Below are 115,343 nucleotides of genomic sequence, written 5' to 3' on the forward strand. Positions count from 1 at the left end.
TCACAATACACCGTACTTTATACTCACTCTTTATTTCTTACTATTTTTAGCTGCCGCATATACATTTTTGCGCTGGATTTTTGTTATGCATTATATTTTTATCGAGGGAAAATCGATCTTTGCAGCCACTAAAAGCAGTATGGCCTTAACGAGAGGTCGGCCTGTTTCACTTTTTATTTATTTATTTCTGCTGAATGGAGTCGTCTTAATAGTCGGGTTTATTATTTTATCTTTGATTGCTTATTTTCCATCTTGGATGAATATCAATGTGCTAAAGGCTTTCACTGATCATTACTCATTAACAATCTCTACTGTATTAACATATATGCTGACCTTGCTTCTTGTACCGGTAAATATTATTTTTTTGACCCGTTTATTTTATAACTTCAACCGCAGCCGGGGAATTATGCCTCGAGATGAGCTGAGAATTTATCGAAGCCGCTGGATTGGTCATCTCGAGAGCATGTTGTATTCCTTTCTAAAGCGCAAGACCAAGAAACGCGTGCTGTATTCATCAATTGTGATCATTTATTTGAGTTTGATGCTGCTTGTAAGTCAATTAGCTAATGATAATCTAGTCTACATGAAATGGAATGTGTTACTGTCGGCTCATCGCGGGATTACGGACGATGCTCCCGAAAACTCACTCCGTGCTGTACAGGCGGCCATTAGTGAAGGTGTCGATGCAGTAGAGATTGATGTGCAGCTGACCAAGGATGGAATGGTTGTCCTGCATCATGATATGAGTCTTGAGCGCATGGCGGGCTTATCGAAGCGAGTAAGTGATTTGACCTATGATGAGCTTTTGCAGTTTGACCTTGGCAAGCGAACAGATGAGTCTCATGAAGCTGATCATATTCCATTGCTGTCTGAGGTGCTCGCGGAAGCGCAAGGGAAGACGAAGCTTATTGTGGATCTAAAGCCGTATGGTCCTGGCGAAGTGCTTGCAAATAAAGTAGTAGAGCTTATTGAGCAGTTTGAAATGATTGAGGATTGCTACATCCAATCCTTTGACAGGCAGACACTGCAGCAAATAAGACAACGAAATCCGGATATCAAAATCGGCCAAATATTATATTTTGCGATAGGTGATTTATCGCTCTTGGATGTTGACTTCTATACGATAGAGAAAGCGATGCTAACTGATCAACTGGTTGAACGCGCGCATCGAAATGGCCGTGAAGTTTGGGTTTGGACCGTTAATAGTGAATGGAATTTAAAAGAGGTATTGAAGTTTGAAGTTGATGGGATCATAACCGATTATCCCGCGCGTGCTCAAAATATGGTTGAGCTTAATCTTTAATAAACAAGGCAAGGAGCCTGGTAGAGCTGACTCAGATTCTGAGATACAAAGATGTACTGTTGTCATTACCTTCTGGAAGCTTGTCTAAAGACGATTTATTTATAAACGAGCTGCTTTTGAAGAAGGAAGGCAGCCTTTCGATCTATTATGTTCCCTATGAGTACGTTAATGAACATGCGAAAGTGATGATTATCGGCATCACCCCTGGATTTACACAAATGCGGCTGGCGCTTCAAAGCGCCAGAGCCGATCTATTGAAGGGCACTCCGATCGAGCAAATCGATCAAAAGGCGAAAAAACTAGCGAGCTTTGCGGGATCGATGAGAAATAATCTAATTGAAATGTTGAATGATATTGGGTTGCCGAAGGCGATTGGAATAACGGAAAGCGGATCCTTATTTGAAGAACATCGTGATATGCTCCATACCACATCGGTAATTCGTTACCCTGTTTTTATCGATGGCAAAAACTATACCGGTCATAATCCAGCGATACTGAGGACGGAGATGCTTTATTATTATGCGGAAACGATTCTGCTTAAGGAGCTGCTGGCCGTGCAAAGGGCGCTTATTATTCCGCTCGGAAAATCAGTTTCGGAAGTTATACAGTTTTTTGTTGAACAAGGATGGATTGATTCGGAGCGATGTTTATTCGATATGCCTCATCCCTCTGGAGCGAATGGACATCGGAGAAAGCAGTTCGAGCAAAATAAAGATAAAATGATGAAGCAGGTCAGCGAGTGGTTTGCTGGCTAAAATGAAGTGCTGGTTACTCCGAATTATCCGGAACAGATCATCATCGAAATCGAAAGCCGTGCATGCTACATGCACGGTTTTTTGTCATAAGCTGCGCTAAAAACAATAAATGATTTCTATGGATTTGACGCACGCGGACAACGCCCAGGACTATCGAAATATGTATGCATAGGCAGTATAATGGAATATATGACATGATACTGTCGAATAAACCAATGAGGTATTGAGGAGATGATCATATTCAGCTTCTAAAAGGACAAAAGGTGGATATTACAAAAGGACGAGGCATAAAAAATATATCTTTGAGTTTCGGGTGGTCAACTACTAATTCGTCTATGAGTATAGATACGGCTTGCTTCCTGCTGTCAGAGCGCAGCCGCTGTGAGCAGGATGAGGATTTTATTTTTTATGGCAATCCTAATTCTAGGAATGGTGCTGTAGCTCATACTCAATCTGAAAAGCTGGATAAAGAGAGTATTAAAATTTCTCTATCAAGAGTAGCGGAAAGCACAGCGAAAATCGCTTTTTCCGCTACGATTCATGAGGGAGAGAAGCTAGGCCATTTTATGAAAGATGTTACGGGGCTGTATGTACGACTTTTGAATGCCGATACTGGCGAGGAGCTATTCCGGTTTGATTATGGTTCAGAATTTTCAAAAGAGACAGCAATCGTAGTTGGCGATCTTTATCGACATCAGGGCGAATGGAAGTTCAATGCGATAGGCAGTGGATTTTATGGAGGGCTGGCAGCCTTATGTACAAACTTTGGTCTTGAGATTGATGAGGATACATCAGAGGCAGCGGCAGCCACCGAAGAACTGGTTTTATCGACTATTGATTTGCGCAAGAAGCTTGTGCAGATCACCTTGGAAAAGAAAAAAATGGTCGATGTAGTAGCTAGAGTAGGCATCGTGCTAGACATTACAGGATCCATGCTTAATTTATATAAGAATGGAACTGTGCAGGAGGTAGTCGAACGTATACTGGCAGTCGCTTGTAAATTTGACGATAACGCGACGTTGGATGTGTGGGTATATGACACCCATTTTAGCCGGTTGCCTTCCGTTACAGAGAAAGATTTTAGCGGCTATGTGCAAAATCGCATATTGAATAATAAAGACATCCATAAGTTCGGACGCAACAATGAGCCTCCAGTCATGCTGGATGTAATTAAGAAGTATACGGAAGAAGATGATTCCGGCGAGCCTGTCTTTATTATTTTCATAAATGATGGCGGGGTAGTGAAGCCAATTAAGAAGGTCATTATTGAATCCGCTGTACAGCCCATCTTCTGGCAGTTTGTAGGCATCGGCCATTCTGATTTTGAAGTGCTAAAGCAGCTGGACACGATGGAAGGACGGATCGTAGACAACGCTAATTTCATCCATATAGATGATATTAACGCCATATCGGATGAGTTGCTGTATGATCAGCTTTTGAATGAATTTCCAATGTGGATTAAAGAGGCGAAGCAAAAGCGGATTATACGATAGTAATTGCATATGATTGAGTGAATAGGGCTTTTTGAATTGGGGCTATGTATTCACAATGCTCACTCATGGCACTCAGGTTTACCGGAAGCATTTTTCTGCAGGATACTCTGAAGGTACATGCACTTCTAGGCTGATACCCACATACACTTTAGAACAGACTTCAGTGTTCATCTGTAATACAGCGTGGGGGTGTTTGTGCATGCCAGGATTGTTTTCAGCAATAGCGCTATTTATTAAACAATTGTCTCTGCTTGTATCATATGTCAAAAACAATGCTTTTCCGCAACCGCTTCAAGAAGAGGAGGAAACCAAACATCTTCAATTGATGGCAGAAGGTAATCAACGTTCACGCAATCTACTGATCGAACATAACCTACGACTTGTCGCGCATATAGTGAAAAAATTCGACAATACAGGTGAAGATTTAGAGGATTTGATCTCCATCGGTACGATTGGATTAATCAAGGCGATCGAGAGCTTCCAAACAGGGAAAGGCACGAAGCTCGCTACATTTGCGGCACGTTGTATTGAGAATGAAATACTTATGCACCTCAGATCTTTAAAGAAAACCCGTAAAGACGTTTCGCTGCATGATCCTATTGGCACGGATAAGGAAGGCAACGAAATTACGTTGATTGATATTCTCGGCACCGAGGCCGATGATATTGTGGATAAGGTGCAGCTTAAAATTGAGAAGAGTAAGATTTATAAGAATCTCGACATATTGGATGACCGTGAGAAGGAAGTCGTAATAGGACGTTTTGGGTTGGAGCATGGCGGGGATGAGCGGACGCAGCGGGAGATTGCGAAGGAGCTTGGGATTAGTCGGAGCTATGTGTCGAGAATAGAGAAGCGGGCGTTGATGAAGTTGTATCATGAGTTTTATAAGGTGAAGCGGTAATGTCGAAGTGTTCTTTCATCGCAGACTTCATTCATTTGGCATCAAATAATGGAGGCGAAGATAATGACAGCCTTAATTCAGATTGAGCATGTTAGTAAATTTTACTATATGGGTGGAGAAACCATTCGAGCGTTGGATGACATCTCGCTGGACATCGCACAAGGCGAGTTTGTCGCTATTATGGGGCCATCGGGGTCTGGAAAGTCCACATTGATGAACATCATAGGTTGCTTGGACGTTTCGGACGAAGGCCTGTATATGCTCGACGTGAAACAGATTCATTCGCTGAAGATTCACAATTGGCCGAGATTCGGAATCGGAAGATCGGATTCGTTTTTCAGAGCTTTAACCTGCTGCCGAGATTAAGCGCTTATGAGAATGTGGAGCTTCCGCTGATTTATCGCGGATTGTCGAGAAAGCAGCGAGAGCCGCTGGTGTTGCAAGCTTTGGAAGCCGTAGATTTGCTGGATCGCAGGAAACATTTTCCCTCGGAGCTGTCTGGCGGACAGCAACAGCGCGTTGCGATTGCACGTACTTTGGCAGGAGATCCACCGATCATTTTGGCGGATGAACCGACAGGTGCGCTGGACTCGAAGACAGGTGTGGAGATCATGGATATTTTCAGGCGATTGAACGAGCAGGGACGGACGATTATTGTAATTACGCATGATCGGCAGGTTGCGGAGCAGGCAAAGCGGATTGTTCGGTTTCGGGATGGGCGGTTGGTTCATTAGCTCGGTTTAAAGATACATTATTTGATACTGGCCTTACGAGAACTCGTAGGGCTATTTGTGTTCTCAAGGTAATAGAGTAGTTAAAGCTTATAGTTGAGGAGCTGCCGTGGTAGAGCTCTTTTCTAATTTAGTTGAAGTAACGAGCAGAAATGTAGAGTCAGTAGTTTTTACAATAAAAAATAATAGTCTGTTTGGCTTATTAATTCACGAGGCAAGTCTTACGAATTGTGCAAGATAACAACATTACAGAGCAATCTTACTAAACTTTTGTGGGTGAGATGTGATATAAAATATTAGGAGGGTACACCTTTGGAATAAATACTTATGTATCGCATATAAAAATTCTCACTATGATGTTGATCACTTTGGAACTTCTAACACATGCAGGATTAGTGAAAAGTTTGTTGAAATATAAACTACAGATCAACAAACCTCGAGGTGGAATAATGTTTTCTAAAACCAAAAATAATCGAAGATATCTACGAAAAATTTATCAGTGGATTACGTTAGCTATGCTCTTACCGCTTATTTCATTTGCAGTCATCGCATTTGTTAATGTAGAGAAAGCCGTATTTGACAATGAATATCAAGCGAACAAAAAAATATTGTACCAGGTAAAATATAATATTAACTTCATGGACGACATGATTGTTAATTCTGTTTTATCTATGTATTATAACCCTGAAATTAGTCCACTGATTTTTAATAAAGATGTCGATTTTACAGAGTTACTTAATGAAATGATCAAAATTAAATCTTCAATATTAAGCGTCAACCCTTTTATACATTCCATCTATTTGTATAACAGCCATACCAAAACTTACTTCACAACGCGGGAAGATTTGTTATTCAAAGATGTTAATTTTGAAGATTTGCTTCACTCCAAACAGGAATTGCCAAAATTGAAGCCTATACCGAGAAAAATTGAATACAACATAGAAAAAGATAAGAAAAGGTACGAGAATGTAGTCACTTATTTAATGTATGATTTCAAGGGTGAGTTCAATCAACCTGAAGGCGCACTAATCGTTAACGCTAGTACCGAATGGCTGCTCAACAGTATTAAACAGATCAACATGGTCGACGAGAAGCGGGATGATCAAATCATGATCCTTGACGATAGCGGTGGAATTGTCGGTCAGGATAGTGAAGAAAAAGGCACTTTGCAAGATTCTTTGAAAGCGATTTATCAACAGCACCATAGCGAACAAGCCGCTACCGATAACACGGGTTATTTTACAGAGGACATAAATGGAAAGAAGTATCTGATTACTTACACGTTTGTAGATAAAATGAATTGGACATTAGTGAAAGCACAGCTATACGATGAAGTGTTTCAAAAAATCAATGCATTGAAATTGACATTACTTGTGATTATCGTTGCGTTTATGATTCTGGCCTTTATAGCTTCCATTTTTATTTCTCGAAAAATTTACAAACCTATTGATAATTTGGTCAAGCATGTCGTATCCAATGTGAGTGAAATGGATCAATCCCATGCGAAAGACGAGATATCTTATTTGAACAAAGCGTATCAGCTCTCATTCGATCAACTAAACCAATACAAGCTTAATAAACAATCGGATCGTGAAATTATGAAAACATACTTCTTAAGGAAATTGCTTGTAGATAGTCAATCGGTTACGAAAGATGAGTTTATCAAAGCTGCATCCGAGTCAGGAATAGGCTTAAAACAAGATGAACCTGGACTCGTTTGCATTGTAAAAATTGATAATCGCACTCAATTTGAGGGGATGTTCAATCCGTTTGATCGTGACCTATGTACATTCGGCATTATGAACATCTCGCAGGAGCTATTTTCTCAATTTTATCGGATAGAAGTCGTTGAAATGAAAAATGATCATATGGCCTTTATTTTAAATATAGATGGTTCTGACAAAGAAAAGATGGTTTCGGAAATAACTGCAATTTGGAATAAGGCACAATCCTATATCAATCAATACTTTAAAGTAACAATTTCAATTATTATTAGTGACCATTGCGAAAATCTCCAAGTCTTGACCGGCAAGTATGACGTGGCATTGAACAATTCGGTATACCGTTTAATATTCGGCAAGTCCTGTATTTTGACGAACAGGATCATACAAGCCAATACGGACAATTCACAGGTTGGTTATTCAGCCATCATGGAAAAGAAACTGGTCGATTCGCTAAAAAGCGGTAACGTCCCTTCTACTGAAGAAACGTTGAAGAAACTATTTGATGAAATTGCCCAGCTGAGCTACAATAACGTTTTGTTATCTATCATGAATTTAATCAATACGTTGAAACAAGTAACTGAGGAAATCAACAGAAGCAGATTAGAACCTTTGTTGATTAATTTTAACTTGCTGTCCAACCAGCTTTTCAGTATGGAAACATTGGATGAGCAATACGGCAACATTTTGCAAATTTGCAGTAGTATCGTATCCAAAGCGGATCGGACTGAATCTGATAAACATTCCATCATCAATAACACGGTTATCGAGTTAATTCAAGCCGATTATGCGAACCCAGCATTGTGCCTACAGTATATCTCAGAAAAATTGAATGTATCTGCTAAGCAAATTAGTAAGATTTTCAATCAACAGTACGCTAGATCGGTTTCAGATTATATTAATGATGTAAGATTGGAAAAAGCAGCGGAATGGTTTGGAAATTCCAATCGCAGTATTAAGGAAGTTCTCCAAAAAATCGGTGTGGAAAATGAGAGCTACTTTTATAAACTGTTTAAAAAGAAATATGGCGTTACGCCGAAAGAATATATTATAACTAAACATGTGCAGGGAACACGTGAAATGAACTGAAAAATGAGATCTTACATAGGCACTTTATTGTACTTGAACGATAAGTACAATAAAGTGCCGTTTTTACAATGAAAAATGCAATGAAATGCTCTTTTTACACTACGATTTGTGAGCTGGTTAAAGTAAAATGTGGTCAAGAGAGAGGAGGTATGTAGAACTGCTGCTTTTCTCTCCTCGAGAAAGGCATTGTGATTATGTTTAAAAAAGTGGAATATTAGAACAGAAGGAGATGATCAAGCTGTCCAGCAGTTATAACTTATAAGCTATCCACAACAATTTCACTTTTCTCGTTTTTTTCAAAAAAATAAGAGGGATGACACCCTCGCAGGAGGAAAGTCTATGTTAAAGTTCATGGTCAGAAAGACTATCTGCACTTTTGTATCCGCTTCCATGATTTTGTCGGTATTCGCTGCAATAACAAATAGTGCATATGCAGACACAACAGGCGCATCCAACATTCAAGCAGAACTTTTTGTTTCGTCCACTGGTAGCGACGCTAACCCTGGTACATACGAAAAGCCATTTGCCACGCTGGATGGCGCACGCAAAGCTGTTGAAACAATTAACGGAGATATGACCGGTGACGTCTATGTTTTCTTTGAACCGGGTACATATTACACACCGAATACCGTCAACTTTACTACGGCAGATTCCGGTACAAATGGACACCATGTCATCTATAAAACATTGGGCGCGCCAGGCAGTGCCAAATTTGTTGGAGGCATGAAAGCATCCTCCGTTTGGACACAAGTACAGGCATCAGCCAGCCCGAATAATCCTGATTCGGATATGCAGCAAAGTTTGGTAGGCCAAATTTACAAGACCAACCTGAATGCACAACTGGGCGCCTTGTTCCCAGGTGGATTGCCTGCAACGTCAGGTCCCTTGCCAAACAATCCAAACGGCAAGTTTGACGTTAACACGCTTTATGTCAACGACACAAGAGCGACTCAAGCGCGAACTCTTAATTCAAATAAATACCCTGGTTATCCCTCGACATTGTTGGAGAATCCTCTCTTTTCGGCGGGCGGTTCATACTCCGCGATGCAATACAAAGCATCCGATGCCAACACTATTAACACGCAAGCATTGATCAATGCGCAGACGCGCGGAGATTTGAGTGTGCAGTATGTTGGTAACGACATTGGCAATGGACGCTCATGGGAGACTAATACGTTGCCGGTGCAAAGTATCAACACAACGACTCGCACATTAACCTATAACCCTAATGATACTGGCACATTTAGTGCGGCCGATGGAGCCTTCGCATCGTATTATTACATTGGTTCAAACTCCCGTTATTTCCTGCAAGGTAACCTTGCTTACCTGGACACCCCGGGCGAATTTTATTACAATGCAAAGTCCGGCGATTTGTACTATTATCCAACATCCGCACAAACCGATTTAAGTGCACAAGATATTGTCGTACCCACGACAGAAAGTATTGTAAATATTAAAGGCAACCGTACCGGCATATGGGACAGCACAGTAATTACTCCGGTAAAAAACATTACATTCGATGGACTGGGGTTTGAAGACACCAGTTTCCCAGATTATTACAGTCCGAGTTGGGGATGGTTGCAATATGGAGTTAGTACACGCGGATTTGCGTTCCCTAGCTATGCAGTTAATTCATCCAACCCGATTTACAGCGGTCAAAGCGATCGCCCACAGTACCAAGTCGGCAATATTACTGTTGAGAACGCCGATTCTATTACGATTACAAATGCTCATATTAAAAACGCAGGTATGTATGGTGTAATACTAAAAACAGGTGTTACAAACAGCGTGGTGAAAAATAGCCTTATTGAATATTGCGGTTATGGCGGCGTGCAAATTGAAGGTGGTTTCCCGGGTGTGGACGGCAATTCCGATGCTGTCAGTTTCACGAACCATAATTTAATTGAAAACGATGTTATACGTGACGTGGGTCAATTGGTCTTACAATCATCTAGCGTTACAATAAGTAACGCAACCTATAATACCGTTAGATATATCGAGGCGTATAACTCTCCGCGCAGAGCATTTATGCTGATTGGCGGCAACGTTCAAGGATGGAATAATACGGGCCCAAGCGGTGGACGCAACTATTCACCGAATGCATATGTACTCTCTCGCGATCAATATACTCACCACAACACATTTTCCAATCTTTACGCTCACAATATTCAGCAGGACGGCACTGACGATGGCGCATTAATGACAGCGTTCTTGTATTATCCGGCCGATAATTATTCCCAACCCAACTATTACAATCAAATAGTGATTGATAATGTCGCCTATAATCCGCAAATGGCAAACCAGGGTATGACCAATATCTCTCCAAATAACATTAATTTTGATATGGGTTGGGTCAATTTGAATGTGTCCAACGTCAAGTCAGTCAATCCGCAGCATTACAATATCGAAAATGACCATTTACAAGACGGACAGGTGAAAGTCACAAATAGTAACTTTTACTTTAAGAATGCAAATGACGGATTGTCAAATTTTGATGATTCGAAAATGGATTATGCCAATATCGGTGTTCTTCCAAGCAGCTTCCCGTCTGCATACTCGTCGGCTATTACGAAAACCAAAGTAGACACACCGTCAAACCTTTATTTTGGTGACAACTTTGAAAACGGAATTGATTTAAGCAAATGGAGTTACAGCGGCGTTTTGCCGACAATCAATCGTTTGTATATGTCGGAAGGCGGTTTTGGCGGCAAATCATCTCTAGAAATTAACGATTCCGGCGCCAGCAAACCTGTGTTGTATCGCAACTTCGCAAACAATCTTAACAAAAAGGTAAGCGTTAAAATATTCGATAATTTTTCAACCGACCACACCACCTATGGTGCAGGCTATGCGATCACCTATGCAGGCAAAACCTTCGCCCGTGCAGACGATGGCACAAATGTTGTCGGGCTGGGTATCGACCCTGGCGCCACAAACGGCGCTCAGAAATACGTGATGAATATTGGCGGCGTCGGAACACCAACTAACGTATTGCGTACCACTGGCTGGCATACCCTTTCTTTTGATTATTCTACCCCAGGGTCCATCGTGCTTTCCGTGGATGGAACCATTGTTAATACACTGAACAGCGCTACATGGGCCAATACACCAAACTCCTTTAACTATGTTTCACTCGGCTCTCCGGATGGTACTGGCGACAATTTTTATGATGAGTTTTATATTTACGGAGGTCAAGATGCCCCCATTGTACAGCCAAATGTGGCGTCAGGCGGTACGATTCCGGCATATACACCGCCATCATCGAATCCACTAATAAATTGGAATTTCGAAAGCGGTACAATGCCGGTAACACAAAGTCTGACTACGGGTACAGGTCCAATAACGCTTAATGCAAACGGATTTACAGATTTCTTTGCAGTCAACGCTTCTACACCTAGTCTTAGTGTTGTGGCAAATCCGCAAAAAGCGGACACCGGCAATTCCTATACCACGGATACCAGTAATTATGCCATGTATTTCAATCAAGGTATCGTTCATTATTCACCGCAACCGCTGCCCACATGGAGCAACTATACTTTAAACGTTAATTACATTCTTAATAGCTGGGCTGGAACAAATAACAACGACACTTTGGGGTTTAATATTTATATGCAACAGCCGCCAAACACTAATCTACAGTATATCCCGCAGACATACCAGGTAGCGATTATAAGGAATACATCTGGGACTGGAAACAATTACAGCCTTCCGAATGATGGCAGCCCTTATTTGCTATTACGACAAACGGGTAGCGGCATATCAAATGTAAATTTATCCTATTTGAAGCTTCCGGCGTCCTATGTTGATACCACTACAAAAGTTTGGCACACCTTGAGCATTGCACTCGACAATGGAAATATAACTGCAACGCTTGACGGACAATATTCAGTTACGGGTCAGTCCAGTACCCTTAATAGCGGTACCTTTGGATTTTACTCCTTTAATAGCAGTGCATACTTTGACAATGTTAATATTGTACCGACCCCACCTACTATCGTCTATGATGCCAATCTCAAAATTGGCAATGCAACCTTGAACGGCGCGTTCAATCCTGGCTACAAAACTTACTCAGCCACGATTACCGATATGGCGCAGCCGGTAACGCTGGTATTGCCCACTGCCGCGACAACGGGAACAACCTACAGCATTTCACTCAACGGCACAGACATTACAAGTCGTTTTCCGGACACAACGACTCCTGTAGCCCTATCTCTGGTTCACGGTACGAATATATTGACAATTACACAGAAAACACAGTCAGGCGCAACAACGAATTACAAGGTAAGTATCTTGAAGCCGTATACATCTGCAACAGCAGATCCAATCGCTCCTATATCTACTACGGTTGGAGTAACACCAACTCTTCCTGCCACCACAACCGTGCATTTTGATGACGGTGGCACCGATCAGATTACAATCAACTGGCATATGGTGGACAGAAGCATTATCAACAATCCAGGAACAAATACCGTGTTTGGAGAGCTGTCGGGTATTGGATTGCAGATCAGTGCAACAGTTACGGTTGAGGGTGTGACATCAGTTAGCGCTTTGCCGGATGTATCCACTTCGGTAGGAAATGCGCCAATTCTCGCACAAAATGTAACGCTCAACTACGAGTTTGCCGGTGCAACACCCACTGCTGTAACCTTTGATACGTTAGACCCTTCCCTGTATGCGCAGGCAGGAACCATATTTGCGGTTGGTCATGTGAATCAATATGCGGGCGATGTGTTGCAAAAAGTAACGGTATTACCAGTGCAAGTATCACCGCAGGCTACCCTTACCAATCAACAACAGGTAATATCTGGAAATTCATTAGATCTGACGATGGGACTGAGCAACGTTACACAAAGTGAATTCCAGCTCATAAATGCGCAAGATCTAACGCTTACCTATGATGCGGCGAAGATGCAGCTGGGTACGGTGACCTCACTTGTTTATGGCTTGCAAGTCATCGACCAACAAGAGACAATACCGGGACATGTTCAAATTATTCTTGCAAGCACAAATCCGGATGGATTTGTTGCCCAAGGAGATGTACTGAAATTCAGATTTACCGCCAAAGCTGTAACCCAAGTTACGACGACATCCTTTGGTGTAAGCAATATTACAATTGCCAACGGTCTAGGTAACGAATTGCAAATTAACGGAGCCTCTTCCAGCACACAAATTGTTTTACCTGCCGTACAGGTGGATAAGACAGCACTGAATGCTTTAATGACAAGTGCTCAGGCGAAGTATGATGCTGCAGTAGAAGGAAATAAGGACGGTCAGTATGTAACAGGTTCGAAGGAAACCCTTCATTCGGCTATCCTTGCAGCGAGTGTGGCAGCGAATGACCCGAATGCTACGCAGGTTCAGGTGGATAATGCCAAAGATGCGCTTGCAGCGGCAGTTCAGGCATTTGAAGACAGCAAAATAATAGCAGATGTTAATGAAAATGGCACAGTTTCCATTGGGGACTTGGCTATTGTTTCGGCGAGTTATAGCAAACAACCAGGTCAGATCGGCTGGAATGCTAAAGCGGATGTCAATAAAGACGGTAAGGTAGATGTTCTAGACTTGGCAATCGTAGCCAACGCTATATTGCATTAAACAGGTCATTGAAATGGGGGGAGATCTAATTCTTTCCCCTTTTCGATGAAATTTAAGAATTTATATGGTTTACACAGGTTCTAATGTGAATTGGAACGACAAATGCAATAAACAACCTTTTTTACACCCAAAAGTGCAATAAAACGCCCTTTTTACAATAGAATTTCTGGATTGATTACAGTACGATATGTTCAACAGAGAGGAGGTGAACATAATGGCTAATTCCAAAGTGATGGTGAATCCAACGATAACCTATAAAAAACGATTTGCTTTTTGGCGAGCGATTAGACGCAATTGGGGTTTAATTAGTATAGCACTTCCAGGTTTATTATTCGTTATCATATTTCAATATTTGCCAATGTTTGGCTTAGTAATTGCTTTTAAAGATTACAATTTTAGCAAAGGGATTTGGGGCAGCGATTGGGTAGGATTGAACAATTTCAAATTCTTTTTCACCTCGGATGCTGCTTTACAAGTAACACGAAACACCCTGGCATTGAACTTAAGTTTTATTATCTTAACCAATTTGTTTTCCATTGCTTTTGCGCTTATGCTTTTCGAATTGAGCCGCAAGGCGGTCAAATTGTATCAAACGGCGTTGTTTTTCCCTTACTTTCTGTCCTGGGTAGTAGTCAGTTATGTAACGTATGCCTTGCTTAATCCTCAATTGGGTGTAATCAATCACCTGTTTAAACAGTTTGGATTTGCTGAAATCAATTGGTATATGGAATCTAAATATTGGCCCTTTATATTAAGTCTTGCATTTCTATGGAAAAACATCGGCTATTCAACGCTTATCATTTACACAGGACTTATGGGCATCGACAAAAGTTACTATGAGGCTGCGGCCATCGATGGCGCTTCCAAGTGGCAGCAAGTTCGTCATATTTCCATACCTTTGTTAACTCCGTTAATTACGCTGATTTCCGTGTTGCAAATAGGAAAAATCTTTTACTCTGATTTCGGAATGTTCTATTTTCTGACTGCAGATTCTGGGGCGTTATACGCCACAACGGATGTTATTGACACTTATGTATATCGTGCCTTACGGGTGTCAGGCGATATCGGGATGTCAACTGCGATCGGGCTGTATCAATCGTTAGTTGGTTTTGTGCTCGTACTGACGGTGAACTTCATTGTTCGAAAGATCAACAAAGAAAATGCGATTTTTTAGAAAAAAAGGGAAGTGGAGTGTATGGGTTTACGGAGAAATATTAGCTTAGCAAGAGGAATTATTCATGGATGGTTTATCATATTTTCTATCTTCTGCATAATTCCACTGCTGTATGTCATTTCCATTTCATTCTCATCAGAATCAGACATTGCTAAAGAAGGATATAGTCTTATTCCGAAAACTTTTACAACCTTTGCATATGACTACTTGTTACATAGTCCCAAGCCGCTGATTACTGGCTATTCGGTATCCATCGCGGTGACTGTGCTCGGAACAGTGCTCAGTTTGCTGATTACTGCCATGTTAGCTTATGTTTTGTCACGCAAAGATTTCTCGTGGTCAAATGCATTATCTTTCATCATATTTTTTACGCTCTTATTTAACGGTGGGCTCGTCCCTTGGTATATTTTGATTAAAAAGTATCTGCACATTGATGATTCTTTACTTGCGTTGATATTACCTTATGTCATTATGCCGTGGCATGTGCTGTTGATGAGAGGCTTTTTATCGGAAATTCCGTTGGCACTTATAGAGTCTGCCAAAATTGATGGGGCGAAAGAGTGGAGAATCTTTTTCCAAATTATTCTGCCCTTAGCCAAGCCTGCTATGGCCACAGTAGGATTATTCATCGCTTTTATTTATTGGAATGACTGGTGGCTGGCATTGCTTTTTATCGATAACGAGAAGCTTGTCCCATTACAGTTTATGCTCTATAGAATTATGAACAATATTCAGTATTTATCGAACAATATGAAAATGGGTAACATCAACATCGATATTACTCGATTTCCAAATGAAACGGCTCGGATGGCAATTGCGATCTTGGCAGCAGGTCCAATTCTAATCGTGTTCCCGTTTCTTCAGAAATATTTCGTAAAAGGTTTAACAGTTGGCGCAGTGAAAGGCTAGGAAAAATCTTACTGCAGGTTGTAATCGGCAATGCTGTTACAAGAGATAAATACAAACTCAGGGAGGTTCTTTTAATTATGCAGAAACAAGCAATTAAAGTAATGAGCGTAAGTCTTGCAGTCGGTATCGCAATGACTAGTATGTTGGCAGGATGCGGCTCAAAAAATGAAACGTCGAGCAGCCCATCGGTAGCTCCAGCCACGACTGTTGCAGCATCTCCAACTGCCTCAACTGCACCTAAACTTGATCCTGTTGAATTAACGTGGTATTTGGACGGCACGCCGCAGACTGATATAGCTACGGTGGAAGCGGAAATGAACAAAGTTTTGAAAGACAAATTAAATGTAACATTACACCTGAAGATAACAGATTGGGGAGCTTTCGATCAAAAAATGTCAATGGTCAACGCAGCCCAAGAAAACTACGATCTTGCTTTTACGGCTAACTGGGCAAACAATTACTATCAGAATGTGAATAAAGGCGTATTTATTCCGCTTGATGACCTGATTGCTAAATATGCCCCGACGATCCTGCAAACGATTCCTAAACTAGGATGGGATGCTACGAAAGTTAACGGTAAAATCTATGCAATTCCGAATTACCAAGCTTGGACTATGACAAACGGTATATTTCTTCAAAAGGATGTAGCTGATACATACGGCATTAAACCAGGCGGCATAAAAAAATTAGATGATCTTGCTCCTTTCTTGGCTCAAGTGAAACAAAATAACCCTGATATGGTTCCATACGAGAATTCGAATGGCGGTACTTTTGGTACGAATCTCGTTTATTATGGATTCGATGAGATTGCAGGACGCAACGTGCCTGGCGTTATCAAGCTGACGGATACTTCATTGAAAGTGGTCAACCAATTTGAATCGGATGAATATAAGTCTTACGTTAAATTAATGAGAGACTGGTATCAAAAAGGCTTTATACGTAAAGATGCTGCAACGTTGAAAGACACCCTAGCGGATCGTAAAGCTGGTAAAACAGCGAGTATGAATGCAGGAAATATTGGACCTGGTGGAGATACAGACTTTAATCCAGGATTGAACGAAGATGTATATATCGCTAGACTTACACAGCCTACGCTGTTGACAAGTTCGATTATCGCGACAATGACTGGTATTAGTAAAACCTCCAAAAATCCAGAACGTGCTGTCATGCTGCTGGACTTGTTATTTAAAGATAAACAGTTGTACAACTTGTTAGCACACGGAATTGAAGGCAAGCACTACAATAAATTGGATAGTAATACTGTAGAAGTAATTAAAGACAGCGGTTACGACCCACAATTTGACTGGGAAATTGGCAACCAATTCAACGGTTATTATACCAAAGGTCAGAAGCCTGGACTTTGGGAAGATACGATTAAGATGAACCAGAGTTCGGTGGGTTCCCCATTATTAGGTTTCAGCTTTGATCCAACTCCAGTGAAAAGCGAGATCGCTCAAGTGGGAACTGTGACAACACAATATGTGGCAATGCTTGAAACTGGTTCTGCAGATCCTGATACTGTATTACCAGAGTTCATCGATAAGCTAAAAAAGGCCGGCAGTGACAAAATTGTTGCCGAAGAGCAGAAGCAAATCGAAGCATGGAAGCTTACTAAAGGAAAATAAGCAGTACTAATCTTCAGCAATAGGGAGCTTTCATACAGTGACATTTCAATATGTTAGTGTGTGGAGGCTCCCTTTATTCAAATTATCACTAGAAGGAGAAAATCACAAATGACTAAAATAACAGCAGCATTAATCGGAGCCTGACAACGAGGTGCGGATGCTTATGCATCCTATGCGCTGGACTATCCAGATGAAGTAAATTTTGTAGCCGTTGCCGATACGGATCCTGTGAGGAGAGAACGTTTTAAACAAGCTCACGCAGTAAAGGAAGAGCTTGTATTCGAGAGCTGGGAGCAGCTGCTTGCAGGACCGAAGTTAGCGGATGCAATCCTTATTTGCACACAGGACCAAATGCATTACAAGCCTGCTATTCAAGCTTTGGAGAAAGGTTATCATGTTTTGCTTGAAAAGCCGATGTCGCCTAACCCGACCGAGTGCGTTGTGATGGGTGAATACGCCGAAAAATATAACCGGGTATTTTCGATTTGCCATGTGCTTCGTTATACCGATTTTTTTGCAAGGATTAAACGGCTGTTAGTAGATGGAGCGATCGGACGACTTATTTCCATTCAGCATACCGAAAATGTGGAGCACAGGCATCAAGCTCATAGCTTTGTTAGAGGAAACTGGCGTGATTCTGAAACTTCCAGCCCAATGATTTTGGCAAAGAGCTGTCATGACATGGATATTTTGTCCTGGCTGGTGGATGCCGACTGCACGAAAGTTTCCTCATTTGGATCACTAACGCATTTTCGCTCCGGAAGTGCGCCGGAAGGGGCGCCGTTGCGCTGTCTGGACGGATGCCCGGTACAGGATGAGTGCCCTTACTATGCGCCTAAAATATATTTGGAGAGAGACGACTGGGTCGGTATCGTGCTACGCAACGTCGTAAGCAATGATCCAAGCGATGAAGGTGTTATGCAAGCTTTGAAGGAAGGACCCTATGGCAGATGCGTCTATCATTGTGACAACAATGTCGTGGATCATCAAGTCGTTAATCTTGAATTTGCAAATGAGGTCACAGTCGCCTTTACGATGTGCGCTTTCACTTATGAAGGAGGGCGCTCGCTTAAGCTTATGGGCTCTCGTGGTCAGATCAGAGCAGATATGGATAGGAATGAAATCGAGGTCACCAGCTTCATAACCGGGGAAAAAGAAAAAATTTCTCTGGATTCGCCCTTGGAAGGCCGCGGCGGGGGCGATCACGGCATTATGCGGGACTTCATCCGCTTAGTGAGCAGCGGAGGAGAAGAGGCAGGATTAACTGGTGCAAGGACTTCCGTGCAAAGCCATCTGATGGCGTTTGCAGCTGAAAAATCGCGTTTGGAGAGCAAAGAAATCCACATGGCTGAGTATAAGCAGGAATTGATTTCTAACCATCCCGGCGGAATGGCTTCTTGGTAGTGTCATATTGAAGATAATGGGGGTGGGTGAATTAGCATGTTGAATTCAGCAGTAATTGTATACCCGATACATGCGACGTTGCATGAAAAGCTAGCCGCCAAAGGAATTCGGCGGTACTTGTATTTACGGACTTCTGTACTTCTTCCTCTACTTTCGGATGATCAGCTTCCGGCTAAGTCATGCGGCTTTGTTATCGGGCATTACGGTCGCCCGTTCATAACCGATTTGATCGGTGAGCAGGAAGAGAGTCAGTCAACGGTTTCAGGACAGAGCTATCACTTGCAAACGCTTGTTGCAAATGGTGGAAGGTGGATCGTCGTGGCGGGCGGCCAACAAGGTGGAATGCTCTATGCCGCTTATCGTTTGGCAGAACACTATGGAATTCGGTTTTCGCTTCATGGCGACATTGTTCCGGATCGCCTGATTTCGTTGGAATTGATGGACATTGCTGAAAATGGCTCTCCATTGTTTCAGCAGCGAGGCATTTTGCCGTTTCACGATTTTCCAGAAGGACCCGACTGGTGGAACGAAAACGAATATAAAAGCGTACTTGCTCAGCTTCCGAAGCTGCGAATGAACTTTATCGGTTTGCACACGTATCCCGAGCGGCCTCGCACAAACTTGTACGCCAGCGCTGAACCAGCAACCTGGATCGGGTTGGCAGAAGATGTGAAAGAAAACGGCGAAGTGAAAAGCAGCTACCAGTCCCGGCATTTTACATCGATCAATGGGGCGTGGGGCTATGTCTCGCAAGAGACGGGCACCTATACCGATGGCGGCGACCAACTATTCGAACGCGATGACTACGGAGCAGACTACATAAAGGACATGGTGCCATGGCCGCAAACAATGGAACATAGTAACGAGTTGTTTAATCGGTTCGGTAAGTTACTAAGTTCGGTTTTTACATATGCCAACAAACTCGGAATATCGACTTGCCTCGGAACGGAAGCGCCTCTGACGATTCCTCAAGAGGTTAAGGATCGCTTGATTGATAAAGGAATAGAACCCGATGCTGCGGAAACGAAGAGGCTGTTGTATGAGGGCATCTTTACGAGGATCAAATACATGCATCCGCTGGACTACTTCTGGTTATGGACGCCGGAAACATGGACCTGGGGAGGCAACAGCGAGGACCAGACGCAGGCTACATTACGCGACTTTCAGACCGCGATTGATGCGGCGGAGTATGTCAATCCTTCCATACAAGTCGCAACTAGCGGGTGGGTGCTCGGTCCGCAAGCCGATAGGACGCTGTTTGATCGTCATTTGCCGAAGTCGTTGCCTTTTAGCTGTATTAACCGAAATCTGGGCTTCGATTTTGTGGAACCTGGATTCCATACGATCCAAAACCGCCCGAAATGCTCCATCCCATGGGTGGAGGACGATCCGGCGATGAATTTACCGCAGCTGTGGGCAGGACGGATGCGTCAAGATGCCGCCGATGCTCACGCTTAAGGATGCAATGTTTTAATGGGCATTCATTGGCGGACGAAGGTCATCGATCCAACGCTTGCGGGACTTGCTGCTGCGGGATGGGAGCAAAGCGAATGGAATGACAAATTTGGCAATCCAGAGGAAATGGAGCCCTACTCGGCAGAAGGATCCGCAGGAGGCCGGGTTGTAACACTTCATCGATTGGAAGCGGCGTGTGAGTCCATATATGATACGGCGCGTGTTGGTGCGAAAAGCTACAGCCTGCAAATCCCTAACGGTATGTATAAAGTAACGTTGAAATTCCGTGAGTGGGAAGTCGCCGGGACAGGAAAACGAGTTTTCGATGTTTTCACGAACAGCGGGATTGACAAACGGTTATACCAGGTTGATATTCTCGCAGGTGCTGGTCTGAATAAACCGTGGGAGCGATCCATCCAAGAAGTGAAAGTGTCGGATGGCGTACTGAAGCTCACCTTTAAAACACAAAGTGGGGAAACGGCTTTATGTGCCATTGTAGTTGAGGGAATGACCGATGGCATCAACCAATTCGAAGGATTCGTTTTCTCGCGTCAAATCAATTGCGGGGGGCTGGCGGTCGATAAATACGAGGCGGATTTGCCAGAATTGAAAGACCGAGATCGAGATTTACCAATTAGCGACTTCTATGTCGATTGGGCTGCTTCTCAGTTTGGATGTGAAGCGGCAGATGAGATTGCTGTTATCTTCACCGAAATTGATGGAAAGCTTCCACGGCCAATCACTTGGGTATCAGGTCCGGGCAGCACGATCGTAGTCAACCGTACCTTATGGAGAGATGTCGCAGAGCAGTATGCATTTGTGGATAGGCTGGAGGCATTGAGAAGCCGGGTTTACGGAGCAGGACAATTGGATCGGTTCGATTATTGGTCGGAGCAGTTTCGGTATTTGCGTTGCGCGGCCCAAATCGGCTGCACGCTCGGAATGTACGAAGTGGCGATGGAGTCTGTGAGAGAAGAAGATTCAGACGATCGGCAACGGGAGATGGCAAAAGCTAATCTGCTTCCCATCCGGAAGGAGCTTGTACATCAATACGCGGAAATGAATGTACATCTGCTGGCTACCGTTTCTTCGCCGGGTGAGCTCGGAACATTCGCCAACGTGCAGCAGCAGACGATGCATACCCAATTGCACCAGCCAAGCAAAGAACTGGAAGAGCTGCTCGGGGAATCGTTGCCGCCGGACGCTATGCCGATTTCCAAATACACGGGCAAGTCTCGCCTAATCGTTCCGACGGTTCGCACCAGTTTAACAAAAGGGGAGCCGCTTCAATTAAAAGCAATTCTCATCGGCGCTGTTCCTAGAGCATTGGTTTTATACTGGAGGTTTCTAGGAGAATACGAAACTCAGAATGCAAACTTCACGCATGTGAATCGCGGTGTTTATCAAATTTCGCTTGATTTGGAGACAAATGACGATTTTGAGTATTACATCGAAGCGACGATGGCTGAAGGTGAACCGCTTCGTTTCCCAGCATCAGCGCCGAATCTAAACCAGACAGTTGTCATAACTGAAGAAGGAGAATAAATGGCTGCCCATCCAAAACAATCAGAGGGCGGTCTCGTAGGCTGTTAATCCGGCTTTGAAAAAGAGGAGCGATAAAAGTGGAGTATACGATTTTCGGTAATACAGGATTGAGGGTATCCAAGCTTGGCCTTGGCGGTGCTCCGCTTGCCGGTGATTTTGGCAGGACGGATGAAGGCGAAGTACAGCGATTGATTCATGAGGCGATTGATTCGGGTATCAATTTCATTGATACCGCTCCCTTATATGGACGTGGGGAATCGGAGCGCCGTATTGGTAAGGCGCTGCTCGGTCGCAGAGAGGGCATAGTACTGGCTTCCAAAGCAGTCAGGTCGGACATGACCTACGATTATAACAGCACGATCCAATCGGTGGAAGATAGCCTGCAGCGGCTGCAGACCGATTGGATTGATCTTTTGCAACTTCATGATGTAGAGAGTCATCCTTATGAGCTTATCGTGAACGAAACGGTTCCTGCGCTGCAAAAACTCAGACAAGAAGGGGAAATCCGTTATATTGGCATAACCACACGAGATTTACCGTTGCTTATGAGATATATGGATACGGGAATCTTCGATACTATCCAATTTTATGCTCGCTATATGTTACTGGATCATACGGCCAAGGACGAAGTGCTGCCGCTTGCCAAGGAATTGGGCGTCGGAGTGATCAACGGCAGTGTGCTCGGTATGGGGATTTTAGCTGATTCACCGGCTCACTTTTTGGACGATGAAACGTTAGCAAAAGCCAAAGATCGAATGCAATTGATAAGCTTCTTGCGAAAGTCGGAGCCTAAAGGGCTAATTGAACCCGCCATGCGGTTTAGTTTAAGCAACCCTGATATTCATGTCACGCTTACGGGTACAGCTTCGCTTACTTCACTGCGAACTAATTTGGCCTTCTGTGATGGGAAGGGCTTGGAGCCTGAAGAGCTAGAAAAAGTGTATTCGTTATTTCAAGGGCAGCAATTGTTTGACTGAGTTACTTCATGATTTGGAAGGAGAAATGAACAAAATGTCATCTCATCATCACGAATTGCCCGCTTATGTTCGCGCATGAAACGAGTCGTTCTCCACAGTGGGCATTACAGGAACAGCTTCGGACGGAAGGCTCATTCGGTTCAAGTATTGGCAGGGGATGGATGGATCAGAAGATTCAAATGAAGGTTTTCAAATGAGAAACCATGTTTCGATTTACTTTGGGCTGCCGAGTGGTAGCTCTTTGTTCTGTTTGACTGCATTATGTAAAGTGAATTACGTTTCTTCGTGTCCACAACCTCAAAAAATTCGACAATACAGGTGAGGATTTAGAAGATCTGATCTCCATCGGCACGATAGGTCTCATCAAAGCCATCGAGAGCTTTCAAACAGGTAAGGGGACAAAGCTTGCAACGTTCGCGGCACGTTGTATTGAGAACGAAATACTTATGCACTTGAGATCTTTGAAGAAGACCCGTAAGGACGTTTCGCTGCACGATCCCATCGGCACGGATAAGGAAGGCAACGAAATTACGCTTATAGATATTCTCGGCACCGAGGCCGATGATATTGTGGATAAGGTGCAACTTAAAATTGAGAAGAGCAAGATTTATAAAAATCTTGATATATTGGATGACAGAGAAAAGGAAGTTGTGATCGGACGTTTTGGGCTCGAGCATGGTGGGGATGAGCGGACACAGCGGGAGATTGCGAAGGAGCTTGGGATTAGTCGGAGCTATGTGTCGAGGATAGAGAAGCGGGCGTTGATGAAGTTGTATCATGAGTTTTATAAGGTGAAGCGGTAGGGAAGAGCAGAGGTCAAATTTTCAATTTGGCCGTGTCGTTTATAACGATAAAGTTACGGTAGCGATTTCCCAATGTTATCAATATCTGAAACCAAACGGTAGAGGTTCCGTTTGGTTTTTTTACTTCTTACGCACTCCACACATGTGGAGTGTTGCTCATTGTTGGTCAGGAAAGACTAATAGTTGAGGTGTATTGGCGGAAATAGTAAAGAGGGGCTAATCGCCCCTCTCTTTTTTACCTAAACATATAAGGCAAAGCAGATATGAATGCTAATCAGATTAGACATAAGTTATTTCGCTGTTCGTTTTAGGTTTTGTAAGATGGTAATACCTCCACTTGTCATACGCTCTTTATCCATTTGAATGAACGGTATCTTTGCCACAAGAATAATGCGCGAATGTAATTATCTAATCCGATTGCCACCCAAACCCCCGCCAATCCAAACCCGAAGTAAACACCCTGCAAGTAAACACCCTGCAAGTAAACACCGAGTATTCTAATCACCCAAATTCCTGCCGCTGTAACATACATCGGGTATTTGGTGTCCCCCCCTGCCTGCAAGACAGACGTTAGTGAAGTGACAACGGCTGTTGCAGGTTGGGTCAAGGTATCAATCCCCAATACTGTGACAATGAGTAGAATAACGCTTTTGTTATCCGTAAATATTCTTGCGGTTACGCATGAACTAAGGAACAGTATTAATAATGTAATCGTCATGACGAGCATTAGAAGTAGTACGGAAGCCCTACTGTACCGTCTAAGAGCTTGATTATCTTTAGCCCCGATACTTTGACCGATGAGTGTTGCCGTTGCTGTCGCGATTCCAATTCCGATTATTGTAGGGAATATGGTGAAGTTCCCTGCCAGTGTATGAGCGGAATATGCTTCTAAACCCATTCTTATTATCTCAACTTTCGCAGAGCCAAAATCAGCTTCAGACCACATGTAGCTTGACTTTGAAGTCAATTAGATGTGGAGATTGACGGAAATAGAAAAACACCGTTCTGTTTGGTAAAGTGAGAGTGTCGAAGTCTACACTACCACACAGAAGAGGTGTCTTCTCCATGATAGAACAAAAGCAGTCCCTCGATCAGAGTACCGATCAACGGTCTTTTGGCGGACTATTCTATTTGCTCTGCGATGAAGTCGGCACGATCGACTGGGTGGTTGCCCTAGAACAATTGGTCGTTTTGATCAATGTAATCTACTGCCGGTTTGATCCGAAATTAGGGAGGTAGTTCATTTGCCGCGTATGCTTTTCATACGTTAGCAGTGAACTATCTCCCTTGTTTTTCTCTAATAAAGATGAGGCCTATTCAATGATTCCAATATTCACTTAGCTCGAGAGTTAAGCCCTCAATAGATAGTGTCATTATTGGTCAGAAAAATCCGAGGTCAGCCTTTTTTACTTATATCCTTATATCTGGGCTTGGTAAGCACTTGAATTCCGTGGGAGTTAATCCCGTAATGAGTTTAAATACTTTGCTGAAATAATATTGATTATTGTATCCTACCATTGCCGCGATATCTTTGAATTTGATGTTGGAGGTGTCCATAATCAGTAGCTTAGCTTTTTCGATCCTCAGGTGATTTAAATACTCAATGGGAGCAGAACCTTTATACTTCTTGAATTCTCGGCTCAGGAAAGAAACGTTGAAGTTAACCATTTCTGCAACGTCAGCAATCGTTATTTCCTCAGATAAATGATCCCTGAAGTAGGTATCTACTTTATCGATAATCAATTTAACGGACCCTGCAATAGGCTCTGAACCTTTGGGGGAATGAAAGAATTTTTCGAAAATGAATGCTGCGTTTTTATGCAACGACCGATAGTCTTTGGATATTGAGATAACTTCATCAAGCTCTAATTTTAGATCGTTAGTTATGATCGGATGGTCTAAACAAGCGTGAGAGGCTTCATATAAAATTTGGGATAAATACAGCTCTACCGCACTCTGTGTATAATTAAGCTGTTCCCATCGGTCAAAGATTGCTTGGATCTCATTGAGAAAAAAATCTTTCTTTTTGTTCTTTATGAAAGCAATTAACTTCTGTTTGTCAAAAGCTTTTTCGAATTCTATTTTAGGTTGAGTGTTCAAAGAATAATCCTTAACAAATAGGAGACTTGATTGACCGAAAACAGCATTTTTGTCTAGAATGATTCTGCTTAGCTGATACTCTAATCTTAATTCCGACAGCTTCTCAATTCGTTTGCTGACCGCAAAGGTAAAGCGTTGATTTGATAGTCCGAACTTGGAAAGAAAAGCCTCATAAAGTGATGTGAAATCGATAGAGCCCCTCTGACTGCAGCTAAGAACAACAATCATTTCATTCATTGCCTCGCCGTCAAAAACCCAAAAGTCCTCAAATTGCCCATTCGCGTGCCTTGCAAGGAAACTAGCCAAATTGGTTTGAAGCCAGAAGTCATACGCAGGATTAGATAGTTCGATAAAAAACCTGGATATGGAGCCGGCACAAAGCACGAGAATGAAATAGGTTTTACCTGCTGGCGACTCAAATTTACTTATCATCTGAGAATTCCGTCCCCTAAGCAGGTCGGATATAAGCTGCTGCTCTTCAGCCATATGGTTGGATTGAATGGACTGAGTTACCTTGTCTAAAATTCCTTCTATCGCTTGTTGGGTAACAGGCTTTAAAAGAAATTCCGTTACCCCAAGGCGCATAGCCTCTCTTGCATATTCAAAATCATTAAAACCGCTAATAATGATGAATATTGTATTTGGCATTGCCTTTTTTAATTGCGTAATAAGCTGCAGACCATCCATTCCTGGCATTCTTATATCCGTAAACACTATATGGGGCTTCAAGCTAAGACACATTTCTAGTGCGGTTATTCCATCGGCAGCTTCCCCAATAACCTGTATGTTAGGGCTAAAGCTATTGATTTTTTTAACTACATTTCTTAAGATAGGGTGCTTATCTTCCGCGACGATGACGTTGATCACGTATCCTTTACCTCCTCGGCTAAAATCTCCTTAACACCGAAACAAATCCGGCAGCCATGCTCCTCCAAATTTGACACGGTAAAGTAAAATCCTTCTCCAAAATGAATGACTAATCGGACAAATGTGTTAAGCATACCCATTCCGGATATTTGAAGATTTTTTAATAGCTTGCCTTCGATAAAATTAGTTTGGTAGGTAGATAGCTTCTGATTGAGATCAAGCAATACGGCAGGATCAAAGCCAGAGCCATTATCCTGAATAACTATTTCCCAATCGGATGTACTTTTGAATCGTCCTGAAATGATAATTCTCCAAGGTGGCAGACTTTTATCAAACCCGTGATTAATTGCATTTTCTACGAAGGGCTGCAACGATAATTTGGGAAATCGAAGTATGAACATCTGTTCGGGTATATGCATTTCATAAAATAAGCTGTTATCATAATGAAGCTTCATTAACTCCAGATAATAAATGGAATATTTACTCTCATCCGCTAATAATGCATCAGTATCAGTGGAGGAGACACTGTATCTCATCATCTCTGAAAGCCGGTAACACATGTCCGCAGCGATCATAGAGTCTGTTTCTTCGCAATGGACGGCAATCACATTAAGTGTATTAAATAGAAAGTGAGGATTAATTTGTGCCTGAAGAGCTGAGTAGTTGGCTTCTATTTCTCTGATTCGGGATTCAAATTCGGTATTGATAGACTGTTTAAGCTTATCTATCATGTTTTCGAATGAACGGTTTAACATAACCAGCTCGTTATACTCGTAACGTTTATCAGTGCTAGTATTGAAGGATAAGTTATCCAAACTCACTGATTTTACTGTTTTAGTAAGTTTTTTTAGTGGTTTCATTAAGTTTCTTATAGCAAAATAGTAGATAATCAGTACAAGTAATAAGGTTAAAAAACTAATAATAAAAAGAATAGACCGGTAATGCTTCAAATTATACTTCAAGGAAATGCCGTCATCCGCAACAACAGTTGTCCAGCCCAAGTAGCTTGAATGATTGGTACTTATCAAAGTAGATTGACCCTCTAGCTTTATCTCTCCGGTAGTAAGCGTCGTCTGCTCTCTTAATTGTTTGGAGAGCATCGTCAGCAACGATTGATGTTGCTTATCGGTTTTAGTTTTGGTTGGGAAAATAAGATTTCCAACTTCATCGAAAATATAGACCTGCTTGCCGGATTGATTATTTTCGATGCTTGTAATAAGCTCTAGGCTCTTATATGGCAATTGAATTTCTACCATTCCGAAATCCGTGAAATAAGGCGTGCTGAATTTTCTTACAACAGAAATAACGGACTCGGGTTCTGTTGACCAAAAGTCAGGATGAGGAGGAATCGCTGAAAATAGCTTGTCTTTTTTAAAGAGTTCGCCAATCGAACTTGAATTTATATAAGGGGAAGGAATATCTTTAACTAGATTTTCAGTTCTGAAATAAGGGAAGAAGATATTTTTATCTGGAACAAAAATAACAACCTTATATAGATCGCTGACTACATTGTAAATCGCATTTAAATTGTGGGAGAGCTTATTTTGGGAAACCAAATTATCAAGATAATTTGTGCTTGAAGAATTGCTTAGTTCAACCATTACATCCAGATTATCTTGGTTATTCGTAAATCCGAGTGCCGCGTAGTCAAGCTGTTTGTACAGAGTATCGACTTGATCTGAAACCTTCTGTGTAGTAGGGACAAGACCTGCCAGTTCGGTTTGAACAAGCATCGATTTCATATAGGTGTACAAGTAAAAAGTGGATAAGAGCAGGATTAAGAAAAAAATAATCATGATGGTAATAAGAAGTTTATTTTGAAAACCAAGTTTACTAAACATAATTTTTCTCCTGAAAGATGGAATGATGAAAAGTATAACACAGTCCGTATAATCAAAAAAGATCAAAAAAGTATAAACGAGATAGTCAGATTTCTACATTTCTTAAATAAGTGAATGCGATTACATTTAGTTTAACGGTTTCGAGTATCGAGATCGAGAAAAAGGGAGGGTCAACGTATGAAGTTGCTTCAAAAAAAAGCATTAGCCGTTTTGTTAATAGGATTACTTATTCTAGTGTTGGCGGCTTGTGGATCAAATTCTTCGAATTCGGGAAATGCTCCATCCGAAAAAAATGCTGAGACGAATAAGGTAACAGCAACCGAAAAGCCAGTAGAGCCAGAAGTGAAAAAAGATCCAGTAACAGTAAGTTATATTGCAGCAGCAAGTCAGTTGAATTACGGGGGAATTAAAGAGCTTATCGGCAAGTGGGAAGTGAAAACAGGTAATAAGGTTGACATTCAAGCGATTCAAGATGATCAATATGACAACCTCGTTAAGGCAAAGCTTTCCGGTGGCGGGGATATTGATATCTTCTTCGGTGCTTACCAAAAATATGATGTTCCAAATCAACTGCTAGAGATTAGCGGAGAGGCATTCGAATCTCGTTTGAATGACATTGCACTTCAATCGATGAAGTACACAGATGGTAAAATTTACGCCTTCCCTTCTCCGATGGCTTTAGGTTCATGGGGAGCATTTTATAACAAAAAGATATTTGAGGATTTAGGGTTATCTGTACCGAAAACGACAGAAGAGTTTAATAAGGTTCTTGGATCAATTAAAGAGAGTGGAACGGTTCCTATCTATTTTGCAGCAAAAGACGGATGGACAATGCTACAGCATCGCAACGCCGTGAATGGTATCGTAGGTGGAACTGATCCTACTGTTTGGGATAAGTTAAACAAAAACGAAATCGAATGGAAGGATATCCCTTCGTTCGTACATCAATACAAACAAGTGGAAGAATGGGCTAAGCAAGGTTATTTCAATAAGGATTTGATAACAGCAACTTACGAGAAACAACAGCGGGCATTGGTCGATGGACAAGCAGCAATTATAATACAAGGAAACTTTGTCGTACCTGAGCTTTATAAAATGAAAGCAGATACGGATATTGGCTTCTTCCCACTCCCGAATGAGGATGGAACGCAGTCGATCCCATTAACGGGTGCGACGCAAGTGTTTATTGCTAAGAACAGCAAACATGCTGAAGAAGCTAAAGATCTTCTGAGATTTTTATCGGATAAAGAACAGGCGCAATCTTATTTAGAAACTTCCCCCGGTGTAAGCGCATTTAAAGATATCGATGTATCTGACAAAATGCCGGAGGCGTTGAAAGAAATTCAATCGATTGTAAGTAGCGGTAAAATTTCGAAGCACGGAGACGATGCTTATGTGATCCCTCTTCCGTATGACGAAATGGTCGCTGCATATACAGAACTTCTTGCAGGTAGAATTACAGCAGAAGAATTCGCTCAGAAGCATGGCGATATGTTTTTGAAAAACGCTAAAATAGCCAAAATCCCTGGTTTCTAATTAAATACAAGAATCTCTTACCCAAAACAGAGAATGAACTTTTCCTGTCGCAATCGCGGCAGGTTTAGTTCCCACCACGGATAGATGGAGGATAGCCTTATGTATCAATCTTTTAAGAAAAAAAATTACCCCGTTATATATTTAATTCCGATTCTTATTATTTTTACTATATTTTATGTATCACCTGCCGTTCTAGGACTCTTGTATTCTTTAACCGATGCAAGTATTAAATCTTCGGGCATTCATTTTGTAGGACTCGAAAATTATAAGCTGCTATTCAGTGATGGGGATACTTTTTTCGTTAGCGTATGGAATCAGTTTAAATTTGCAATCATCGATGCGCTTGGTAAAACAGTTATTGGCCTTTTGATAGCGCTTCTTCTGAATAGAAAATTTAGAGGGAATCATTTTCTTCGCGCATTGGTTTACGTGCCTATTATGTTTGGAACGATTATGGTTGCTATTATTTTCAACTATATTCTTAGCTATGATGGATTTCTCAATACCTTTTTAAACACGGTAGGGCTTGATTTTCTAGCAAATGATTGGCTGGGCAGCTTTACGCTTGCCATCTATTCTGTCATTGCTGTTGATGTATGGGTTGGGGTTGGCTGGTCTATGCTTCTGATACTAGCAGCTTTGCAATCGGTACCCAAAGAATTGATAGAATGCTCTGAGATCGACGGTGCCGGACCTATTGTGAAATTTATTCATATTACAATGCCTAGCATCAAAAGTACGCTAAACCTTAGTTTCTTATTGTGCATCATTTCGGGGCTTAAGGCGTTTGATATTATTTACGCGATGACACGAGGCGGTCCGGGCCATGCGACGGAAGTTATGACTACCTTCTTGGTCAAATCGATGTCATCAGGCTCTATCGGATATCCAGCAGCAATTAGCGTCATTCAGTTTATCATTATTACTGTGGTGGCTTTCGTCATTAGTTATTTCACAAATAGGAGGGAGTCGTAATCATGAGTACTTCCTCTAAACTAAGCAAGATACTAACGTATGCTGCTGCCCTTGTCATTTTGGCCATTTATATTGTGCCCTTTATCCTCATCTTCTTGACTTCCATTAAGGATGAGACTGAATCAAAGATTATGGATTTAAGCCTGCCAACAACTTATATGCTAGAGAACTATGCAACAGCATTTAATCAAGGCCAGATTTGGCGAGGATTTTCCAACGGTATGTTTATTTCGACTGTTGTAACGCTATTAACCGTTCTTTTATGCTCTTATTCAGCTTTTATTATTCAAAGAAACCGCAATGCTTTTACAAGTTTCACATATAAGTTTTTGCTGGCGGGTATGATTGCTCCTTTTTCATTCATACCAGCTATTAAGCTGCTGCAATTATTAAACATGGGAAACGATTTCTCTGGATTAATAATGGTTGATTTGGCAGGGCAGATTCCTTTTTCGATTTTGATCTATTATAGCTTTGCCCAAGGGATTCCACGGGAAATGGATGAGGCTTCGGTTGTAGATGGCTGCGGTCCCCTTCGTATGTATTTTCAAGTTATTTTTCCTTTACTGCTGCCTGTTGTGTCAACAAATATCGTACTGACATTCACAGCGATTTGGAATGATTTCAGCAATGTTTTATTCCTTGTACCGAAGACATCCATGTGGACGATGCCGATGGGCGTGTTCAACTTCCAGCAACTGTACACCTATAATTATGGTCTTGTTTGTGCTTATGTCACGATTGCATTAATTCCTGTGCTGGCCATTTATCTTATCGGTCAAAAATATATTATTTCAGGTATGACAGCAGGAGCAGTAAAAGGTTAAACATGATGGAATTGGAAAAGGAGTAGGGTCATGATCCAACAGACTGATTATATTTCTTTATATTTAAAAGATTTTGGGGTTATCCCCAATAGTGGGACAGATGCCTGTGCTGGTTTTCAACAAGCTTTTCTAGCAGTTAACAAGCTACCTGAGAATCGGCACGTGGTACTGCATTTGGAGCAAGGACGTTATGATCTATATGAAGCTGGGGCTGACAAGCAAGTCTATTATATATCCAATACAGCATCAGAGCTGGATAATCCCAATCCAACGAAAAACATCGGAATTTATATGAAAGATATATCAAATCTGACCATCGAAGGAAATGGTGCGTTACTTATCTTTCACGGTAAAATGACGCCTCTGCTAATAGATACTTGTACAAATATCATCGTTAAAAATATGAGCATCGACTTTGAGCGTCCTACGATGTCAGAAATGACGGTAGAGGCAATCTATGAACAGGCATTGGATTTTGCTATTCATCCAGATTCCTGGTACCGCATTGAACGAGAAAAATTGGTGTGGATTGGTGAGGGCTGGCACTATACGTCCGGCCCTTCACAGGAATATGATCCGATCGCCAAAACTACTTGGCGTACCTGGAATCCAGCTGCGGAGACATTGTATGTGGAGGAGCTTGCTCAAAACAAAGTCCGCTTCCATTATGACCATCAGCCTACTACCCGATTAGGTAATACCTTCCAAATGCGAGATGGTATTCGAGATCAGGTAGGTACATTTATTGTAGAGAGCAAGCAAATTACGCTTGAACAGATGCATTATGGTTATATGCACGGGCTTGGGATTGTTGCTCAGTTTACGGAAGATATTGATTTGTTACAGCTGACTTGTGCACCGAGGCCAGAAACGGGTAGAACTGCGGCTGCATTTGCTGATTTTATTCATTTGTCGGGATGTAAAGGGAAAATAAAGATTTATGATGGCACATTTAAAGGCTCGCATGATGATGTTATTAATGTACACGGTACTCATCTGCGCATCGTTAAACAGACGGATGAGCGGACTTGCATCGTTCGTTTTGCGCATCATCAAACATATGGTTTTCAAGCACTATTCCCGGGCGATCAGATTGCTTTTATTAATCGGCTGACGCTTACAGAAATAGGTGAAGGGACTGTTGCTGAAGTTACTGCTTTAAATAACAGAGATTTCAAAGTGCAGTTTACCGAGGCTATGCCGGACGATGTTTGTTTGGATGATGTGCTTGAAAATGTAAGCTGGACGCCAGAGGTTGAAGTAAAAGGAAATCATATGTCCGAGATACCCACTCGCGGCGTGTTGGTTACTACTAGACGAAAAGTAGTCATTGAAAATAATGTATTTGACAGGCTTCAGATGAGTGCCATTTTGATAGCAGATGATTGCAATAATTGGTATGAATCGGGAATGGTGAAAGAGGTGACCATTGCCAACAATCGGTTTATGAATTGTTTTGGTGATCCTGTTATTCACATTCTTCCGGAAAATGAGATGGTTTTCAAGGAACATCCGGTGCATGAAAATATCATTATTCGTAATAATCAGTTTGCATTATGTGGGACTGCCTTGATTAAGGCTAAAAGTACAAAGGGCTTATTTGTGAGCAATAATGAGATAAGCGGCTCTGGTGCGGAGGATTGTAACTTAATTGTTTTAACAGCTTGTTCAGACGTACAATTACGCGATAACGAGTTTTTAATTAATGATCAAAATATTTGCATAGCGGAAACAGCGTCAGCTAAGCAATTTCAATTTATAAGTTTGAATGGAGGTGAAGCGACGAAATGGAGTTGTTAACGTATAGTCAGCCAGCCAAGACCTGGACAGAAGCATTGCCATTAGGTAATGGGCGGATTGGGGCGATGCATTTTGGAGGAATTGAAGAGGATCGTTTTCAGTTAAATGAAGATACTTTATGGTCAGGTCCGCCTGTGAAAAAATCATACGATGACCGGGAAGTGCTCCAATTGGCAAGGGAGCAGATCGCAGAACAACAATATGAGTCTGCGTTGGAGACGTCCAAACAATTGTTCGGACCGTATACCCAAGCTTATATGCCGCTGGGTAATTTAATTATGAAATATTTTCACGGCGATGTAACTGAGCATTATAAACGCAAACTGGATATTGCACAGTCTTTGGCGACTGTCGAATATCAGATAGGTCCTGTCTCCTACAAAAGAGAAGCTTTTATTTCTCAGCCGCATCAAGTGCTTGTTGTACGGATTACCAGTTCTAGCCCTCAAAAGCTGCATATGCAAATTACATTAGATAGTCCGCTAAAAGCGATAAGTTTGCCAACTGATGAAGGGAAAGTTGCACTTCAGGGCGTTTGTCCGGAATATTGTGCTCCTAACTATTATGCAGAAGATGAGCAACCTATCGTGTACGGCGAGTTTGAGCAAACAAAAGCGATACACTTTGAAGGCAGAATTTGTGTACAGATTGTGGATGGCGATGTGACGTCTGCTTCAAGCAGTCTATTCATTGGGCATGCGACTGAAATTGTGCTTTATATGTCGATAGCTACCTCGTTTAACGGTTTTGATCAAATGCCGGGACGCAGCTTCTCGCCATTAAGTGAACAGAATGAGACGCTATTAAACCGAGCGATGCAGATGGGCTATGAGCAGCTGAGAAAAGAACATATTGCTGATTATCAGCAATACTATCAGCGTGTACAACTGCAGTTAGGCAATCATGACAGTGATCAGCATATTAGTGCATATCTTGATACCGATGTGCTAGTTGAGCAGGCGGGCTCTAGTCATCACGGTTTAGCAGCCTTATTGTTTCAGTATGGTCGTTACTTGCTCATTTCTTCTTCTCGTCCGGGAACACAGCCTGCCAATTTGCAGGGAATTTGGAATGAGAAGACGAGGGCTCCCTGGTCCTCCAATTATACGTTAAATATTAATACGCAAATGAATTACTGGCCGGCAGAAACGACAAATCTGGCAGAGTGTCATAAGCCTTTGTTACAGGCTATTAAGGAATGGTGCGTTACCGGCAGTGAAATGGTCAAAGCTCGTTATGGATTGACTGGCTGGACGCTTCATCATAACAGTGATCTTTGGCGCCAGGCTGATCCTGTAGGCGGTAACGGTCATGGCAATCCAGTCTGGGCATTTTGGCCAATGTCCGGTCCATGGCTATGTCGTCATTTGTGGGAACATTATGAATTTTCACTGGATAAGCACTATTTAACAGATATTTATCCGGTTTTACATGGTGCGGCACAGTTTTGCTTGCAATGGTTAATAGAGGATGAGAAGGGTTATTTAATCACTTCTCCATCTACATCGCCAGAGCATATGTTTTATTCCGCCGATGGACAGCTAGGAGCTGTAACTCAAGCAGCAACAATGGATTTAGCGATCATTCGTGATTTATTCACTAACGTTTTGCGAGCGGCTAAAATTTTAAACAGGGAAAACGAAGAACTCTCTCAAGTGTCAGCTGCACTAAAACGGCTGCATCCTTTGCAAATTGGCAGTTACGGACAATTACAAGAGTGGCTTCATGATTATAAAGATGCCGAGCTGCATCATCGTCATGTGTCACATTTGTATGGTCTCTATCCAGGCGAGGAAATTCAGGAAGGTGCTTTTCTGGAAGGGGCTCGTCAAACCTTGCTTAGACGCGGTAATGAAGGAACTGGGTGGAGCTTGGGATGGAAAATGTGTCTATGGGCTCGTTTACAGGATGGGCAGCGGTTGCAGCAACTAATGGAACAGTTGTTTCAAATTGTCGCAGAGAGCAAGGAAGTTTTTGTAGGCGGCGGTCTTTATCCAAATTTATTAGGTGCTCACCCTCCATTCCAAATTGATGGTAATTTTGGCTATACGGCAGCTGTTGCGGAGATGCTGGTGCAATCGCATAAAGGCTATATTGAGCTGCTGCCAGCTTTGCCATCAGACTGGGAGCAAGGCAGTGTAACCGGCTTGCGTTTACGTGGCGGTATTGAATTGAATTTACATTGGAGCAACAATCGTTGGGATGAGGCAGAGCTGGTCGCTTCTGTTCAGCGGACGGTTAAATTAAGATCAGATTTTGCTGTAAGCTGTAGATCAGAGGGAGAAGCAGCGGAAATGATCCAACCTTCTAATGGTATGATTTCTATTTCACTAATTAAAGGTGAATGTTATTTTTTAAGAAATTCGTAAAACAGCTAAAAAGTATAAGGCGTTTCGTCAAAAAATAATATTTAGAAATGATTAGCTAAGGTCTATGCTTGGTGAAGCTGCATTGTGCAGAGTGAAATCTGCACAGTTGCATTTAATCAATAGAGGAGGAGTTTGAATTGAAGATGATGTGTAAGCGCTTTATTTCTACCTGGCTGGCAGTATTGGTTTACTGATTTCTAGGGGCGAAACAGAAATGTTGAGGCTCAAGAATCAGAGTATACATAAAAATTGAGAGGAGGTGTTGAGTATATTTTACATAACTCAGTTAATAAATCCTGTAACATTAGAAGAACATTCTTGATTTTTGTGCAGATAAAAAAGGATTTAACCAGTCAAGTCCCAATTAGTTATAAGGATTATCGTGGTTGGTAACTATTTATTATTTTAAGGAGGATTATCATGAGAGAACTGATGAAAAAACCTTTGCGCCGCATTATTAGTGTGATTCTGGTAGTATGCATGTTGTTTTCAGCCTTACTAATTACACCTATATCGCCGACAGTATTTGCGGCTGAAAAAGACGAGGGCAATCAAGTACCAATGCGGCGGGTGATCGATAATGAGCATCCCGTAGATCTGTTTACTTATTATCCTGACAACGGTTTCCCTACACCGAGTATTACAAACGAAGGGAAAAATGATCCAACACTCTCAAGTGGCGAATACGATGATAACATTAATAGAATTGAAGATATCATCGCAGCAACGCCGGAAGATTTGAGAGATTCTTTAGTTATTATATTAATCACCGGAGGAAACAGAACGGTTAAACCAGACGGTAGCTTCAATTATACAGCAAAGAATAATGACTATACGCAGACGATGCAGTCATACTATCAATTAGCGGATATTTGCGAGGAGCTCAACGTAGACTTTATCATTCAGCAAATACAGGGTGAATCAAGAGTTGACGCTTTCATTCCTATGGAGGAATTCCAACATATGGCGGACAACTACGAGCATTTTATCGGCTTCAATATGGCGGAGCTTGATAACAGTATTGGTTGGCGCGGAGACGTGTATGGCAATCAGTCTACGTACATAGCTGACGCGATTAACTTCTCTGCCGAAAACGGAATGTTCGTTTTCTGGAAAGATTCCAACAACGGCCAATTCGAAAATGGACTGTTTTTCGATTATTTGCAGGATAACCAGTATCTGTACGATTCGATGCAAGCAAATTCAAAAAACGTTGTTCTAATGTACAAGCAAAGTTTTCTCGACATTGAAACCGCTTCCACGATTCTGGGGCTTTGGCTCGGGGGATTCGCTGATAATTGGGGCATCGCACCTGACTGGTGGGGATATGACAACGCAACGAGCATTAATGGCGCGAATCCGAGCAGAATGAATGCGCCTGATACGCAACCCGCTATGAATCTGATGCGATCTTTGATGAACGGCGGCACGGTTACATGCGTTGAAGCGGGCTATTATGCGGTGAATACGTATGGAACGCGTATCGCTTCGGCTATGAATGTCATTTATCCTTTACATCAGGATATTGAGCATGGTCGGCTTTCCATCCCGTCAAAAGAAGAAGTCCTCACCAACATTCAGGCCGTAGCTCTCGGACGTGCAGCGTATGGCGGTAAGGGTGACGGTGGCGGTGACATAAGGAATTATACAGACTTTACTTGGGAGCCTATCGACCCTACATTGAATGGACGAGGTGTAAATCAGGCTACGGGTAAATACGGCTTGATTCCCTCTTTACCGTTGAATACCGACGAAGAAGTGTTACAGCAGTTCCGCGATGCAGGTGTCGAAATCGTTACGAAGCTGCAGGATCAGTCGTATTACGACACGCTCTATCCCGATAACACATTGCCCGGTACAACGGCGTTTGCGCAGAACGTAGCGAATACACAGTGGTGGTTCATGAACAGCATTTATGTGAGTGAAACGTATGCACGAACGAATAAGGACAGAATGCAGACGGCTAAAATTGTCCCTGTTGAAAACAAGACAACAAGCGTGGATATTACGATGCCCATCGCTGGTTTCGGATATATGAACGAGTCGGAAGAGGGTATGAACTTCACGTTCAACAACTATATCATCGACCACCGTAATATGCCGGGAGGATATCAGTGGCCACCTTTCTACAGTCTTGCTTACAGAAAACAGGCGGACGGAACATATGCTGCTAGAAACGATGATAGCCTTGCAACGTCCGGTCGTAAGACTACGATTAAGTTGTATAACCAGACTAAGAAGCCGGAAGTTACATTTATCGATTACGACCCTGCCGTTTACGGTATCGAAGACATTTATGTAACGCCCAAATATGAATATAAAGAACGGTTTGAAAATGGCGTATATACGCTGGAAATTCTCCACAACGGGAAGGTTGATTTCAATATTACAACCTATCCTGATGGCTCGGCTAAGAAAGAGCTCGGGTTGAATTACGCCAAGGCGGAAGAGTTGCGTGCAGAAATCGTGAAAGCGCGCGCTGTTGATACAACCGGTAAAACTGCAAGCTCGGTTCAGCTTTTGACGGATACGATTTCCAAGGCGGAAACGGCTTTGACCGAAAAGAATGCGGCGATCTACACAACGATATTAGACAGACTACGCTATGCGGAGGGAAAACTAATTTCGAGTGCAAATGCATCCGCCACGACGTCTATTGTATCAAGTGCTACCAACGACAGATTGGAATTAAGTAAATTTAATAAGACTCCTACCAAATTAAAGATTACAGGCTTTACACCCGCAAATCCGGCTGATGTTTTTCTTTCTTACGAGGTAAATGGTGATAGTGCTGAGGTAAAACAGATAACGAATTATGATTATGAGATTACGCCCAAAAAGGCGGGCAAGCTCACAATCACTTTCAAAACGACGTCTGGAACCAGTCCGGAACTGGTCGTAACCGTTGAAGTATATGAGTCGACTCTGGTGTACCGCAACGTTGCCGAAAACGCTACGGTCATCGGTCACGGAAAGTTTGAAAACGCCCAGAATCTTGTAACACCCGGCCAATATGCTTCTCTTCATACCGGACTGGCTGCGAATAGAAACTATAAGCAGAGCGAATTGCCCGAAGGAGAGAAATTGTGGCAGGATATCGGTTCCCCGACCAACGCTGACGGTTCACCGAAAACGACAGGAACTTTCGCGGACGATTACTTTATTGTCGACCTTGGCAAGGCGTACGATATCAAAGAAATCAATTACGGCGTCGGCAATACTGCCCATCACAAAGGAACTGTTATGATTTTAGGCAATTCCCCTGACTTTTCGGAGCTTTGGAATCAAGCACCTGCAACGAAAGCGGCCAATGCCGGTTTAGATAAAAAGGATTGGTATCTTGCTTGGGTTACTGAAGGATATGATACTAACGTACCCGCAACGATTTTTCCACAATTCGGTGGAGCGGGTATGAATTATAGCGAACAGCTGCCCAATTATCATGATCAAGCAAGTGGTTATAAGTGGAATGCCATCGGAAACAGAAACTTTTCATCAGATTTCAATAAAATACAGTCCGGCGATTCTAGTCACAATCCTCCCGATGTGCGTTCTTGGTTGAGAACGGAAGGCAACAAATATCGTTATATTCTTGTTACTTCGAGAGCGAGCGCCAGCTACGGTGATTTCGCGAGAGTGAACATTAATCTCAAGGTTATGGCGAATGACACCATTGATATCAGCAGTAACAATTATGAAGCATTGCAAGGGCGTGTTAATGAAGCGAAAGCACTCGATGAGGGATATAAACACGACGGAAGCTATAAATATTCCGGATATTCGAGGCTGAATCTTACGCAGCAGATGTCCAAAGCGAATTACATCATCAGCCAGAAAGATGTGCATAACACCATTTACAGTCAGGTAGATATTGATAAAGCTGTGGAAAACTTGGATGTCGCAATGAGCCTGCTAGTCGAAACAGAGGGTCTGCATGGGCTGATCCAGGATGCTTGGGAAATCATACAAGAGGCTGGGTATGTGTACGGTGGGGGCGTTAATGAGAATTACGGAACAAACGGAACCAAGCTTACTGGCGGACCGACAAACGTTTATGTGGCTAATTTGAAGAGTGGTCCATTTAACAGAGACGAGTTTGTTCAGCTATACCGCGATTTGCAGTACTTTATGTGGTCGTATCGTGCACCGACTAGCGTGTGGTCGGATATTATGCCAGGCAGTCTAAATTCGAACATAAGATTGAATAATACGGGCGATCTGAACTTCGGCAAAAACGAAAGCTGGACAACGGAAAGCGTAGCTGCTAAGCAGAAAGAAATAGACAAGGTGAGCGAGCTATTGCAGGCGCGCATCGATGAAGTTAAGGCAACGGATAGTAGAATACTTATTGATGAAATCGCAGCAATTGGCGAAGTTACACTCGATAAGGAAAGCACTATTATGGCGCTTCGTGCCCAATATGATGCTTTGACGGATACGCAGAAAGAGTGGATCACCAACTACAATGTGCTGACAGAGGCGGAAGATAAGCTTGGGATAGGCCCGAAGTTGAGCGCCATCACAGCGCCTGGCGATATTACGGGACTGCCAACTGGCACAGCCAAAACGGCGGCGGCGCTAGGTTTACCTGCCCAAGTCGTCATAGTAACGAGTACGAGGAATATGAATGCCAATGTAACATGGAATGTAGATGCTTCAAACTATGATCCTACTGTAATGACAAAACAGACCTTCACTGTTAATGGAACTGTAGCTTTACCAATTGGGGTGTCAAATCCTAATAACGTGCCTTTGACAACAAGCATTAGCGTAACTGTGCAATTTGTTGGTAAAGTAGAAGCGGAAGATTATATTGCTATGTTTGGGGTTCAGACAGAGAACAGCTCGGAGGGGACAAAGAACGTAGGATGGATAGATCCGGGAGACTGGATGGACTATACGGTTAATGTGCCAGAGACAGGAGTTTATAAGTTAAACTACAGGGTAGCTGTAAACAGTGGTACAGGCAAAGTCAATTTCCTTGTAGATGGTATTTCTCAAAAAATAACATCGTTGCCTTCAACCGGAGGTTTTCAGAATTGGAAGACCGTATCCGACGAAGTTTCCTTAATTGCCGGCAGTCATACGATAAGGCTGTACGTAGAAGCAGGTGGATGGAATATTAACTGGTTTGAGCTGGTTGCACCGCCAGCGCCAGTAGCGCCGCAGTCTACATTGACAGGTATACAGCAGGTGAACTCTGGTGAAATACTTAATGTAAAGATGGGATTGACCAGCGTAACAGAAAGTGTATACCAGCGAATGTATGCCCAAGATTTTACTCTACATTATAATCCAGCGAAATTGCAATTCGATTCGGTTACATCGCTGATAGATGGATTCCAAGTCATTGCGCAAGAGGAGACAGCGCCGGGTCAAATTCGGATTATTGCTTCCAGCGTGGAAGCAAACCAAGGGGTACTTGCCCAAGGCGATTTGTTAACTTTTAAATTTACAGCCAAATCAGCCACTGGGGCAACGACAATTACTGTCGACAATGTTGTAATTGCAAATAGTCTAGGGAATGAGTTGCAGATTAACGGAGCTTTCCATGAAATCCAAATTAGTATAGCTGTGGATAAATCACTTTTGAATGCTGCGATCTCAAGCGCTCAAGCTAAACACAATGCAGCAATGGAAGGTAATGAGGACGGCCTGTATGCGGTTGGATCCAAAGCGCAATTGCAGTCTGCTATTGATGCGGCCAGCGCGATTGCAAACGATTCGAATGCTTCTCAGCAGAAGGTGGATAGTGCGAAATCCACATTAGAAGCGGCAGTTCAAGCATTTGATAACAAGAAGATTAGCGCAGATGTTAATGGACAAAGCGGCGTCACGATTGGAGACTTGGCATTTATTGCAGCGGCTTACGGCAAAGAACAAGGTCAAGAGGGCTGGAATGCGAAAGCCGATGTCAACCATGATGGAAAAGTAGATATTGAAGATCTTGCAATCGTGGCTAAAGCGATCTTGAAATAAAGTAATTTCAAACAATGGTAATGAATCGGGGAGAGCTATGCTCTCCCTTCTTCGATTAAGCCGAGTATAGTAAGGGACAATTGTTCTATGTTAAAAAAACTACACGTATTTAGTCTAGCATTGCTTTTGACGGTACTCTTATTTCCCTGAGTGGATACTTATGCAAACCCCGGCACGAGCTCTTCTCTGTCCGTTTCGGATAAGAGCATATACGCAGGCGATGACTTCCAAGTGATAGTGAGCGGGAAGCAAATAAGCGACTTATACGCATATGAAGTCAATTTAACCTATAGTACCAGCCGTTTGGTATTTGTGATTAGCGTTACCGAAGGCAACGGCTTTACCGTGGATCTTATTGTGAATGGAAATAAGATTCAAATCGCGCATCCGCAAATAGGTAATACTGCAGGCCAGAAAGGGCATGTAACTATGGCTACGCTGACATTTCAAGCGGATAGTCAGGGTAAGGCCGATATTGTATTGGAAAGCGTGAAAATGGTGAATTCGCAGCTCGCGACTACTGAAGTTTCAAGCAAAAGCAAAGTATCGGTGAATATAAAAGCGTCGGGTCAAGAAACACCAAAACCAACACAAACGCCTAAGCCCACGAAACCTACGGGTGATGTATTCAAGAGCCACGTAGTTAATGTAACAAAATTGGTTAATACGATCTCGTCCAAGGTAGAGGAAACTAAGAAATCTGATGTAAAGGTTGAAATGGCTGACATTAAAAGACATTGGGACGAAAAGACCATCGGTATGATCATTCGTTGCAGAAGCGTACGGTACACAACAAGGTCAAGCGGGCTGGAATGAGAAAGCGGATGTAAAAAAAGACGGCAAGATTGACATCGATGACCTTGCAATCGTACAAAAGCGATCACGCAATAAAACAACGCCGCGTCAATTTCTTTGATCGCATTAGCGATATTCAGGATGAATCGGTAACGAAATGTGGGGAGAGATCTAGTTTCTCCCCTTTCATCACCTGACTTTGTTTTGTAAAACACACTCAATATACATGCTGGAGTAGCTCCGGTATCACCACCGATCTAAAATTCTTCAAAATCATCGGTTAAAAATTCCCGGAATTCACGAAAACGGCTTGTAATTCCTAAATAATCTCGCGAACTGCATAAGTCATGTCTCCTTCTTTTTACACAATCAAATATGTAATTTGGTTTTATTTGTAATGTTTAGAGTGTGTGAGAAAAAGTGCAATTTGTAATATATTTGTATGTTATTGTATTAGTTTTGAGTGTAAAACACCGTAAAATGCAGGCGTATTCATTCAAGCTTGATTCGTTAGAGGGGGGATAGAGATCGTGGGAACGGAGTTTTGGCGGCCCAAATTAATAATTACCATTATGCTCATAGTAACCTCTTTGCTTTCGGGATGCGGTTCTAGCAAACCTGCGGAGTTAACGGAAGATTCAAATAGCACAAAGCCTAAGGAACTTCCGTATGTGGAGTTGGATTATTACTTTCCCGCGCCTGCCCAAAAGGATTTGCAGGCAGTCAACGATGAGCTGAACCGGTTGATAAAGCCTAAAATCAATGCCACCGTGAAATTGAATGCGATCGATCTGGGAAATTACGATAAAAAGATGAGCTCGATTATCGCTTCGAGAAAAACGTTCGATCTGGCGTTTACGTCGACATGGATCAATAACTACTTTCAAAATGCGTCCAAAGGAGCTTATGTCGAGATTGACGAATTGCTTAACCGGTATGGCGCCGGGACGATGGCGGGGGTACCGGCTAACATTTGGGACGCGGTTCAAATAGATGGTAGGCTGTACGGAGTCGTCAATTATCAAATCATGGCGACGAGCTATGGATTTGACGTACAGAAAGCGATAGCGGACAAATACCATTTCAATTGGAAAAACGCGAAAACTCCCGATGATCTAGAGCCCCTGTTGGAAGCTGTGAAAAAAGGCGAGCCGGACAAATTTCCGTTAGAGTATTCAATTACCGGAGACATCTTTATAGGAGCGGCGCCGCTATACGGCTTCGACGTTATCGGGGATCAGAAAATGCCCGGCTGGGTCCGCTTGAACGATAAAAACTTGAATGTCGTGAATCAGTACGAGTCGACGGAATTCAAGGAATTTATCGCCCGTTCTAGAAAGTGGTATGAAAGAGGGTATTTCCGCAAAGACGCTTCCACGACGAAAGAGATTGCGGCTGACCGGAAAGCAGCCAAATATGCAATCGCGATGCCCGCTTATCAAACGTTCGATTCGACAGAAGATCCTTCCGTGCTCGGAGGACTAAGATCGATTACGGGCGTCGATTGGTACAGGAAGCGTTTCACCAAGCCTATCATAACGACGGATCGCGCAGCGGCTGCGATTACGGCTATCTCGAGCACATCCCTGAACCCGGAGAGGGCAATGATGTTTCTTGAGCTATTGAACAACGATCCGAAGATTGCCAACTTATTGAATTTCGGGATCGAAGGCATTCATTTTAAGAAAATATCCGATACACGAATTGAACGCATCAAAGATAGCGGATACAATCCGAATATTCCATGGGTGTTCGGGAACAATTTGATTTTATGGAAAACGGAGAATGATCCGGACGATACGATCGAGAAGTGGGATCAATTGAATAAAACTTCCGACGTATCCCCGATCTTGGGTTTCTCATTTAATCCGAAAAGCGTCAAATCGGAAATGGAGCAATGTCATATCGTGATCGATCAATATTTGTCCGCATTGACGACGGGGACTGCTGACCCAGACAAAATCTACCCCGAATTTATCGGCAAGTTGAAAACTGCCGGCGTACATAAGGTGATCTCAGAAAAACAGAAACAGCTGAACGAATGGCGTGTCACCAAGTGGCGTAGTTAAATTACAATTTGTTGGGTATTTACTACCCGTTTGTATTCTTGCACCACAACCATAAATAGTCTATAGCGAATACTGCCACATCAGGATGTCTCTTTTACGCAACCCATACATGTTGAGGCGGTAGTGTCAATACATTATGTTGACAAATAATCGGCAACGCCTAAACCCACTGTTTTGAATGTTCTGTATGGAAACATATCCTAAGTACTGTTATTGTCTCGAAACATGTGAGAATTCATCATAGTGGAGGCGAGGGGAGTTCAAATCCACTCGTCTCCACCATGAAAAGCCTGACCTCACGCGGTCAGGCTTTTGTTGTATCTTGAGAAAGTAGACAATTACTAGACATTGGTTTTATAAACTAACAGTTACGATGAATATAAGTAGACAAAATGTCTACTAAACTGAAAGGTACTTAATCATTTGCAATACGGTGAACCGTACCACAAATAGGGCGAATTTTTTGTTCTTAACCACTTACAAGCCCGGGAAGTTACTCCCAAAGGTAAGGGGAGACCACCCTAGGGGAACTTGATTGTGTCTAACAGTAGAATATCGTGAAACTGCAATACGCATTAGATGGTCTTTCCTAGCCGGTTATTTACCAGTATGAGAAAAGCTATTATATCATCTCTTTGAGTTGCTTTGGGATGACAGAGAACTCGTCGATTGACGTGTTCAACGCGAGCCTGTCCGCCAAGGTAGGGCTGTATTTAAGCCCTTCTGACTTTGTTACTTTGTGCCAGATAGGTAAGATGACTTTTCCACTCTCAGCCATTTCACGAGCGACTAAACTGCGGCCATTGTTTAGCGATGAAAGCAGAGGAAATGACGACGACGCCAAACCTTGAATTTGCAAATCTTTTGTCAATGGATCTGCGAAGACTATCTCCCCACTTCAAAGAAAACTCGTCGTACCAAACAGTAACACAAGCCAAACTAATTTAGTATGCAAAAAACAGATGGGCTAAGTTTGTGTTTATGGTCGAGGCTCAGAAATTTTATGGGAGCGAGTGGGACAAGAGTGTGCCGGATGATGGCGTTATGAAAGAATTGATCCAGTGGCAACTCGAAGTAGCAGTGGACAAGGAGCCCTGAAAGAAAGCATGACTGCTGAAGTTTTCGCAGGCACGCTTGGGATAACATATTAAAGAGACAAGAATTGTTCTGAGATAAGGGGTTCTCCATTTGCTATTGGATCAAGCGGCGCGGGGCTAAGGCATGGCGTGATCCTATCAATTTTCCGATTCACGGTAATTGCTATCTCCTTTATCAAAACATGTACAATCTATTTTCGGTTCTCATGGCTGATGCTTACGAAAATAGTGCCGAAGGATGCTAACAGTTCTTTAATCATCTTAGAGGAAGCAGGAATCAGATTATCCATGTTAAGTTGCTTTTGTATGACTGCATGTCGCTGCTCCAGAGGCTCTAGCCGTCGTGAAGACCGCTACCGGCGAGATGCAAGTCGATCCCGAGCGTTTAGACATCCAGAGAAGCGTTATTTCGAAGCAACTGGCGGAGCGAGACACTTTCGAGGAAATCAAGATTTGGTATAGGCAGCTTTACGCGACGATCGTTCAAGTCGTGAACAAAAGGAAAGACTCGAAGCAAAGTGAAATGTTCAAGCAACTCGTGGATTACATTGAGGAGGAAGTAGGCTTCGCGAATATCGGTTACTTCTACACGAGCTTCAAGAAATACGCCGGAGTAAACGCAGCTCAGTATCAGGACGATTATAAGGGGGGAAAAGGCTTCTAATTATCCTGCGCGACAAAGAAACCTCTTCTTTGCAAATGATTGCTCGACGCTTCCATTTTAACTGGTGAGGTTTTTTTTTGTTGTAATCATAATCGATCGACGTCACGGTGGGAAATTAGCTGTTCAATCATGTTAAAATAATCATTTCACTCTATCAGAAAAAGGGGCAGAGGGTTTGTTCATATTGGAAAACTTTACTGTTTCTTTAATTATTGTATACATTCCAGAAACAATTCATTGCTAATATTGCAATGATAGAAAATGATTTTGATATTGAATGCAGGAGGAATTTTAACAAATGAGACGATTGAAACGTAGTTTATCTCTAGTATTATCCTTCTTAATGTTCACATCTTTCATTTCTTCATTCGAGAAGGCTCATGCTGCAGAGCAGCAACTATCCAGCTTCGGTCAGATCCTGGATAAGAGAACGATGGAAATTGGCCCAGGGGCTCAGTATACTTGGCAAGATATGATGCTGCCGCAAGGGCTGGAGAAAGTTCATTATGTCGAGTTCGATCCTAAGAACGAGATGTTGGACTTGCAGCCCGGTTTGACGAACGGCAAGGTGTATGGCATGGAAGGCGTTACGAAGATGGCGAATGACGCTGATCGCGCAGGCAATCGAGTTATTGCGGCCATCAACGCCGATTTCTATGATATGTCGACGGGCGTACCGATCGGCATGTTCATGGGAGATGGCGTTATTCTGACTAGCCCGCCGAATGATTGGCAAGCTTTCGGACTCAATAAAGACGGCACATCGGTTTATGGGAATAGTCCGAAACTGACTAGAACGCTGAAGATTGGAAGCAAGGGCGTTGAATTGTCTTCGATCAATCGGATGCGATTCAATGATGAAGCATTGATTCTGTACACTTACGATTTTAATACTTCAACGATGACTAACGGCCTTGGTGATGAGGTGGTACTCGACGTATTGTCGGGCGAAGTCAGGAGCGGGAGTACCCTGCAACTTAAAGTTGCGGCGATTCATAAAGATAAGGGAAATACCCAGATCAATAATGGACAAGTCGTCTTGTCCGCATCCGGACGTTATCGGGCGGAACTGGCCGGCCTGAGTGTCGGTGATGAGCTGTCGGCCAGTTTTCAATTCGAGTCGAAATGGGAAAATGTAAAAATGGCCGTAGGCGGATCGCCAATCCTGATGAACGGTGGCGTCGTACTAGATCATAAAGATCCTGCTCTATATCCGCGCGTTGGTATCGGGACTAAAGCCGATGGCTCAATCGTCATGATTGAGGTGGATGGACGTGCTCCCGGATTTAGCGAAGGAGTAACGTTTAAGGACCTTGGAAAAATCATGAAGGATATTGGAGTGGTCGATGGACTTACGTTAGACGGTGGCGGTTCTGCCACATTCGTGGCGAAGCTTCCAGGCGAGCCTCTGCGCAAAATTCTGAATCGACCGTCTGATGGCGGCGAGCGTAAAACTTCAAACGGAATATTGCTCGTGAACAAAGCTCCGGAAGGTCCGGCAGCGAAGCTGGTCGTTCAGCCGAATATGGAGCGTGTGCTCATCGGTTCGTCATTCAAACTGAAGACCGCCGCAGTCGACGCCAATGGGCATCCGGCGATGTTCTCAGGAAAACCTCAATGGACGGTCGATGTTGATCAGTCCGTCGGGGCGATAGATCAATCCGGCTTGTTCCAAGCAGGCACCACCCCTGGCTTCGCCAATATTACCGTGAGTGCGGACGGACTGAGCGGACAAGGCCAAATTGAAGTTGTGAACGAGCTATCCGAACTGAAATTTCCGGATACGGTTAGAACTTTCACTACGGATGCTTTCATCCCGATGACGATTACGGCGCTGCGAAATGGACAAGTGATCCATGCGGACAACAGCCAGTTCGAGTGGCGTCTGGAAGGGCCGATTGGAACGATCGATGAGAACGGCGTGCTACATACAACGCACGATAATGAGCAAAGCGGACGAGTTTTCGTTAAGTACCAAGGTGTCGAGACATCGATGCAGATCCATATCGGTCTTCCGCCTGTTGTTCTTGAAGATTTCGAGAACGGCGTAGGGAATTATAAGAAATCGTCTGGGGCTCGATTTATTACGATGAAGTTAAGCGAAGAGACGGATGAGGATCTTGTACGGTTCGGCAACAAATCGGCCAAGATAGAATATGATTTCAAGACTACGATCGGAATATCTGGCGCTTACATTGAAGTCATCGATGATAACCATCGCATTCAAATTCCGGGCTACCCGGAGAAGATCAGCGCTTGGGTATATGGGGATGGCAAGAAGCATTGGCTTCGGGCGCAAATTAGAGACAAGAACAATGCTGCCGTACCTATTGATTTTGTTGAAGAAGGCACTGGAGTGGATTTTACAGGGTGGAAGTACCTGGAGGCAGTCGTACCTAAGGGAAGACCACTGCCATTGACGATGGATATGCCGATTCGTTACATGGAGACGAGGAATGACAACAAGACCGATGGCGTCTTGTATATTGATCAGATTCGTGCGCTGTATGGGCCTGTAGAAGATGATATGGACCCGCCGATTCTGAAAAATATTACGCCAGCTGAAGGTAGTGTCGTTAAAACCAGTACGCCACTGATTCAGGCCTACGGCGAAGATTATGGCTATGATCCAGCTATAGATCCGGGTACTACGCTGATCGATCCGGACAAAACACGCTTCTACGTGGATGGGGTTTTGGTCCATTCGACATTGTATCCTCCGAAGGGGCAGATTCATTATACTCCGGAAATTCCACTCACGGACGGCGTTCATGAAGCTAGAATCAAGATCAAGGATCTTGCGGGCAACCAAACGGAGAAGGTGTGGAATTTTACGGTGGATACTGGGTCTTCCAAGATTGTCTATGATCATCCGGAAGAGGTCTATGCTGGCAGTACCTATGCTTTGAACGTTAAGGCGATCAAGGCTCAATCCATAAAGGACGGACATATTGAATTTGCGTTTGATACGACAAAGGTAGAAGGTTTGGAAGTGATTCGCGGCTCCAAGCTTGCGGAAAGTCAGTTGCAAACGTCGATCGATCCAGCAACGGGTCACGTGCGGCTAGATTTCAACGGTCTTGATACGACATCGCTGACGGATAGCGATTCGCTTGCCAGCATTGCGTATCGGGTGAGGAATGAGGCATCTGGAACGGTAACGACGAAATTCTTTTCGGGCGCTCTGCATTTCAAGGACAAGGGAGATACTCTGTTCGGATTTTTCGGTCTTCCTGTCTCGGCTGTAGTTAAGAACCAATTGCAGCTTAGCTGGGATGAATTCGGAGTTGTGGAAGGTTATCCGACAACGTTCAAAGTGACGGATGAGACGGGCGGTCCAGTGGACGGCGCCAAGATCATGCTGGCGAACGGTACGGAAATTGGTATCACGAATGCCGAAGGAGTGCTTGTGACCAGCGTTCTGACAAGTGAAGTCAAGTCATACGAACTGCAGGCATCCAAGGATGAATGGCTCAGCTCAGTTCGTAAGTTCGTTGTATCGAAGCTTGCGGGATCGCCGGCTCCGATTAATGTCAACGTGACGATGGGGGCGGATCCGACGACCGCACGCGCCTTTACGTGGCACACCAATCCGGGTACGGATGCAACAGTTGTAGAAGTGGCGGAAGCGTCGACGTTCACCGATTTTACGGCTTCGGACGTAATGCGATTTGAGGGCAGCAATTATCTGTTTAATACGTGGGACAACGGAACTGTAAGGGTGCATAAAGCGGTGGCCGAAGGTCTGAAGCCGGGAACGAATTACGTATTCCGGGTTGGCGATGGCAACGGTAGCTATAGTGATCGTGGAACCTTACAGACGGCAGCCGCAGAAGGCGAACGGACGAAATTTATTTTCTTCGGAGATACTCAGGCTTCGAATCTAGCCGGCTTCAAGCTGTGGGGAGATGTATTGAGCAAGGCGATGTTGGATAATCCGGATACGGAATTCGTCGTACAAGGCGGCGATTTGGTAGAGGATGGCTTCAAAGAGAACGAATGGAACATGTTTTTCAATGCAGGTAAAGACATCTTGATGAATACGACGATTGTGCCAGTCGTTGGCAACCATGAAGTGACGGGAACCCGCAAGACGGAAGATTACCTGGCCCATTTCAATCATCCGCAGAACGGTATCGATTCGTTGAAAGGGAGTAATTTCTCTTTTGATTATAAAAATGCGCATTTCGTTGTGTTGAACAGTGAATACGATTTTGAAGAACAGAAGGAATGGCTGCGTAAGGATTTGGCTGCGACGGATAAGAAATGGAAGCTCATTGCTTTTCACCGCGGCCCATACGGAAGCATCTATGATTCGGAGCATATCCGTGATGCGTGGACGCCGATCTTCGATGAATTCAAAGTAGATATTGTTATGAACGGTCATGATCATGTTTATCTGCGTACGTATCCGATGAAGGATCAGATTCCTGTCGGCGATGGCGAAGGAACGACCTACATTGTCGGAGGCTCCGCAGGTCCTAAGTTCTATGCCGTGGTCGAGAGAAGCTGGCATAAAGTGACGGATGCGGAACAAGTGCAAATGTACGTAGCCGTGGAAATTGACGGAGACGAGATGAAATTCGTCGTCAAGACGGTGAAGGATCGCATCGTGGATCAATTTACGCTAAAGAAAGCGGCTCCGGAGTCGATCGTTCTAGATCAATCGGAGGTTAACCTTGCACTAGGTGGAGCCGTTAAGCTGAATGCGACGGTACTTCCGGCGCAGGCGTACGATAAATCCGTGACCTGGTCGGTTTATGAATCCTCAGCGGACAATGTCGTAACGGTCTCGGCGGATGGAATAGTAACCGCTGAGAATCTAGGAACGGCAATAGTGAGGGCAACTAGTGTTGTGAACAATGCATTATATGCGGACAGCGTAGTTACAGTCGGAATCCCGCAAGGGCCGGAAGTTGAGATGGTTCAGTTGGACCGGACGGAAGCTGAACTGAAGGTTGGAGAGTCGCTGCAGTTGAACGCAATCGTGCTTCCCGATGACGTTGCTAATAAGTCGGTTATATGGTCTGTATATGGAGCAGATTCGCAGGGTGTAGCTAGCGTATCCGATCAAGGGAATGTGAAGGCGCTGAAAGCGGGAACTGCAATCATTCGAGCAATAAGCTCGGACAATGCGGACAAATTTGCGGATATGACGCTGACCGTGAAGGATGCCGAAGTTCCGCCATATATTCCGCCATACATTCCGCCTGTAATTGAAGAGCCTTCGATTAAGGTGGAAAATGGGACGATTACAGCCGATGCAACCTATGACGCTGCTGGATCACTGGCTAAAGTAGAGATTGGCACAGATGCAATTGATCAAGCAATGAAGGATGCCAAGAGCGATGGAGCGGGTGTTAAAACAGTTAGGATAGAAATTCAGGAGGCTCATGATGCAAGCCGATATGAGGTTGTTATGCCTGCTCAAGCCTTATCTACGCTAAACATGGAAAGTAAGCTTGAGATCTCGACTGGACACGCCGTTGTCATCTTGCCTTCCAATTTCGTGGATGTAGCGGAAGTAAACAATGCGAAATCGATCAGCCTTATCGTCGAGAAGATGAATCCAGCAGCACTGTCCTTGGACTTGCAAAATCAGATCGGAAATCATCCGTTGATTAACTTGAGCATTAAGGTGGATGGCCTAGATCGTACTTGGAGCAATCCTGATGCACCCGTACTAGTGTCTATTCCATATACGCCGACAGCATCGGAATTGGCTCATCCGAATAGTATCATCATATGGAATATCAGTGATGAGGGCCGAGTGGAAGTTGTTAAAAATGGGCATTATGATCCAGTTACGGGAACCGTACGGTTTGAAGTGAATCACTTCAGCCACTATTCCGTCGCCTATGCGCACAAAACATTTGCTGATCTTGTATCACATAGATGGTCGCAGGGAGCGGTAGAGGCATTAGCGGCGAGGGGTATCATCGAGGGAACTGCGGCAGACAAGTTCTCACCCGAAGTGGTGATCACGCGGGCAGATTTCGTTACGCTTCTGGTCAGAGCTTTGGACCTGCATGCTGAATCTGCAAGCACGTTTACGGATGTGAAGCTGGACGCTTACTATTACGACGCGATCGCAACAGCCCAGCAGCTTGGACTGATTCAGGGAATGGAGAACAATACTTTCCGTCCGAAAGATCAAATCTCGCGTCAGGATATGTTCCTTATTGTAGCCAGAGCCTTGCAGCAAGTGAAGAAGCTTCCAATTGAGGGTAATCGGGATATACTGGGCAACTACTCTGACGGAGCGAAGGTTGCGAATTACGCTGTCGACAGTATGGCGGGGATGATTAGCTTCGGTCTGATCCAAGGCAGTGATGGGATGCTGAATCCTACAAGCCATGCGACAAGAGCCGAAGTTGCTGTACTTATTCAAAGAATAATGAACATTATGTACCCTTGAACTTAGATCTAATAGGCACGTCATTGAGCAGCGTAGCGAAGAGAAGTCTTCGTTATAGCTGCTCTTTCTATAACAGCCCAACTCCATTCCGGAACTGCGAAAGGTTGTTATTTGCTGCACATACGCACAATTTCAGTCGTGAGTCAAAGTTAAGCATAGGCAATCTAGGCTAGTCCCTTAAGCAACAACGATCTGGCCGGGTGATTGGTCATATCACTATGAATCTTTGAAGAGTACAGCCCAGTAAAAATATATGAAGCATCATCTTCTGGTTTTCGGAAGATGATGCTTTACTACTAACTGATACGCGGATGCGTATCGCAACCGAGTATTATAAAATAACCAAGAGCTTTGTAGGAATAACCCCTTATTTAAGAAGGATTCTTCCAGTACAAGCATACTCGATTCTAACCAATCTCTAACAATGACAATTTTGTGGTTTTACATAGGGTTGTGTACACAACGTCAAAAAATTCGACAATACAGGTGAAGATTTAGAGGATTTGATCTCCATCGGTACGATTGGATTAATCAAGGCTATCGAGAGCTTCCAAACCGGGAAAGGGACGAAGCTCGCTACATTTGCGGCACGTTGTATCGAGAATGAAATACTTATGCACCTCAGATCTTTAAAGAAAACCCGTAAAGACGTTTCGCTGCATGATCCTATTGGCACGGATAAGGAAGGCAACGAGATTACGTTGATTGATATTCTCGGCACCGAGGCCGATGATATTGTGGATAAGGTGCAGCTTAAAATTGAGAAGAGTAAGATTTATAAGAATCTCGACATATTGGATGACCGTGAGAAAGAGGTTGTTATTGGACGATTTGGGCTCGAGCATGGCGGGGATGAGCGGACGCAGCGGGAGATTGCGAAGGAATTGGGTATCTCGCGGAGCTATGTGTCGAGAATAGAGAAGCGGGCGTTGATGAAGTTGTATCATGAGTTTTATAAAGTAAAGAGGTAAGGATGACTTGAACTCAAATTTTTAATCCGGCCTTGTCGTTTGAAACGATAAAGTTACGGTAGCGATTTCCTATGTTATATCAATATCTGAAACCAAACGGAACTCTACCGTTTGGTTTTTTGTTGTATGCACACTCCACACATGTGGAGTGTACAGTGCTACTAAAATGGAAGGGGCAGGGTATGAAATACTTCCCTCACCGGCGCTGCCTGATATGTTCAAACTTAATGCTAATTTCGCTGGGAAGGAGTACCACGGTACCTTCTCATTTGATAAGGCAGATGCTATGTATCAAGATTATAAAGGAACAACATTTGTTGATATTAATTTTGATGGGATCAAGTGAATGAAGGTCATCGCCTCTTCAAAATAGGTTACCTAGGATTGGTTATGTATTCACAGATTAAATTCATAGTTGTTAAGTAAAAGGCCTCCGGGCCTTTTTTTTGAAATGATAAGACTTTATAAGCTCCACCCATCTATAGTGGCTTATCATTTTTGTGTTGGGAGCCTTTACGGACAAGAATGCACCTTAAGAAGCGAAAAAAGCTTCATTCAAAATGTTACGGACACAGATGAGGCTTAGCGCATCTAAATCGGTTTGACGGAGCGAAAAGCAGAGCGTAAGAGTCGCCATGTCCATTAGAATCTAGAAGTACAATTATTTTATAGGGGGATAATTGTCGTCGTAATCGCTTTCATCATTCTGACAACGCACAATCCCCACATTTTAACAATAGCATCATGATGAGGTATTTTTAATAGAATATTCAATTTGGATAGTCGAAAAATCACCTTTATGACCCCGTTGAAGCAACTGCTTGAGGGTAACCCTTGTTTGATTTAAATGGGAAGTTTATAACTCAACTTTCGGTGCGACCAAGATTAGGTTGTGAGGTAATGTCGGAGAAGGTGTACCTATTTGGAACTAATCTGTTGGATAGTAAAAATACGGTGGGATTCGTAGAATGCTCCAATATACAGACCTAAATTAATAATCTAGCTGATTCTATTCGGTCAGTATAAAATAAAGGCTAATTCTCATTCAATGTGAATGGAATTAGCCTTTATTTGACTTGTTACATCTGAATGATTATTCTTGCCAATATTGCAAGATCCTCAATATCAATCTTGCCATCACCGTTGAGATCTCTGAACTTATATTGATCCCATTGTGGATCGCTCGAATCTTTGCCATACCACGTGGACAGTAAAGCCAAGTCTCCGATACTAATTTTTCCGTCACCGTTCAGATCTCCCAGTATTCGGGTTATTACCGAAGCTTTAAATGTTTCCAGCGCTACACTCAGTTCACTTGCGGCTTGATCCACTTGCTCTTGCGATGCCGACGCATTGTCAGCTACTGCCCGAGCGCTATCAATCGCTGCTTGAAGCGTGGCTTTCGATCCCGCTGGATATTGACCGACATTTGTTCCTTCTGTTGCGGCAGCATATGCGGTTTGAGCAATCGAAATGAGTTCATCTAACGTCGTTTTGTTTATTTGGTTGATTGACACATGGTGCGAAGCACCTTTCAATTGCAACTCTTTTCCTTCGCCAGTAGCAAGAACCAAATGAGACAGGTTTATTTCGGTTTCTGCTGAGAGAGTAATTGATTTGGCTTTAAAGCTAAGCTTCATCAAGTCCCCACTTACATTTACTATGTTATCTTCTCCCAAACTTGCAGCAAGGATTCGAACTTGACCTGGAGCATCTTTACTTCTCACGATCTCGAATCCGTCTTTCATGGATTTCGCTGCAATGAATTCAAACATGGATGGATCAAAAGTGAATGTAAGATCTTGGGCAGCATAAATGCTGTCATTCACATTGGCCAGGCCATAAATCAATTCAAATTCGTCTCCTGCAACGACACTATTACCACCACTTAACGTAATCGAAATCTCTTCTGTGCTTGGAGGTGTGAACGTTGCTGGCCCCCCGCCATAGATTTCAAACTCTTTTAATGTGACCTCTTGGGTTGCGCTAATGGTTTTGTATTTGACATATCGTCCTACCGTGCCAATAGGCAATATACATTCGTTAGTTTCCTTTGCGTCCTGAGTCGAATACACGGTCGTCCAGCTGCCGGCTTCACCAGTATCGGAAACCTGTATCTCGAACGCACGCATTCGGTGACCAATGCCGGCACCCGTCTCCTCGTACAGAATGACGGTGTCTAGCGTTTCAGTTTGCCCAAGGTCAATAATCAGGTCGGATGTGTTGGCGTCTCCTTTCGATGCCCATCGGGTACCCATGTTCCCATCTACAGCCATGCCGGGTGCGTAAGGATCTCCCCAATAAGGGAAGGAACTAGAAGCCGTCTTATGAAGCGCCAGATTTGTGGAGCCATACTGGTTGAAGCTCGCGATGCTGCCAACTGGCAGATCGTTCTGGAACAGTTGCGCATTCAGACGGATGGAGCCAGCGGTCTCCAAAGTCAAAGCGTCGATATACTTCGCAGAGGCGGCGGTCGGCATGCTGCCGTCTAGCGTGTAACGGATCACGAATCTATCATCCTTAACCGAAGAATCAAGGGTCAACGTATCTCCTTTACCTACCGGCTTACGGCTGGGGGTGATCACCACGGACAGATTTTTGGCTTCCACCGGTGCGGTCGGTGATGAAGTGCCAGCTGGGGTGATCGCGGCCACCATGTAATAAATGGAACCAGCGCTTGCAGCAGTATCTGTATAGCTGTTGGTGCTCACAGTGTCGAGCTTCTCATAGCCTGTGCCGTAAACAGAGCCAGCGGACTGACCGGAGGCTACAGTCTGAAGCTTTTGGCGGTAAACGACATACTCTGTTGCGCCGGGAACATTGTCCCAGACCAGTTCGATAGTTTTATCGCCAGTGCGGACGGCTTCGACAGCCTGTGGCTGCGCCACTTTGGCTGAGGCTTCGCCGGGCAGGTTCGATAGGGTGTACACGCCACCCTCGGTGGTCTGGAAGGAAATTCTGTCGGCGGAAATCTTTTGGACGGATGCGCCGGACACGGTGGCGCTACCGATACCAGGATATTCGATCTCACTGACGCCGCCAGCACGAGAAGTGATAGTCATGGCTGAAAGTTTCGAGTCGGACCAGTCCATATCAAGGACGAAGTTACCTCGGGCAACTAAGCCTTTAACACTGCCACTAGGCCATGCGTCAGGCAGTGCGGGCAGCGGCTGGATGTAACCTAGCTGGCTCTGCAGCAACATTTCGGCAACGCCGGAGGTGTAACCAAAGTTACCCTCGATCTGGAAGATATATCCTGCACTGGCTATTGGACCACCATGGGTACCATGGGAATCCAACAGGTTGTTCATAATGCCGCGGGCGTTCTGGGTTAAAAACGACTGTACCATGCGATAGGACTTGTTGCCATCCATAGTTCTAGCCCAAAGGTTCAGACGATGCCCCTTAGACCAGCCGGTTGTGATCTCAAAACCGCGATGCTCCAGAGAGACCTTGGCGGCGTCCATGTAAGTCTGGTTATCTTTGTTGATCAGATTGCCAGGATACAAGCCAATCAGATTGGAAACGTGACGATGCACGTCTGCGCCGCCGGCATTGAAGTTGGAGGCTTTACTAGTCCCAATGTAGCCGATGTTTGTCTCATCATACCACTCTTTGATCTGGCCTTGATTGCCGATCTGAATCGGTTCAAGATCATCCATCTTCTCCTGCCAGTCTTTACGAAGCTCCTCATCCACACCGAGAATCGTGGCGGCTTCGATGGTCTCCTTATAGAGCTGCCAAACCAGTGATTGGTCATAGGCGCTGCCGACGGAGGTCGGTCCCTGCTCAGGGGAAATCGAAGGTGAGACGACCCAACGGTTCTGCTTTGTGCTCCAAATTAGATAGGAATCCCAGAATCTAGCCTGCTCGCGCATAGCCGGATAGATGGTCGAACGCAGGTAGTCTACATCGCCGGTGAAGCGATAGTAGTCATACACATTCTGCAGCGCCCAGGCCGCGCCGCCCATGTTCCAACCCCACTCCTGGCTGCCGCCGGGGGCGGTCAAGCCAAAGGGGTTATTAACAGTGTGGACAATCCAGCCGTTTTCCTCACCGGGTCCACTAATTACGCCATGAGAATTGGCAGCAGTGATGCGGCCAGGCTCGCGTAGAGAGTCCACATACTCCACAAAAGAGATGCCGCTCTCCGCCAGGTTGGTGTTGTACACTGGCCAGTAGTTCATCTGGACGTTGATGTTAAAGTGGAAGTCACCGTTCCAGGCCATGCTGCCGACGCCCCACATCCCCTGAAGATTGGTGGGCAATGCGCCCTCGCGGGAGCCGGCGATAGTCAGATATCGTCCGAACTGGAATACCATCACATCTAATATTTGGTTGAAATTTCCCTTGCGGTACTCACCAATTAGCTCGTCGGTGGGTATATTCGCCGGGGCCGCGCCTACATCCAGGCTGACTCTTGAGAACAGCGAGTAGTGATCCTCGACGTGGCGATTATGCAGTGTCTGATAGCCCATGCCCACTGCCTTATCCAGATTGGCTGTGATCTCCACATGGGGATCCACGCCGCGATAAGTGGGATAGTTATTCTCGTAGTCGGTATCGGAAGCCATCACGATGGTAACAGTATCGGCATTGCGCACCTGAATGGTTCCGGTAGAGGTCGCATTGATGGTGCCTCCATTAGCGATCACGCGGATTTGGCCTTCATATTTCAAGCCGTTATCCGTAAGCGCACCACGAAGTGTGATGGTGTTATCCAAAGCGGTGATCGTCGCACCACCTTGCTGGCTGGTCATACTGACATCAAAGCTTTGTTTGCCCTTGCTGTCGGCAGTGAAGTTATAGACTTGTACCTTGTCGGGGTAGCTTGAAAAATATTCACGACGGTAAGTATCGTCGTTGTACTGGTAGGAAACCGAAGCGATACCCGTATTGAGGTCTAGATCGCGGACATAGTCTTTGGCCGCGGCATCCGTATGACCGGCGGGTGCGAAATCCACCCATAGGTCAGCAAAGTCCTGATAGCTGCCCATGTTGTTAAGAGTGCCGAACATATCGCTGACATTACCACGGCCATTGTTGTATGCTTGGGCTTCCAGCGCATCTTGATTTTTTTTGATCGTTTCCTGTGACACCGGCGTGCTCCGGTTTCCGCCAATGTAGTTTCTCGAAGGTGCCGGTCCGCCGGTCCAGAGGGTCTTTTCATTGAGGTGGATCCGATCCTTGGCCACGCCGCCAAAAAGCACAGAGCCAAAGAATCCGTTGCCGATTACAAGTCCCTCAGTTTGCCAGTCCTTGGCCGGCTGTTTGTACCACATGCGCATCCCATTTTTGGAAGCCGCTTGCTTGGCCTGCTCCACCAATGTGAGCTCGGATGAATGCGTTTCTGGGGCATCTCCACGCGCCTGCACTGTCATATCCATGCTCAGCAACATGGAAAACCCCAGCAGCACCGCCATGATACGCGCGGATAGAGGGAACTTTCCGTAGCTTCTACTTGCCTTGTTCATGTTTGTACCGCCTACCTTCTAAATTATTTTATACGGGGGGAATTGGCGTCGGGACAGAATGATTTCAGGATTGCGTGGAACCAAACAGCAGGTAGAAAATATAGATTCCATAGGATTCTCCAATATTTGCAATCGCTTTCACAGTTCTGACGACGCGCAAAACCCACATTTTAACAATACCATCATGATGAGGGGATTTTAATAGAATATTCAATTTGGAAAGTCGAAAAATCACCTTTATGAACCTGTTCAAATAGCCCCCACATTAAAAAAGAAAAATCATTAATGTTCTGTTATGGCCCAGGCTGAAATTGCGGTGAATTGTGATAAATGCAAACGCGCTTAATCTGTCTGTAGCGGCTTGTATTTTTCGTGTTGGGAGATTTAACGGACAAAAATACATCTTATGAAGCTAAAAAAGGTATATTCAAAATATAACGGACAAAAATGACACTTAGCGCATCTAAATCGGCCAAATCGAGCGAAAAGCAGAGCGTAAGAGTCCCCCATGTCCATAAGAATTAAGAATCAGCCCAAAAGATGCCGTAAGTTGCTGGGGTGTCCGTCCCTCGTATTTAAGGGTTTTCCTCACGAATGCTCACTCAAAAAGATAAGCAGTAGCGTTCTGCGCAGAGACCGGGGTTAGCACATAGAGGTTAATCCCTGTCTCTTTGCAAATCACGAATGGTTGAAGAAGTCCTTCAGGTTGCAGACAATCCAGACAATTATTCTGAAGCTCGGTAGCTGTATCTCGTTTCTGATTTCGGGGCACATCGTATAAGATTTGTTCATACTGAACACTCAACACATGTGGAGTGCGGAAACATGAACATTATTTTAAGGGGACGAGCTGGGATGTGTTGACGTTTGGTTTACATCGGTTTGTGTCCACAACGTCAAAAAATTCGACAATACAGGTGAAGATTTAGAGGATTTGATCTCCATTGGGATGATCGGATTGATTAAAGCAATCGAGTCTTTCTCCTCGAACAAAGGTACGAAGCTAGCGACTTTCGCAGCACGCTGTATCGAGAACGAGATTCTGATGCATTTGCGTTCCTTGAAGAAAACACGCAAGGATGTGTCCTTATATGATCCCATTGGAACGGATAAAGAGGGGAACGAGATTACGCTCATCGACATTCTCGGCAGTGAGGCGGACGATGTGGTAGATGCTGTACAGCTCAAGATAGAGAAATCGAAGATATATAAGAATTTGGAGATATTGGATGAGCGTGAGAAGGAAGTTGTGGTTGGCAGGTTTGGACTTGAATTAGGTGGGGAAGAGCGGACGCAGCGGGAGATTGCGAAGGAGCTGGGGATTAGCCGGAGCTATGTGTCACAGATTGAGAAGCGGGCGCTGATGAAGCTGTATCATGAGTTTTATAAGGCGAAGAGGTAAGGGAATAGAATCGCAGACTTCATTTATTTGGGATCAGCGAGAAAACAGCGAGAGCCGCTTGTTTTGCAGGCGTTGGAAGCGGTGGATTTGCTTGATCGCAGGAAGCACTTTCCTTCGGAACTATCTGGCGGACAACAACAACGCGTTGTGATTGCGCGCACGTTGGCTGGAGATCCACCAATCATCTTGGCGGATGAGCCTACAGGGGCATTGGATTCGAAGACGGGTGTGGAGATTATGGATGTATTCAGCCGGTTGAATAAGCAGGGTAGGACGATTATTGTGATTACGCATGATCGGCAGGTTGCGGAGCAGGCGAAGCGGATTGTACAGTTTTGGGATGGGCGACTGAGAGGATAAATGGAAAATGAAGACCGGTATTCCGAAAGGGGTATCGGTTTTTGAAAAGCAGAAATTATGGATTTCCCTCTTCATCTTTACATTATAGAAGAATTTGAAAATACGCTTATGTCAAATTGGTTTAAAAATATTGTTGTTCATGGAGTGAAGAATGGGTATGGGGAAGGTGCTTTTTTTATGTAATTGAATGTTCTGCATAAACCATAGGAAAAATTGTCACATAAAGCATGGATGCTTCGCAGTTATGCGCTAACCTTTGCGGCTGTAACGCTTAGAATCTGGTTAGCGTCCCTTGCTCTGCTTTTTGGCGATTTTGAGGCTGGATATCGGGTTGTAGCTTGGTTGTGCTGGGTTCCTAATCTGCTTATCATCGAAATAGTGATTCGTGCGAGGGCATATAAGAAGAAAGCTCCCTCAGCTTCGTTATAAGTAATCAGACACCACTATTGTGTACAAAGACATTTTTCCTCTTTATTCGATGTGATTGGATGGTTTATCTTTGGCAAACTGCTGCTTTAGCGCCGCTGTTTTAGTAACGAACTGCTTGGATAGATCTTGTACGCGGTTGATCGTTTTAATTTCTTACTTCGTTCAGCTTGTTTATTCGGCTCATTTTACTGCTCAGATCACTGGGAGAGTTGCTTAATTTAATGTCTCTTTGTAATTGATTTATCATGAATCAGAGCTTTGCACCACAACCTCAAATTAAATATAACCATGTATAAACATTAAACAGCACCTAGTTATATAAGTAACGCGTGAGTTATAATACTACATAATAAATCATCTTGGCAACCGTTCAGTGGACGGTTGCCATTGCACATTGGTTTCGAAGGGGAGAGAGGAATGACTACAAACAAAAGGCAGTTATTTTTCTCGCTTCGACTCAAGTTTTTACTTGCATTTACGTTGTTTATTGTAGCTCCCATTTTATTAATGATGTATCTTTACTTCGTTCAATCTGACAAAATATTTATGAGAACAATGACCGACACACAAACCGAGGTTTTAAAGCGGGTTACGGATCGAGCCGATGATATGTTGAATCGGACTTTAAATGTTTCGAATTTGCTCTCGAACGACTATGATGTTCTGCAACTGCTAAGAAGTTCGGGGCAGTCAAATTTAGATGATTATCCTACATTCCAGAGGGTAATTGGTCTACAGAGTAAAATGGACAACTTGATTGCATATATTTTGGACAACCATGCCATTGTCTCTGTATATGGATTTAATGGCAACACTTATGCGACCAATCAAGATGAAGCGATTCTTAAAGTGATGCCTGATTATGTGAAACAAGCCAAAGAAAAAAGCGGAGCTCCTGCTTGGGATGTGAACCCTTCTTTGAGAGTTAAAGGTCTTGAAGGGAACCAAGAAGGGGGCTTTATTACCATGGCCCGTTTAATTAAAGGGGAGACGACAAAGGGGTATGGCTTAGTTTTTATCGCATTCCCAATCAAGGAAATGTTTCTCGTTTCCAATGGGTTAGAGAAGGATTCCCCTGCCCAATTCCTGATATCCGATAAAAATCGTCTTCTGTGGGGACGGGAAGAGTTGTGGAACAAGGCTGAATCAGGAGAGGAACGATCCACATTCATACAAACCTTAAAAGCAACCGGCTGGCAATTGCGATGGATTCCCATGCAGGAACAATGGTTGCAGCAGTTGAAAAACGTACGTTCCACAACGACATGGGGTATCATCGTTTTATTCGCGTGTATTCTTTTCATCTATGTCATTTTTACCCTCCGTTTGATGAAACCTATACGCTCGCTCGTGCAGGCAATGGGTAAAGCATCATCCGGAAATTTCGAAAAGCCCGCTTTGGCGGGAGGAAACGATGAAATCGGGCTTCTGAGCCATCATTTCAACCGTATGCAATCGAGCTTGAAGGAAATGGTTACGACTCTTCGAGAAGAGCAGCAGCTTAGAGAGGAAGCAAGGTTTCATGCCCTGCAAGCTCAAATTTCTCCCCATTTCTTGTTTAATGCACTCAATTCTATTAAGTGGCTGGCATTATTCTCAGGAGCTAAAAATGTTGGGGATATGATTACTTCCCTTGGCATTATGTTGAACTATAGTATGAAGCAGGAGAGCGAAGTTGTCACGCTGAGAGATGAACTTGATTTTATACAACATTATTTTTCGCTGCAAAAAATTCGTTTTAACGATAACATAGAGTTGTCGATTGATGTCGATGAAAATCTATTGTCTTCTCGTATTCTTAAATTTACCATGCAACCTATTGTGGAAAACAGCATCGTCCATGGGAACCGAATGCCTCTCATCATCCGCATCGCGGCTTACCATGAAGATGATTTGTTGTTTGTCACCATTACAGATAATGGACAAGGGCTGTCTGAGAGAAAGCTTGCTGGAGACGCTCTTGAGAAATCAGATCCCATAAGGCAAGGGAAATATAGTGGAATCGGACTTGAGAATGTTCAAAGTCGGATTCGCATGCATTTCGGGGAACCATATGGGTTATTTATGCACAATGGCATTGATGCTGGAGCGGAGACGGTTATAAAGCTGCCTTGGAAGAGGATGGAGGATCCAGCATGACAAAGCTTTTATTAGTGGAAGATGAATTTTTGGTGAGGCTCGGACTCAAAACGTTTATTCCTTGGGAGGAATTCGGCTTTGAATTGATCGGCGAGGCGGTGGATGGATTGGATGCGCTTACCATTCTTTCTGAAAAGCCATGCGATCTCTTGATTACCGACATTTCCATGCCGAATATGGATGGGATCTCGCTGATGGAACGGGTGAAGGTATTATATCCGCACATCAAAATTTTAATTTTATCTAACTATAATGATTTTGGGTATGTCAGGCGGGCTTTGCAGCTTGGAGCTTCCGACTATATATTGAAGCTGACCATGCAGCCGGATGATCTTCAAACCAAGTTGCAGCAGATTCAAGAAGAAATTGAGGACGAGCATAAAAAGCAGGAAGAAACATTACAACTGAACCGGACTGCGTTTCAATACCGTCAAGAAATAACGATTGAAAAGCATTTGCGTGATCTTATGACCATGCAGTACTCGAAGCGGGAAGCGGATGATCTCTCACAGGAATATGAAAGTTTGCTTCCTCCATTTCCTTGGACGGTATCGATGATGAAGATTGACCGATACGAATCTGTTGTAGATGAGAATCGCTTTCAGAGTGAAAAGTTGCTGCGCTTTTCTGTGATGAATGTACTTCGGGAAATCATGCGCAAATATAAGGCAGGACACATTGTGGAAATGGATGCAGGGCGTTTCGGTATGATATCCGGCATGGGGGCGGAGCCGATGCTTCAGGAGATGACGGAATGTATTCAACGTTATCTCAAATTGCCTGTCTATTTCGGTACGTACTCCCCTGTTGAACGAGTATACGACTTGCATGAAGCATGTAGGTTTGCTGAAGAAGCGCTTTTGGAGAGATTCTACAATGACTCGAATCGTGTCATTCCCTATAGAGAGCAAATGTTTGCTTCCCATGCTTCACCCATCTCATCACAGGATGAATGGCTCGATTTGATGGCTCGGCAAGACAAAGAAGCGCTTCAGAATGCCATAAAGAGTATGGCGGACGTCTACTTGGAAGACGGAGTATCCAGACCTTATCCGGATCTGGCCAGAGAACGTTGGCTGCATATTGTGCATCTATTCGAGGTGTTCCTTCAACATAAAGGAGGAGACCTTTACTCGATTGAGCCCTACGAAGGGAAGTATCCTCATCATGTCGTGAGGCTATCTGAGTCCATACAAGAAATAAGTGAGTGGTTGATTGGATGGATTTCAGTCTTCTTCGAGCATTTGCGCTCAAGCGCGGTTTATCAGCCTCGCCCGGAAATTCAAGCCGTTCAAAGAATGATCGAAGAAAAGTACAGCACTTCCTTTAAAATGTCCGACTTGGCCAAAGAAGTTAATTTTACGGAACCGTATTTAAGCTCCTTATTCAAGAAAGAAACCGGCGAAACGATGATCGATTACATGATCCGTATACGAATGAAGAAAGCCAGGGAACTGCTCAAGGATCCCAATGTTAAAATTTATGAAGTTGCGGACGCGATCGGCTATTCGGACCCTAATTATTTCGCCAAGCTGTTCAAAAAAATTGAAGGCATATACCCGCAAGAATATCGGAAGCGCTATATTCACTAAAAGTAGATAAAACAAAACAGGTAAGATCTTAAATGAATTCATTACGCAGGAATGATCACTTTGCTATGCTAATGATGTTCCAAACGGATGAAAACAAGTAAGAGAGGGGTTTTACCAGTATGAAGAAATCTATTTATTCCGTACTATCACTCACAATGGCATTTAGTTTGATGCTTTCCGGCTGTGCAAAAAGCGACAATCAAACAAGCGCATCTCCCACTGCAGCGAACACAGCAAGCTCCGCAGTTCCGAAGAAAGCCGTCAAACTTAAGATTTGGGGCGGCATTCCTGAAGAGAGCGGACCTAAGGATGTGGTCACGAAGTGGAACAGCACACATCCTGATATCCAAGTGGAGTATACACGTTACGTGAACGACGATAGCGGCAACACGAAGCTCGATACGGCTCTTATCAGCAACTCCGATGCTCCGGACATCTTCTTCAGCTATGGAGAAACGAATTACAATCGCCGAGCGAATGCAGGAGTCACCTTTCCTTTGGATGATTTGATTAGTAAATATAAGCTTAATGTGGATGATATCATCGGAAAAGATAATGTCGTCCCGTATAAAGGGAAAACACACTATTTACCTGCCATGAAGCTATTATCTTCCGTTATGATTAATCAAACGGCTTTGGAGAAAGTGGGAGAGAAGATTCCGGCTCAAGGATGGACATGGGACGACTACATGGCCCTTGCCGAGAAGCTGCATACAGCGGACCAGAAGGGCAGTTTTATCAAGGTTCCAGACGATAATATGGTGCGTTTTGCCATTCTTGAGAATAAGCCAGTGGATTCCTACTATACAGCTGATGGATTATCCACCTTCGATAGTCCTGTCGTCAAGAAGGGCTTGGAGTATCAAAAAGCGCTGCAGGACAAAGGATTATCCGTCAAGTGGCCAGAAATTATCGCCAACAAACTGCTTCCTCCAAATGAGCTTCTGACCGGTAAATCAGCCATGATCTTCGGAGGCACACATTTGCTAAGGAATGTGAAGGATACGAAAAGCTTCCCGCATGAGTTCAAAACGATTTTTGCACCGGTGCCCCAGTTGGAGAAGGGCGGCAAAGTGAATACGGCAGGCTTCAACGACTTCATGTCCATTAACAATACATCTTCGAACAAAGACGAAGCCTTTCAATTTATCTCGTGGTACTTAACAGAAGGCAACCTTCTCATGATACCTGGTGGACGTTTGCCGTCTTCCAAGAAGATCGATGTGGATAAAGTGGCTGATCTTATGGTTGGAGATGCAGCAAACCTGATTAACGTGGATTCCCTGAAATCTCTAATCAAAGGCGATTACACATTCCCAGTTCAAACGATTTCCACCGCTTTACCAGAAATGACCAAAATTATTAACGAGGAAACAGAGAAGTATGTAATGGGCGTGCAGCCCCTGGAGAAAGCGATTCAGAATATGAAGACAAGAGCGGATCAAGCGATTAAGGCTGAAAAAAAATAACTATTATGTTAAAAAAGGACCTGACGGACTTTAAGGAAGTCTATCAGGTCCTTTTTTTGGCTTGTTTCCATATATCTTAAAAACAGCGCTGTAACAACCTAAATCACGCCATTCCACTCTAGGTCGCTACTGCTTATGATTCAGGTATGGATTAAATATAGCTAAATGAGGTGGCATCATGCGACGAGTGTCCAAGCATAACATGAAGGAACAATTGGCGGGTTATTTGTTTATTTTACCGAACTTTCTCGGCGTTTTTTTCTTCGTCATTTTGCCTCTGCTTTTCAGTTTCATGCTGATTTTTGCAGATTGGGATTACTTAAAGGGCTTTGCTGGACTTAGCTTTGCAGGGCTAGGTAATTTAAAGAAATTATTGAATGACGTTTATTTATGGAAAGCACTAATGAACAATTTTATTTTAACCGGAGTAACGGTGCCCAGTGCAATGGCGATCGGTTTAGTTGTAGCTGTATTGCTTAATCGACATGTCTATGCCAAGGGTTTATTACGAACTTTGTTTTTCCTTCCTTATGTCAGCAGTTTGGTTGCCGTTTCTGTGGTATGGAGCGTGCTTTACAATGCCCAGGATGGCCCGATCAATGCATTTCTAAGATCATTGGGGGTTGACAATCCCCCCGGGTGGTTGGGGAGTACTTCATGGGCGCTGCCGGCTATCATCATTATGGTCGTATGGACTTATATCGGATATACCATGGTGCTGTACATGGCGGGACTACAAGGGATTCCCAAAGATTTATATGAAGCGGCTTCGATTGACGGAGCCACAGAGATGAGGCAGTTTTTCAATATCACTGTCCCCATGCTGAAGCCAACTACCTTTTTGATTGCTATTACACTTATTATTTCCACTTTCCAAGTCTTTGCCGTTGTGAATGTGATGACACAAGGCGGACCAGTCAATTCGACCATGGTTATGGCGTATCATATTTATCTCACCGCCTTCCAAAATTACAAAATGGGTTATGCGGCAGCGATGTCATGGGTTTTGTTCATTATCATATTCTCGATTACTTTGATTCAGTGGCGCAGCCAGAAGAAGTGGCAGCAGCATTTTTAATGGAGGAGTGGGTTCGTAGTGGTATCTTTGCGAAAATTAAGCGTATCGCTTGTCATGTTGGTTTTGGGTGTAATGGTCTTGATTCCTTTTATCTGGATGATTTCTTCGTCTTTCAAAATCCAAGCTGATTTATTCAAATACCCGATCAATTGGATTCCTAAAAATCCGATTCTCTCGAATTACGAAGAGGTTTGGGGCGGCAAATATAAATTTGCTTTGTTTTACTGGAACTCGGCCAAAATCACCTTCTTTACGGTTGTCGGCTCCATCATCACCAGCTCACTGGCTGGGTTCGCATTCGCCAAACTGAACTTTAAGGGAAGAGACTTTATCTTCCTCATGTACTTGGCCACGATGATCATCCCAGCTCAGGTGCTGCTTGTCCCAAGGTTTATCCTTTTCGATCGGGTTGGCTTGGTGAACACCCACTGGGCTGTCATTTTACCGGGGATATTTACTGTATTCGGAACGTTTCTGATGCGGCAATTTTTCAGTACGATCCCGAACGAGCTTCTTGAAGCGGCAAAAGTGGATGGAGCTGGATTCTTCCGAATATATTGGCAAATTTGTTTGCCATTAACGAAGCCTGCCATCGTGACACTCCTCATACTTACCTTTACATGGCACTGGAACGAATATGAGAATCCGTTGATCTTCCTGCGTTCGAGTGATTTGTTTACACTACCGATAGGTCTTTCCAGTTTTGTAGATGAATACGGTGCGAATTATTCGTTGATTATGGCTGCTTCGGTTTCGGCGCTGCTTCCTCTCATCATCGTCGTAGCCATCTTCCAAAGATTCTTTGTTGAAGGCATTGCCAGCAGCGGCCTGAAGGGGTAAAAGTAATAAAAAATATAATAAATGCCCTATATGCGTTAGGGCAATAATGAAGGAGAGATATCAATGAATGATTCCACTAACGTTTTTGATATTGTGATCGTAGGGGCAGGTGTAGGAGGTATTTGCGCTGCTATAGCTGCTTCTAGATTAAACTGTAAGGTGCTGCTTATTGAAAAGATGAGTGAAATTGGCGGGACTGGGGTACATGCAGCTGTTGCCTTAGTATGTAAATTTCGTGATCATCATGGACGGTGTGTGAACACAGGTATTCATAAGGAATTATTCCCACTGGCCTATCAGAACACAGGCTTGACCTTCGACGAGGAAACGGTATCAAGCTATGACGAACAGGAATTGAAAGAAATCTATCATCAATTAATTCGAAAAGAGAAAAGTCTGACCGTATGGACGGACTGCGAGGTGGATGCGGTACAGGTGGAAGATGGGAATATTCGTTCGTTGACTATCGCAGGATCAAAGCAAACGCGTGTATATGGCCGCGTGTTCCTTGACGGGACGGCAGACGGAAATTTGTCTGCATTGGCAGGAGCGGGGTTTCAAAAGGGGCGAGAGAAAGATGGGAAAATGCAAACGGCGACGGTTACTTTCAAACTCACTGGATTCGATTCCACTCTGTTTAAAGTGAAGGATGTCACAAGCTGGGGCTGCTTTTTTTGGCTGGAAGAGACGCTAAAACCATATTATCTTGCCATGAAACAGAAAACGAATAGCACCAATATGCGCCAAGGCGTGTTAGCATTCCCTTATCCAGATGGGAAGGCATTCTTATTTAATTCGACTGCTGTGAGCGATGTTGATCCTACAATTAAGGGATCAGTTGAACGTGCGTTTGAAATAGGGAAAGTTCAAGTATATGAATTGGTTGAAGCGATCAAAGAGCATCCTGCTTTTCGGGATGCAAAGATCGAGACTATTTTTACGAAGCTTGGAGTTCGTGAAGGCCGCAGAGTTATCGGCGAATATATGTTAACAGGAGAAGACTGCTTGCGTGTACGCAAGTTTGATGATATGGTGGCTGCTTGTGCTTATGATGTGGATGTACATGATCCTGATGGAAATAAAAATCAGCAAGAGTATATGACTATTTTACCAAGCCCAGGGTATTATCATATTCCTTATCGCTGTCTAATCGCTAAAGGGTTAAGCAACCTGTTATTAAGCTCTCGCTGCATTAGCGGTACATTTGAGGCTCATGCGTCTTATCGCGTAATGTCAGGAATTAGTGCGATCGGTGAAGCAGCAGGAACCGCCGCAGCGTTAACCGTCAAATCTGGCTTCAGTGATGTTCGTATGGTTTCTGCTGAAGAGATACGTTATATTCTGCAAAGCCGAGGGCAATTTGTAGAAGGTCCTGTAAAGGAAACACATGTGGTGTGTAATAAAATGAACATCTAGAGGAAGGGAAAATAGATATGAATTTCACTCAATTGCAAGGCAAAAGATTATCATTAATCCCAATTGAATATGATTGGGAGCAAAAAAGGAAGGAATCCTTAGGAAAAAATATAATGGATTAGATTATGTTGTATACAGTATTATTGATGAGGATTGGCACGATGTTAAGAATCGTCTTAAGTCATTCATAGAATATTCGTACAATTAATTGCCGAATCATAATTCCCGGTGTTTTTAAAAAGGACCTGACGGACTTCAATGAAGTCTAACAGGTCCTTTTCTGACTTGTTTCTACACATTTGTTTAAAGTATATTTTCCAAGCTAGTCAAGTCTATGAAGTAGGATGTAGAAGAAATTAAAAATGTCCCTAAACAAGTTAAAAGAGACCGTATACAATAATTTTCCAGTTAAGTAAAGTTTAAGTGTAACCGCTTACGATAATTAATTTAGTAATGGAGGTGGCATCACAAGTATAGAACATGCTTCGAATGATTTTAAATATTTTATTTACATTTGAAGGGAGAAGTGATGCTATGAAACAAAAGCTTGGTCGTTTATGTTCTTCATTTCTTGTGCTATCTCTGCTAGTAGCTAGCGGGTTCATCCTAATTTCAGGAAAGCAAATGGCTTATGCGGCAACACTTACCATCGAGCAAAACACAATAGGAAACATTTTCTATGAAAATGACACCAAGAGCTTCAAAATCAATACGGATGGGGACTCGATTGATTGGGTTTATTCCGATTATTGGGATAACACCGTAAAGTCCGGAAGCTTGGCGGTAAACGGTGGCTCCGTCCTACTAACCGTTAATCCCGGTAAAAAGGGATGGTTCAAATTGGTTATTACAGCGAAGCAGAACGGGAGCGTTATTGCCTCTCAAGAAACCTCGTTCGCCGTCGTTTCGAATTTCGATCTGAGTCAGGTGGCCGATTCGCATTTTTCCGTGCAAACGCATGCCGCTCGGACCGACTTAATTGCTCAAGATCCTGCAGCGCTACTCCCCATTGCCAAGAAAATGGGAGTTAAGTATGTCAGGGATGCCTTGAGATGGGAGTACATTGAGGATACGGCGAAGGGGGTTTATAACTTTAAAGATAAACCCTTCCTTGATAATTTCATGACGGGTGTGAAGTCAAATGATCTCAAGCCCTATATCACTCTGGCTTTATATAATGATTTATACGATGGGGGTAATGCACCGACTAGTCCGGAGGCAAGAATGGCTTTTGCTAATTATGGCAAACAAGTATTGGCCCAATATCCTCAGATCGGTCAGGTGGAGATTTGGAACGAACCAGACATTCCTTCGTTTGGAAAGGGACTTACCACGGAGGCCGAGAAAGCAGATTTTTATTTCAATTTGTTAAAAACATCCTACGAACAAATTCATCCCGATTTTCCCAATGTGAAAATTACCGGATTCGTGTTCGGCGATCAAGGTTCGGACTCCTTCTTAGAATCGCTTTATCAAAAAGGTGCGCTAAATTATCTGAATGAATATTCATTTCATGCGTACCCGAAAAATCCTGAGGATATCGTTACTGATATCAATAGGCACAGAAATATAATGAAAAAATACAACAACAATCAAACCATCCCCATGAATCTTTCGGAGACAGGATTTACTAACTATAATTTCACTGAGCATGTTCAAGCCAACTATGTGGCCAGAAGGATTGTCACTGCTTTGGCGGGCGGCATTCAAAAAATCAATATCTATAATTTACAAAATAAATCCACCGTTCCCAATGATATTGAGGGAACATACGGATTGATTCGGAATCCTGGCGATGCAAAAGGGGCTTATGTACCAAAGCCAGCTTATGTTGCTTACGCAGCTATGACCCGGGAATTAACGGGAGCGGATTTCCAAAATACGGAGAATGTTGCGTCCGGAATTTATGTTCACAAGTTTCATAAAGGAATGGGAGATATTCGGGTTATGTACGCTCCTACAGGAGCCGACGTTAAGCTTTATACCCATGGCAGCCTTGATGTCACGGACATCATGGGGAATACGCAAACTTATTCGCCGACGAATGGTTATGTGCGACTGCGATTGGATGAGAACCTGCTTTATGTCAAGGGTGGCTTGGAGGCTCCATATATCGAAGAGATTCCAGCGGCCATTACCTATCCGATCACCTTATACTATGGTTACAACAAGGGAGGCTATACGGAAGTCAATGGAACTAGTGGAGAGGCTACCAATAAATGGGTGGCATCCTCCGTGCTCAAAAGTTATGACGGGGGTATATCGAGAGCTATTACGAATCCAACGGGCGCATCCGCCAAATGGACGCCGACTATCGTCCAGCCAGGACGTTATCGAGTAACGGCATATCTTCCTGGAAAACCCGCCACTCCTGTGAATACCACAAATGCGGCTGAGTATTCGATCTATATCAACGGAGAGGAACAGAAACCGCATATTGTTATGGATCAATCCAAGCTGCAAGGATCTTGGCAGGTATTGGGTACCTACGAGTTTCCAAAGGGAACTGGCAGTTATATCCTGCTCAAAGACGGGAACCCCGCTCACAATCATCCGCTTCGGGCGGATGCCATTAAGCTGGAGTCCATCCTTCCGACAGGGATTGCTCTAGATACCGATTCACTGGAATTGCAGGTAGGAGATACGCATGCATTCACTGCTGTGTTTACTCCCGCTGAGGCAACCGAGCAGATGCTGGTTTGGAGCAGCTCGAACAGTCAAGTTGTAACTGTCGATGCCGAGGGGCATGTAAGTGCTACAGGGGCCGGAGAAGCGGTGATTCGTGCCACGAATCCACTGAGTTCCCTTTATGCCGAAGCTAAAGTGAAAGTGACTCCGGTTGATAAAACAGCACCAACGACAACAGACGATGCACCAAAGAATTGGGTGAATAAAGACGTAACAGTAACCCTGAAGGCAACCGACAGCGGCTCTGGTGTATTTGCAACTTACTTTAAAGTTGATAATACTACTCAACAGACAGGAACTTCAGTAAATATAACTACTGAAGGCGAACATCCTCTGACTTATTGGAGCGTAGACAACGCAGGTAATGTTGAAGCCCAACATACGGTAACGGTTAAGATCGACAAGACAGCGCCCGTAAGCGTTGCATCGGTAAGTACGGATGCTCCAAACGGCAGCAACGGATGGTATACGTCGGATGTAACGGTAGGCTTAGCTGTAAATGACAATTTAACCGGCGTGGCGACAACCGAATACCAAGTGAATGATGGTGCTTGGATTGCCTATGCGGGTTCCATTCCTGCCTTCGGTGATGGGGTTTATAAGGTCAATTATCGCAGCACGGATCAAGCAGGCAATGTAGAACAGACCCAAACTATCGAATTTAAGGTTGACAAAACGGCGCCAATATTAAACGTTCAATTGGATAAGACGTCTATCTGGCCACCGAATCATAAAATGGTGACCATTCAAGCTACACTGAATTCGAGTGATGCTGGATCAGGCGTTGCGTCTGTGGAGTTAACCTCCATCACGAGCAATGTACCCGATAGCGGTCAAGGTGACATTGGAGCTAATTTCGGTACAGCGGCCACATCATTTAATTTACGCGCTGAAGTATCAGGTAGTGGAACGGGACGGATATACACGATTACGTATACGATAGCCGACATTGCAGGCAACCAAACGATTACTTCCGTAACCGTCACAGTGCCTCATGATCAATCGGGAAACAACAATCAGTCAGGAAATCATTAAGATATGTAACCCTCTATAGCAATACGGGTATTTCTGGAGGAAGGCAATTCCTGCCCTCCTCCGTTTTTCTAATCAATTTTGTAGTAAAGTGAATCTTTTGCCATCAGAAGTAGATATATGAAAGTAGATGTAAATAGATGAAAGTATCAAACGAAATCCCCCTATTTCTTATAATAAATACATGCCAAGAGATTTGCATAAATAATAATCGGGGGTAAAGGGCTAAATGAATTGTTTTCAGAGTAGGAGAGAATACAATAGTTTATTTCTTAAAGAGCTGCCGAGAGGTAACTCTTTGTTTTGCTATCTGACAGTTGTACTGTAAATTTACGTTGCTTCGTGTTCACAACCTCAAAAAATTCGACAATACGGGTGAAGATTTAGAGGATTTGATCTCCATCGGTACGATTGGATTAATCAAGGCGATTGAGAGCTTCCAGACTGGTAAAGGCACGAAGCTCGCTACGTTTGCGGCACGTTGTATTGAGAATGAAATACTTATGCATTTGAGATCCTTGAAGAAAACCCGTAAGGACGTTTCGCTGCATGATCCTATTGGCACGGATAAGGAAGGCAATGAAATTACGCTTATAGATATTCTCGGAACTGAAGCCGATGATATCGTAGATAAGGTGCAGCTTAAGATTAAGAAGAGTAAGATTTATAAGAATCTTGATATATTGGATGACCGTGAGAAGGAAGTCGTAATAGGACGTTTTGGGTTGGAGCATGGCGGGGATGAGCGGACACAGAGGGAGATTGCGAAGGAGCTTGGGATTAGTCGGAGCTATGTGTCGAGAATAGAGAAGCGGGTTTTGATGAAGCTTTATCATGAGTTTTATAAGGTGAAGCGGTAAAGAGTCATTATTAATATTGTCCTTATAAGTTATATATTTGCACGATGTTATATCAATAAATGAAACCAAATGGCAGAGATTCCATTTGGTTTTTTTACTGTACGGCACAAGATGCATAGAATGCCCTAAAAGATCTGTTTGAGGAGACCTTGCAGGTAATAGAGATGGACACGCATCAATCCAATGTCATAAGTATAGAAGATCAAACCATTGCGTTGTATGCGAAATGCGTTAGCATGCGAGATATACAGGATCATTTTTTTGCATCTGTAAGGTATCGACGTCTCCAACGCTTTTTTCCAACGGCACAAACACGATTTTACCGCTTATTAAAGAGTGGCAGAGTGAAACAGGAAGGCGCCATTGTAAAAAAAGCAGCGTACATGGTCATCGGCAGTGATTTAGATGGAAATAAAGATGTTCTCGCGATCATGGCGTCCTCTTTATCATTACAAGTAAACAAAAGATACGAAAGTAATAGAATGCTACTAGTTTGGTGTTTTTAAACATGGCTATAATTAGGCAACACCAATGTGTGTATTCCAACTGGTAGTTAACAGTGAAGAGGAGTGTTGTTATGAGCTGGCTCTCTAAGCATCATGAATTGGAACAGATCATCTTACATTCAGGTGAGTTCCCAGAATCATTTCCTTATGGGGTTACTTTAGATAAAGGGCTATGGATGCGTGTTCGAGAGGAACCCGCTATGCAATTGTTGCTGAGCGAATTGAGAGAGGAAGCAGATCGTGCACTGCGGGAAGCTGTAACTCCCCTAACTTTTGAACTTTATAACCTTTATAAGAGGGAAGGCACACGTTACGAATATGAGCGTCCCTATTTTGATAAACGACGGCGCTTGTTAGGATTGGTATTGTGTACGCTAATCGATGATACGGACGAGTATATGACAGCACTGCATAATCTAATCTGGGATATCTGCAGTGAATATACGTGGTGCGTACCTGCGCATGTACAGGCGAAATTTAGATTGAAGCCGGATCAGCAGGTCGATTTGTTCGCGTCAGAGACGGCACATGCATTGGCAGAAACATATTATTTATTGAAAGACCGATTAGATCCTCGTATTCAACAACGGATACTAGATGAAATCGAGCATCGTGTCTTTCAACCCATGTTCCATTTTCCTCAACTGATGCATTGGGAGACTTTGAATGTGAACTGGTCAGCTGTATGTGCAGGAGCTATCGGTATGACAGCATTACTGATAGAGTCTGACAAAGAGCGTCTGGCTGGGATGATTCTACGACTTACACGCTCGATGGAATGCTTCCTGAAAGGCTTCGACCAGGATGGGGGATGTTCCGAGGGGATGAATTACTGGAATTATGGCTTTGGTTATTACGCTTATTTTGCAGATATGCTTTATACGTATACTGAGGGTAAGGTGGATCTGCTTCAAGAACCCAAAGTACATCAAATATGTGGTTTCCCATCAGGCATTTCGTTATCGAGCGATTATTTTGTTACATACTCGGATTCTATGGATGAAGTTCCGATACATACTGGTCTTATGTCTCGTTTGCACCATAGACTTGGTTGTGATCTTCCTAGCATGAAACAGGTGACTTCGATGCACGGTGACCATTGTTACCGTTATCCTCATACAGTGCGCAATCTAGTATGGACGGATTCGTCCCTACTTCACCAGCCGCTTACCGTAGGCATGAGCTACTTTCCCGACTTAAAGTGGGTACTGCACCGACAAAGTTTGGGAGGGAAGCCAGTCGCATTCTCTGCGAAAGGCGGTCATAACGACGAAGCGCACAATCATAATGATATTGGTAACTTTATGATTCATATTAACGGTGAAAATGTGCTCACTGATCTAGGAGCAGGCGAGTATACGGGTGATTATTTTGGACCAAAGCGATATACTATTCTGCATAATGCTTCATCTGGGCATTCACTGCCTATCCTGAATGGCCATGAGCAAATGGCTGGCAGACAATACGAAGCTCAATTGCTTTTACTGAAGGACACATCCCACGAGCTAGTGTTCACGTTGGATGTAACGAGTGCTTATGAAGAGGGAACAGTGGAGCGTTATGAACGGAAATTCCATTGGATTGTGGATTCGAAAGGTGCATACGCATCCCTAGAACTGACTGATTATTTCCGTAAATACGGTCCTCAGCTAACAGTTAGAGAAACCTTTATAAGTATGATTTGTCCTGAGTTGACAGATCGAAGGGTTGTATGGAAAGGCCAGAAGGGGCAAGTCGAGATGATGTTCGATCATGATGGATGGACAGGATGGATCGATACGATCGAAACACTTGATCACTTGGGTAAACCGATAGTCGTTTATCGTACTCAGTTAGAGACGAACACAACTTATGATGATGCTGAAGCAACTTATTCATTCCGTATGTTATGCACAGTATTATAGAATCGAAAGTATATAGGAGGCAATGAAAATGCAGCGAGTTCAGAAAGATCAACCTGTATTTCATGTTATATCACATACTCACTGGGATCGGGAATGGTACTTAACGTTTGAACAATTTCGATTTCGGCTTGTGCAGTTAGTAGATAATTTATTGGAGTTGCTGAAGAATGATTCTTCATTCAACTGTTTTCACTTGGATGCACAAACAATTATTTTAGAAGATTACTTGGAGATTCGGCCTGAGAAGAAAGAGATGTTGGAGAACTTCATTCGCGAAGGGCGGATCTTGACAGGACCTTGGTATGTACAAAATGATGTGTTTCTCACGAGTGGAGAGTCTACCGTTCGCAATTTGATGACTGGTATTCGTCATTCACGCATGCTAGGGGGAGAGATGAAGAATGGCTACTTCCCTGACCATTTTGGGATTTTCGGCCAGATGCCTCAGATTATGCAAGGAGTGGGCATAGATAATGTAGTGTTCGGCAGAGGCTATGATATTCAGATACATGGTAGTCCGCAATTGTTCTGGAAAGCATCGGACGGTTCGGAAGTAGTAGGTGTATTTATGCCGAATTGGTACAACAATGCCCAACGTTTGCCTGTTGAAATAGATGATCTGGTGAAGACGTTTGAGATGGTGAAAAACAAGGAGCTTCTCTTGAATAAGCTGCCTCATCATCTACTCATGAATGGTGTTGATCATCTAGAGGCCCAAGAAAATTTATCCGAAGCACTTGCTAAGCTAAGACAGCATTATGGGGATCAATATTTGATTGAACATAGTACACTGCCGCAATATACGAAGATTGTCAGGGAGCAGATGCTGCAAGCTCCTGACTCGTATCCGCTCATTGAGCATGAGCTGCGTGAAGGCAATGATCAATCCGTATTAGCGAGCACATTATCAAGCAGACTGTACATTAAGCAGGCAGATGCAAGGTGTCATGATTTGCTTGAAAAATGGCTGGAGCCAATCTCTAGTTGGTGCGAGATGTTAGATCTTGATCCATATGATCACGATTACATGCAATATTTATGGAAGATGTTTATGAAAAATCACCCGCATGACAGCATATGCGGGTGTAGCAATGACGATGTTCACGAACATATGATGGACCGCTATGCTTCCATTCAGGAGGCAGGAGAAGCAATGCTGGAGAAGAAGCTTGATGTTTTAGCTCATCAAGTGGATAAAAGTAATCTTGGAATAAATGATCAGAAGATCTTCCTTGCCAACACCTCACAGCTGCAGACCGAAGAAGTAGTGCTGACCGAGCTTTATTTCTTAGCGGATGATGACGTTCAGCAGTTCGTGATTGAAGATCATACGGGCAAGTCGATGCCTTATCGTATCGTTGAGCAGCGGGATAGTCGAATTCGTAGCCTTAGCCCGATTAACTTGCCGCTCGGTATAGATTGCAGAAAATACGTGATTGAATGGCAGCCAAAGGTACCTGCGTTAGGATACAGCACGTATGCAGTTCGGCCACAACATGCTGGAATCGTCATTCATGAGCAAGAGAAAGCCTCGAATGTGTTGGAAAATGATTATATTCGGGTACAATTTGCGAGTGATGGCACATTCGATATAACCGATAAAGTGAACGGTCATCAATATGAGCAGCTCGGCCGCTGGGAAGAACAAGGGGACCAAGGGAACCTCTATGTGTTCAGAGCTGCCGGTGAAGCCCAGAGGTTTAAGGGAACGGTCGAGTATTCTCCCGTCCTGTCTAATGAACTTTACGAAGAACTCAGTTACCACTTCACATGGGAACTGCCGGCAGAGCTGGATATGAGTTCAAGAACGAGAAAAAATGAGCTTAAGGCTTGTACGTTTAGAGTCCAATTTCGTTTGGAGAAGCTGTCCAAGCAGCTGAAAATTCGCTCGCAGATCGATAATCAAGTAACCAATCATCGTATTCGTTATGTGCTGCCGCTGCCAGAGGCAATGCAGGAAAGTGTAGCAGGCGGACAATATGATATTGTACGTCGAATCCCAGGAATGGACGAGCAATGGCCACGCAATACGTACATTCATCCGTTCTGGAAGCTAATCGCTGCGGATCTAAGAAGCAAGGGTATTGCGTGTTACGCCCCTGGCTTGCATGAGTATGAGATGGCAGCTGGAGGTAAAGAATTGGCGATCACTCTTATTCGAGGTGTTGGGTCTATTCATTTTGCTGATATACCATTAGATATCGATAATCAGATAAAGGGCCAATGCTTAGGGAAGAATGACTTTGAGTTAGCGATACGTCCGTTCGGGGACGAACCCGCAACTCAGTTGTACTTAGAGGCTGAGCTGTTTCATCAAGGGTTGAAGCAGAGAACGATGCCGATCGATGAGCTGAAGTGGTCTACAGGTCGTCCGTGGGTTCAGGACACCGGTATAAAATCCCAATTTACACGTGCTGATCCTAATGCGCACAAGCCTCTGTTAGCGATGACCAATAAGGTTATGAGCATTAGTGGAAGTGTCATTGTATCCGCGGTTAAAGGTGCAGAGGAGCGGGATGGGATCGTTGTTCGCTGCTATAATGCGGAGAAAGATAGAGAACCGATGGAGATTCAATTCCCAAGGACACTTGCTGAATGCTCGAAGACAGATTTGTTGGAACAATTCATATGTCCAGTTGAGTTTCTGGAGAATCGTATTCAATTGGATGTCTGTGTGAAGAAGATTGATACGATTAAAGCTAGGTTGATATCAAGTAATTGCTAGCTTTGATTATAGAAAATATACAAAACAAGTCTATGCTATCATAGACTTGTTTTGTGTATTAAAAAGGCACTATAAGTATTTTATATAGAAGAGAGAGGATGGTGACATCAGTATGGCTGTTCCCCGACCGATGATTACTATATTTCAAAATTTAGTTATTGTATTGCTATTAACGATTCTGCCAATCTACTTGTTGAATCAACGAAGAGCTTTGTATGAATAATCCCTTATTTAAGAAGAATTCTTCCAGCATCAGCATACTTGATTCTAACCAATCTCTAACACAGGTGAAGATCTAGAGGATTTGATCTCCATCGGCACGATAGGTCTCATGCAAATCTCTAATTCATGACAACGTATCTGATACGACGATCATGATATGTGGTCATGAATTTGGACCCTAAATAGACAAATGAATCCGCCCCTATTTAAAACCCACAAATGATTAGTACAGAACGGACGAAACTTACATCAAAGTCAAAGATCAATGGAAGTATTTATATAAAGCAGATCCAGTGGGGAAATGTATCGGGGCACCTCTGGCGGGAACGAATGCGCAGGGTGCCCCGATTGTTCTTAATCTCTTCCAGATCGGCTTCCTCTAACGAGTACCACCGGAATATCTTTCGTATGCTGCTTTGTAGATTGATAAGTATTGGTCTAATCCCATTTTTTGTACATTTGCCACATACTTGTCCCAGTCGTCGAAGGAGGCTGTGCCGTTGATAAGGTTGGCCTCGGTCTCGGTGATGAACTTATGAATGTCGGCACCCTTGGAGCTCATAAATGCCGTTTCAGCTTCCGTAAAGTTAAAGCTGTACCACAGCTCTTCAATGAGGTTTTTGGACGCTTTCTTACCCGCATCGACTGATTCCGGCAGGCTTTCAGAGCCTTTGAAATATTTCTCCTGTACATATCCCGGATAACTGCCTCCAGGCCATGTTGTGAATTTGGCTACCGCCTGATCTAGGGTCAGTCCGTTTGGATTATTTTTGACTTCGTCTGTAAACTCCAGCTTACCGTCTGGCTTTTGCGTATAGGTGACATCCTTTTGTCCCATAAAGTAGAAGGTAGCCCCTTCATCTCCATAGAAATAATCCATCCAGCGGAGTGTAGCTTCCGGATTTTTGTTTTTATCCGTAATGACGAAGGCCCCTGGCCATGCGATAGGATTTTTCACAGATACAAATAACTGATCCCCGTGAGGACCTTTAAGCGCACCAAGTCCTACATAGCCCTTCTGGTTCATGACCGCTTGGGGATGAGGGACGAATGCCGCTCCCAGCAGACCTTTCTCACCTTTGGCATAAAGCGCCGTATCCTTCAACGTGAATATCTCTTTATCAATTAGTCCCTCCGAATATAGTTTGTTCATATACTGCAGCACTTCTTTATACTTGGGATCGGTCCGGTAGAACCTCAGATTGTTGGAAGACGGATCCATGTCCACGTACTGATGGGCGACGGCTCCCCTGTTGCCGAATCCCCAGCCACCGCCGATGTAGCGTTGTATCGTTTGAATGCCGGACATACCGCTTAACGGGACCTCATCCTTCTGACCGTTGCCGTTCATGTCCGAATCTTTTACAGCCTTCAAATAATTGTAAAATTCCTGTGTGGTTTCAGGTTCTTTCATATTAAGCTTATCAAGCCAGTTCTTGTTGATCCATAGCGGCGTGCCGATCAGCATAGGCAAATATTCGGGACTATATATGGAAGGAAGGGAGTAGATGCCGCCGTCCGGCATCGTCAATCCATTTTTGAGATCAGGATACTTGTCCAAAAGCTTCTTAAAGTTAGGGGCATTCTTCTCGATCAGATCATTCAGCTTGATGAAGACGCCTTGGCTGCCATACTTCATCAGGTCCGCGACAGGCACCCTCGCTGAATAGAAGGCATCGGGATAATCTCCGCTTGCCAGCGCCAGATTTCGTTTCTCGGTAAGACTTTCAAAAGGAACCAGCTGGAATTCTGCATCAATGTTGGACATTTTGGCATACTCTTTCCAAACTGTCGTATCCTCGAATTTGTTGCCGTTTTGCGGTGATTTACCCGTAAACAATGTGAGCTTAATCGTCTCATTGACAATAGGAAAACCGGTGGAATTAAAATTCTGCGATGCTTTTTCATCCGATTTGGCGGTGTTTCCTTTGTCTTCCGTGTCTCCGCAGCCGCTCATCACTCCAAGCGTAAGTACGACGGACAGCGCCAAGGCTGTCATTTTGATTGTTTTCATAATAAATAGACCTCCATTATAATTTTTATCCTTTGAGGGCGCCGACCATCACGCCTTTGTTAAAATATTTTTGCAGGAACGGGTATAAAATGAGAATGGGCAGATTCGCTACAATTACAATAGCGTACTTGATGGATTCCACGTCGAGCACGGAACTGGACAGAGACCCTTCAGATACGTCAACCATATCCTTGGTTTCCCCCTGTACCAGAATCTCCCTTAAAATGAGCTGCAGCGGGTACTTATCCCGATCCGACAAATAGATCAGCGCATTGAAGTAAGCATTCCAGTGCCCCACACTATAAAAAAGTACCATAACGGCCAAGATGGGCGCTGATAGAGGAAGCACAATTCTCCATAAAATTTTTAGATTCGAGCAGCCGTCGATGGCAGCAGCCTCCTGCAGTTCAAAGGGCAGCCCGCTTTGAAAAAAGGTCCGCATCAGCATAATGTTCCATACGGAAACTGCGCCTGGAAGAACCATGACCCAGTAGGTATTCAACAACTCGAGCTGTTTGATTAACAGATAGGTCGGGATCAGTCCGCCGCTGAAGAACATTGTAAACACCATGAAGCCTGAGATCCAATGTCTGCCCAAGAAATTCCGCCGTGACAGAGGAAAAGCAGCTGCTACAGTAAGCGCAACATTGATGGCCGTTCCGCTCACCGTATACAGAATCGTATTACCGTAGCCCTGCATGATCTCCTTATTCTGAAACAGCTTCTCATAGCCCCTCCAGGATAGTTCCTTTGGCCAAAGCCAGACGTCTCCGTTCAGTACCAGTTGTGGGCTGCTGAAGGAGGCAATCAGCACAAAATACAAAGGGTACAGCACCATCAGCATTACAATGATTAAGAGGGTATATACCAAAATGATAATAATTCGGTCCATCAAGTTTTGATTCATCGATTGTCTCCCTTACCATAGGCTGGTCTCGCTAACTTTGCGGGCGATGGCATTAACCACAACCAGCATCACGAAATTTATCAACGAGTTAAACAGGCCGACTGCCGCAGAGAAACCATATTCCGCTCCGAGAATCCCGCTGCGGTATACATGCGTGGAAATCACGTCGGAAGCCTGCATATTCAGCGAGTTTTGCAGCAAATAAATTTTCTCGAATCCGACGCCAAGCACCGTCCCCATATTCAGAATCAGTAAAATAATGATGGTTGGCCTCAGACCCGGCAAATTAATATGCCAGATACGCCGAAGCCTGCCTGCACCATCCATTTGAGCGGATTCGTGCAGATGAGGATCGATGCCGGCCAAGGCAGCGATATAGATGATGGAATTCCAGCCCATTTGCTGCCATACGCCGGAAGTAACGTACATGCTTTTGAACCAGCCCGGATTTGTCAGAAAGGCAATCGGTTTAAAGCCCATCCAAACAAGAACATGATTGACGAGACCATTTTCCTGCGAAAGGAAGATCATCATTAACCCAACTACGATTACGGTAGAGAGGAAATGAGGGGCATACAGGATGGTTTGAATCCATTTCTGGCATTTTTTCCGCCCGATCTCATTTACCATCAGCGCCAATAATATAGGTACAGTGAATCCTGCGGCCATCTGATAAACCCCGATGGACAAGGTATTTTTAAGAATTCTCCAAAAATAGAAGCTTTCAAAAAAGCGCGTGAAATGATCGAAGCCGATCCACGGGCTCCCCCAAATTCCTTTGGTCACGAAAAACTGTTTGAAAGCAATCTGTAATCCGTACATGGGCACATATTCAAATAGGATGAAGAAGACAATCACCGGAAAGATTAGCACATATAAATCCCAGTTCCGCATAATTCCCTTCCAGCGATTTCTCCAACGCTGTCCGCTAAGCTTTTTTTTCGGATACGTCTTGCCACCCGGTACGATTTGCTCCAAGAAGTTACACCTCCTTTCTTCCGTTTTCAAGGATGATCATAGTTGGTGACCGGTAGAAAAGAAATTGACTTTTTTTTAGACAATAGACAATTTCTTTGATTTCCACAGTGGGAGAAATGGGCTAAGTCCTTACGGTACATGGTCATGATGAGGTTTTACCAGAGGATGATAAGGTTTTGTAAATGTATTGATTGTTACTTTTACGACCTGCTAGCATGAGTATAGGAGATTTAGAGGATAGGGAGGGGCATCATGGAACTCTTGAATCAGAAGAGCAAATCGTTTCTCGTCCGAATATTTATCAGCTTTTTGACCATCATTATGCTGTTATCCGTCTTTAATTTTGTATTATTTTCTTTTTTTCAACAGAATATCAAGCAGGAGATCATTCATTCCAATGAGCGTATGCTGAATCAGGCTGCGGAGCATTACAACAGTCATTTTAACCGTCTGAGAACCGTACTGTTCCAGATGTATCACGACAATACGATTACCAAATTTAATGGGCAGTTGATTTCCAACGAAAACGGAAACGCCAATTATCTACTGGTAGTCGATATGGTGCGAAAGCTGAGGGAAACTGCCGGTAATCCGTTATTTTACTTAGATAATCTCATGGTGCTGTACCGCTCAAATCTGTTTATGGCGGACAAGGAAGGTAGCAGCACGGAAGTCGCACTGGATTCCCTAACGAACTTTCATGCGCCTTACGACCTGTCTTATTGGGAGAAGGAATTTGAGCGTCCAAGGAACTATTACATGCATCCAGCGCAGGATTACCCGCTCGATCACTTTAGTAAGGAGACCAAAACTTACATTCCATTCTCCTTTAAGCTGCCCAATGCGAATTACGAATTAATCGCTATGCTGGACGCAGACAAGCTGAACCAGACACTGCTGGGCGATGTACCTTTTATCATTCAAACCGAGGAAGGAGAGAGTCTCTACCGTTCAAATTCCTCTGCGTCCATAGAAGAAATTCCCGTCTTCGCTACAGGCGAATCGTACAAACTATTCCAAAACCGATATTTCTTTATCCATGAGGACTCGGAAAATCACCTTCGTTACGTGACAGCTGTTCCTTATGCTAACATCGCAGCACAAATCTCCAAGCTTAGGGTTACTCAGATCGTCGTTTTGTTTATTTCCATAGCAATCGCTCTGGGTATGTCTTACTGGTTCAGCCGTCGTCTTCAGTCACCGGTGAAACGTATTATCGCCTCCCTACAGCATCCGGAAGGACCACATCTGCGGATGGAATCCGCCATTCATGAGTTTGAAACGATCAGCAATCACATTGATAAGCTGTCGGAAGAACGGACAAGGATTCATAACGAGCTAAAGAGTAGTAACTCGCTACTGACCAATTACGGTTATATTGCTAAGCTGAAATCTCTTCATGTAGGCATCTCGGAGTGGCGCGAATTTGTCCAGGCGGAGGGACCCTTCTCTCTGGTTCTGTTTCAGCTGAATGCAAGAAGTATGGAAAGGCTAAGCGAGAATATCAAACGTTATATCGGGGAATACATTGAAATCGTCCTCTCCGAGTATGAGTTGAATGCCTATACGTTCCAGATCGAGAACGATCAGATCATCTCCATCGTTTTCCGGCAGGATAAAACGGACCGGATGACGGAAGCACTTCAGCAGGTCAAGGAAACACTGGATAAAGACCGTCAAACCTGTCTGATAATGATGGCAGTCAGCTCTGTTTTCGAACAGAGCGCCGAGCTGAACACGGCCTATGAGCAGGTGTCAGGAATGATTAAGCAGGCCCGTCCGCTGGATGAAACACAAATTATCGTAAAGCAGGAGCCCGCTGCATTCTTATATGTTTTTACCACGGAACAGGAGCAGGAATTATACGCCCATCTTCAAGCTGGCAATGAAAAAATGTGCCTCCATGTTGTACATCGTATGTTTGAAGCGATGGAGCGGAGCCAGGCGACATTGGCCCAGTTTCGCCAATTCAGTGAGGCATTGGCTTCCCGTATCGTGAAAACATTGGAGCAAAATGAAGCGGATAACGCAGTAAGAAACCAGGCCGTGAGACTGCGGAAGGAATTGGATATCAGTTTTACCTTGACGGAGTTTAAGCAATGCTTTGACACACTTGTTCCTATATATGCAGATTGGGTGCGCGTGAAGAAGGAGGAGAATGACGAAGTGATCGAATTTGTGATGAAAACCATGGAGTCACAATATTCGGATGACATTTCACTAGATCTGATCGCGGAGAAACTGGACATGTCCAGTGCTTACTTGTCTGTATACATAAAAGAGAAGACGGGGGCGAATTTCAGCGAGCATATGAATCGGATGCGGATTCAGAAGGCAAAGGAGTTGCTAGTCGGCTCCAGCCTCAGCATTCAGAACATCGGGGAACAAATCGGCTACCGCAACGGCACCTCGTTCATAAGGATGTTCAAGAAAATAACCGGAGAAACGCCCGGAGAGTTCCGGCGCTGCCAGACGGGTTAAATTTGGTAGATGAATCGTGCGGTCGGGTAGTGCATCACAATACCGATATTTGGGGACACACCGCGCCGGCAGGCGGTTGGGGCGAAGGCGATGCAATGTGGGTTATGTGGCCGATAGGCGGCATTTGGCTCGCTCAGCATCTCTGGGAGCACTTTTCTTTTGGCAGGGATCTTGTTTTTTTACGAAAACAAGCTTATCCTACGATGAAGGAAGCTGTTTTGTTCTGTATGAATTTCCTTGAAGATGACGAGTAGGGCCGACTCGTTACCAATCTGTCCACCTCACCGGAGCATAAGCTTCGCTATGGCGAGCAGTTGGTCGGAATCAGTAAGGCTTCCACGATGGATATGTTTCTGATTTGGGATTTGTTCACGGATTGCATCGAAGCCATGGCAAGAAGGTGAAATTGAGGGATTGCGTGCCAGGGGCGGATTCGAGGTTTATATTCGCTGGCGTTACGGTAGGCTGGAGGAAGCTGAGATCGTATCGCTTCTCGGCGAAGAATGCGCCTTGGCATCCACAGCAGCTTTAGTCGCTTCACAGAACGGCTCCGAGATTAAGGGAGAGTTGAAAGCTGATGGCGTATTACAGTTCGCAACGAAGGCTGGACAAACGTACAAAGCCCGCGAAACCCGGTAGCCTGAGTTCAGGTAAGGGGCTTTTGCGAACTTTTATTAAACCGGTTTAATAAAAGTTGACGGCGTTTCGCTGAGCAAAGACACCAGGATTATTGGAGGTAGACAAAAAAGATGGCAAAGATCAAAAAAGTACATGTTATTTTTAAAACGCATCTGGATATCGGTTTCACACATTTGGCTGAAAACGTCATTAAGCAGTATATGGAGGAATACATTCCGAAAGCTATTGAGCTTTCGGAAAAGCTGGAGGCAGAAGGCGGAAGCGAACGGTTTCTGTGGACGACGGGCTCGTGGTTGATTCACCATTATCTCGAAGCGGCTTCCCCAGAGGGAAAACAACGGATGGAAAACGCGATCGCCAAAGGTTATATTGCTTGGCACGGTTTGCCGTTTACGACGCACACCGAGCTTATGGACCCCGAGCTATTGAAATTCGGAATTTCACTAAGCCAAGAGCTGGACGAACGATTTGGCAAAAAGACGATAGCCGCGAAAATGACCGACGTGCCGGGGCATACGCTTGGCATGGTTCCTTATATGCAGCAAGCCGGCTTACGCTATTTACACTTAGGTGTCAATCCGGCTTCGAGGCGTCCTGACGTGCCTCGGTTGTTCCGCTGGCAAGCGGATGAAGGCTCGGAAATTATCGTCAACTATGCGGGCACTTATGGGGAAGCGCTGGAGCTAGACGATTTAAGCGATGTGCTGGTGTTCGCGCATACTGGAGACAACTGTGGTCCGCCGAGCACGACAGAGATTCGCGAGCAGTTCGAGCAGTTCCGCAAGCAGTATCCAGGGGCTGAAGTTGTCGCTTCGACGATGGACGCATTTGCCGAACGTCTGCTTACGGTAAGCGGCAGCTTGCCGGTCGTTCACGAAGAGCTGGGCGATACTTGGATTCACGGAACGGGTACGGATCCGCTCAAGCTTGCGCGGTACCGTGAGCTGCTTCGCCTGCGGAAGGAATGGCTGGCGCAGGGTCGGATGAACGAATCCGATCCGGAATATAAAGAGATGAGTAAGGCGCTGATGCTCGTTGCCGAGCATACGTGGGGACTAGATGTAAAGAAATGGCTTCCCGATTTCCGAAATTACTCGAAAACAGATTTCAACAAGGCACGGATCATAGACGTCGTGGACCTTGAAGACATCCCTGCGAAATTCGCTTATATCGGCGCATTTGCCATGGATGAATTCGACAGCCATTCCAGCGATCTGTTCGCAGCAGAGCAGAGCGTCCGCTCTTATTCGATGATCGAGAGCTCTTGGAAGGAGCAGCGGCAATATGTCGATCAGGCCGTCTCATATCTGGAGAAGGACAAACAGGAGGAAGCGCTGCGCGCACTTGCACAGTTGGCTCCTGTGAGAACGGATGTATCCGGTTATGAGCCGCGCAACATTCGCCAAACGTATCGCAGCGGCGGCTATGAGCTGGCGTTCGGAGAAAATGGGGCGTTAATCCGTTTAACGGACGGCAACGGCAAGGAATGGATCGATGAGGATCATCCGTTTGGCGTTTACGCGTATGAAAATTTTGGCACGGACGATTACGGACGTTATTTCCGAACTTATATGCAAAATTTACCGGTGACGCATCCATGGGCGGATGCAGATTTCAGCAAGCCCGGCTTTGAATTCGTTAGGCCGCTTCCAAGCAATGAGCTGTTCCATCCGCATGTGACCGATATGTACTGGATCGAAGGCGAATCCGTCGAACGATACGTGCTGCGGCTGCAGATGCCGGAAGAGGCGCATGAACGGTACGGCGCGCCGAAAGAACTGGAGCTTGAATATGCATTCCATCAGACAGGAGAAATTGACGTATGTTTGCAGTGGTTCGGCAAAGACGCAAACCGCCTGCCTGAAGCAAGCTGGTTCGGCTGCGCGTTGAAGCTGGATAACCCGAATTTGTGGACGATGGACAAGCTGGGGCACGCGATCTCGCCTTTGCGGGTCGTTAAGGACGGCAACCGCAATCTGCATGCCTTGAACAACGGCGTTGCCTATGAAGGCACAGATGGCTCGGCTCTGATTTCGCCTCTTGATTCCGCGCTTGCCGCTCCAGGTCAACACAGGCTGCTGCAATTCGACAACTCCTTCGTGTCACTGGATTCGGGATGGCAATTCAATCTGCATAACAATATTTGGGGAACCAATTTCCCAATGTGGCATGGGGATGACGCAAAGTTCCGCTTCCAGCTTCGGTTGGCATCGAATCGCAAATAAGAAGACAACGACATGCAATTTTTTAAAAAAAAACGTGAACCCTGATCCAAACCCTAGAGTGTAGACAATTGAAAAACGATATGCTGCAAGTTGGCGCCGTAATTCTAACGGCGTCAGCTTTTTTTTTGCTTTAACGGGATGTGATCATTGCATCTTTTCAGAACCGCATTTGAGGGATGCGGGAGGTATCGAACTGGATGGATGATGCGATCGGATGAGGGAGACGGCGCTGGCGCTTCCAATACGGTGACACCGACACTTATCGGCTTGAACGGTTCCAGACGATCCATATACAAAATCGGTGAAACACGAAGTACAGTATCACAATGAGGCAGAAAATCGATGTAAGAAAATTCTTCATTAAATTTGTGATTGATTTATGAAGCGCCAATATGTAATATATAGATTAAGCGCTTTACCTGTTATTAAAATGTTGATTCTGGTTAATTTGAAAGCGTTAATATAAAAAGCGCTTAACTTAATAGTCGAGGAGGATACTATGAGCACAATCCGCTTAACAATGGCACAGGCCTTATTGAAATTTCTCGATCAGCAGTACATTTCCATTGACGGAGTAGAAACGAAGTTCGTAGCTGGGGTTATGGGCATTTTTGGCCACGGGAACGTGACGGGTATCGGCGAAGCGTTGGAACGCAGCCCGGGTAACCTGGTTTTCGTCCAAGGCAAAAACGAACAAGGAATGGCGCATGCGGCAACCGCTTATGCCAAGCAATTGAACCGCACAAGCATTTACGCCTGCACGACTTCAATCGGTCCCGGCGCTCTGAATATGGTAACCGCGGCTGGAACGGCGACGGTTAACCGCATTCCGCTGCTGCTCCTTCCAGGAGACAACTTTGCATCGAGGCAGCCCGATCCGGTGCTGCAGCAATTGGAAGCCGGACATGACTACACCATATCGGCAACAGATTGCTTCAAGCCGGTGAGCAAATATTGGGATCGTATCGTGCGTCCTGAGCAATTGATGAGCGCAGCCCTTCAAGCAATGCGGGTATTGACGGATCCGGCGGATACCGGAACGGTTACGCTGGCTTTGCCACAGGATGTTCAGGCGGAAGCATACGATTATCCGGCATCTTTCTTTGAGAAACGGGTACATGTCGTGGATCGTCAGCTACCATCGACAGACGCGGTGAAACGCGCGGTTGAACTCGTCGCCTCAAAACGCAAACCGCTTATTGTAGCGGGTGGAGGCGTGCAGTATTCCTTCGCGACGGAGGCACTTGCCGCATTCGCTGAAAAATTTGGTATTCCAGTCGCCGAGACGCAAGCGGGCAAAGGCTCCTTGCCTTGGAATCATCCGTTAAACGTCGGAGGCATTGGCGTAACCGGGGGATTGGCTGCAAACAAGCTAGCTAAAGAAGCAGACCTGATCATTGGAATCGGAACGCGGTATTCTGACTTTACAACGTCCTCCAAATCAGCCTTCCCTCATCAGGATGTCCAATTTTTGAATATTAATATCAACCGTATGGATGCGGCAAAGCTTGAAGGCTTGGCACTTGCGGGGGATGCGAAGGAAACGATCCGCCTGTTAGCAGAAGGACTTGCAGAAGCTGGTTATGTATCTGACTATACAGACGGCGAGATTGCTGATGTCAATGCAGAATGGAATGCCGAAATTGACCGGTTGTATACGATGGAGCTGGAAGATGGCTTTGCGCAAACGCAGGCGCTCGGCGTTATCAATAAAACCATTGATGAAGATGCCGTAATCGTCTGCGCAGCTGGCAGCCTGCCGGGCGACCTTCAACGCTTGTGGCGGGTTGGCTCGCCGGGCGGCTATCACATGGAGTATGGTTTCTCCTGCATGGGATACGAAGTGAGCGGCGCGTTTGGCGCTGCGCTGGCGGAACCGGACCGGGAGGTTTACGCCCTCGTGGGAGACGGAAGCTATTTGATGCTTCACTCCGAGCTGGTGACGAGCTTGCAGGAAGGAAGAAAGCTAACGGTGCTGTTGTTCGATAACCATGGTTATCAATGCATTCATAATCTGCAGCGCGGCCAAGGCAGTGACGGCTTCGGCAATGAATTCCGCTACCGCGAGCCAGAGACTGGCCGTTATACGGGCCAACCATTGCCAATCGACTTTGCGGCCCATGCCCGCAGCTTGGGCCTAGCTTCGTACAAAGCATCCAATGCGGAGGAGCTTCACCAAGCGCTGAGGCAAGCGAAGGCGGAAACGCGCACGACGCTGATCGAAATTCCCGTTCTGGCCGGCACGAATACGGGCGGCTACGAGTCGTGGTGGAACGTTGGCGTTCCAGCCGTATCGGAGAGTGCAAAGGTCGTTGCGGCGCATAAAGAAATGAACAAAAAGCTGGCACAGGCAAAAGCCTATTAGGAGGAATTATAGATGGCGTTGTTTCCTTTTCACTTAGGTATCCATCCAATCAATTGGGTCGGTGAAGACGTAAAGGAGCATGGTGAGCATACGACTTACGAGCAAATTTTGGACGACATTCAGGCGCTTGGCTTGAGGGGAACGGAGATGGGCAGAAAGTTTCCGACTGATATCGAGCTGCTTAAGCAAGAGCTTTCGAAACGGAATATCCAGCTCGTCTCCCAATGGAAATCGGTGCTGTTCTCCGATCCCACCTATCGGGAAGCGGAGCTGGAAGCTTTCCGTAAGCATGCCGAGTTTTTGCAGCAGATGGGAAGCAAGGTCATCAGTACGTGCGAGGTTGGAGGATCACTGCATTTTGATCCACGCCGCACGCCGAATGAAACCGAGGTAATCCGTTTCGATGAAGCTGGCTGGGCGAGCCTGGCTGAAGGCTTGAACGCCGCCGGTAAAATTGCGCTTGAATACGGGTTGAAGCTGACGTATCACCATCATGGCGGAACGGCGGTCGAGAGCCCGGAGGAAATCGACAAGTTGATGGCTTTGACCGATCCGGAAGCCGTGTTCCTGCTATTTGATTCAGGCCACGCGTTGTACGGTGGGGCAGATCCCGCGGAGCTGCTTCGCAAACATTATGACCGGGTCGCCTATATTCATCTGAAGGATGTGCGCGTGAATCGGCTTGAAGAAGCGAAGGCATCAGGCGTCGATTTTGTCTCTTGCATCCGAAACGGCGTGTTTACCGTTCCAGGTGACGGGAATATCGATTTTGGGCCGATCTTGAAGGAGCTTCTCGAACGGAAATATGATGGCTGGGCGCTGCTGGAGGGCGAGCAGGATCCGAGCGAGCATCCGGCACGCGAGTATGCGGCCAGAGCTATCGAATACCTCAGCTCCTTTATGGGCGAGAAGGAGAGTGAGTAAATTGTCTATTCTATCGTTCCCTGCCGACAGGAAGTTTGACTTTACGGCGATTGGCCGTCTTTGCATCGATCTCAATGCGAACGAAACCAACCGTCCGATGGAGCAAACGATGACGTTTACGAAATACGTAGGCGGCTCACCGGCAAATATTGCTATTGGAATGAGCCGACTGGGCAACAAGACAGCATTTATCGGCAAAATTGCGAATGACCAGATGGGCAGATTTATCCGGAACTATCTCGATAATGAAGGCATCGATACAAGCAATGTCGTGACAGACAACACAGGAGCTGTAACGGGCCTCGCTTTTACTGAGATTAAAAGTCCATCGGAATGCAGCATCCTCATGTACCGGGACAACGCTGCCGATTTGCTGCTGAGTCCGCTGGAAGTGAGTGAGCCGCTCATCGCGGACAGCAAAGCGCTGCTCGTCTCCGGTACGGCGCTGGCGGCGAGTCCATCACGCGAGGCCGTGCTTCTGGCGTTGGATTATGCCCGCAAGCATGGCACAACCGTTATTTTCGATATCGATTTCCGGCCTTATACCTGGGCTTCTTCGGAAGAAACAGCCGTATACTACAACTTAGCGGCAGAAAAAAGCGACATCATCATTGGAACGCGTGAAGAGTTTGACAGCATGGAGCGGTTCGAGCAAAACGTGGAACACAGCGATCGATTCACCGCTTCCAAATGGTTCAATCATTCCGCTAAAATCGTCATTATCAAGCATGGCAAAGAAGGCTCGATTGCCTATACGACAGACGGTTTGGAGCATCGTGCGAAATCATACCCGGCAAAAGTCGTCAAAACATTTGGGGCAGGCGATTCCTATGCAGCTGGCTTCCTTTACGGAATTATGTCGGGCTTGACGCTTGAGAAAAGCATGGAATTCGGAAGCGCGGCGGCATGCATCGTCATCTCCAGCCATAGCTGCTCGGATGCGATGCCAACGGTAGAGCAAGTCAAGGATTACATCGAACGCTGCAATCGTGGTGAAATTACCGCAAGTTAGATTTTCGGGTTATCGACTTGCAAACTTACAACTTGAAGAAACGAGGGAATAATATGACGACTATGCTTAAAAACTGGATTGGCGGACAATGGGTCGAGGCATCGGCCGAAAAGTACGACAATGTATTTAATCCTGCAACCGAGGAAATTTTGGCGCAAGTTCCGCTCTCATCCGAGGCTGACGTGGACGCGGCCGTTCAAACGGCAAGACATGCATTCGAGAGCTGGAGCAAGACGCCGGTTCCAAAACGTGCCCGTGTATTGTTTAAATACCAGCAGCTTCTCGTTGACCATTGGGAAGAGCTTGCGCGCCTCATTACGACAGAGAATGGCAAAAGCTATGCCGAAGCGTACGGTGAAGTGCTTCGCGGCATCGAATGCGTCGAGTTCGCTGCAGGGGCTCCGACGCTCATGATGGGCAAGCAGCTGCCTGATATCGCAACGAATTTGGAATCCGGGATGTACCGTTACCCGATCGGCGTCGTTGGAGGCATCTCGCCATTCAACTTCCCGATGATGGTTCCTTGCTGGATGTTCCCGCTCGCGATTGCTTGCGGTAACACATTCGTCCTGAAGCCATCAGAGCGTACGCCGCTGCTGGCTAACCGCCTTGCAGAGCTGTTCCATGAGGCCGGATTGCCTGCGGGCGTGCTCAATGTTGTCCACGGCGCACATGACGTGGTTAACGGCATTTTGAAGCACCCGAACGTACAGGCTATTTCCTTCGTCGGCTCGCAGCCGGTTGCCGAATATGTGTACAAAACGGGCACTTCTTACGGCAAAAGGGTTCAAGCGCTTGCCGGCGCCAAAAACCATTCCATCGTCATGCCGGACGCGGATCTTAACCTTACCGTTAAAGAAATCGTCAGCGCGGCATTTGGCTCTGCGGGCGAGCGCTGCATGGCTTGTGCCGTTGTAATCGCAGTAGGCGATGTCGGCGATGATCTGGTACGCCGGTTGTCCGAAGCGGCGGACAACATTACGATCGGAAACGGACTGGAAGAAGGAACGTTCCTCGGTCCCGTTATTCGCGCACCGCATAAGGAAAGAACGATCGGCTATATAGAGTCAGGCGAAACCGAAGGCGGCTTGCTCGTGCGTGACGGTCGTAAAGATGCAGCCACCCAATCCGCCGGCTATTTCGTAGGACCGACGATTTTCGATCAAGTTAGCTCCGAGATGAAAATTTGGAAAGATGAGATTTTCGCTCCTGTCCTGTCCGTCATGAGAGCAGAAACGCTGGAAGAGGCGATTGCGATCGCAAACCGTTCGGAATTCGCCAACGGCGCTTGCTTGTTCACAAGCAACGGCAGCAGCATGCGGCAGTTCCGCGAGACGATTGACGCAGGCATGCTTGGGATTAACCTAGGAGTACCAGCTCCAATGGCATTTTTCCCATTCTCAGGCTGGAAAAAATCGTTCTACGGCGACCTTCATGCCAACGGCACGGACGGCGTAGAGTTCTATACCCGCAAAAAAATGGTGACCGCTCGCTGGTAATCACGGCATAAGCTTGGAGGCTGATCCGAAATGACTTTAGTATCGATGACTGACATGCTTCGCACGGCGAATGCGGTCGGCTATGCGGTTGGGCAATTCAATTTGAATAATCTTGAATTCACGCAAGCTATTTTGACCGCCGCGCAAGAGGAGGCTTCACCGGTTATCCTCGGTGTGAGCGAGGCTTACATTCCCTATATGGGGGGACTGCCTTACATCTACGGCATGGTAAAAACGTTGATCGAACATTATGGAATTACGGTACCCGTCGCTTTGCATCTCGACCATGGCTCCTCTTACGAGGTTTGCATCCGGGCGCTTAAAGCGGGTTTCACCTCCGTCATGATCGACGCTTCGCATCATTCACTGGAGACGAACATTGAGACCACGAAAATGGTAACGAAGGCAGCCCACGTGCTGGGCGCTTCCGTCGAAGCGGAGCTTGGTAGAATCGGCGGACGCGAAGACGATCTGGAAGTGCTGGAAGCAGAGGCTTCCTATGCGGAATCGGCGGACTGCGTGCGTATGGTGAAGGAGACGGGCATCGACTGCCTAGCTCCCGCGCTTGGTTCCGTTCACGGCCCTTACCGCGGTCAGCCCAAGCTTGGGCTAGACCGGATGAAGGAAATTCATTCGCTTACTGGTGTACCTCTTGTACTTCACGGAGGAAGCGGCATCCCCGAAGCTGAAATCCGGGAGGCTATCGCATCGGGAACGGCAAAAGTCAACGTCAATACCGATAGCCAAACCGTCTTTACGCAGACGATCCGGGACTATTTGCAAAACCATCCGGAAACCTATGATCCAAGACATTATTTGAATCCAGCGCGCGAAGCGATCAAGGCTGCCGTCCGCGACAAAATGCGGCTTTTCGGCAGCTCGGGACAAGAGAAAGGCGGACGAGTATGACAAAAATTAGAATCGGCATCATCGGCGCAGGAAGAATCGGCAAAATCCACGCCGACAATTTAAGGAGACATCCGCAAGCGGAAATCGTAGCGATCAGCGATCTTTTTGCCGGTCCTGAACTGACCGAGTGGGCGCTGGAAAGAGGTATTCACATCGTGACAAAGGATAGCGATGAGCTGCTGGCAAATCCGGACATAGACGCTGTTTTCATTTGCTCTTCCACGGATACGCATGTGCCTCTCATTAAACGTGCGGCACAGCAGGGCAAGCATATTTTTTGCGAAAAGCCGGTTAGCATGGATATACGCCAGACGGAGGAAGCGCTGGAAGAGGTTCGCAAAGCCGGCGTTCAGCTTCAAGTTGGCTTCAACCGCCGATTCGATCATAACTTCAAGCGAATCCGCGATCATGTTCAAGCCGGAGCGATCGGCGAAACCCATCTAATCAAGATTACTTCCCGCGATCCTGCACCTCCGCCGGAAGCCTATATTAAAGTATCGGGCGGTATTTTCATGGATATGATGATCCATGATTTCGACATGGCTCGCTTCCTTTCGGGCAGCGAGGTAGAAGAAGTATACGCACAAGGCAGTGTACTTATTGACCCAGTATTTGGCAAGCACGACGACGTCGATACGGCGATCGTGACGCTCCGCTTCGCTAACGGCGCACTTGGAGTTATCGATTGCAGTCGCAAAGCGGTGTACGGCTATGATCAGCGCGCCGAAGTATTCGGCTCGAAAGGTGCCGTGGCAGCAACGAACGATCACCCTAATACGGCTGTGCTCAGCACGGAAGAAGGCGTCATCAGCGAGAAGCCGCTTCATTTCTTCCTAGAGCGCTACAATATGGCATATATCGAAGAAACGGAGCAGTTTATCAATGTTTTACTTCAAGGCGGCGAAGTTTCGGTCAGCGGAGCAGATGCATGCCAGGCAGAGAGAATCGCGCTCGCAGCGAAGCTTTCTCTGCGCGACAACCGCAGCGTCAAGCTCTCGGAGCTTATGGAATTGAAAGAAGGGGTGTAATCGAATGAGCAAACTGATCGTTAGCCCACAGCATCAAGCTTCGGGACTTACTCCCGTACTTTCGATTACTCCGGAATCGGCAGGCTGGAGCTATGTCGGCTTCGAAGTTTACCAATTAAATCCGGGGGAGAAGTTAAGCCGCGCAACGGGTGAGAATGAAGTTTGCCTAGTGCTGCTCGGCGGATTAGCCAACGTGACGACGGCGAAATCCTCATGGACGAATATAGGCCAAAGAATGAGCGTCTTCGAGCAAACGCCTCCTTATTCCGTCTACGTGCCAAACGACGACAAATACGAGCTGGAGGCTCTTACGAAAGTGGAGCTTGCCGTATGCGAAGCGCCTGGAAAAGGCAACCATCCCGCACGTCTTATCGCACCGGGAGACGTCGGCGTCGAGGTCCGCGGGACGGGAACTACGCAGCGGCACATTCACAATATTTTGCCCGAGCAAGAGCCTGCAGACAGTCTGCTTGTCGTTGAAGTGTTTACACCGGAAGGACATTGGTCCAGTTACCCGCCGCACAAGCATGATCGCGACACGCTTCCCGAGGAGTCGCTGCTGGAGGAAACCTACTATTACCATGTAAAGCCTGAGCAGGGCTTCGCCATCCAGCGCGTCTATACGGATGACCGCTCGCTTGACGAGACTTTGGCGGTCAAAGACGGTGAAGCGGTGCTTGTTCCGCAAGGGTATCATCCGGTTTCGGCGCCTCCGGGCTACCAGGTATACTATCTTAACGTTATGGCGGGTCCAACCCGCATCTGGAAGTTCCATAACGATCCAGATCATGCTTGGATCGCAACAAGGCAGCAGCCGTAGTCACCGTTATATTTGCAAATTGTTTGCAAATATAGCGGAAAAATCGGATAATATCCGGGTAAGGGGGCTTATAGCCTGTCCTTAACATCCTAGGGTAATGAGGTTGGGCATGAAAGCGACCACGATATATGATGTTGCCAAGGAGGCAGGCGTTTCCATCGCGACCGTCTCCAATGCGATAAACGGCAAAGGAAAAGTAAGCAAGAGAACGCGGGATGAAATATTTAAGGTAATGGAGCGTCTCCAGTACCAGCCGAGCGTAATCGCTTCGGCGTTGATGGGTAAGAAAACGTACACAATCGGTCTGCTCATTCCCGATGTATCCAACCCCTTTTTCTCCGAGATTGCCCGTACTGTGGAGGATTTGGCGCATTTCGAAGGATATAGCGTCATCGTCTGCAGCACAGACAACAAGGATGATCGGGTAGAGAAATATATTCGGCTGTTGGAGCAAAAAAGCGTAGACGGCATTTTAATCGGGACCGGCGTGGAAAATGCAGATATTTTGACGCAGCTGGTAGAAAAATCACTGCCAATCGTTATGATTGCTAGGGAAGCCGTCGCGATGCCGGTTCACAGCGTGCTTACGGACGATTTCAAAGGCGGGTCGCTTGCCGCCGAGCATTTGCTTGGCAGAGGTCATCGCAGAATGGCGGTGTTATCTGAAAACTTTAAAGTAACAAGCAGCTTCGAGCGGATAAGAGGCTTTAGATTCGCCTTGTTCGAGGCGGGAATTGCCTTAGACGATGCCTACATTTTGTCATGCGATTCCAGCATTAGAGATGGAAAACGGGCGGCTGCGGCGCTAATCCGCGGGGAAAAGCGTCCATCGGCGATATTCTGCTGCAACGATTTGCTTGCAATCGGTGCATTGCAAGCCGCCAAGGAAGCAGGAGTACGGGTACCGGAGCAGCTGTCGATTATCGGCTTTGACGATACGATTCTGTCTACTGTGACGAATCCAGAGCTTACGACGATCGCCCAGCCGATGGACCAAATGGTCAAGCTGGCGTTCGATTTGCTAATTCGCAGCGCGGAGAACACGGATGAAATTAAGCAAAGGATCGTTATGCAACCCGAGCTGGTCGTCCGGGAATCCACAGGTACACCAACAAATTAATATGGGGGAAGGGTGTTCTCTCGCGAATTGTCAAGATCGGAAACAACTTAAGCCGCGAAATGAAGAGCGCATATGCTGGACATCTTCCAAAGTTGGACGCCGAGCTTGCCTAATACGCGCAGCGGATACTATTGGTCTTATACTTATTAAGTGAAGAAAAGCCCTTCAGGCAGCCTGAAGGGCTCTCTGTCAGTCTGTGGTCGGTGAGCAGGACTCGTTCATCGAGCCAGGCTCGTATTCCTGTTAATCCGCCCAGCGACGGTCATTTCCATCCAAGATGCGCATACCGCACTGAAAAATGTGTGAAAGAAGTTCCAGAGCTGTGCGAAGTAGGCTATAATCATTTTACAGCTTGTCATTACGCGGAGGAATTAAGCTGAAAGGCGTTCACAGCAAGCTTGCAAACGAGGCTTGACTCTAACGGCTTACGGGAACGAGGTTTAGCATGCTTGAAAGCGATTACCCGAACGACTTTATGGTAAGCAGTAAAATTATTGAACGCAGCTCTTGTTCACCGATCATCAGTGGAAACGAGAGTGTGTCTAAGTAAATGAGGTGGGTTTATGACACAGTTTACTTCACTTATTGTTGATTTTTTTACTGATTTTGAAATGTATTTCCGTATTTTAATTAGCGCCATCCTGGGGCTGTTGATCGGGTTCGATCGTACGCACAAGAATAAACCTGCGGGTGTGAAGACGTATACGTTCGTGACGGTCGCATCTACGCTCATCACGATCGTGTCGATTGAAAGCGTGGCGAGATACGGCCATATGCATGATCGAACGATGATGGACCCGATGCGCTTGACCGCTCAAATTGTTTCCGGTCTCGGTTTTCTTGGAGCGGGACTCATTATGAAAACAGGATTCGAGGTGAAGGGTCTAACTTCTGCGGCGATGATATTATTCGCTGGCGGGGTTGGAATCGGTATCGGGGCAGGTTTCTATGGTATCGTCATTTTTACGATGGTTACCGTCTTTTTATTTATTCGGGTAGGCGGCTGGATCGAGAAGAAGGAGCATGACCGGCTTCATACCATAGACGATATCGATTTGTCGGCATAAGGTATGAACGTTTTCTTGTGGTCTCTGCCAGGAATCCGTAAATCCTGATTACTTAAAAAGTGCATACCACACTTTTTAAGTAATCAGTTTTTTTTGCTCTCAAAGACGTTTGCTCCCTCAAACCGATTAAGATGTTTTAACCTGTCTGCGGTATTCAGCTGGCGTAACGCCGGTGATTTCCTTGAAGACTCGTCCAAAGTGACTGGTGTTAATATATCCGCTTTGAATGGCTATACCAGAGACTCGTTCCTCACTTGTTTGAAGTAAATTCTTGGCGTGGTCTATACGCAGATTGGTCACATAATCCCAGAAGGTTACATGCAATTGATCCTTAAACAGATTGCAGAAATGAAATTTGTTTATATCCAAATGGTCAGCAATTTTCTGCAGATTAATGTCTGTCGTATAAAAGCGTTTACAAAACTCTACTGCTTTGTCAATTAAGACACCTTGGTGATCTGTTATGTTTTTTGTAATTATAAAATCTTGTATAGCAGTAGAATACTGTAGAGCATCCTCATATGCTTCTGGCAATTGCTGAGGGGGTATTTGCTTCGGCTGGAACCGACCTTAAAAGGTTTATGGAAATAATTCAACAGGATTCGAATACAGTCTTGAATGAGATGAGTATCCGTGTCCTTAGAAGCGTGTATCACAATGATTTCGTTAAGCTTGCGGAAAAAACTGATTCCGTGATAACCAGAATAAAGCAAATGACTGTTCATTTCCTCTGTAATGCTAATTTTAATGACTTAAGCTGGATCGGTGTCAGCTTGTTTAACTTTATTTGGATACGTTCTTCGTTATAAAATTGGATAAAAGCTTCAATTCGTTGTTGAGCCTCTTCAATTGAACGGATATCATATGGATAGAGCGCTTCCGCTTTAAGGTGCGAGAAGAAGCTTTCCATAGCGGCATTGTCTAGACAATTACCGCGACGCGACATGCTGATTTTGGCGCCAACCGTAGGCAGCATGTCGTGGTAAGCATGAGACGTGTACTGGAAGCCTTGATCGCTGTGAACGATCAACCCAGACACGTCTTTGTGCTGTTGAGTAGTATCAGTTAGTCACGTTCCCGAAGCTGAATTCAAGTATGGGGGGAGAATAATAAATCTCCCCCTACTTCAATCCTGAATTTCACTAATCTAACTAAGCAAACAGATTTTCCATCCCACAGTTTGCGGGGTTGTTTTATTGCAAAATCGCTTTGGCTACGATTGCAAGATCTGCAATGTCAACATTGCCGTCTTTATTGACATCCGCATTCCCGTTCCAGCCCTCTTGACCTTCTTCTTTGCTGTAAGCCGCTGCAACAATAGCCAAGTCTCCAATAGAAATTTTTCCATCCCCATTGACATCGGCATTGATTTTCTTGGTGTCAAACACTTGAATGGCCGCTTCCAATGCAGCTTTCGCGCTATCCACCTGCTGCTGAGTGGCATTCGGATCGTTTGCTGTCGCTTTGGCCTCGGTGATTGCCGACTGCAATTGCGCTTTGGATCCATTCACATACTGGCCGTGCTCATTGCCTTCCTCTGCTTCATCGTGCATAGCCTGAGCGCTTGTGATTAAAGCATTCAAGAGTGATTTATCCACAGGTATACTAATTTGTATCTCGTGGGAGGCTCCGCCGACCTGCAGTTCATTCCCCTGTCCATTAGCAATCACAACATTGTCGACAGAAATTGTCGCTGCCTCCGCTGTAGATTTGGCTGTAAATTTGAAATTCAGTAAATCGCCTTCGGCAAGTATCCCTTGGTTTGCTTCCACGCTGGCAGCAATAATCCGAATTTGCCCCGGCGTTGTCTCTTGTTGTTCAATGACTTGGAATCCATCTTTCAGCGATGTAACCGAATCGAATTGTAAATTCGCTGGATTATAATGCAGCGTCAAATCTTGGGCATACATTTGCTGGTATACACTTTGTGTTACGCCGGTCAATCCCATCTTTACATCAAATATTTGACCAGCGTTCACCTGCTGTAAACCAGTCAATGTAGTCTGAGGCATTGCAGCCGGAGGCACCGGCGCGAAAATTTTCATTTCCGACAAACCGACATTTGATCCGCTTCCTCCGGATACCTGGAATTTGACCCATGTCACCGTCTTCTCAGGGAAAGTTACAGAATAAGCGCTTCCATCATTCGGGATTCCTGAAACCGCAAAAGTGCTTCCGTCGCTAAAGGTAAGCGTTCCGCCGGGCGCCCAGTCCGCTGAATTAGGCCGATCATTGAAAATAATCTTGTCGAACGTTTGACTCGTCGGCCAATTCACCTGGATCCATGGATTCTTTTCTCCCTTGGAGGCCCATTCGCCCATAACCGCTTGCCCTATGCCGTCGAACACTTTGTCAGGAGTATAACTGGCATTGTAATACGATGAAGCGGTAAATGTTGCGTTCAACGCTGGGATCTTATTAACAGTTACTGTAATTCTTGTTGTCAAAGGCACGTTATCGGGATTTAACACCCCAGGTGGCAAAGTTACAGATCCATTTACAGTGAAGGTCTGCGCTGTCGTGGCAGTTGGATTGTAGCTTGCACTATCTACATCCCAATTCACATTGGCAACCAAGTATCCCAAATCGGTTACAAGCGTTACTTTGGCAGGCAATCCAAGGGCGTCCGCTGTATTCGCCGTTCCGATCGCCACGTCTGTTATGTCAGCAGGCGCAGTGATGCTGTTCAATTTAGTCTCTGTCGATCCATATATCAAATCCGCAATAATTGGCAGATGGTCGGAAGCGATACGGGTCGTTTCCTTTAGCAGGACATCCGCGTTCTTCATCACTATATTTTTGGAGGCAAAGATATAATCGATTCGTTTTACCGGGTTCGGCAACGGATCGGTGTAATCCTCGTTCTGACCCAATGAGCCGAACACATCGTTATAGGCTTGCATCATCGGTTGCATTTCGGCGCTGTTCGGAAGAGCATTGAAGTCGCCGACGAAGATAGCTGGTCCTTCGCTTTTCTCACCCCACGCTAGTATTTCCTTGATCTGCTGCGTCCGTTCTGACGCTCTTTCCCAATCAAGATGGGTGTTGAAGAAACGGAATTGGGTTCCTTTAACGTCGACTACGGTTTCCAACAATCCCCGTTGTTCGCCCAAGCTGAAAAGGAAGTGATTCTCGGAAGAAACAATCGGATATTTGCTTAAAACGGCCGTTCCGTATTGATGGCCATTCGAATTCAGATTTGCCCCGTACGCGAATTCCATGCCCAGATACTCGGACAGCCGTCTGGCTTGATCTTCGAAATTGCTCCGAGGACCGAAGTTATTATCTACTTCTTGCAGGCCGATGATGTCGGCATTCGAGTCTTTGATAATGTCACCGATCCGTTTCAAGTCCAATTTCCCATCCGATCCTGCAGCGTGATGCATGTTGTAGGACATCGCTCTGATTTGAACCTTCTCCAAATCAGAAGATTCCGCCGCCGTAACGGATGTCCCCATCGCGAACGAGACCGCCAACAAGGACAATATGGTGCCGACGAGAATTGATTTCTTAAAAATTGATTTTATAAACAAGCTACCACTCTCCTAGATTTTTTTAAGTAAAAAAGCAACAATAGAGTTAAGAAATGAGCGTTTGTCGTCTTGCTTTGCCCGTTAACGTCGAATCATATTTCCCTCCCTCGTCGTAAAGCTTTTGAGCTGAATTCGCTAGCATTGATCCTATACAGCTCTTGCTACAAGATCTCCACACCAATTTATCGTATCAACTATCACTGATATATTCTATTTAATATATTGTTAAGATAAGGATAATTTGTTTTAAAAAGTCAATTTTAGTTGACAAGAGAAGGAGAGCTTGATCGGCAGAAGGAATGGTATTATGACAGCGCTTCCTCAACGCTATATCTTTAGGCTTTGACCGGACGCTCCTGTATCCATAAGTTCTGTGTTGAAGAAGCCGGCGATGCCGGCTTTTTTTATCAAGTTACCATATATGGTGTCGCGGAAGATACACAAGTTTTTAAAGGTTCTGTAAATGAAATGAAATGTCATGTCATCTGAAGTAATATATAAATAAACAGATGTAACGAGTGCAAGGAGAAAAATGACAAAAAAACAAAAAAAGTATAAACGATTCAGGGATGATATAAAAAAAACATTTATCATTTATGCGTTTACTCCAGTTATCATCGTTGCACTTACCAGTTATATCCTTTTATTTTCTAGTTTTTATAAGACGATTGTTTCAAGCAACTATGATTACAACGTCCAGATCGCCGAGACAGTAAGTAATATTATAGGTTCTTATCAGAATCAAGCCTATCTTATGTCAAAAGATAGTAGCTTGTTAACATCACTGGAGTCGAAGCTTCCGAACAGCGAAATATACGGAGAGTTATACAATTTCATAAATCAAATGCAAATAAAGGGTAATTTCTTTGTGTTTGACGATAAGCTTAACCCTATATTACAAAGCTCGAATCATATCCCCGAATATGTCCAAGGTAATGATTCTGTGAAATGGGGACTCCTTCGAAGAATGCTGGATAGCCCTGAAGAAGTCATATTGGTCAGGGAACATGGTTTTATTGACCACAGTCGAAGCTTGACCATTGGCAAAGCCATAGTAAAGGAAAGCCGTGTAATCGGATTTATTATCTTCGACATTAACCAAAGTGACTTAGTCAAGCTTATCAGCACAAATTTTTCAACTAGTGTCGTTATAACTGATTACTTCGGATATGTAATTGCAGACACAAATGAATTGCTAGTCGATCAATTAGGAAAAATTGATTCGAATTTGAGAGATAAATCCGGAATTGTCAAATCGAATAAAGATACTGAATATGTGACAAGAACAGAAATACTAGATGGGCTTGTTATTATTTATACACTCACCTCTGTCGGTTACTTTAAATCGATGCTAATTCTGGCAGGTTCATTATTAGGCTTGCTTGTCGGCATGTTTGCCTTGACAACGTTCATATCAGCAATAAAAATTGCCAACAGTAAGACCAGAGCCTTAGATGACATAGTAAGGGCGATTGAGAATGTTCAACACGGTAATTTGGATACCCGGCTCATAGTCAGTACGAACGATGAATTCCAAGTCTTTGCAGAAACTTACAATCAAATGCTTGCCGATATTAAAAAGTTGATTGAAGCGAACAATGAAAAGGCCCGGCAAAACGTAGTATCCGAAATTAAACAACTGGAGTCCCAATTTAATCCTCACTTTCTTTTCAACACGCTGGAAACGATTCGTTATATGGTAAAAATGGATCCTTCTACTGCTGATAAGATGATCATCGTGTTATCCAATTTGTTAAGATACAGTATCAATAGCACCATTACGGAGGTTAGCCTCGGGGAAGATATTGAGTATACCAAGAACTATTTATTCATTCAAAAATACCGTTTTGGTAAAAGTTTTGATTACGAGATCCATGTGGATGAAGCTGCACTGGACTGCATTGTCCCAAGGCTTATCGTGCAGCCGATTATAGAAAATTCAATCATACACGGATTTGCTAGCCGTAAGTCCTTGAATATACAGATTAAAGCGGTCATTACTGAAAAACATCTGGTCGTCGTCATTCGTGATAATGGTAAGGGGATGGAGCCGAATGTTTTGCAAAACATCAAGGAAATTCTAAAGCGGAATAAAAACAATTCATCCCATATCGGTTTGTACAATGTTCATCGGAGAGTACAGCTAATTTATGGTGAAAATTACGGAGTAGACTTATCAAGCGAGCATCACGGCGGGACAGTTGTCAAAATTACAATACCTGTTAGTCAAGGGGGAGTATAATCGTGTTGAAGGTAGTTATTGTGGAAGACGAGGAAATTATTAGAAAAGGGCTAGTTCACACGGTTGATTGGCTGTCTATGAATTGTACCATTGTAGGTGATGCCGGTGACGGGCAGGAAGGACTCCAATTGATTGAGCAGCACCGTCCCGACTTAGTCATTACTGATATCCGGATGTGTGTCATGAATGGGTTAGAAATGGTAGAGCAAGCTTTGAAAATATATCCGTTCCAAAGCATTATACTGACCAGCTATAGCGAGTTCGATTATGCGAAACAGGCAATCTCATTGAAAGTTTTTGAATATTTGTTAAAGCCCGTAGATGAAATAAAGCTTGCAGGCATTATCGAGAATATCAAGCGAGAAATAAAACAAGGCAAAGTGTACGACGAGTTCGTCAATATAACGAAAACGGAAAACGATCATTATTTGATTGATTTGGATGGTTATCTGTTTACCGAACATAGACAAAATTATTATGTCAGTGAGATGATCAAGCGCATTAAGAGCGATTACGATCAAAAGCTGACTATAGAAGCTATCTCCGGTCAACTGGGAGTCAGTCCGAGTTACATGAGTCGAAAATTGAAGGAGGTTACTTCCCAGACATTCTTGGATATCCTAAACAAGTACAGAATTCAAAAAGCTGTTGAATTGCTCAACATTGGTAAATGTCGGATTTATGAGATAGCCAATATGACTGGATTTAGTGAGTATAAACATTTTTGCTCTGTATTCAAAAAATACACAGGCACAAATCCTACCAATTTTATGAAGTCCGGTCACCGAATAGTCATCAAGAATAGATCAGTAAGCTTAATTAACGATTAGAAGAAACAGCTCAATTAGGTCGATACCTTTATGAGCTGTTTTTTTATTGAGAGTATTTATGTTCATTTACTAGGATAGTTAAACTATTTTTTCGGATTGTTCAGATTATTGGTCTCTATTAAAATGATTTCGAAGACACAGTAAATATGAAGGGATGAAAGAAAGTTGAGATACAATTATCACATGCATTCCTGTTATTCTGACGGCACGGACACACCGGAACAATTAATTAATCTGGCACAAGAATATGAAATGAAATCAGTTGCTTTAACGGATCACGATACTGTGGATGGAGTAGAGGCTTTTATGGCTGCCGCTGCACGAGCGAATATTGAAGCCATTCCTGGAGTAGAAATTTCATCACGCATTGGCCAGAAAGGCATACATATTCTTGGGTATGGGATCGACATAAAAAACATAGAGCTGCTCAAATTGCTGGATACTTTATCCCTTGAAGCTACAGCTTACACTAAGCATACTTTTGATAAATTTGTAGCTGATAAGTTCGGTTATTCTTGGGAACAAGTGGAGTTTTATGATAGATATAAGAAAGGAAAGGGGCTTTATCTATCAGATGTGTTCTCAGCCATGCTGAGTGATGGATTATTCAACAACTGGTGGCAGTACGGAGGGCTTGTTGATTATTGCTTTAGTAACGTAAAGCAGGAATATGGTGCCCCGGCTGAAACAGTCATGCAAGTAATTAAGAAAAGCGGAGGAAAAGCATTTCTAGCTCACCCTAAGCTCATGAAAATGAGCCTGGAGGGGGAATTAAGTATATTTAAGCAACTAAAAGATTTGGGGTTAGATGGTATAGAAGCCTATTACCCCGAACACTCGCCTAAAGAATCCAGCTGGTATGAACTCTGCTGTGAGAAATTAAACTTGGAGGTATCTGGCGGAACGGACTGGCATGGAATGGCACGCCAGAAATCGCCTTTGTACTTTTGTGGCAATATATGTATAAAATGATGACTTAGAATCGTATCTTTGTCGGAATTTTATACTTAAGTGAATTCAGTTATTCGGATAATTGTACTTTATTTTCAGATTGTTCGACCTATTCAGACAGAATACAATAAATATGAAGACAAAATAGAAATATTTGGAGGAGTTAGAATGAAACGGATTTTTGCAATCGGACTGATGGCAAGTACACTGTTTTTAGCCGCTGCTTGCTCAAACTCAACATCAGTAAATACAGGGGAAGCAACAACCAGCCCAACAGCAAATTCATCAGCTAAGGCACCAGAATCCAAGTCGCTCGTCGTTTATACGGCAGCAGCGCAAGATGTCATGAATGTTGTAATCCCTGAATTTGAAGCTCAAACTGGAATTAAGGTTGATGTTGTTACTGCGGGTACCGGTGAGCTGCTTAAGAGAATCGAAGCGGAACAGGCAAATCCGTTGGGCGATGTTGAATGGGGTGGAACAGCATCGGTTATTGCTCCGAAACAAAATTTGTTTGAACCTTATACATCAGTGAATGAAAGCTCTATTATAGATTCGGCCAAAAATACGGAAGGGATGATCACCAGAAACAACATTATTCCGATGGTGCTTCTCGTGAACAAAAATCTTATTGGCGATATTAAAGTTGAAGGCTATGTGGATCTTCTCAATCCAGAACTGAAAGGCAAGATTGCATTTCCCGATCCTGTCAAATCGTCAACAGGCTTAACTCACGTAGCAAACATATTACAGACTATGGGTGCCGGTGATGAGAATAAGGGCTGGGATTACATCGAAGACTTGGTCAAGAATCTTGATGGCAAGCTTATCGGAAGTTCGTCCGCAGTGCCCGAGGGTGTTGCTAAAGGCGAGTATACTGTAGGTTTCACTCACGAAGAGCTGGCGTCCGCGGCTGTCAGACAAGGTTCTCCGGTAGAGGTTGTCTACATGAATGAAGGCGTAATCGTATCGCCTGGCACCGTGCAAATTATTAAAGGTGCCAAAAATATGGAGAATGCAAAAAAATTCGTTGATTTCCTGACATCCAAAGATTTGCAGACTCTTACAGCTGAGAAACTTAATATGCGTGCTTCCAGGAATGATATTACTGCGCCAGCAGGGTTAAAGCAGATTTCGGATATCAAGATCGTTCCGGAAGATCTGGAATCATCGCTAGTTAACACGCAAGCATGGCTCGACAAGTTTAAAGATGTTTACACAAGCAATTAAGTGATAGTCGATACTACATTACGATAAGAATTAGAGTGCTATGGAAGCCTGTGACATACACATGTTGTAGGCTTCTATAGCAAGGGAGGAAATCAAGTGAGCATTGCCATTCATGTTAACCAGGTTGTAAAAAAATATGATAACGCTAAACTTACGATCATTCCGGGGCTTTCAGTTGAAATAAAGAATGGTGAGTTTTTTACACTTCTTGGACCATCGGGCTGCGGCAAAACGACATTGCTAAGAATGATTGCTGGGTTTAACTCAATCGAGGAAGGGGAAATCCTTTTTGGCGATCAAGTCATCAACGATATTTCGGCTCACAAGAGAAACATTGGCATGGTGTTCCAGAATTATGCCATATTCCCGCACCTGACAGTACAGCAAAATATAGAATACGGATTAAAGCTGAGAAGGCTTCCCAAAGCAGAGATTAAGAAAAAAACGGAAGAAATCATGAATATCGTTAAGATTGATCAATACAAGCAGAGACTTCCGGAGAAGCTTTCCGGCGGCCAGCAACAGCGTGTAGCTCTTGCAAGAGCTATTGTCATTCGCCCCAGTGTTCTTCTGATGGACGAACCGCTCTCCAATCTGGATGCCAAGCTGAGAATTGAGATGAGAACCGCGATAAGGGAAATACAAAGGGATGTAGGTATTACCACCGTCTATGTAACCCATGATCAAGAAGAGGCTTTGGCAATATCCGATCGAATTGCAGTCATGAAGGATGGCGTGATCCAGCAGGTTGGAAAACCGAGAAATATTTATACTCGTCCGTTCAATACATTCGTCTCGAAATTCGTGGGTCATTCGAACTTATTTAAGGGATCCATTCGGTTAAAAGCAAACGAAAAACGCATCGAATTCCAAAACGGCTATTCTATATTGATGCATAATTTGGCTGATGATGTGTTTGATGGACAGAATGTTATTATTGCGATTAGACCCGAACAATTTTTCGTAGCAGAGAGTGGCTTGAAGGCAACAATCAACAAAAGTACATTTCTGGGTCAATATATTAATTATGAAGTGAATCTCCAAGGAGAGATGATGACAGATGCCGGACATCCCTGTGAATTTGTTCAAGATTTGGGTCAAGCGAGTAAATTTTACGAAGTGATGGATGAGCTGTTTCTCGCTCCAAACAGTGAAAAGATCAACGTGTTTACCGAGGATGGAGAACGGAGTTTAATCGAGGGCGTGAAAAGGCATGACTAAAATTAAATTAGATTTCTGGACAATCATGGCCCTGGTTATAGCTATATTATTAGCATTATTCCTGATCTATCCTATGTTTTCGTTGTTAGTAAGCAGCTTTAAAGATCCTGTGACAGGAACGTTTACGTTCCAAAATTTCATTAAGTTTTTCGAGAAACCATATTATTATCTAGGTTTATTGAATAGTTTCAAGATTTCTATTTCTGTTACTTTTTTATCCATTCTAATCGGCGCGCCGATGGCCTATCTTATGACGGCATACGAAATCAAAGGCAAAAAAATGATTGAAATCCTGATCATCATATCGATACTTTCGCCGCCATTTATCGGAGCATATTCCTGGATCCTTCTTAGCGGTCGCAGCGGTGTGATCACGAAGTTCTTCTCGACTCTGGGAATCGAAATGCCTAGCATATATGGCTTTGGTGGTATTGTTCTGGTGTTAACTTTGAAATTATTTCCATTCATATATCTCTATGTGTCCGGAGCATTGAAGATGGTTGATGCATCACTCATCGAGGCGGCCGAGAGTTTGGGATGCAGTCCATTCAAGAAGGTATTCAATATTATCCTGCCATTGATTGCTCCAACATTGCTAGCTGGCTCGCTCTTGGTATTTATGGATGCTATGGCGGATTTCGGAACTCCGATGCTTATCGGGGAAGGGTTTAATGTCATGCCTGTTATGATTTATTCCGAGTTTATCAGCGAAGTGGGCGGGCAGGCGAATTTTGCAGCAGCATTGGCAACTATTATGGTATTGATAACAGCCTTATTATTTGTTGGTCAAAAAATTTATCTTAATAAGAAATCTTTTACGATGAACTCCTTAAGGCCAATACAGCCGGCAAAATTCAAAGGGATTAGTGGAATTTGGGCACATATCATGATCTATTTCGTTGTTTTGTTTGCAATTATTCCCCAGTTGACCGTAATGATTACCTCTTTCCTTGAAACGAAAGGCACCAGATTTATAGCAGCCTTTTCATTGGAGAGTTATAGAATAGTTTTTGATACTCTTTGGGAATCGATAGTCAATACGTATATTTTTGGCTTTGAAGCGTTAGCTATTATCGTTGTTTTGGGGATGTTCATAGCCTACCTATCAACAAGGAAAAGAAATGCGCTTACTTCCTTAATCGATACCATTTCAATGTTTCCATTTGTTTTACCTGGATCAGTGCTTGGCTTAACTCTACTTCTCGCGTTTAATCAGAAGCCTATGCTGCTGAGCGGAAGTGTGATGATTCTGGTGCTTGCTTTTGTAATAAGAAAGCTTCCATATACGCTTCGGTCCAGTGCGGCAATTATTTACCAGATTAGCCCAAGTATCGAGGAAGCATCCATCAGTTTGGGGTCTTCGCCGGTAAAAACATTTTTTAAGATTACGGCGGTCATGATGCTTCCGGGCGTCCTCTCGGGAGCGATATTGAGTTGGATAAACGTTATTAATGAATTAAGCGCATCTATTATTCTTTATACCAGTAGTACCAAAACGATGTCAGTTGCCATATATGCGGAAGTAGTCAGGGCAAGTTACGGAACAGCCGCAGCGATATCTAGCATTCTTACTTTCACAACCATTATAGTACTAATGATTTTCTTCAAGCTGACCGGGAACAAATCTGTCACCATGTAACAATTTATAGCAGATCAGAGTATTTCCATCTTCACCGTCTGAGCTAGGTGCGGATTATATTAGTACGACAAAGGAGTAATAACTGTGCTATTAGAAGGTCAGCCAATGTATTTGCGAATAGCAAATGAAGTTGAACGAATCATAAAGCACGGAAATTTTAAACCACATGATCCTGTTCCTTCTGAGGTAGAATTGGCAAAAATGTTTAGTGTCAGTCGAATGACCACCAAGCTGGCACTTGAACATCTTGCCAAGCAGGGAATGGTTTACCGAATGGCTAGAAAAGGGACGTTTCTAAGTGATCTCTCGAGCGAATTATCGCAAACTGACGGCAATAGAAAAAAAATAACATCTACTGGCATGATGAGTAATTGTATTGGACTAGTAGTATCAAATTTGGATCCCTATACGTCCCAAGTCATATCCGCTATTGAATCCGAGGCAAGAAATCTGAACTACAACCTTATCATTAAAGTAAGCAAGGGACTTGTAGATGAGGATTTCTGTCTTCGTCAGTTTGTTCAAGAACAAGTTAGAGGCATTATTTTGCTTCCTCGGACGCGCACGTATTACAGTGACCAAGTGATGCGATTGAAGATAGATAGATACCCTGTTGTTATAATTGACCGTTATTTTCGAGAACTCCCTATTGATTGTGTATATCATGATTATTTCCAGGGAGTATACCAAATGGTTGAACATTTGATTAAGAAAGGACACACGAAAATTGGCTTAGTCACAAACATAGTCTCCGCAATTAATCGAAGTGAAGAACAACATGAAGGCTATTTTAAAGCACTGTATGACAATGGAATCCCAGTAAAAAGTAATAATATCCATATCGTAGATCAATTAAAAGATCATACGAATTATTCGGATTTTGATCCGCTGCTGGATGAATTTATACGAAAAAATTCCGACATAACCGCCATCATGTGCGGAAACGACTACTTGGCAGCCTCGGTTCTTTATTGTGCAATGAGTCGGAAAATCGTAGTGCCGGATCAGCTTTCGATCGTTGGATTTTCAGATATTCAAATGGCAACAATGCTTCCTGTTGCTCTTACAACCGTTAGGCAATCGACGGAGGAGCTGGGAACAGAAGCGGTTAAGCTTCTGGTTAAGCGTATGAACCTCTGTGACGAGAAGGAGATTACTGTGAAAATAAGAACGCAAATTATCGAACGGAATAGTGTTTCCGTTTGTTCAGAATAATATTCATATGAAGGCTTGTACATTGGTCACTCCATTTTATTCATTTGAAGGGAGCTTGTAATTATGCTATCCACGTATACTCGAGTCAGTATTCACGCAGCTACTGCGGTTTGCTTTCTCCTCACTATTTTCGTTGTTTTAAACCAAGGCGCTCCGTTGCAATTCTTTATGACTTCCGAACAGGTACAATCCTTCAAAACCATTTTCATCAGCATTATATTGGAGGCTATTCCTTTTATTTTGATCGGTGTATTTCTGTCTGCTGCGCTGCAAAGTTTTGTTTCTGAACAGACGATCCGGCGCTTGATTCCTTCCAATCCATTATTGGGTATTATATATGCCTGTTTATTGGGCATTCTTTTCCCCGTATGCGAATGCGGCATGATTCCTGTGGTCAGAAGACTAATGATGAAAGGAATGCCCGTATATATCGCTGTAGTTTTTATTCTTACAGGACCCATTATTAATCCTGTTGTGTTCTCCGCCACTTATTTAGCTTTTCGTAGTTCTCCTGCTATGGTTTACTCGCGAATGGGGCTTGCTTTTTTAGTTGCCTCCGTGATCGGCTTGTTGCTGTACCGTTTCTTGAAATCAAATCCTCTGCGCAGCAATCACTTACATGTTTCATCCCACGAAGGACATCAGCATCATAACAACAAATTAACCACTTTTTTCGTCCATGCATCGGATGAATTTTTTGTAATGGGCAAGTATATTGTCTTCGGTTCCCTTCTTACCGCAATCATCCAAATCTTTATGCATAGGGAAAGTCTTGTCGCTATCGGACAAGGACCGGTTAGCTCGCATTTATTTATGGGGGGCCTCGCTTACATCATGTCGATATGCTCAACATCGGATGCTTTTGTGGCGTCGTCCTTTGGTACGACATTCACATCAGGGTCTCTTCTGACCTTCCTCGTGCTCGGCCCAATGCTTGATATTAAAAGTACACTGATGCTGCTCTCAGTATTTAAATCAAAATTTGTGCTCGTACTATCGATACTTATTGTTATTACCGTACTGGCGGGATCCATGCTTTGGGAGGTTTTGTTATGAATAACAATCGCATGCTGAGCTTGCATTATATTATTCGTATGCTTATACTGCTTGGCTTTTCCTCTTATATCGTATATTTGACTAAAACCGACGCACTACAATATTACATTGCTGCACGCATGATGATCTTCGTCAAAGGTGTCGCTGTTGCCTTATATGTCATTGCCTGTTTTCAGGGTTATTTGGTTTTCAGCGTTTACAGGGGGAAACGAGTAGACTGCGAATGCGAATGCGAACCTCAAGCTTCGCGATCTTCCTTTCCTATCTCCCTGTCTTACTTATTACTGATCTTACCTTTGCTTCTTGGCTTTGGCCTTCCGGATACTGCTCTAGGAAGTGCAATGGCTTCGGCGAAAGGGATGAGTCTTTCAACAGTGAAGCAAGAACCACAGCAGCGCAGCGCATCAGAAATAACAACCCCAAAAGCAGGGACGGAAGTAACCGATGCGGAGATCGAACAGATGTTCAACGATGAGTGGGAGGAGGTATATTCCAAAATAGGAAGGAGTCTTTATAAAAAAGATCCGATCGTTGTCAAACAGTCTCTTTATAAAGAAATTATATCGACGATTGATTTGTTCAAACATCATTTCATAGGTAAAAAAATCGAAATCAGTGGCTTTGTTTACCGTGAAGAAAATATGACAAGCAATGAGTTTATCGTTGGACGTTTTGTCATCAATTGCTGTTCCGCAGATGCCATGCCATACGGGGCGATGATCGAATTCCCAGCAGCTCAAAATTATCCAACAGATACTTGGGTCAAGGTCACAGGAACCATTCAAAGCGGCAGTTACAATGGCAATGAGATCTTCAAGATAAAGGCTGACCAGATTGAGGAAATCGAAGTCCCGGATTCACCGTACCTTAATGCGAATTACGATCCCCTTAATGATCTTGACTAAAATTAATAAAAAAGAGGTAATCAAGTGAAAAATTTGCGTTTATTCCTGTCTTTATTAATCATCTTGTTAGGCTTAGGCGCTAGCACAACTGCATCTGCGCATATTTCAAATGCGGGATACTCGGAGTTATACGTTGAAGGAAACGAGATTGCCTATGAACTTTTTATTAGTGAATCAGAATTAATGCAACTGTTCGATTCCAACGGTGATAAACAATTGGAGAACGAGGAATTGGCATTGCAAAGAGAGAGTCTCGAATCGTATTTACAGAAAGGTCTTCGTATAGATATAGATTCAAAGCCCTTAAAGATGGAATTGCTTTCAGTTAAAGTGGAAAGAAGAGTCACAAGAGGCGTGGTGTTTCAACTGACGTTTACCGGAGATGAAGAGATTGAAAAATTTAATCTTCATTATAATCTGGTGTTTGATGACGCTGCGCTTGACCATATGAATGTACTTTTAGTCCATTCAGGGGAAAATTTACAGAATGATATTATAGATAACACGAAACGAGATTTTCTGATCAACCTTCCTCAGCCTAAGACTAGCGCTGTTTTGTGGCACTACTTTAAGCTTGGCATCGAACACATTTTGATTGGTTATGATCAT

The 115,343-nt window shown here is 44.3% G+C and carries 70 protein-coding genes and 7 pseudogenes (2 of these 77 cut by a window edge); 66 read left to right on the plus strand and 11 right to left on the minus strand.

Translation table 11 applies throughout. From position 1 onward, the window contains the following. From AC0YN7_RS00290 to sigK (AC0YN7_RS00365), 16 genes and pseudogenes are all read left to right on the plus strand, one after another. Positions 1 to 1,303, plus strand: the 3' portion of a protein-coding gene (locus AC0YN7_RS00290; RefSeq protein ID WP_475807956.1) for a glycerophosphoryl diester phosphodiesterase membrane domain-containing protein. Its footprint begins 479 nt before the window's first position; 1,303 of the gene's 1,782 nt are visible here — the last part of the coding sequence; its start codon lies beyond the left edge, outside the window; it ends in the stop codon at positions 1,301 to 1,303. Between the two features lie 59 nt (positions 1,304 to 1,362). Beyond that, positions 1,363 to 2,058, plus strand: a complete 696-nt coding sequence (locus AC0YN7_RS00295; protein WP_475807957.1) for a uracil-DNA glycosylase family protein — start codon at positions 1,363 to 1,365, stop codon at positions 2,056 to 2,058. Between the two features lie 239 nt (positions 2,059 to 2,297). Beyond that, positions 2,298 to 2,813: pseudogene (locus AC0YN7_RS00300) on the plus strand (TerD family protein); the annotation flags it as partial. A gap of 126 nt (positions 2,814 to 2,939) precedes the next feature. Beyond that, complete coding sequence (locus tag AC0YN7_RS00305; RefSeq protein WP_475808466.1) at positions 2,940 to 3,551, plus strand: vWA domain-containing protein; 612 nt, start codon at positions 2,940 to 2,942, stop codon at positions 3,549 to 3,551. Between the two features lie 199 nt (positions 3,552 to 3,750). Further along, positions 3,751 to 4,452 (plus strand): RNA polymerase sporulation sigma factor SigK, encoded by a 702-nt coding sequence (sigK, locus tag AC0YN7_RS00310; protein WP_475807958.1) that lies wholly within the window; start codon positions 3,751 to 3,753, stop codon positions 4,450 to 4,452. Between the two features lie 63 nt (positions 4,453 to 4,515). Then, positions 4,516 to 5,186, plus strand: a pseudogene (locus AC0YN7_RS00315) (ABC transporter ATP-binding protein). 446 nt (positions 5,187 to 5,632) lie between these two features. Next, positions 5,633 to 7,993, plus strand: a complete 2,361-nt coding sequence (locus AC0YN7_RS00320) for a helix-turn-helix domain-containing protein (protein WP_475807959.1) — start codon at positions 5,633 to 5,635, stop codon at positions 7,991 to 7,993. A 339-nt stretch (positions 7,994 to 8,332) separates the two neighbouring features. Beyond that, a complete protein-coding gene (locus tag AC0YN7_RS00325; protein ID WP_475807960.1) occupies positions 8,333 to 13,588 on the plus strand; it encodes a dockerin type I domain-containing protein in 5,256 nt (1,751 codons plus the stop codon). 214 nt (positions 13,589 to 13,802) lie between these two features. Then, complete coding sequence (locus tag AC0YN7_RS00330) at positions 13,803 to 14,762, plus strand: ABC transporter permease (RefSeq protein ID WP_475807961.1); 960 nt, start codon at positions 13,803 to 13,805, stop codon at positions 14,760 to 14,762. Positions 14,763 to 14,783: 21 nt separating this feature from the next. After that, positions 14,784 to 15,671 carry a carbohydrate ABC transporter permease gene (locus AC0YN7_RS00335; protein WP_475807962.1) on the plus strand — a complete coding sequence of 296 codons (888 nt, stop codon included), beginning with the start codon at positions 14,784 to 14,786 and terminating at the stop codon, positions 15,669 to 15,671. 77 nt (positions 15,672 to 15,748) lie between these two features. Then, positions 15,749 to 17,296, plus strand: coding sequence for an ABC transporter substrate-binding protein (locus AC0YN7_RS00340; RefSeq protein ID WP_475807963.1), 1,548 nt, complete (start codon positions 15,749 to 15,751; stop codon positions 17,294 to 17,296). Positions 17,297 to 17,473: 177 nt separating this feature from the next. Continuing rightward, on the plus strand, positions 17,474 to 18,700 hold the full coding sequence (locus AC0YN7_RS00345; protein WP_475808467.1) for a Gfo/Idh/MocA family protein: 1,227 nt from the start codon (positions 17,474 to 17,476) through the stop codon (positions 18,698 to 18,700). 36 nt (positions 18,701 to 18,736) lie between these two features. After that, the gene (locus AC0YN7_RS00350) at positions 18,737 to 20,158 is read left to right on the plus strand and encodes a hypothetical protein (protein WP_475807964.1); all 1,422 of its coding nucleotides are present in this window, start codon (positions 18,737 to 18,739) and stop codon (positions 20,156 to 20,158) included. A 15-nt stretch (positions 20,159 to 20,173) separates the two neighbouring features. Continuing rightward, complete coding sequence (locus AC0YN7_RS00355; protein ID WP_475807965.1) at positions 20,174 to 21,700, plus strand: malectin domain-containing carbohydrate-binding protein; 1,527 nt, start codon at positions 20,174 to 20,176, stop codon at positions 21,698 to 21,700. A 77-nt stretch (positions 21,701 to 21,777) separates the two neighbouring features. Further along, positions 21,778 to 22,677 (plus strand): aldo/keto reductase, encoded by a 900-nt coding sequence (locus AC0YN7_RS00360; protein ID WP_475807966.1) that lies wholly within the window; start codon positions 21,778 to 21,780, stop codon positions 22,675 to 22,677. 272 nt (positions 22,678 to 22,949) lie between these two features. Further along, positions 22,950 to 23,480, plus strand: a complete 531-nt coding sequence (gene sigK / locus AC0YN7_RS00365; RefSeq protein WP_475808468.1) for an RNA polymerase sporulation sigma factor SigK — start codon at positions 22,950 to 22,952, stop codon at positions 23,478 to 23,480. Positions 23,481 to 23,820: 340 nt separating this feature from the next. On the opposite strand, the gene AC0YN7_RS00370 is transcribed toward sigK (AC0YN7_RS00365), so the two are convergent. After that, positions 23,821 to 24,378 (minus strand): MATE family efflux transporter, encoded by a 558-nt coding sequence (locus AC0YN7_RS00370; RefSeq protein WP_475807967.1) that lies wholly within the window; start codon positions 24,376 to 24,378, stop codon positions 23,821 to 23,823. 194 nt (positions 24,379 to 24,572) lie between these two features. Between AC0YN7_RS00370 and AC0YN7_RS00375 the strand changes: the two are divergent. Further along, positions 24,573 to 24,710: pseudogene (locus AC0YN7_RS00375) on the plus strand (IS4 family transposase); the annotation flags it as partial. A 180-nt stretch (positions 24,711 to 24,890) separates the two neighbouring features. Here the strand turns inward: AC0YN7_RS00375 and AC0YN7_RS00380 are convergent. Both AC0YN7_RS00380 and AC0YN7_RS00385 read right to left on the minus strand, forming a co-directional pair. After that, positions 24,891 to 26,447 carry a response regulator transcription factor gene (locus AC0YN7_RS00380; RefSeq protein ID WP_475807968.1) on the minus strand — a complete coding sequence of 519 codons (1,557 nt, stop codon included), beginning with the start codon at positions 26,445 to 26,447 and terminating at the stop codon, positions 24,891 to 24,893. Then, positions 26,444 to 28,288 carry a sensor histidine kinase gene (locus AC0YN7_RS00385; protein ID WP_475807969.1) on the minus strand — a complete coding sequence of 615 codons (1,845 nt, stop codon included), beginning with the start codon at positions 28,286 to 28,288 and terminating at the stop codon, positions 26,444 to 26,446. The genes AC0YN7_RS00380 and AC0YN7_RS00385 overlap by 4 nt, the downstream gene beginning before the upstream one ends. 177 nt (positions 28,289 to 28,465) lie before the next feature. On the opposite strand from AC0YN7_RS00385, the gene AC0YN7_RS00390 reads away from it, so the two are divergent. The 8 genes from AC0YN7_RS00390 (at position 28,466) to AC0YN7_RS00425 (ending at position 44,638) form a co-directional block, all read left to right on the plus strand. Beyond that, on the plus strand, positions 28,466 to 29,824 hold the full coding sequence (locus tag AC0YN7_RS00390) for an ABC transporter substrate-binding protein (RefSeq protein WP_475807970.1): 1,359 nt from the start codon (positions 28,466 to 28,468) through the stop codon (positions 29,822 to 29,824). Between the two features lie 99 nt (positions 29,825 to 29,923). Further along, positions 29,924 to 30,799 (plus strand): carbohydrate ABC transporter permease, encoded by an 876-nt coding sequence (locus tag AC0YN7_RS00395; protein ID WP_475807971.1) that lies wholly within the window; start codon positions 29,924 to 29,926, stop codon positions 30,797 to 30,799. A 2-nt stretch (positions 30,800 to 30,801) separates the two neighbouring features. Beyond that, entirely contained in the window at positions 30,802 to 31,626 is an 825-nt protein-coding gene (locus AC0YN7_RS00400) for a carbohydrate ABC transporter permease (RefSeq protein ID WP_475807972.1), read from the plus strand. A 30-nt stretch (positions 31,627 to 31,656) separates the two neighbouring features. Continuing rightward, positions 31,657 to 33,426, plus strand: coding sequence for a right-handed parallel beta-helix repeat-containing protein (locus AC0YN7_RS00405; protein ID WP_475807973.1), 1,770 nt, complete (start codon positions 31,657 to 31,659; stop codon positions 33,424 to 33,426). Continuing rightward, positions 33,414 to 35,795, plus strand: coding sequence for a glycoside hydrolase family 95 protein (locus tag AC0YN7_RS00410; protein ID WP_475807974.1), 2,382 nt, complete (start codon positions 33,414 to 33,416; stop codon positions 35,793 to 35,795). The genes AC0YN7_RS00405 and AC0YN7_RS00410 overlap by 13 nt, the downstream gene beginning before the upstream one ends. 420 nt (positions 35,796 to 36,215) lie before the next feature. Next, entirely contained in the window at positions 36,216 to 41,774 is a 5,559-nt protein-coding gene (locus AC0YN7_RS00415; RefSeq protein WP_475807975.1) for a carbohydrate-binding protein, read from the plus strand. A 231-nt stretch (positions 41,775 to 42,005) separates the two neighbouring features. Next, positions 42,006 to 42,590: a cohesin domain-containing protein gene (locus AC0YN7_RS00420; protein WP_475807976.1), complete on the plus strand. Its 585-nt coding sequence runs from the start codon at positions 42,006 to 42,008 to the stop codon at positions 42,588 to 42,590. A 509-nt stretch (positions 42,591 to 43,099) separates the two neighbouring features. Continuing rightward, a complete protein-coding gene (locus AC0YN7_RS00425; protein ID WP_475807977.1) occupies positions 43,100 to 44,638 on the plus strand; it encodes a DUF3502 domain-containing protein in 1,539 nt (512 codons plus the stop codon). Positions 44,639 to 45,417: 779 nt separating this feature from the next. Here AC0YN7_RS00425 and AC0YN7_RS00430 read toward each other — a convergent pair. After that, positions 45,418 to 45,576 (minus strand): TIR domain-containing protein, encoded by a 159-nt coding sequence (locus AC0YN7_RS00430; protein ID WP_475807978.1) that lies wholly within the window; start codon positions 45,574 to 45,576, stop codon positions 45,418 to 45,420. 502 nt (positions 45,577 to 46,078) lie between these two features. Here AC0YN7_RS00430 and AC0YN7_RS00435 point away from each other — a divergent pair. From AC0YN7_RS00435 to sigK (AC0YN7_RS00445), 3 genes and pseudogenes are all read left to right on the plus strand, one after another. Further along, complete coding sequence (locus AC0YN7_RS00435; protein WP_475807979.1) at positions 46,079 to 46,399, plus strand: hypothetical protein; 321 nt, start codon at positions 46,079 to 46,081, stop codon at positions 46,397 to 46,399. Positions 46,400 to 46,697: 298 nt separating this feature from the next. Further along, complete coding sequence (locus AC0YN7_RS00440) at positions 46,698 to 52,817, plus strand: phosphodiester glycosidase family protein (RefSeq protein WP_475807980.1); 6,120 nt, start codon at positions 46,698 to 46,700, stop codon at positions 52,815 to 52,817. A 458-nt stretch (positions 52,818 to 53,275) separates the two neighbouring features. Further along, positions 53,276 to 53,788, plus strand: a pseudogene (sigK, locus tag AC0YN7_RS00445) (RNA polymerase sporulation sigma factor SigK); the annotation flags it as partial. 1,079 nt (positions 53,789 to 54,867) lie between these two features. Here sigK (AC0YN7_RS00445) and AC0YN7_RS00450 read toward each other — a convergent pair. After that, positions 54,868 to 59,262: a glycosyl hydrolase family 95 catalytic domain-containing protein gene (locus tag AC0YN7_RS00450; protein WP_475807981.1), complete on the minus strand. Its 4,395-nt coding sequence runs from the start codon at positions 59,260 to 59,262 to the stop codon at positions 54,868 to 54,870. A gap of 850 nt (positions 59,263 to 60,112) precedes the next feature. Between AC0YN7_RS00450 and sigK (AC0YN7_RS00455) the strand changes: the two genes are divergently transcribed. The 14 genes and pseudogenes from sigK (AC0YN7_RS00455) to AC0YN7_RS00520 all read left to right on the plus strand — a co-directional run bounded on the left by sigK (AC0YN7_RS00455) (position 60,113) and on the right by AC0YN7_RS00520 (position 79,702). Continuing rightward, positions 60,113 to 60,664 (plus strand): RNA polymerase sporulation sigma factor SigK, encoded by a 552-nt coding sequence (sigK, locus tag AC0YN7_RS00455; protein ID WP_475808469.1) that lies wholly within the window; start codon positions 60,113 to 60,115, stop codon positions 60,662 to 60,664. A gap of 27 nt (positions 60,665 to 60,691) precedes the next feature. Beyond that, positions 60,692 to 61,024 (plus strand): ABC transporter ATP-binding protein, encoded by a 333-nt coding sequence (locus AC0YN7_RS00460; protein ID WP_475807982.1) that lies wholly within the window; start codon positions 60,692 to 60,694, stop codon positions 61,022 to 61,024. Between the two features lie 219 nt (positions 61,025 to 61,243). Then, positions 61,244 to 61,453 (plus strand): annotated as a pseudogene (locus AC0YN7_RS00465) (DUF2306 domain-containing protein); the annotation flags it as partial. A gap of 417 nt (positions 61,454 to 61,870) precedes the next feature. Next, entirely contained in the window at positions 61,871 to 63,592 is a 1,722-nt protein-coding gene (locus AC0YN7_RS00470) for a histidine kinase (protein WP_475807983.1), read from the plus strand. Further along, positions 63,589 to 65,184, plus strand: a complete 1,596-nt coding sequence (locus AC0YN7_RS00475; protein ID WP_475807984.1) for a response regulator — start codon at positions 63,589 to 63,591, stop codon at positions 65,182 to 65,184. Before AC0YN7_RS00470 ends, AC0YN7_RS00475 begins: the two co-directional genes overlap by 4 nt. Before the next feature lie 119 nt (positions 65,185 to 65,303). Continuing rightward, the gene (locus AC0YN7_RS00480) at positions 65,304 to 66,653 is read left to right on the plus strand and encodes an ABC transporter substrate-binding protein (protein ID WP_475807985.1); all 1,350 of its coding nucleotides are present in this window, start codon (positions 65,304 to 65,306) and stop codon (positions 66,651 to 66,653) included. A gap of 178 nt (positions 66,654 to 66,831) precedes the next feature. Then, a complete protein-coding gene (locus AC0YN7_RS00485; protein ID WP_475807986.1) occupies positions 66,832 to 67,731 on the plus strand; it encodes a carbohydrate ABC transporter permease in 900 nt (299 codons plus the stop codon). An 18-nt stretch (positions 67,732 to 67,749) separates the two neighbouring features. Beyond that, complete coding sequence (locus tag AC0YN7_RS00490; protein ID WP_475807987.1) at positions 67,750 to 68,571, plus strand: carbohydrate ABC transporter permease; 822 nt, start codon at positions 67,750 to 67,752, stop codon at positions 68,569 to 68,571. Between the two features lie 63 nt (positions 68,572 to 68,634). Then, positions 68,635 to 69,987 carry an FAD-dependent oxidoreductase gene (locus AC0YN7_RS00495; RefSeq protein ID WP_475807988.1) on the plus strand — a complete coding sequence of 451 codons (1,353 nt, stop codon included), beginning with the start codon at positions 68,635 to 68,637 and terminating at the stop codon, positions 69,985 to 69,987. 534 nt (positions 69,988 to 70,521) lie between these two features. After that, positions 70,522 to 73,710: an OmpL47-type beta-barrel domain-containing protein gene (locus tag AC0YN7_RS00500; protein WP_475807989.1), complete on the plus strand. Its 3,189-nt coding sequence runs from the start codon at positions 70,522 to 70,524 to the stop codon at positions 73,708 to 73,710. A 314-nt stretch (positions 73,711 to 74,024) separates the two neighbouring features. Then, positions 74,025 to 74,567, plus strand: a complete 543-nt coding sequence (gene sigK, locus AC0YN7_RS00505) for an RNA polymerase sporulation sigma factor SigK (protein WP_475807990.1) — start codon at positions 74,025 to 74,027, stop codon at positions 74,565 to 74,567. 173 nt (positions 74,568 to 74,740) lie between these two features. Further along, positions 74,741 to 74,998: pseudogene (locus tag AC0YN7_RS00510) on the plus strand (IS256 family transposase); the annotation flags it as partial. Positions 74,999 to 75,144: 146 nt separating this feature from the next. Then, positions 75,145 to 76,977, plus strand: coding sequence for a heparinase II/III domain-containing protein (locus tag AC0YN7_RS00515; protein ID WP_475807991.1), 1,833 nt, complete (start codon positions 75,145 to 75,147; stop codon positions 76,975 to 76,977). 28 nt (positions 76,978 to 77,005) lie between these two features. After that, positions 77,006 to 79,702, plus strand: coding sequence for a glycoside hydrolase family 38 N-terminal domain-containing protein (locus tag AC0YN7_RS00520; protein WP_475807992.1), 2,697 nt, complete (start codon positions 77,006 to 77,008; stop codon positions 79,700 to 79,702). 601 nt (positions 79,703 to 80,303) lie between these two features. On the opposite strand, the gene AC0YN7_RS00525 is transcribed toward AC0YN7_RS00520, so the two are convergent. The 3 genes from AC0YN7_RS00525 to AC0YN7_RS00535 are packed head-to-tail and all read right to left on the minus strand — an operon-like array spanning position 80,304 to position 83,739. Then, a complete protein-coding gene (locus AC0YN7_RS00525; protein ID WP_475807993.1) occupies positions 80,304 to 81,938 on the minus strand; it encodes a type 2 periplasmic-binding domain-containing protein in 1,635 nt (544 codons plus the stop codon). Between the two features lie 25 nt (positions 81,939 to 81,963). Further along, positions 81,964 to 82,845, minus strand: coding sequence for a carbohydrate ABC transporter permease (locus tag AC0YN7_RS00530; protein WP_475807994.1), 882 nt, complete (start codon positions 82,843 to 82,845; stop codon positions 81,964 to 81,966). 12 nt (positions 82,846 to 82,857) lie between these two features. Further along, on the minus strand, positions 82,858 to 83,739 hold the full coding sequence (locus AC0YN7_RS00535) for an ABC transporter permease (protein WP_475808470.1): 882 nt from the start codon (positions 83,737 to 83,739) through the stop codon (positions 82,858 to 82,860). Positions 83,740 to 84,075: 336 nt separating this feature from the next. Between AC0YN7_RS00535 and AC0YN7_RS00540 the strand changes: the two genes are divergently transcribed. From AC0YN7_RS00540 to AC0YN7_RS00605, 14 genes and pseudogenes are all read left to right on the plus strand, one after another. Then, positions 84,076 to 86,304, plus strand: a complete 2,229-nt coding sequence (locus AC0YN7_RS00540; RefSeq protein ID WP_475807995.1) for a helix-turn-helix domain-containing protein — start codon at positions 84,076 to 84,078, stop codon at positions 86,302 to 86,304. A 29-nt stretch (positions 86,305 to 86,333) separates the two neighbouring features. Then, positions 86,334 to 86,708: pseudogene (locus tag AC0YN7_RS00545) on the plus strand (glycosyl hydrolase family 95 catalytic domain-containing protein). A 10-nt stretch (positions 86,709 to 86,718) separates the two neighbouring features. Beyond that, positions 86,719 to 86,943 (plus strand): glycoside hydrolase family 95-like protein, encoded by a 225-nt coding sequence (locus AC0YN7_RS00550; protein ID WP_475807996.1) that lies wholly within the window; start codon positions 86,719 to 86,721, stop codon positions 86,941 to 86,943. A 110-nt stretch (positions 86,944 to 87,053) separates the two neighbouring features. After that, positions 87,054 to 89,168 (plus strand): DUF5054 domain-containing protein, encoded by a 2,115-nt coding sequence (locus AC0YN7_RS00555; protein ID WP_475807997.1) that lies wholly within the window; start codon positions 87,054 to 87,056, stop codon positions 89,166 to 89,168. A 147-nt stretch (positions 89,169 to 89,315) separates the two neighbouring features. Then, positions 89,316 to 89,498 (plus strand): hypothetical protein, encoded by a 183-nt coding sequence (locus AC0YN7_RS00560; RefSeq protein ID WP_475807998.1) that lies wholly within the window; start codon positions 89,316 to 89,318, stop codon positions 89,496 to 89,498. Between the two features lie 169 nt (positions 89,499 to 89,667). Beyond that, a complete protein-coding gene (iolD, locus tag AC0YN7_RS00565; protein ID WP_475807999.1) occupies positions 89,668 to 91,533 on the plus strand; it encodes a 3D-(3,5/4)-trihydroxycyclohexane-1,2-dione acylhydrolase (decyclizing) in 1,866 nt (621 codons plus the stop codon). Positions 91,534 to 91,545: 12 nt separating this feature from the next. Beyond that, entirely contained in the window at positions 91,546 to 92,457 is a 912-nt protein-coding gene (gene iolE / locus AC0YN7_RS00570; RefSeq protein ID WP_475808000.1) for a myo-inosose-2 dehydratase, read from the plus strand. A 1-nt stretch (position 92,458) separates the two neighbouring features. Further along, positions 92,459 to 93,469, plus strand: coding sequence for a 5-dehydro-2-deoxygluconokinase (gene iolC / locus AC0YN7_RS00575; protein WP_475808001.1), 1,011 nt, complete (start codon positions 92,459 to 92,461; stop codon positions 93,467 to 93,469). A gap of 53 nt (positions 93,470 to 93,522) precedes the next feature. Continuing rightward, positions 93,523 to 94,968 (plus strand): CoA-acylating methylmalonate-semialdehyde dehydrogenase, encoded by a 1,446-nt coding sequence (locus AC0YN7_RS00580; protein ID WP_475808002.1) that lies wholly within the window; start codon positions 93,523 to 93,525, stop codon positions 94,966 to 94,968. A gap of 30 nt (positions 94,969 to 94,998) precedes the next feature. Continuing rightward, entirely contained in the window at positions 94,999 to 95,877 is an 879-nt protein-coding gene (fba, locus tag AC0YN7_RS00585; protein WP_475808003.1) for a class II fructose-1,6-bisphosphate aldolase, read from the plus strand. After that, the gene (gene iolG, locus AC0YN7_RS00590) at positions 95,874 to 96,905 is read left to right on the plus strand and encodes an inositol 2-dehydrogenase (protein ID WP_475808004.1); all 1,032 of its coding nucleotides are present in this window, start codon (positions 95,874 to 95,876) and stop codon (positions 96,903 to 96,905) included. Before fba ends, iolG begins: the two co-directional genes overlap by 4 nt. Positions 96,906 to 96,909: 4 nt before the next feature. After that, the gene (gene iolB, locus AC0YN7_RS00595) at positions 96,910 to 97,725 is read left to right on the plus strand and encodes a 5-deoxy-glucuronate isomerase (protein ID WP_475808005.1); all 816 of its coding nucleotides are present in this window, start codon (positions 96,910 to 96,912) and stop codon (positions 97,723 to 97,725) included. 109 nt (positions 97,726 to 97,834) lie between these two features. Further along, on the plus strand, positions 97,835 to 98,845 hold the full coding sequence (locus tag AC0YN7_RS00600; protein WP_475808006.1) for a LacI family DNA-binding transcriptional regulator: 1,011 nt from the start codon (positions 97,835 to 97,837) through the stop codon (positions 98,843 to 98,845). A 563-nt stretch (positions 98,846 to 99,408) separates the two neighbouring features. Beyond that, positions 99,409 to 99,912: an MgtC/SapB family protein gene (locus AC0YN7_RS00605; RefSeq protein WP_475808007.1), complete on the plus strand. Its 504-nt coding sequence runs from the start codon at positions 99,409 to 99,411 to the stop codon at positions 99,910 to 99,912. 126 nt (positions 99,913 to 100,038) lie between these two features. Here the strand turns inward: AC0YN7_RS00605 and AC0YN7_RS00610 are convergent, their stop codons facing one another. The 3 genes from AC0YN7_RS00610 to AC0YN7_RS00620 form a co-directional block, all read right to left on the minus strand. Continuing rightward, positions 100,039 to 100,446, minus strand: a complete 408-nt coding sequence (locus tag AC0YN7_RS00610; RefSeq protein ID WP_475808008.1) for a helix-turn-helix transcriptional regulator — start codon at positions 100,444 to 100,446, stop codon at positions 100,039 to 100,041. Positions 100,447 to 100,633: 187 nt separating this feature from the next. After that, positions 100,634 to 100,951 carry a transposase gene (locus tag AC0YN7_RS00615; RefSeq protein ID WP_475808009.1) on the minus strand — a complete coding sequence of 106 codons (318 nt, stop codon included), beginning with the start codon at positions 100,949 to 100,951 and terminating at the stop codon, positions 100,634 to 100,636. A gap of 154 nt (positions 100,952 to 101,105) precedes the next feature. Then, on the minus strand, positions 101,106 to 103,445 hold the full coding sequence (locus tag AC0YN7_RS00620) for a DUF7402 domain-containing protein (protein WP_475808010.1): 2,340 nt from the start codon (positions 103,443 to 103,445) through the stop codon (positions 101,106 to 101,108). Between the two features lie 532 nt (positions 103,446 to 103,977). On the opposite strand from AC0YN7_RS00620, the gene AC0YN7_RS00625 reads away from it, so the two are divergent. The 10 genes from AC0YN7_RS00625 to AC0YN7_RS00670 form a co-directional block, all read left to right on the plus strand. Next, on the plus strand, positions 103,978 to 105,687 hold the full coding sequence (locus AC0YN7_RS00625; RefSeq protein ID WP_475808011.1) for a sensor histidine kinase: 1,710 nt from the start codon (positions 103,978 to 103,980) through the stop codon (positions 105,685 to 105,687). Between the two features lie 2 nt (positions 105,688 to 105,689). Further along, a complete protein-coding gene (locus AC0YN7_RS00630; RefSeq protein ID WP_475808012.1) occupies positions 105,690 to 106,517 on the plus strand; it encodes a response regulator transcription factor in 828 nt (275 codons plus the stop codon). Positions 106,518 to 106,682: 165 nt separating this feature from the next. Then, positions 106,683 to 107,489 (plus strand): PHP domain-containing protein, encoded by an 807-nt coding sequence (locus tag AC0YN7_RS00635; RefSeq protein ID WP_475808013.1) that lies wholly within the window; start codon positions 106,683 to 106,685, stop codon positions 107,487 to 107,489. 147 nt (positions 107,490 to 107,636) lie between these two features. After that, complete coding sequence (locus AC0YN7_RS00640) at positions 107,637 to 108,698, plus strand: ABC transporter substrate-binding protein (protein ID WP_475808014.1); 1,062 nt, start codon at positions 107,637 to 107,639, stop codon at positions 108,696 to 108,698. 96 nt (positions 108,699 to 108,794) lie between these two features. Further along, positions 108,795 to 109,919: an ABC transporter ATP-binding protein gene (locus AC0YN7_RS00645; RefSeq protein WP_475808015.1), complete on the plus strand. Its 1,125-nt coding sequence runs from the start codon at positions 108,795 to 108,797 to the stop codon at positions 109,917 to 109,919. Next, a complete protein-coding gene (locus AC0YN7_RS00650; RefSeq protein ID WP_475808016.1) occupies positions 109,912 to 111,558 on the plus strand; it encodes an ABC transporter permease in 1,647 nt (548 codons plus the stop codon). The genes AC0YN7_RS00645 and AC0YN7_RS00650 overlap by 8 nt, the downstream gene beginning before the upstream one ends. A gap of 105 nt (positions 111,559 to 111,663) precedes the next feature. Then, positions 111,664 to 112,773 carry a LacI family DNA-binding transcriptional regulator gene (locus AC0YN7_RS00655; RefSeq protein ID WP_475808017.1) on the plus strand — a complete coding sequence of 370 codons (1,110 nt, stop codon included), beginning with the start codon at positions 111,664 to 111,666 and terminating at the stop codon, positions 112,771 to 112,773. A gap of 63 nt (positions 112,774 to 112,836) precedes the next feature. Continuing rightward, entirely contained in the window at positions 112,837 to 113,829 is a 993-nt protein-coding gene (locus tag AC0YN7_RS00660) for a permease (protein WP_475808018.1), read from the plus strand. Beyond that, complete coding sequence (locus AC0YN7_RS00665; protein WP_475808019.1) at positions 113,826 to 114,734, plus strand: TIGR03943 family putative permease subunit; 909 nt, start codon at positions 113,826 to 113,828, stop codon at positions 114,732 to 114,734. Before AC0YN7_RS00660 ends, AC0YN7_RS00665 begins: the two co-directional genes overlap by 4 nt. A 24-nt stretch (positions 114,735 to 114,758) precedes the next feature. Next, positions 114,759 to 115,343: the 5' portion of a HupE/UreJ family protein gene (locus AC0YN7_RS00670; RefSeq protein ID WP_475808020.1), read on the plus strand. The gene runs 477 nt beyond the window's last position; the window shows 585 of its 1,062 coding nt (coding positions 1-585); the start codon lies at positions 114,759 to 114,761; its stop codon lies off the right edge, out of view.

It is taken from the genome of Paenibacillus sp. J31R122, from assembly GCF_056269185.1.

Bases quoted from the DNA above. Each gene is read 5' to 3' on its own strand.
- AC0YN7_RS00305 (WP_475808466.1), top strand. From the start codon at position 2,940: ATGGTCGATGTAGTAGCTAGAGTAGGCATCGTGCTAGACATTACAGGA.
- sigK (WP_475807958.1), top strand. From the start codon at position 3,751: ATGCCAGGATTGTTTTCAGCAATAGCGCTATTTATTAAACAATTGTCT.
- AC0YN7_RS00320 (WP_475807959.1), top strand. From the start codon at position 5,633: ATGTTTTCTAAAACCAAAAATAATCGAAGATATCTACGAAAAATTTAT.
- AC0YN7_RS00325 (WP_475807960.1), top strand. From the start codon at position 8,333: ATGTTAAAGTTCATGGTCAGAAAGACTATCTGCACTTTTGTATCCGCT.
- AC0YN7_RS00330 (WP_475807961.1), top strand. From the start codon at position 13,803: ATGGCTAATTCCAAAGTGATGGTGAATCCAACGATAACCTATAAAAAA.
- AC0YN7_RS00335 (WP_475807962.1), top strand. From the start codon at position 14,784: ATGGGTTTACGGAGAAATATTAGCTTAGCAAGAGGAATTATTCATGGA.
- AC0YN7_RS00340 (WP_475807963.1), top strand. From the start codon at position 15,749: ATGCAGAAACAAGCAATTAAAGTAATGAGCGTAAGTCTTGCAGTCGGT.
- AC0YN7_RS00350 (WP_475807964.1), top strand. From the start codon at position 18,737: ATGTTGAATTCAGCAGTAATTGTATACCCGATACATGCGACGTTGCAT.
- AC0YN7_RS00355 (WP_475807965.1), top strand. From the start codon at position 20,174: ATGGGCATTCATTGGCGGACGAAGGTCATCGATCCAACGCTTGCGGGA.
- AC0YN7_RS00370 (WP_475807967.1), bottom strand. From the start codon at position 24,378: ATGGGTTTAGAAGCATATTCCGCTCATACACTGGCAGGGAACTTCACC.
- AC0YN7_RS00385 (WP_475807969.1), bottom strand. From the start codon at position 28,288: ATGTTTAGTAAACTTGGTTTTCAAAATAAACTTCTTATTACCATCATG.
- AC0YN7_RS00390 (WP_475807970.1), top strand. From the start codon at position 28,466: ATGAAGTTGCTTCAAAAAAAAGCATTAGCCGTTTTGTTAATAGGATTA.
- AC0YN7_RS00395 (WP_475807971.1), top strand. From the start codon at position 29,924: ATGTATCAATCTTTTAAGAAAAAAAATTACCCCGTTATATATTTAATT.
- AC0YN7_RS00400 (WP_475807972.1), top strand. From the start codon at position 30,802: ATGAGTACTTCCTCTAAACTAAGCAAGATACTAACGTATGCTGCTGCC.
- AC0YN7_RS00405 (WP_475807973.1), top strand. From the start codon at position 31,657: ATGATCCAACAGACTGATTATATTTCTTTATATTTAAAAGATTTTGGG.
- AC0YN7_RS00410 (WP_475807974.1), top strand. From the start codon at position 33,414: ATGGAGTTGTTAACGTATAGTCAGCCAGCCAAGACCTGGACAGAAGCA.
- AC0YN7_RS00415 (WP_475807975.1), top strand. From the start codon at position 36,216: ATGAGAGAACTGATGAAAAAACCTTTGCGCCGCATTATTAGTGTGATT.
- AC0YN7_RS00440 (WP_475807980.1), top strand. From the start codon at position 46,698: ATGAGACGATTGAAACGTAGTTTATCTCTAGTATTATCCTTCTTAATG.
- AC0YN7_RS00450 (WP_475807981.1), bottom strand. From the start codon at position 59,262: ATGAACAAGGCAAGTAGAAGCTACGGAAAGTTCCCTCTATCCGCGCGT.
- AC0YN7_RS00470 (WP_475807983.1), top strand. From the start codon at position 61,871: ATGACTACAAACAAAAGGCAGTTATTTTTCTCGCTTCGACTCAAGTTT.
- AC0YN7_RS00475 (WP_475807984.1), top strand. From the start codon at position 63,589: ATGACAAAGCTTTTATTAGTGGAAGATGAATTTTTGGTGAGGCTCGGA.
- AC0YN7_RS00480 (WP_475807985.1), top strand. From the start codon at position 65,304: ATGAAGAAATCTATTTATTCCGTACTATCACTCACAATGGCATTTAGT.
- AC0YN7_RS00485 (WP_475807986.1), top strand. From the start codon at position 66,832: ATGCGACGAGTGTCCAAGCATAACATGAAGGAACAATTGGCGGGTTAT.
- AC0YN7_RS00495 (WP_475807988.1), top strand. From the start codon at position 68,635: ATGAATGATTCCACTAACGTTTTTGATATTGTGATCGTAGGGGCAGGT.
- AC0YN7_RS00500 (WP_475807989.1), top strand. From the start codon at position 70,522: ATGAAACAAAAGCTTGGTCGTTTATGTTCTTCATTTCTTGTGCTATCT.
- AC0YN7_RS00515 (WP_475807991.1), top strand. From the start codon at position 75,145: ATGAGCTGGCTCTCTAAGCATCATGAATTGGAACAGATCATCTTACAT.
- AC0YN7_RS00520 (WP_475807992.1), top strand. From the start codon at position 77,006: ATGCAGCGAGTTCAGAAAGATCAACCTGTATTTCATGTTATATCACAT.
- AC0YN7_RS00525 (WP_475807993.1), bottom strand. From the start codon at position 81,938: ATGAAAACAATCAAAATGACAGCCTTGGCGCTGTCCGTCGTACTTACG.
- AC0YN7_RS00530 (WP_475807994.1), bottom strand. From the start codon at position 82,845: ATGAATCAAAACTTGATGGACCGAATTATTATCATTTTGGTATATACC.
- AC0YN7_RS00535 (WP_475808470.1), bottom strand. From the start codon at position 83,739: ATGCGGAACTGGGATTTATATGTGCTAATCTTTCCGGTGATTGTCTTC.
- AC0YN7_RS00540 (WP_475807995.1), top strand. From the start codon at position 84,076: ATGGAACTCTTGAATCAGAAGAGCAAATCGTTTCTCGTCCGAATATTT.
- AC0YN7_RS00555 (WP_475807997.1), top strand. From the start codon at position 87,054: ATGGCAAAGATCAAAAAAGTACATGTTATTTTTAAAACGCATCTGGAT.
- iolD (WP_475807999.1), top strand. From the start codon at position 89,668: ATGAGCACAATCCGCTTAACAATGGCACAGGCCTTATTGAAATTTCTC.
- iolE (WP_475808000.1), top strand. From the start codon at position 91,546: ATGGCGTTGTTTCCTTTTCACTTAGGTATCCATCCAATCAATTGGGTC.
- AC0YN7_RS00580 (WP_475808002.1), top strand. From the start codon at position 93,523: ATGACGACTATGCTTAAAAACTGGATTGGCGGACAATGGGTCGAGGCA.
- fba (WP_475808003.1), top strand. From the start codon at position 94,999: ATGACTTTAGTATCGATGACTGACATGCTTCGCACGGCGAATGCGGTC.
- iolG (WP_475808004.1), top strand. From the start codon at position 95,874: ATGACAAAAATTAGAATCGGCATCATCGGCGCAGGAAGAATCGGCAAA.
- iolB (WP_475808005.1), top strand. From the start codon at position 96,910: ATGAGCAAACTGATCGTTAGCCCACAGCATCAAGCTTCGGGACTTACT.
- AC0YN7_RS00600 (WP_475808006.1), top strand. From the start codon at position 97,835: ATGAAAGCGACCACGATATATGATGTTGCCAAGGAGGCAGGCGTTTCC.
- AC0YN7_RS00605 (WP_475808007.1), top strand. From the start codon at position 99,409: ATGACACAGTTTACTTCACTTATTGTTGATTTTTTTACTGATTTTGAA.
- AC0YN7_RS00625 (WP_475808011.1), top strand. From the start codon at position 103,978: ATGACAAAAAAACAAAAAAAGTATAAACGATTCAGGGATGATATAAAA.
- AC0YN7_RS00640 (WP_475808014.1), top strand. From the start codon at position 107,637: ATGAAACGGATTTTTGCAATCGGACTGATGGCAAGTACACTGTTTTTA.
- AC0YN7_RS00650 (WP_475808016.1), top strand. From the start codon at position 109,912: ATGACTAAAATTAAATTAGATTTCTGGACAATCATGGCCCTGGTTATA.
- AC0YN7_RS00655 (WP_475808017.1), top strand. From the start codon at position 111,664: ATGTATTTGCGAATAGCAAATGAAGTTGAACGAATCATAAAGCACGGA.
- AC0YN7_RS00660 (WP_475808018.1), top strand. From the start codon at position 112,837: ATGCTATCCACGTATACTCGAGTCAGTATTCACGCAGCTACTGCGGTT.
- AC0YN7_RS00665 (WP_475808019.1), top strand. From the start codon at position 113,826: ATGAATAACAATCGCATGCTGAGCTTGCATTATATTATTCGTATGCTT.